We start from the raw sequence: 115,343 nt of genomic DNA, 5'->3' as shown, positions 1-115,343 counted from the left end.
TCAATATCGCGACCCGCTTCAGACTCATGACGAACCAACCATCTTGCAACTTTATCCTCTTCATTTTCAATATCTTGCGAGAAACTCCTACATAGCCACATCATCTTCTGGACACGGCTAAACTGGGTACTTAGCGGTGGCAACCAACGCTCCCCTACACCCTTATCGAGTGCAGACTTTTCATCTTCCATCGCCCCTTTAAGGGCATTAATAATCTTCTCTAACTGAGGATCTACCTGTGATAAAAACTGAGCCAATTCACGCGTTAGGCTAGCCAAACTGTCGGGCACCCTTCCTTGCGGGTAGCGCAACCTGCGCTCATCCACCGGGAGTAGTAAAAACTGTTCAGAGACTAGATCATCCAGACGCTGCAGATGCCCCTGAACCACATTGAGACTGGATTGAATACGACTGATTGGATCTTGCAAAACCAATGCAGAATCCGCTTCATCCAACAGCCCTTTTAACTGACGCTCCAGGGTTTTGAAGGCTTTTTCACTCGCTTTAACTCGCATAGAGAGCGCGAAATGGTTAGTCGCCTTATCACCCAGATGATGCGCCTCATCAAATATGTAGATTGAATCGGCCGGTTCAGGAAGAATCGCACCACCGCCTAACGCCAAGTCAGCCAGTACAAGATCGTGGTTGACCACCAAGAGATCGGTTGTCTCAATATCGGCCCTAGCACGATAAAACGGACAGGCGTTGAAATGCGCACAGCGACGATTGGTACACTGCATATGGTCTGAAGTAAGCGGCATCCAGGTCTCATCATCCAGGTTGCGCTCTAGCTCATCACGATCACCCTTCCAGCGACCACTGGCAAACTCATCCAACAGGCCGCTGTACTCTTTGATCTGCTCAGGGCCTAACACTTGGGCCATCTCATCTTCAAACAGGGCTGACTGTGAGAGATCCTGCTGATTACTAAGAAGAGACTCTAATCGACTAACACAGAGGTAGCGCCTACGCCCTTTGGCAATTTCGTACTTAAATTCAATACCGGCGTGCTCAGCCAACTCAGGAAGATCTTTAAGTAATAGCTGTTCCTGAAGCGCAACGGTAGCGGTCGAAATGATCAGCGTTTTACCTTTAGCCTGCGCTATTGGAAGTGCGGCCAGCAGGTAAGCGATGGTTTTACCGGTGCCCGTTCCGGCCTCTACGGCGACCAGATGATTTTCACCCAGACGCTGACCCGCATCGTCCGACAAGATACCACCCAACTGCCGTGCGACCGCTGCAATCATATGCTTTTGTGCATAACGAGCCTTTAAATCGCGAGCATTTAGGAATGCGCGATAAGCTGTCTGTATGGTGGTTTGGGTCTCTTTGTTAAGCACATCGCCTCCGAATTAGTTGGCCATCATACAAAAATACTGGATATACAAACAGAAAAAACTTGACGACATTTAAAATACTGTATAAAAATACAAATACTGAATAAACAGACAGTCATTTAAATTCCAATCAGTACTGTCATAGGGGGCGTTTATGAAGCTTACAAATCGTCAAGAAGAGGTGCTGGATTGCATCCGTCGCCATATTGATGAAACAGGATTTCCACCTACACGAGTCGATATCGCACGCGATCTAGGGTTTAAATCTGCAAATGCGGCAGAGGAGCACCTAAAGGCCTTAGCACGTAAAGGGGCCATTGAGATGATCCCTGGCACCTCTCGCGGTATCCGTATCGTCGGTGAAGAGGAGGAGCAAGAGGGCCTAGCGATCATCGGTCAAGTTGCTGCGGGTGAACCCATCCTCGCTGAACAACACATCGATGATTACTGCACCATCAGTTCAGACTTCTTTCGCCCAAGAGCAGACTACCTACTCCGTGTCCGCGGCATGAGTATGAAAGACATCGGCATTATGGATGGCGATCTTTTAGCAGTTCACCAAACACGTGAAGCACGTGAGGGTCAGATAGTCGTTGCTCGTGTCGGTGAAGATGTCACGGTAAAACGCTTCCACCGCGATGGTCACATGGTCTACTTGATAGCAGAGAACGAAGAGTTCGACCCGATTAAAGTTGATCTTCGTGAAGAGCAGTTAACCATCGAAGGCTTAGGTGTTGGCGTAATTCGTCAACAGAATGACTTTTAAAGGTAATAACCATGCTTGCTTACAATCAATTTGCACAGAATGATGCGGGTCTTAAACCACTGGTTATGACTGAGCTAGTTCAGCACACCTCAGAGGTAAATCTGAACACCATGCTTCTGCCGATGCTTGCCGCATTAAGTCAAAAAGAGAGCTGGCTGGTTATGTTAGAGCCGCCAAAATCATTAACTAAGCAGGTGCTAGCGGATGCAGGCGTCGACCTTAAAAAAGTCTGGATACTTCGTCGTGATAAGCGCCATGGTTTAGACAAACTGGCTCAGCGCGCACTGCAAGCGGGAACCTGCCACACCTTGATCTGCTGGCACAACGACCCTGCAGATGACGCGTTAGTCAGCCAACTGAAACGCACTCAGATCTCTAGCGAAACAGAGTGTCTATTGGTACGTAAAAAAATTTAGCCTCCCCCTTTGCTGCGTTGTAGCAAAGACCCCCATAGCCGCTCTTTGAGCGGCTTTTTTATTTAGCTTGAATCAGACCCAGAACCATCATAGGCTCAATAGAGGAGTACCACTTACAAGGAGAACAGTGTGGGATCGCACAAGCCAAATCAGCAGCCGTATCAGTTAACCGATTTCCCTATCCAAACATTCGATAAGATCCGTTATGCCGATACCGATCGTCAGGGCCACGTGAATAATGCCGCATTCAGTACCTACCTAGAGACGGGCCGTGTCGAATTTCTCTACGATCCAAAAGACCCACTAGCCAATGACAATTGCGAATTTGTCATTGCCAGTCTGCATTTGAACTTTCTAGGTGAGATCACTTGGCCAGGTCGTCTAGATATTGGCACCGGTGTAACTCGGGTGGGTACCAGCTCATTTGGACTCTACCAGGTGCTGTTCCAAGATGACGTCTGTGTCGCGACGGCAGAGACGACCATTGTTCAGATGGATGTGAGCAGTCGCAAATCAGCCCCACTTGGGGATGCGACAAGACACTATCTAAATGATCATCTCTTTGTGAAGGGTGTTGAAACGAAAGGAATGAACTGATTTTACCACTCTTGCGCGTTAGAGCGATGTCTTAGAATCATCGCTCGTAACTGCTCAAACCAACCCTGCAACTGAGTCTCCAGTTGCTCCTCAAGGCTTTGTTCTTTGGCCAAATCTATAATTGCTATGTCAGATTGGCTAGCGCTCTCTTGCGAGGGAGGTAGGGGTTTGTGAATGGCTTTGATGGCACTGATCAACTTAGACAACCAACTACTGGAATCCTGACAGAGCAGCTCCATCTCATCCAACTCACTGGAATGGATTCCCTGTTGCTTAAAAGCCTTGCTCAATTCAGAGGGTGTCGACTGGGTCAGCAGGACACGCTCACGTTCAGCCAACTCATTAAGATAGGCTTTTAAGGCACTGTCTAAATGAAACAGCGCAGCCTCTTGCAGGCCACGAAGCTTCATACGATTGTTCGATTCACCGGTCAACTCAGTGTTGATACCCACCAGCGCGTATTGTGCAAACGCGAGTGTCTGATTCACACGCTGGGAGTATAGGTCAGCCATTAACGCTTCTTAGCTTTGGCTGCTTCAACTTGCCACATACCATTGGTGAAGTAAGCTCTCCAACCAGTTGCCTTACCGTCAACTTCCGTCATAAGGTACTGCTCTTTGGTTTTGCGGCTGTAACGTATTTGAGCGGGGTTACCCTGCTCATCTTGCTGAGGCCCTTCCAGTAAGAAGTGATATTTAGGGTCAATCGCATTTTTATGTGGGATCAACTCTTTGACCAGAGGTGCACGGGTCTCACGATTACGTGGGAATTGGCTTGCTGCTAGGAATAGACCACTGGCTCCATCACGCAGAATGTAGGTATCGTCAACCTTCTGACACTTAAGCTCCGGCATCGGAACTGGATCCATCTTAGGCGGAGCAACTTCACCATTCTTGAGCAGCTTACGTGTGTTTTTACACTCTGAGTTGGTACAACCAAAGAACTTACCGAAACGGCCCGTTTTAAGGTGCATCTCAGCGCTACACTTATCACACTCGACTACAGGGCCTTCATAGCCCTTGATACGGTAGTTACCCTCTTCGACCTCAAAGCCGTCACAATCTGGGTTGTTACCACAGATGTGTAACTTGCGCTTCTCATCGATCAAGTAGGAGTCCATAGAGGAGCCACACTTACCACAACGGTGCTTCTCTAGAAGCAGACGTGACTCTGCCTCATCGTCTGCATCCACTGCGACAACCTCATCACCAGGAATCAGGTTGATGGTCGTTTTACAGCGCTCTTTAGGTGGCAAAGCATAACCAGAGCAACCCAGGAAGACGCCCGTCGTTGCCGTACGAATCATCATTGGGCGCTGACATGCTGGACAGCTGATATCGGTCTCGGTTGGATCATTGGCACGCATGCCGCCATCCGCTGATTGAGCCGCTTCCAGTTCGCCTTCGAACTGTGTGTAGAAGTTGTTAAGAAGATCCTTCCAGTTGATGTCACCTTCTGCCACATCATCCAGCTTCTCTTCCATACGCGCGGTAAAGCTGAAGTCCATAAGATCTGGGAAACTTTCAGCCAGACGATCCGTAACGATATCGCCCATTTTTTGTGCATAGAAGCGACGGTTTTGAACTTCGACGTAACCACGATCTTGAATTGTCGAGATAATCGCTGCGTAGGTGGACGGACGACCAATACCGCGCTTCTCAAGCTCTTTAACCAAACTCGCTTCTGTGTAGCGCGGTGCCGGTTTCGTAAAGTGCTGGCTAGGGTCCAAGGCTTTAAGTTTTAGTGATTCACCCACCTGCATGTCAGGTAGGATCTGATCTTCATCCGATTTACCGCGGAAGTTCATCACACGGGTGTAACCGTCGAACTGCAAGACACGACCTTTAGTGGTCAGCTCATAGGCACCCGCTTTCACTGTGACACGGGTACTTAGGTAACGAGCGGGTGTCATTTGACAGGCTAGGAATTGGTTACGAATCAGGTCGTAGAGTCGAACTGCGTCGGCATCGACACCGTTCAATGAGTCAGAGGTAACATTGACATCAGATGGACGGATCGCCTCGTGCGCCTCTTGTGCGCCCTCTTTAGAGCTATAACGAATCGGCTGAGGTGGCAAGTATTCACCACCAAACTGAGAACCAATAAACTCTCGTGCCGCTTCAACCGCCTCGTTACTTAAGTTAGTCGAGTCGGTACGCATGTAGGTAATGTAACCCGCTTCATAGAGACGCTGAGCGAGCATCATGGTCTTCTTAACACCGAAACCTAAACGGGTGCTGGCGGCCTGCTGCAAGGTAGAGGTAATAAAGGGTGCAGAGGGCTTGCTGCTAGTTGGACGATCTTCACGATTAACGACCTCATAAGAGGCACTTTGCAGCGCTTTGACTGCCGCCATCGCCTGATCTTCATTGGTCGGTTTAAATGCCGCACCGGCCTGTTTAACGACCTCTAGACGAACCGCCTTATCACCTTGAGTCTGCGCATCCGCATGCAACTCCCAATACTCATCGGGAATAAAGGCACGAATTTCACGTTCACGCTCAACGACCAGACGTACCGCAACGGATTGAACACGACCCGCCGACAGACCACGAGCCACCTTCTCCCAAAGAAGTGGAGAGACCATATAACCAACAACGCGGTCAAGAAAACGGCGCGCTTGCTGCGCATTAACACGATTTAGGTCTAGATCGCTCGGTTTTTCGAACGCTTCATTGATCGCTTTCTTGGTAATCTCGTTAAAGACAACACGACGGTAGCGTGAATCATCACCGCCAATCGCTTCGCGAAGGTGCCATGCAATGGCCTCCCCTTCACGGTCCAAATCGGTTGCGAGATAGATCTGATCAGCGCTCTTAGCCAGTTTGCGCAGTTCATCAACGACCTTCTCTTTACCGGGAAGGATCTCATAATGAGCTGCCCAATCCTTGTTGGGATCAATCCCCATACGGGCAATAAGCTGCTCTTTCTGTTTGCGCTTTTTATGCTCAACCTTCTGCTCTGGCGAGAGTTTGCGTGTCAAAGCAGCCTGTTTAGCGCGCTCTTTAGGATCAGACTTCTGGGCACTACCACTGGTCGGCAGATCACGGATGTGACCAACGCTGGACTTAACCACGTACTGGTTACCAAGATACTTATTGATCGTCTTGGCCTTGGCTGGTGACTCCACAATTACCAGGGTTTTACCCATCTTTATCTACCTATTCAAAACTCTGTCTATTTTTACAAATACGTGGAAACTGACTTCAGCGTCAAGTGAGCATTGCAAAAAATTTATCGGCGCAACAATACAGCGCTAAAAAATAAATGCAAATAAACGCCTTAATAATAAGTGCTAAGAGAGCTGTTTAGATCAGTGAAAATCGATCAACCTCTTCCCCAGACTCTAAACGCACTTTTTCAACAAACATCTCATAGGGACGCACCCAGAGATCGAAGTTGCCATAGAGTGTTCGATAGACCACCATCAACTCTTCTGTCTCTGAGTGTCTGGCGGTTCCAATCACTTCGTAGTCATTGCCTTTATAGTGTCTGTAAATCCCTGGGATTAACTCGCCGCTCATTAAATCATCTCCGTTAACAGTTGATTGGCCTTTTCACCTAGCTCATCCAGTGCGCCAGCCCGCTCGGGTTCGCGCCAATAGAGCGTCAGGTGAATGGCGGTTGATTCAACCGCAACGACCTCTTCAGGCAACTGATCAAGCCAATCACTGAGCGCTTTCAGCTTAGTAGGACTCAAAGATCTTTCACCCTTTGCCCAGGACCAGCCCTCAGGAAGGCCATCAGCGGCCATGGCGTCGACTCGAGCCACCATCCACTCAACCCACTGCTCTTTTGCTGATCGATCCAATTTGCCACGCAGCATACGGTAAGCCGCCATATTGATAATTTCTGACTCCATCTCGCCCTTGGCTCTGGGTATCTCTAGACGCGATAGCTGCACCTGAAAACCGAGCTTGCGTGCCTCTAGTCTGAGCTTAGATTGGAAGCGCTGACGAGGACTTGGCATGACCCACATCATAGAACCGATCAAAGAGAGCATGATCAGAACAATAATTGCCCACTTCATATGTTAAAAACCTTCTTGTCTGCTATTAATAGTAGTAGGGACTAAACAGGGAGAATCACCATGAGTCACTACAATCGTATTCTTGTTGCCATCGACCTTTCTGAAGAGTCTGGTGTTGTGCTTGAAAGAGCCAAACTGCTAGCCGAACAGAATCAAGCTGAGCTCAATCTGATTCATGTGGTCGAGATTGTCAGCTACGCCTATGGCGGTGAGATCCCTGTCGACATTGCCGACATCCAAACTCAAATTGAGAACCACGCCGAGTCTAAACTGAGCGCCCTTGCCACCAGCCTTGGCTACCCTATTAATAAAGCGATTGTCGCAACGGGCAACACTGGTTCAGAGATTCATGCCGTCGCGAAAGATCTTAAAACTGATCTCATCGTGATTGGCTCTCACGGTCGCCATGGTCTATCGCTGTTACTTGGGTCCACCTCCAATGGCGTTCTGCACGGCGCAGAGTGCGATATTCTGGCCGTACGATTGGGGCATTAACCCTCAGCCATCGCCTCTAACTCCATCCAGCGCTCCATCTGCGTCTCCAACTGGGCTTCTAGAGTGCTTAACTTTTCAAGTTCAGCGGTGACCTCTTCATGAGGTCGCTGATAAAAGTCCGCTGAACCACAAACGGCCTGCTGCGCTTCAACGGCCGCTTCAGTCTGCTCCATCTGTTCTGGAAGCATGTCCAACTCTCGCTGCAGTTTATAGGAGAGTTTAACGGGCTTTTTAGCCTCTGCAGCCTCTTTTTTAGCCGGTTTAGCTGGCTCAGATTTTGGTACAACACTCTGAGTCACTACATTTTTAGGTCGCTGACGTAACCAGTCGTGGTAACCGCCCACATATTCACGAATGACACCCTCACCCTCAAACGCAAGCGTGCTGGTGACGATGTTATCGAGGAATTGACGATCATGGCTCACCAACAAAAGAGTCCCTTGATAGTCGAGCAGAATCTCTTCGAGCAGCTCCAGTGTCTCGACATCCAAGTCATTGGTCGGCTCATCGAGCACCAACAGGTTCGAGGGCTGACTGAACAACTTAGCCAACATCACGCGGTTAGTCTCGCCGCCGGACAGGGCTTTAACCGGTGTGCGCGCACGCTCTGGTGTGAACAGGAAATCTTGAAGATAACTGATGATATGACGTGATCGACCGTTAATATCGATACTTTCACGACCGCCTGAGACGTTATCGATGATGCTCTTCTCGGGGTCCACTTGGCCACGCAGCTGATCGAAATAACCCACCACCAGTTGGCTACCAAGGCGCACATCCCCCTGATCCGGAGCCTGCTCCCCTAAAATCAACTTAAGCAGCGAACTCTTACCAATACCGTTCGGACCAATCAGACCGATGCGATCGCCTCGCTGAATACGCACTGACAGATCCTTAACGACTGGCTGTCCCGCATAACTCAGCGAGACATTCTGCAGCTCGGCCACCAACTTACCCGAGCGAACCGCCTCTTCCACATCGAACTTGGCTTTACCCTGACGTTCACGGCGTTCGGATCGCTCAACACGCAGCTGCTTCAGAGCACGAACACGTCCCTCGTTACGGGTACGACGAGCTTTGATACCTTGACGTATCCACGCCTCTTCCTGCGCCAATTTTTTATCAAACAGAGCAGCCTGCTTGGCCTCCTCCTCGAGCAATTTCTCTTTTTGCGTAAGGTAGGTTGCATAACTGCCTGGAAAGTCGACCAACTGACCTCGGTCTAACTCAATAATACGGGTTGCTAAACGCTCGACTAGAGCACGGTCGTGCGAGATAAATAGAAGCCCGCCTTTGTAAGCGGCTAATACCTCTTCTAACCACTCGATGGTCTCAATATCCAAGTGGTTGGTTGGCTCATCCAGCAGCAACAGATCAGGGCTTTGAACCAGTGCAGCCCCTAAGGCAGCTCGACGGCGCCAGCCACCTGAGAGTTCAGACATCAGCTTTTCGCCAGGTAGCTGAAGTTGACTAAGAATGCGATCCACACGCGTCTCAAGTGACCAAGCATCACGGGCTTCCAGATCATGCTGAAGACGCTCCAACTCATCGAGCGAAGCATTACTGTTAGCCAGTAATGTCTCGTAGCGATCTCGCAACTCAACCAGATCAGCCAAACCTGCTTCTACAACACTGCGAACCGATCGTTCATCGGCCGCGGGTAGGCTCTGTGGTAACTGAGCAATTCGAGCGGTTGGGCTGCGCCAAATGACACCGCTATCAACGTCCATTTCACCCGAAACGATTTTTAGTAGGGTTGATTTACCCGTACCGTTAATACCGACCAGCGCTACTCGCTCACCCGCCTCAATTTGCAGGTTTGCGTTGTCTAAAATTGCTCGGGTACCAAAGGCCAGAGAGACCTGATCAAATCGAATAAATGCCATGTGAGTCGCTTAATTGTAAAACTGGTCGCGTAGTTTAACTCAGTTGCTAAAAATTAACCTGACAAGGGGTGAAATTTTTGCAGATTTAAACCATAGTTAGTGCAGAGACTTATTTGAGTGCGAGCTTTGTTAACAACGAATAAATTGAACAAATACTTAGCCCCCCATTCTCTTTAGCACTTTTGCCATCAGCATAGAATCCATGGCCAAAGGTAAAGAGAGTGCAGAGCAACTCGCATTTCTAAAAGCCGAGAGACTCGCCAAACTGGGTCGCTTAGATCTTGATGACCCCGCCGCTAAACAGCTCGAGTCTTACCCTCTCTACCCCTACCTAGTCTTCAATCAGTACAGTGCCGAACTGAATCGACTCACGCCAGAGGATATTCAACAGTTTGCCAACCGGTACCCTGATTCACACTTAGAGGGGCTATTGCGTTTCAACTACACAGAGCATCTAGGGGAAAAGAGAGATTGGGGGGCATTCCTCAGCCACTACACTGAGATCGATTCCCCTAATACTGAGATGCAGTGTCGCTATGCCGAAGCTCTCTATCGACAAAAGCGCACAACTGAAGCCTCTAAACTTGCGGCATCACTCTGGAGTGTGGGCCGCTCTCAGCCAGACAGTTGTGATGATCTATTCAGACTGTTTAGAGCCAATGGTGATCTGACCAGCGATGTCGCACTCAAACGGGTTCTCAATGCGTTGGATGCCAACAAATGGGGACTGTCGGGTTATGCGCTGCGCTTTGTTAAGTCAGAGTCTGATCGTCGCATTGCTGATGCGGCTCGATCGGTCTATCGATCACCCTTTAAAGTCCTTCGAATGGGCAGCGGTTACTCAGCTAAGCAGCTCGCCAAAATTCAACGCATTGCGATTGAACGTGCGTATCGTCACGACCCATATGAAGCGTTAAATCTGTTGCTAAAACTGGGCAAAGGATTTGATCTGAGTCTGGCGGATAATTTACAAGAGCTCACGCGTGTTGGTGTAAGGGTCGCTAAGGAGCTTGATGCACATGATCGAATCAAACTCGCCAAGCTTGATCCAACCTTTGCCAGTGCTGAACTCACTGAATGGCGCATACGCTTAGCCCTGCTTGAACAGGACTGGCAGGAGGTCGCCACCCTGATTGCCAAGCTCCCTAAAGAGCTGCAAGACTCCCCTCGTTGGCAATATTGGCTAGCCGCACTCCCCAATAATCCAATGCGAACAGAGATATTAGATACACTTCGTACCAAACGCAGTTTTTACGGATTTCTAGCAGCTGATCATCTTGGGCAACCCGCTGATTTGAATCATGAACCGATCACGCTTGATCCAACCCTGCTAGCTAAATTAAGAGACTCCAAACACTATCTGCGCATTAAAGAGCTGACAGCGCTTGATCGCTATACAGTTTCACGATCTGAGTTTAATCGTTGGATAGAGACGATGTCTTCGAATGAGATCCAACACGCCGCGCACTTGATGAATGAGCTAGGTTGGTACCAACAAGGAATACTCGCTGCCGCTTACAATGAGTTTTGGAATGATATGGATCTTCGCTTCCCAGAGGGGTTTGAGAGTCTCTTTATCAAACATGCCAATAAGCGAAATATAGACCCTATCTGGGCACAGGCTCTTGCTAGACAGGAGAGCGCCCTATTCCCCTGGGCTCGATCCAGTGTTGGTGCTAGAGGGCTCATGCAGCTGATGCCCAGAACGGCTAAGCGCACTGCCAAAGCAATCAAGGTGAAGTATAAAAGTAGTAACCGCCTCTACGATCCTGATTTCAATGTACAGCTAGGTACAGCTTACCTAGCGCAGATGTATCGTCAATTTGATAAAAATCGAATCTATGCAACGGCGGCCTATAATGCGGGGCCTCACCGTGTCAGCCGTTGGCTGAAGGGCCGTGAGAATTTGCCGTTGGAGATATTCATAGAGCTCATCCCCTTTGATGAGACCCGTACCTATGTGCAGAATGTTCTCAGCTTCTCTGTAATCTACGCACAGCGTAAGGGCCAAACACGACAGATGCTAACACCGACCGAACAGGCCCTACTGGCCCTCAACTGATCTGATAAACTGTGCCAACTGCTCAGCATCAAACGGCCAATCCAGTGACTGCTTAGATTGAGGATCGACCAAGACCGGTATCCGGGTGGCATATTGATTCATCAACTCGTCATCAAAGGCTATATCGACCAGATCCACTTCATACTTTGACGGATCAATACCAGAGACCAACAGAGGGAGTGCTTGATCACACAGATGACAACCTTCTGTCGTCATTAATTCCAACAATTTCACGATTTAAAAATCCCTTAGTGTTAAAGCCATAGAGTAAGACTAACCTCTAACTTGTTCCCTACGAATCTTGGGGTTATTCTACGATAATATTTTGCGGTGCAACATTCACTGCATCAAACGTCATTCACACTGGAGTTTTACCATGGCGACTAAAGGTAACGGACCTACTGATCCTCAAGAGTTCATCAACTACGTAAGCCAAGAGACAAGCAAGATGCTTGAAAACTTCTCTGGCAAGGGTGCTGAGGATATGCTCTCTCAATTCACCAAGTCATGGACAGAACTTGCGACGCGCTCACTGCAAGATCCAACCCTGTGGATGCGTGCAATCGCCGATTACCAAACTGCGCAGTTTAACCTATGGCGCAACTTGTTAACCGGTAATACTACTGAAGCACCGGTTGCTGAGCCAGAGCGTGGCGATCGTCGTTTCCAGGCTGAAGAGTGGTCAACTAACCCTATTTACGACTACATCAAGCAGTCTTACTTACTGAGCTCTAAGATGCTGACTCAGATGGCTGAGAGCGCGAACCTATCGGATCAAGATCAGAACAAACTGGAGTTCTACACTCGCCAGTTCATCGATGCGATGTCGCCAACCAACTTTGCAGCAACTAACCCTGAAGTCCTGCAACAGGCGCTTGATACTAAGGGTCAGTCACTGCTCGATGGTATGAAAAACCTGCTAGCCGACTTTGAGAAAGGTCGCATCTCAATGACTGACGAGAGCGCGTTTACGCTGGGCGAGAACCTTGCCACAACCGAAGGCTCTGTTATCTTCCAGAACGATGTCATTCAGGTTATTCACTACAAGCCAGAAGGTGAACAGGTCTACACTCGCCCGACGCTGATCATTCCACCGAGCATCAACAAGTTCTACATCCTTGATCTTCAGCCACACAACTCATTTGTTAAGTACTGTATTGAACAGGGCCAAAACACCTTCCTAGTCTCTTGGCGCAACCCAACCTCTGAACAGTCAAACCTTAGCTGGGATGATCTTGTGTCAGAAGGTATCTTCGAAGCCGTTCGTGTGACCAAAGAGGTCTCTGGCAGCGATAAGATCAATACGGTGAGCTGGTGTGTCGGTGGCACATTAACAGCAACTGCACTAGCAGTAATGGCGAAGCGTAAAGATACCAGCATCGCAAGCGCAACCTTCCTTACAACGCTGACAGACTTCTCTGATCCAGGTGATCTCTGCGTCTTCATTGATGACTACCAAGTCAAACAGCTGGAGCAGAAAGTGAGCCAAGCAGGCTTCCTGAGCGGACGCGAACTGGCGACGTCGTTCAACATGTTGCGCTCGAACGATCTCATCTGGTCATACGTTGTTAACAACTACCTAAAAGGTCAGACTCCACCGCCGTTTGATATCCTCTACTGGAACTCGGACAGCACCAATCTGCCAGCGGCCATGTACACCTACTACATCAATAAGATGTACCTAGAGAACAAACTGGTTGAGCCGAATGCACTGGAGATCTGTGGTGAAAAGATCGATCTTGGCGAGATCAAGATCCCTTGTTACTTCCTATCGACCATTGAAGACCACATTGCACCTTGGAAAGCGACCTTCAAAGCGACAGAGACCTTTGGTTCAGAGATCGAGTTCGTCCTTGGCGCAAGCGGTCACGTTGCCGGCGTAATCAACCCAGCTTCTAAAAACCGTCGCAACTACTGGGTTAAAGGTGAGCAGGGCCAAGGCGCTGACCACTGGTTTGAAACCTCTGAAAAAGTTGAAGGTTCTTGGTGGCCAAACTGGGCTGAGTGGGTTCGTCGTCGTGCTGGTAAAAAAGTGGATGCACCGAAAACTCTGGGTAGCAAAGAGAACAAACCGCTTGAAGCCGCACCTGGTAGCTATGTAAAAGTTCGTATCGATTAATCTTCCAAATCGATGTAAAAAACCGGACACTGTGTGCCCGGTTTTTTTATGTGTGACTGAAACGATCAGGAGATCAACATGGATAACTTTTTTGATAAGGGTTTAGAGATGCGTCGCAGCACACTGGGTGCTGAATACGTTGATAAAAACCTAGCCGCTGCTGATGACTTTAACCGCCCCTTTCAGGAGGCGATGACCGCTTGGTGCTGGGGATTTGGTTGGGGCGATGATGCCATTGATCCCAAAACACGTTCGTTAATGAATCTAGCGATGCTTGGCGCCATGGGCAAAAGTCACGAATGGGCAACCCACTGCAAGGGCGCATTGAATAATGGTTGCAGTGTTGACGAGATTCGAGCAGCTATTCATGCCGTCGGCATCTATGCCGGTGTGCCTGCAGCCGTTGAGTGCTTTCGTATTGCACGGACAGTGCTTGAGGAGGCAGGAGAGCTTTAAGCGCCCCTGATACAAGAAATAGCATGTCATTTTTTCCGCCCAACTCCAGAGTAGAGATCAAGCAGCTACTACACCTTGCCTGGCCCATGCTGCTGGCTCAGTCCTCGCAAACAGCGATGAGTCTATCCGATACTCTGATGGCCTCTTGGGCGGGCGCTGAAGAGCTGGCAGCTATCGCTCTGGGCTCCAGTATATGGACGCCACTCTCGCTATCCTTAGCAGGCGCTATGATGGCATTGACTCCGATCGTGGCACATCATGTTGGTGGAAAACGTGAAGAGGAGACCGCCTCAGAATTGTTTAACAATCTTCTGATCACACTTGCGATCGGCGTGCTCAGCTGGCTTTTCATCAATGGCGCCTCTGACTGGATTCTTACCCTACTGTCTGTAGAACCGGCTCTGAAATCCACAGCCAATGACTATCTGTTTGCGATCAGCTGGGGCATACCAGGCATGCTGCTCTATCAATCGATCAGGGCTTTTGCTGAGGGACATGGGCAGACAAAGATCGTCATGAAAATAGGCATCAGCGCTGTACTGCTCAATCTACCTCTTAACTATATTTTCATCTTCGGCAAACTGGGAATGCCTGAAATGGGCGGTGTAGGCTGTGGATGGGCGACAACAATTGTATTCTGGTACATGTTCATAGCCGGTGCTGCTTATCTGATCTACAGCCGCTATTTCAAACCGTTGAACCTCTTCAAACAGACGCTCAAACCGAACAGAGAGAAGATCAAACATCAGCTCTCTATTGGCATACCGATTGCCGCGAGCCTTGGCGTTGAGACCACCATGTTCTGCCTGATTGCGCTCTTTTTGGCCGATTACGGTGCAACGGTGATCTCTGCTCACCAGATTACACTCTCGATATCGAGTCTGATCTTTATGATGCCGCTCTCACTCTGCTTGGCCGTCACCATTAGGGTTGGCCAGCTCAATGGCGCTAAACGCTTTGCTGACGCCCAGCAAGTAGGATTCCTGGGACTTCGCATCGCCCTTTTGATCGCCTGCTTCAGCTCAACGATTCTGTTTATCCTGTCCGATGGCATTGCATCGCTCTTCTCTACAGATGCCGAACTAATCGCGATTGCATCGACTCTGCTCAGTTACGCCGCACTCTATCAATTCTCGGATGCGCTCCAGCTGACCGCCAATGGTGCACTGCGCGGATACAAGGATACTCGAATCCCACTACTGATCGCGTTTATCGCTTACTGGGTACTTGGGCTACCCAGTGGGTATATTATTGCTGAGCATTTAGAGATGGGGGCTGTCGGTTACTGGTTAGGCATACTCATCGGCTTAAGCTTTGCCGCCGTACTACTGATAAAACGACTCTATAAGCTATCCAATGAAGCACTGGTTAACACTCCTAATTTCAACTAGTTTTATCACAGGCTGTATCAATACCGATCCAGCCCAATCCCTTGTTGAAACCTATGCCGAGCGGACCAGTCGAGCCATTGATATCGATTTTGATCTTCAACTGAACAAAACATCCGGTCTTTACCCTATTCTTCCTGATCGAAGAGAGCGAACTGAAACCCTGACACCCATTACCGAAGGTCTGATCGATGTTCTCGATCTTAAGCAGTGTGGGCTGATCGATCTAATCGCACAGAGAAACACAAGCCTTGGCAAATTGGCCGGTGGATCACAACGTCTGATTTACGAACTGGAGTTCATCCCTAAATTACGCAGCTGTCAGACACTGCTCACAGGCGATAGTAGTCAAACTGAACTGTTAGCGCGTGTTCAAGAGATCAATCAGATCAAGAGCGATAACTGGCCAAAGCAGATATGGAACAGTATCTACAGCAGCCCAGAGATGGAACAACACTTCTCACTGGGGGCTGCGCCGCTGCCACCCGATGCAGACTACTCAACCTCAGAGTTAATGCTGACAATGCAGCGGTTCTCTGAGATCGCTGAAACCCAAAACAATTCAGACTGGCAAACACCCTCTTTTGCCAATGAGCTAGAGCGTGACTACGAAACGCTCTATCGATCCAGTTTCGGATCAGAGTGGCTCGCCAGCATGGCACTGTTAACGCAGGTTTTAGAGCAGACCTCTGAAGCTATTAATCAACGACTCAATGACAGACCGATCTGCTTTAATCAGAGGCAAAACCAGAAGTCAGAAATTCTCTGGAACGTCTTTATGAAGTTTTACGTCAACAGTTTGCAACCCTACATCGCTCAGGTTGAACGTACAGGCCGCCAATGGAGTAACCTTCATCAAGCCATCATCGCGTCACTCAACCTACCTCAAAGCCGATGGCTAAACACCTATACCCATCCCGAAGGAGAGGTCTGGTCTAGCTATCTAAAAGCTCGAGAGAAGCACACTCAATCTTGGCAGGATATTTTGGATCAGTGTGGACTTCGTCCAGGCACTTAATAGAGTTCACTATGTGAAAAATCCATTAATCTATTCATCTAACAAGCTTTAGATATATAAAACAAACCATTGATTTATATAATCTTATTTTACTTTAAAAGAGATAAAAGCCTTACAAATAGTGATTGAATAAATACGACACGATTGATGATCTATTAAAGCAAACCCTGACGTAAGCGCAATTTGAGTATGTAAAAAATACTCATGGAATTTCGACTTCGGTCAAACATTCCTAGCACGTGTAACGGATAACAAAAATAGATCGTTAACGAGGTGAATAATGTCTCAAAATAAAGAGAACAAAACGATTAATCGTCGTTCATTCCTGAAAGGTGGTGCTGCAGCAGGCGCCCTTGCAGCAGGAGCAGCCGCTGCACCAGCAGTCCTAGCCGGTGGTCACAGCAAAGCCGTCACAATCAAAATGCAATCTTCATGGCCAGCATCTGACATCTTCCAAGAGATGGCAAAACAGTACTGTGATCGTGTCGAGGCAATGTCTGGCGGTCGCTTGAAGGTAGAGCTACTACCTGCAGGTGCAGTCGTTAAAGCATTCCAAGTACTGGATGCAGTTAATGACGGCATCATCGATGCAGGTCACCAGGTACCGGTTTACTGGTACGGTAAAAACAAAGCCGCGTCTCTCTTCGGTACAGGTCCAGTATTCGGTGGTAACGCCAATACCATGATGGGCTGGTTCTACAAAGGGGGCGGTCAAGAGCTTTATCGTGAACTGACTCAAGACATGATGGGCCTTAACATTGTCGGCTTTATGGGCTTCCCAATGTTCCCTCAGCCCTTTGGTTGGTTCAAAAATGAAGTCAACACTGCAGCAGACCTTAACGGTTTCAAATACCGTACAGTAGGCCTAGCAGCTGACCTTCTACAGAACATGGGCATGGCGGTAGCTCAGCTACCGGGTGGCGAGATTGTTCCAGCGATGGAGCGTGGCGTTATCGATGCATTTGAGTTCAACAACCCAACCTCTGACCGTCGATTCGGCGCAGCTGACGTAGCGAAAAACTACTACCTAAGCTCATACCACCAGGCATCAGAGTCGTTTGAAATCATCTTCAACCGCGATCTATTTGAATCACTCGATCCAGATCTTCAGGCAATCCTGCAGTACGGTGTAGAGTCAGCTTCAACCGCTAACACTATGCTTGCACTGGATCAGTACTCACAAGACTTGATGGAACTAGAGCGTGATGAAGGCGTTAAAGTTCACCGGACCTCTAAAGACATTCTTAAGGGTCAGATCGAGTCTTGGGATAAGATCATCGCTGAACTAGAACAGGATCCGTTCATGAAACGAGTCCTCGATAGTCAACGAGCATGGGTTGAACGCGTCGGCTACTTCGAAATCATGGCAGGTACCGATGTAGTGACAGCCTACGAGCACTTCTTCCCAGGCAAACTGAATATGTAACACGCCACATACGTGTCGTTTTAACCATAATCAGTGGGTGGGGCATTGTGCCCCGCCCGTTTTGAGGATTTAAAGATGCTCACTTTCATTAAATTTGCTGATAACTTATCAGCTTGGGTTGGCAAGGCGTTCGCCTGGCTAATCATCCTTATGGCTTTTGGCGTGGGCTACGAAGTTTTCGTCCGATACGCACTTAACTCACCAACCTCTTGGGCACTTGATGTCTCATTCATCATGTATGGCACCCTATTCATGATGGGTGGTGCTTACACCCTTTCCAAAAACGGTCATGTCCGTGGTGACTTTATCTACCGAACTTGGAAAGAGACCACCCAAGCTAAAGTCGATCTGGTTCTCTATTTCATATTCTTCTTCCCCGGAGTACTGGCCCTTATTTTGACAGGCTGGAAATATGCAAGTCGATCTTGGGGATATGGCGAGGTATCGGTAAATAGCCCCGCCGGCATTCCGATTTATCAATTCAAAACCGTCATGGTGGCTGCCGGGATACTCTTGTTAGTTCAGGGTATTGCACAGGTTTGTCGTTGCATCTACTGCATCAAGCACGGCCATTGGTTGCAGTCTCAAGTAGAAGACGATGTCGAAGAGACTGAAGACCTGTTGATGAAACAGGCACAAACACAAGAACAACAACTTTCCGCTAATAAGGAATAATAAGATGAGTGATCCAGTTGTAGCGATTACCATGCTCGGGCTGTTCCTCTTCATGGTTCTGCTCGGATTCCCAATTGCATTCACGCTAATGGCAATGGGCATCGCGTTTGGCTACTACGCCTACTTTGATGAAGGCCGTATGTGGCGCGCTTACGAGCGAGCCGTTAATGCAGATGCTGATCAGTTGACGCTTTGGCAGACGTGGATTGATGGTCTATTCAATAACCGAATATTCGACCTGTTCATCAACCAGACCTTCTCAGTAATGGCGAACGAAGTACTGACGGCCATTCCTCTCTTCCTCTTCATGGGCTACATCGTAGAACGCGCAAACATTGTGAGTCGCCTATTCAGCACCTTAAATGTGGCAGCAAGAAACATACCAGGCTCAATGGGCGTTGCAGCACTGATCACCTGTGCACTCTTTGCGACTGCAACGGGTATTGTTGGTGCCGTTGTCACACTCATGGGACTTCTTGCTCTACCTTCGATGCTTAAAGCACGTTACGACAAGAGCTTTGCAGCAGGCATTATCTGTGCCGGTGGTACTTTGGGGATTCTTATCCCGCCATCGATCATGCTGATCGTCTATGCCGCCGCTTCGGGGGTGTCGATCGTTCGTCTCTACGCTGGCGCACTACTACCGGGGCTTACCCTTGCAGGGCTTTACCTAATTTACGTGGTCGTTAGGGCAAAACTTCAGCCTGAGTTGGCACCAAAACCGACCAAAGAGGAAGTTCCAGACATGCCTCTAGGCAAGGTTCTCTGGTTGTTAACAACCTCCTTCCTACCTTTAGCTGCGTTGATTTTAGCCGTATTGGGATCCATTCTTGGCGGTCTAGCGACACCATCAGAAGCGGCTTCAATCGGTGCACTGGGTGGCCTCGTATTAGCAGCCGCTTATCGTTCACTCACATGGCAGAGACTTCGTGAATCGGTCTACCTAACCCTCAGAACCACCGCGATGGTCTGTTGGTTATTCGTCGGTTCATACACCTTCTCAAGTGTCTTCTCCTACCTAGGTGGTGAACACATCGTTGCAGAGTTTGTTACTTCGCTAGATCTATCACCGTTGATGTTCCTACTGCTTGCTCAACTGATCATCTTCTTGCTCGGTTGGCCTTTGGAGTGGTCAGAGATCATTATCATCTTTGTACCGATCTTCTTACCTCTGCTTCCCATCTTTGGCATCGATCCTCTCTTCTTCGGCATTCTAGTAGCGCTGAACTTGCAGACATCTTTCTTAACGCCACCGATGGCGATGTCCGCTTACTACCTCAAAGGTATCGCGCCACCGGAAGTGAAGTTAATGGAGATATTCAAAGGCTGTATGCCATTCCTAGCCATGGTATTTGTGGCTATGATTTTGATGTACACCGTTCCAGAGATAGTCTACTACCTACCTAACAAACTTTACGGAAGCTGATATGACCATTACAACAGCACTATCACTGATTGATAGACAAAAAAACGGTGAGCTATCAGCACTCGAGATTGCCGAAGCTTACATTGGTCAAGTAGAAGCCAAAGAGTCTTCAATTAAAGCGTTCAGTTGGTTCGATGCAGACTATGTCAGGGATCAGGCCAAACAACTGGATCAATATCGTCTTCGTGGCATGCCACTGGGCCCACTTCATGGGATTCCAGTGGCACTAAAAGACATCATCGATACCAAGGCGATACCGACAGAGAACGGCACTTCCGTCGACTCCGGTAGAGTGCCCACTAAAGATGCCGTCATCGTAGATCGTTTACGTTCGGCCGGTGCCATTATTTTTGGTAAGACAAAAACAACGGAACTGGCTTTCCTAGAGCCTTGTGAAACGGTTAACCCGGTCAACTCTGATCGAACACCCGGAGGTTCATCGTCTGGTTCGGCTGCCGCTGTGGCAGCCGGAATAGTACCGATTGCCATTGGCACACAGACAGGAGGCTCAGTCATAAGACCTGCGTCATTCTGTGGTGTACATGCGATCAAGCCCAGCTTTGGATTAATTCCCAGAACAGGGCTATTAATGCAATCCCCGACTCTCGACACGCCAGGCATATTCGCTGGCTGCGTTGAAGATTTGGCCCTTGTGACTGATGTTTTGTCGGGCTTTGATGACCGTGACAAACAGATGTCGCCTTCACCTAAACCTCAAACGTTACAGGTCTGCCTAGACAAGGTGCCAGTAACACCAACCTTTGCCTTGGTTGAGCCGCCTCAATTCGACAAGGCGACAGATGATATGAAAAGTGCATTTGCAGAGCTAGGCGACTATTTAGGTGACCAAGCCTTTATTACGACTCTACCCAGCGCTTTTAATGAAGCGATTCGCGGTAGAGAGGTGATTAACTTTGCGGAGATGGCTAAATGCTACTACCGCTACCGCCGTGATCACTCTGATCAGCTTTCGCAAAAGCTTTTGGCCGCCATTGAAGAGGGTGAACAACTCTCTGCTAGGGACTACATCTCTGCACTCGATTGGCGTGACATTTTAAACGCTGCCCTAGAAGAGTTATTCGAACGATGCGATGCCATCATCATCCCATCTGCACTAGGGGGCGCACCGGGTCGTGAAACGACAGGAGATGCTGTATTCAACGGAATATGGACACTAGCAGGCACACCAGTGGTCAACCTGCCAGTGTTTGAGGACAGTGACGGCTTGCCGATGGGTATTCAAATCATCGGTCCTAAAGGGGATGACGCAAGACTCATGCGAACGGCACGCTGGCTATCCGAGAGTCTTTCGCAAGCAATGACCAATCAAGAGGTTGCTTAACATGAATAAATTACTCGCCCTAATCAGTTTCGCCCTACTCGCTGTTTTCTTAGGCATACTGGTGTTTAAAGTGATGGAGGTCGATCTAATCATCATTGCAGTCATCGCAGTCGCCATGGCCGGTTTTGATTTCATTCAGTCAATCAAAAGCAATGAGCAGCACTGATGAGTAAACCAACACTCTGGGTGACCCGACACCTAACGGACCCAGTCATGGAACGCGCTCATAGGGATTATCACGTGCTGCAAACAGCAGACGATCACGTGATGTCCTTCTCTGAGTTAATTGCAGCCAGCCAAGAGGCTGATGCCATGCTGATTTGTCACTCAGAGCATTTTGTGGGCCCCATGATCAGTCGGTTATCTGACCGCCTAAAAATTGTCGCCAACCACTCGGTAGGGGTCGATCACTGCGATCTGAACGCACTACGCAGCAAAGGCATCAGTGTCACTAACACACCTGATGTATTAAGTGATGCCACCGCTGAAATAGCTATGTTGCTGATGCTCGGGGCGTCAAGGCGAGCCTATGAAGGTGACAACATGGTGCGATCAGGCATCTGGAAAGATTGGGCGCCTAAGATGATGAATGGCTTTCAAATTACCGGTAAGAAACTTGGCATTATTGGTATGGGACGTGTTGGGCAAGTGGTTGCTAGACGTGCCAAAGGATTTGATATGGAAGTCCACTACCACAATCGTAAAAAACTTCCTGATACCGTCATCACCAGTGCTATCTACCACGACAGCCTAGAGTCACTGCTTTCAACGGTGGATGTAGTTTCCCTTAACTGCCCTGCAACAGAGGAGAACCACAACCTCATCAATCCTGAGACACTAGCCCAAATGAAAGCGGGATCTATTTTAGTCAATACCGCTAGAGGGGCTCTTGTTGACGAGGACGCACTAATTGAGGCGTTAAACTCTGGTCATATCAGGGCAGCCGGTCTGGACTGCTTCAAAAACGAACCGGGTGGCAACCCGAAACTCTCTGAGCTGCAACAGGTGTTTATGCTTCCGCATATCGGTTCAGCAACAGACGATACCAGAGCCGCGATGGGATTCAGGGCCCTGGATAATCTAGATCAGTTCTTTGCCGGCAAAACGCCACAGGATCTGCTGAATTAACCCACCCACTGCTGCAGCTGGCTGATGTTCATTGCGCCCGACTGACGCTTGACCTCTTTACCGCCCTCAAAACGGACAACGGTTGGCAGGCTTCTGATGTTATAGCGAGCGGCCAGCTGTTGATTGGCTTCGGTATCAACTTTAACGAAGCGCATCTCAGGCTCAGTGCGTTTTGCCACTTCGGCAAACGCGGGTGCCATCATTCGACAGGGTCCACACCAACCTGCCCAGAAATCAACAATGACGGGAATATCCGTATTGCGAATAAACTTAGCGAAATTCTCTTCGCTCAGGGCAATCGGTTGCTGAGAAAAGATCGCTTTTCGGCATTTACCGCAGGCAGGCCCTCTATCGAGCTTATCTTTAGGGACTCGATTGGTTGCTAAACAGTGGGGGCAGCTGAGATTAACTGATTGACTCATAACGTCTCCTATATCATCAACTACTAATATATAGGCGGAAATCAGGAGTTCAAGGGGGGGAGCAAAACAGAGCAGCGAGAACCGCTGCCCTGCCTAAACGATTAGAACTTCTTAACGAGAGCTTCTAGTTTAGAGGTAAGACGCTCCTCTTTTTGAGCAACGCGTTGTTGTTTACGAGCCTCTTGATGACGCTCTTTACGGCGCTGCTTGTACTCGTCTAGCTTAGCTTTAGCGTGTTTTTCATCTTCAGCAGTCACTTCAGCCACTTCAGCACCGGTCAAATCGACACGCTGAGCGCCAACAACCATTGACTGAAGGTAACGTGGGTTACGAACATAAGTCGCTAGCGCACGCTTAATCTTACCGCGACTTACTTTTTCATCCGCCACTAAGTCCTCTTGAATACCAATTTTCAGAGGCTTGGGTTCTTCCAGGCTGAATGTGTTGGGGTAAGCGGCAATAAGCAGTTCGACTGCGGCTTGGTTAGCTTCACGGTTTTTATTGCGAGGCTTAGCTGTGTTCTGTTCTGTCACTGTTTTATTCTCTTGAAGTTGTCGAGGTTCAGTTCGATCAACTTGTTGTTCAACTCTGATTAAAATCTCTTCTGCCTCTTGCAGAAGACGCTCTGTATCAGAGGCTATCTGTTGAATGATTTTACTCATCCACCTTTCCGTATTCGATAGATGAAAAGATCATCCTTCACTTCATGACTGACCAACTCGTGCCCTAAGAAGTTACAAAACTTTGGGATATCACGCTCTGTAGAGGGGTCCGTCGCGATCACTTCAAAGAGATCACCCACTTGAAGTTGAGCAATTTTACCATGCAACATCATCACTGGCTCTGGGCAGTAGAGGCCGCGCGCATCCAGCTGTTCAATGGGTTTTTCAATGCTCATTGCACTATCCTTTCAATCAAGTCGCGCATTGTCGCAAATAGTTTTTAAAAACTCCAACGAGTTTAAGCCCGATTCACCTTTACCTAGACAAATCCGAGCGTTATTCTCAAGGTATAACAAGTAGTTAGAGGACAAATCGATGATCAAGGTTTTTATAAACCGTAAGGTGCCTGCCGAACTAGAGCCACAATACACGGCCATTGCTAAAGAGACTCTGCAAGCGTCTATGCGCTCACCAGGTTTTATCAAAGGCGAGGTCATGCATGACATCAATGATCCAGAGCACCGTTTAGTCATTGCCACCTACAGCACACTGGCTGACTGGGAGCGTTGGTATCAATCTCAAGAACGTCTTGAGCTAATGAACAAACTGCGTCCCATGCTAGAGCGTGACGAGCTGATCAAAATCTACGAGCACTGATTAGACGTCTAACTCCAGGTAGCAAGTGATCTCTTCACGGTCGTGGTAGAGATGCTTGCTGACGAGACGGTAGGGTTTTTCATGCTCCTGAAGAATCATCTCCAACTGCTCTATTCGATCTGATACTTCAATGTAGCGCTTTTTCATTGGCAACTTTAAGTTGAAGATCAAACGATCAGCCCAGCCGTTAATGGCCCACTTTGCCATCAACTCTATAACACGAGTCGGTTTATCAACGACGTCACACACCATCAGATCCACTGGCTTGGCGGGCGCAAAGGTAAAGGCGTCCTCGCGTTGGTGATCAACCTGACCGGTCTCCATTAGATCACCCTTCATGGGCCCATTATCAACTGCTGTGACAAACATGCCGCGTTTAACCAGCTGATAGGTCCAGCCACCGGGTGCCGCCCCCAAATCCACCGCTTTCATACCGCGCTGCAACCGCTCATCCCAGGCTTTTTGTGGGATAAAGTAGTGCCACGCCTCTTCAAGTTTTAATGTAGAGCGGCTCGGTGCATCGGCTGGGAATTTAAGTCGCTTAATCCCCTGCTCCCATTTGGAACTGTTATTGATCGGACTGACACCGACCCAAATCTGATTATTTTCGAGCAGGAAGATATGTAGCCGATATTCAGCCTTTGATTTTCTTGGAAGTAAAAGATCCTGCTGTCGTAAAAAGCCTGCTGCAGCACTACCGAGTTTTTTAGCCAAACCATTAAGGTTGCGGCCATCAGTAGTATCCGCACTCTCAACCAACAACTCAGAGGCTTTGGGCAGCTTAGCAACCGCTTCACTTATGGGTGTTAGGCGATCTTTTGACGAAACGCCCTGCAGCATTGGCTCACAGGCGATCCATTGGCGCGCAAAGATGAGATCGCGAAAGCGCAGCTTACTCATCAACTGCAGCGCGTTGTGAGGAGGGTTGATCACAAACTCTATATAACCCGCCAAATCATCAAACTTCGGATAACCGTAAACTCCAGCCTCCGCCGCTTTTACTGATATTTCACTGGCGGCCTCACTCTCAAAGCCACTGCGACAATAGATAATAATGTGATTCAAAGGAACCTCTCCCTAAAACAGAGGCGACAGTTTAACGAGTTAGCCGTCGTAATAGCAAAAATCAGTCACTTTTATGAAAATTGATACATATCAAAAAAGCGTTATTTTTGATGAATCAAAAAATTGACTAAAATCGAACAAATAATAAACAGATATATAGTTTGAACCAATCGTAATAAATGATTAAGTCATTTAATATCAGTAACTTACACCATTAACAAATCGTATCCGCCTTTTTAAAATTCACGACAACCGACTTATTAGATAATACTAATGGATAGCTACAACGCCCTATTTAGGGGCGTTTTGCATTGAAAAATCTTGCCCCATAACTGATAATTCGCAACGGTTTCAAAAACTATCAATTCACTTAGCTTTGATGAGAGCATGAAATGAGCACTGCAACAGCAAACACGACCTACAACTACAAAGTTGTACGCCAGTTCGCCATCATGACTGTAGTCTGGGGCATAGTTGGTATGACGATGGGTGTACTCATCGCCGCACAACTAGTCTGGCCGGCACTTAACTTCGACACTGCATGGTTCTCTTTCGGACGTCTTCGTCCGTTGCATACCAACGCAGTTATCTTCGCCTTTGGCGGATGTGCACTATTTGCAACGTCTTACTACGTTGTACAGCGCACCTGTCAGACGCGTCTAATCTCTGACGGTTTAGCATCGTTCACTTTCTGGGGTTGGCAAGCAGTCATCGTCGCAGCAGCAATCACGCTGCCGATGGGTCTGACAACCACTAAAGAGTACGCTGAACTTGAATGGCCTATCGATATCTTGATCGCGGTTGTATGGATCTCATACGCAATCGTGTTCCTAGGTACCGTTAAGAACCGTAAAACGTCGCACATCTACGTGGGCAACTGGTTCTACATGGCATTTATTATCACTGTTGCAGTGCTTCACATCGTTAACAGCATCTCTATGCCTGTTACACTGTGGAAGTCTTACTCTGTCTACCCTGGCGTTGTCGACGCGATGGTTCAGTGGTGGTACGGACACAACGCTGTAGGCTTCTTCCTAACGGCAGGCTTCCTAGGCATGATGTACTACTTCGTACCTAAGCAAGCAGAGCGTCCAATCTACTCATACCGTCTATCGATCGTTCACTTCTGGGCACTGATCGCGACGTACATGTGGGCTGGTGGTCACCACCTACACTACTCTGCGCTTCCAGACTGGACTCAGTCAGTCGGCATGGTCATGTCTTTGATCCTTCTTGCACCTTCTTGGGGCGGTATGATCAACGGTATGATGACGCTATCTGGCGCTTGGCATAAGCTTCGCACAGACCCAGTTCTTCGCTTCCTTGTTGTCTCTCTATCCTTCTACGGTATGTCAACATTCGAAGGCCCAATGATGGCAATCAAGACAGTCAACGCACTGTCACACAACACTGACTGGACTATCGGCCACGTACACGCTGGTGCTCTAGGTTGGGTTGCAATGATCTCTATCGGCGCGGTTTACCACATGATTCCTAAGCTGTTTGGTAAGGCTCAGATGTACAGCGTCGGCCTAATCAACACTCACTTCTGGTTGGCAACAATCGGTACAGTTCTTTACATCTGTGCAATGTGGGTTAACGGTATCCTACAGGGTCTAATGTGGCGCGCAGTTAACGAAGACGGCACGCTTACTTACAGCTTCGTAGAAGCCCTAGAAGCGAGCCACCCAGGTTACTTTGTACGTTTCCTAGGCGGTGTCTTCTTCGTAACCGGTATGCTTCTAATGGCTTACAACGTATGGCAGACCGTACGTGCAGGCAGCACAGTAGCTAAAGCTGAAAACCCAGATCCATCAGCAGCTACTGCGTAATTAGTACCGGAGACATTAAGATGATTAAACACGATACTATTGAAAAGAACGTCGGCCTCCTTGCCCTACTGATCATCATCGTGATCAGTGGTGGTGGTTTGGCTGAGATCGTACCTCTGTTCTTCCAGAGCTCTACGACTAAGCCAATCGAAGGTCTTCGCACCTACTCAGCTCTAGAGCTTGAAGGTCGCGATATCTACATCCGTGAAGGCTGTCACGTATGTCACACTCAGATGATCCGTCCTTTCCGTGCGGAGACTGAGCGTTACGGTCACTTCTCTACTGCTAACGAGCACGTTTACGAGCACCCATTCCTTTGGGGTTCTAAGCGTACAGGTCCAGACCTAGCTCGTGTCGGCGGTCGTTACTCAGATGACTGGCAGCGTGCTCACCTATACAACCCACGTGACGTTGTACCTGAATCAAAAATGCCATCTTACCCTTGGTTGTTCGAACAGAAGCTAACGGGTAAAGACACAGCTGCGAAGATGGAAGCTCTTCGTAAGTTAGGCGTTCCATTTGACGATGCAACAATCGCTTCAGCGCGTGAAAACGTAGAAGGCAAATATGAGATCGATGCTCTAGTTGCTTACCTACAAGCGCTAGGCAAGATGCATACTGTGTACAACAACAAGCGGTAATTAATAGTGAGCTACGACGTCTACGGTCCATACATCCCAGTAGTGATGCTGGTAACGTTTCTGGCCCTGTTCATCTGGGTACTGAATCCGAAAAACCGCAAACGGTTTGACGATGCAGCCAACCTCCCCTTCCAGGACGAGGAGATTGATGAACGCACCAGAAAAACTGACAAAGACGTCGAGTAAGGAGTAGAAAGATGAGTGCTTTTTGGAGCGCATGGATCACAGTCATCACTCTAGCCGTTATTATCGGCTGTACTTGGCTGCTTCTAGCAACGCGCAAAAGTGAAACACACAAAGAAACAACTGAAGCGACTACGGGCCACGAATTCGATGGCATCGAAGAGCTTGATAACCCACTACCACGCTGGTGGTTCCAACTATTCATTGGTACGGTTATCTTCTCACTCGGTTACCTAGCGCTTTACCCAGGTCTTGGTAACTTCAAGGGCCTTCTTGGTTGGACGTCGGCTAACCAGTGGGAAGAGGAAGTGGCACACGCAGAAGAGGTCTACAAACCTGTTTTCGCTAAATACGCTTCGCTATCAATTGAAGAGCTAAACCAACCAGGTAACGAAGCAGGCCTTAAAATGGGTCAGCGCATGTTTGCCAACAACTGTTCTGTTTGTCACGGTACTGGCGGTCAGGGTGCTTACGGCTTCCCTAACCTAACCGACAAAGATTGGTTGTACGGTGGCGAGCCACAAACCATTATGATGTCTATCGTCAATGGTCGTCGTGGTGCGATGCCTGCTTGGGGTGCGGTACTGGGTGAAGATGGTGTTCAAGACGTGACTAACTACGTGCTTAGCATCAGCGGCAACGAACACGACGCAGCAGCAGCTGAACGTGGTCAAGCACAATACAACACTCTGTGTGCGGCATGTCACATGCCAACAGGTAAAGGTATGGCGGCACTGGGTGCACCAAACCTAACTGATGACACTTGGCTATACGGCGGCAAGTTTGAGCAGATCGCTCACACTATCCGAGCTGGCCGTGCAGGCGTAATGCCAGCGCACAAAGATCTTCTTTCAGAAGATAAGATCAAACTGATCTCTGCATACGTCTACAGCTTGTCTAACAACTAATAGACCGCATGCAGAAGAAAAGGCGACCTGATATATATCAAGTCGCCTTTTTTTTATTCCATTTATAATAGACAATCAAATCAAGTCATATAAGCACAGGCGAGTTGCATGTCTAATATCCCAGTTAAAGATGTCACCCCAAAAAAGGGCTCTGGCGCTGCTGAAACCTATGATCTATACGCTAAACGTGAAGAGATCTACGTCAAGTACACGACCGGCCTATTCAAGAATCTACGAAACATCTCTAGTGCGATCATGTTGCTGATGTTCTACGGTTTCTCTTGGATCCAATACGATGGCAAACAGGCCGTACTATTTGATCTACCAAACCGCCAGTTCCATGTCTTTAACTTCACGTTTTGGCCACAAGATTTCATGCTGCTTTCGTGGCTGCTGATCATTCTCGCCTTTACCCTCTTCTTTGTAACGGTGTTTGCCGGTCGTCTCTGGTGTGGCTATGCATGCCCACAGTTTGTCTGGACATGGTTGTTCATAAGAATCGAACAACTGACCGAGGGTGATCGCAACGCTCGCATGAAGCTGGACAAAGCGCCTTGGAGTGCGAACAAGGTTCTTCGCAAACTGGCTAAGCACCTTATCTGGCTTGCTATAGGTGCCGTATCAGCCGTTGCGTTTGTTGGCTACTTCTCGCCGGTACGCGAATTGGTTCCAAACATCCTAAGCTTCAATCTTGGACCTTGGGAGCTTTGGTGGTTGGCCTTCTTTACGGTAGGCACCTACGGTGCAGCTGGCTGGTTGCGCGAACAGGTCTGTATCTACATGTGCCCATACGCTCGTTTCCAGAGTGTTATGTTTGACCAAGATACCTTGATCATCTCTTACGATGAGAAACGCGGTGAGAACCGTGGTGCTCGTAAACGCCACATCGATCACAAGGCTGAAGGCCTGGGTGACTGTATCGACTGTGGTCACTGTGTGCACGTCTGCCCTGTCGGTATCGATATCCGTGATGGTCTTCAGTATGAGTGTGTCGCTTGTGGTGCCTGTGTCGATGCCTGTGACAACATCATGGAGAAGATGGGCTATGAGAAAGGTCTGGTTCGCTACACCACCGAGCATGAGCTTAACGGTAAAAAAACCCATATCTTCCGCCCTCGCTTGATCGGTTACTTCGTCGCGATCTGTGCCATGTTCATCGCCTTCAGTTATGTACTCTTTACACGAGTGCCGCTTGAGGTGGACGTTATTCGTGAACGCGGTCAGCTCTACAGCACTACTAATGATGGGTTGATCCGTAACACCTACACACTAAAACTGGCAAACAAATCACAACGTGATTACCAGTACGAGATCCGTGTTGAAGGGTTAGAGGATGCCATCATCAATGGTGATACCGTTGTAAACGTAGCCGTTGGTGAACTACTCGATCACAACCTGTCGATCATTCTGGATCCTCGCGCTATGGAGCGAGCAAACTATGAGATCGATTTTATCGTAACAGCGACTGATGGCTCAGGCGTTGAAGCTGAATCAGAAAGTCGTTTCATAGGTCCTGCGCCTAAGCGTTAAGACAGTGTCACAGAGAATCTGTGATATACTCACGCGCGGATATTCTTAGGGGTATCCGCGCTTTATTTTAGTCACTATTTTGAGGTTTACATGACTGAACAGACTCACGACATTGGCCCTTGGTACAAGCAGAAATGGCTATGGTTTGTATTGGCGCCGTTGATCGCTGTGGTTATCTATGGAACAACCTTCCTCTATCTTGCTATTACGACTATGGATGGCGTGGTTAAAGACGATTACTACAAAGAGGCACGTGGTACTAATGTCGACACCAGCCGTTCAGATGAAGCGGATCGCTTAGGCATTCATGGTGAAGTATTGTTGGACACACTGACCGGTGATATTCGCTTGGATCTTAAATCGAACAGTTTTTTGGGTGATCAACTATCCGTTGACCTGGTTCACCCTACCCACCAGAAGTATGATCAAAGCCTAACGGTTCGCTCAGTGGGCGGTACAGGCGTCTACGTTGGCAACTTACAGAGCACACTAACCGGCAAACGCTACCTGATCATTACCAACACTGAGGGTAACTGGCGTCTACGTCGCGAAATATTGCCCCCTTACGATCAAAATACCTTCAAGGTGGGTAAGTTCTAACAGACCAAAATGAGTAATCCAAAAGACTCTTGTTTTCACTGTGCCACCCCTATTCCTAAGGGGGTGAAGGTTGAGCTTTCAATTGATGGAAAGCAAGAGTCATTTTGTTGCCCCGCCTGCCGCGCGGTCACCCAAACAATACTGGGATCAGGTCTAGAGAAGTACTACCAGCACCGCGGCAATCAACAGCAAGAACGCCCCACTGAAATAGAGTCCGAAGATCAACTCGCACTCTATGATAATGAATCCATTCAAGCACCGTTCGTCAGAACCATAGACTCCGATCGCAAAGAGGCCCTCTTTGTCATTGAAGGGATCCACTGTGCTGCCTGTGTTTGGCTTTTAGAGAAGCATCTGACCGAACAGGTTGGTGTCACTAGCTTTACCGTTAACCTAACCAACCACCGCGCTCGACTCGTTTGGAACCCGTCAGAGAAACCCTTAAGTGAACTGATGGCCGCCATCATTTCGATCGGTTACACACCTCACCCGTTTACGCCCAACCAAGAAGAGAAGCTCTACGAACAGGAGCAAAAAAAGGCGATGCGCCGACTCGGTGTGGCCGGTGTCGGCATGATGCAGGTGATGATGATGTCATCGGCACTCTACCTAGGTGACGCCTTCTTCATGGAGGAGCACATCCAGAACTTTATTCGCTGGACCAGCTTCATTGTTGCCACCCCTGTTGTATTTTATGCCGCGCGCCCCTTCTTCAACGCGGCCCGACGGGATCTTCGCACCCGACACCTCAGTATGGATGTGCCGGTATCTATCGCTATTGGTGGCGCTTATATAGCCAGCGTATGGGCTACGATCACACAGAGCGGCGAGGTCTACTACGACTCGGTCTCGATGTTCACCTTCTTCCTGTTGATTGGCCGCTTCTTCGAGATGAAAGCTCGCCACAGAACGGGTATGGCTGGCAATGAGTTGGCCAATATTCTTCCAGCCAGCGCTACGCGATTGACCGAGACCGGCGAACAGCTTGTCCCTGTATCGGAACTCAATCCAGGGGATCGCGTACTGGTTAAGCCCGGTCACTCCATACCGGCTGATGGCATACTCTTTACGCAACACACCAGCATTGATGAATCGGCCCTCACCGGTGAGCCTCTGCCCGTCAGCAAAGCGCTTGGCGACCCTTTAGTAGGCGGTACCATCAATATGGAGCAAGCGATTGAGATGGAGATCACCAGCAGTGCTGAACAGTCGCGCATGTCCTCCATTTTGAATCTATTGGATCGTGCTCAGGCTGATAAACCCAAGGCGGCTCAGATTGCCGACAAGGTTGCGAGCTATTTTGTCGCTGGTGTTCTTCTAACGGCTGTCGTTGTCAGTCTTATCTGGTGGCAGATATCCCCTTCAGACGCTTTCTGGGTGACACTCTCTGTCCTAGTAGTTACCTGCCCTTGCGCACTATCCTTGGCTACACCGACGGCTTTAACAGCAGCCATAGGTTCTCTGCGTAAAATGGGACTGCTGGTTACTCGCGGGCATGTATTAGAGAGTTTGGCACAGTGCACGGCCGTCTACTTTGATAAAACCGGCACACTGACCACCGGCAAACTGACGTTGCGTGAGACCACCCCTCTCTGTGAGCAGTCCGTTGATGAGCTCAATCAACTAGCGGCAGCAATTGAGAGCCGCTCAGAGCACCCCATCGCGTCCGCTTTTGCTCCCTACTTTGAATACTCTGTTGAAGAGGCCACTAACCATGTGGGTAGAGGCGTAGAGGGAACGATTAACGGAAACACCTATCGTATTGGTAAACCCGGGTTTGTATCCGAACTCTTTGGAAACCAACCTCCCACTCACCCAGAAGGGACAGGGATTTTTCTTCTGATGGGTAATAGCTCCGGCCCTCTCGCCTGGTTTTCGATTGACGATCAACTTCGACCTGAGGCTATTGAAGCGGTTAAGCAGATCCAAGCATTGGGATTACCTGTTGGCATGCTAACCGGTGATCGCGAAGCGAATGCACAACGCATCGCCTCTGAGTTAGGGATCGATCATGTTGAAGCGCACTTGTCGCCAGAAGATAAGCTAGCTCGTGTAAAGGCGATGCAAAACGACGGTGAACGCATCCTGATGATTGGCGATGGTATCAACGACATTCCCGTTCTGTCCGGTGCGCAGACCTCTATTGCGATGAACGGCGCGACAGACCTTGCCAAAACATCCTCTGATGCTGTGTTGGTCAGCTCTGATCTAAGACGCATCCCTGGCTCCCTTAACATGGCTCGTAAAACACGAAACATCATTCGTCAAAATATTGGCTGGGCTTTGTTATACAACCTAATCGCGCTACCCTTAGCAGCAAGTGGTTTTATTGCCCCCTGGATGGCGGCTATTGGCATGTCCCTTAGCTCGCTGATTGTTGTCGGTAATGCCCTTCGTCTAACCAAACAGCTGTAGGTTTTTATGGAAATCGTCTATTTACTTATCCCTGTCGCGATTATCTTGGTAGCCTTTGCGACCTGGGCTTTCTTCTACAGCGTTAATTCTGGTCAATTTGATGACCTAGAGTCCCCTGCTCATCGCATTCTATACGACGATGATGAAGATATGATTCCTGAAGACGCGCGCGTCAAAAAAGAGCCTGAAGCTCCATCCTCTGAAACACCAAAAGATTGAGCATGCTGCCCGCCTCTCTTAGCTTCACCTCGGCATTCATCATTGGCCTTCTTGGCACAACACACTGCCTAGCCATGTGTGGTGGACTTGCCTCGAGTCTCAGTATAGGTGGAACAGGTCGAGCCAACTCCCTATTAGGTCTGTTTAGCTACAATCTTGGACGTATCGCTAGCTACTGTGCAGCGGGTGCCATTCTTGGTCTGTTAGGTGCAACCCTACAACAGACAGAGATAGCCTTTGCGCTACGCTGGATTGCAGGCCTTCTACTGATCAGCATGGGCCTCTACATCGCACAGTGGTGGTTTGGTTTAACCAAACTGGAACAGGCTGGTTCGCTATTGTGGAAACAGATAGCGCCTCTCCTTAAACCCTTTATGCCTGCCGATACCCCGTTTAAAGCCCTAGTACTGGGCATTGGCTGGGGCTGGCTACCTTGCGGTCTGGTCTACAGCACCTTGATCTGGTCATCAGCCGCCGGGAGCGTTACAGAAAGCACTCTACTCATGCTGGGCTTTGGCTTGGGTACATTACCAGCCATGCTCGCCACTGGACTACTGGCTAAACAACTACGCGAGCTGGTCGCCCACACTTTGGTACGCAAACTCTCGGGGCTGCTGTTGATACTGATGGGCATTTGGACACTGTTAAGCGCGTAGCGGTTGACCCGTATCAACACATAAACCTCTATTATTGCTTAATATTCTGACATCTGATGATTAAGGAATATTACTGTGCTGCAACAGACCAACATCCAGTGGGATACCGACCTGATTCGCCGTTATGATTTAGCAGGTCCACGCTACACCTCTTACCCAACCGCACTGCAATTTACTGACACTCCAGACAGTGTCAAAACGCTCTCTAAAGCGATCAGTGAGCGCGACAGTCGTAAGCCTTTATCACTCTATATTCACATCCCCTTCTGTGCACACGTCTGCTACTACTGTGGATGCAACAAAGTGGTCACAAAAGATCGTTCCCGCGCAGAACCCTACCTTCAGACGCTGTTAAAAGAGATTAAACTGCGCAGCGCTGAACTGGGCAGTGACGTTCAAGTGGATCAGCTTCACTGGGGTGGTGGTACACCCACCTTCATCGATGATGAGCAGACCGCTCGCTTAATGCAGGCACTAAAAGAGGCCTTCAAACTGCGTGATGATGATCAGGGTGACTACGCCATCGAGATCGACCCTCGCGAGATGACACCTGGCCGCTTAAAACTGCTGCGTGAATTGGGTTTCAACCGCATCAGTATAGGGGTTCAGGATGTTAATGAAGCGGTTCAAATCAAAGTAAACCGCGTGCAATCTCTCGAGATGACAACGGACCTGCTTAAAGAGGCGCGTGAACTGGGCTTTCGCTCAATCAACGTTGATCTAATCTATGGCTTGCCGCTGCAAACTGAAGAGAGCTTTGCCGAGACCTTGGACCGAATTCTAGAGCTACGACCCGATCGTCTCTCGGTATTTAACTATGCTCACCTACCCGAGCGCTTTAAACCACAGCGTCGCATCAATGCCGATGAGCTACCCGATGCGCTCACTAAACTGGCGATTCACCATCAAAGCATTGAGAAGCTGACTGCAGCGGGCTACCGCAACATTGGTATGGATCACTTTGCTCTGCCAGACGATACACTGACACAACACCAAGACGATGGAACGCTGCATCGAAACTTCCAGGGCTATACCACCCACTCACAGTGTGACTTGATTGGTTTGGGCGTCTCATCCATCAGTCAGATTGGTGATTACTACCTACAGAACAGCCCTAACATTGAGCGCTACACGCAGGATATTGAATCTCAGGGCTCAGCATTAACCAAAGAGTACTGCCTCAATGAGGATGACAAAATTCGCAGAGCGGTGATTACCCGCCTGATCTGTGACTTCCAACTCGATTTTGCGGATCAATCCAAAGCGCTCAACATCGACTTTAAAAAGTATTTCGCTAACGAATTAAAACTGCTTGAGCCTATGGCACAGGATGGCCTAATTCATTTAAGTGAGGATGGAATGGATGTCACCGCCGCTGGGCGTTTGTTGATTCGTCGAATCTGCATGACCTTTGATGCCTATATCGATCACTCAGAACAGCGATTTTCTAAAATCATCTAATCCGATTCCGCCCAGCAAATTGTATTAAAAGTGGACCGCTAAAAAGTCCACTTTTTTATCTAAATTGACTTGGGTCAATAAAGCGCTTTTGGATATACTGTCAGACAACTAAGGAGCCGTTATGTCTGACACCAAGAACATCAAACTCGCAAGCATCGGCCAGGTAAGCTGTAACACCTGTAGCTTGAGTACACTCTGCTTGCCTGTCTCTCTAAACGACGAAGAGGCGCTTCGCCTCGACGACATCGTTGATAAGAGTAAACCACTTCACAAAGGCGACTTCCTGTTTAGACAGGGTGAAGAGTTCACGTCACTGTTCGCCATTCGTGCGGGGTCGTTAAAAACTTACTCTGTAAACCCTGAGGGAGAAGAGCAGATCAACGGTTTCTACTTCCCAGGTGAACTGGTTGGCCTAGCCGGATTCGATTCAGGCAGCTACCCAATGTCGGCTAAGATGCTTGAGACGACCACTGTCTGTGAGATCCCTTTCTCACGCTTGGACGATCTGGCAGGTCAAATGCCAGAGCTGCGTCGTTCTGTGATGCGCTCTATGAGCCACGAGATCAGCGATGACCAACAGATGATGATGCTGCTCTCTAAAAAGACGGCTGAACAACGTATCGCAACCTTTATTTTCAAGCTGTCGCAACGTTATGCCCTGCGTGGCTACTCTGCACAATCCTTCCGACTTTCGATGTCACGTAACGAAATAGGCAACTACCTTGGCCTAGCGGTCGAGACGGTCAGTCGAATCTTTACACGCTTCTCTTCACAAGAGCTGATTCGTGTTGAAGGTAAAGAGCTGGAAATTCTTGATCAAGCAGCGCTGCTGGATGCGGCTGGTGAAGCACCCAGCCCAGAGTGCAATCAACACCACGGTTAAATAAGGATCTTTAATGTCTTACGACGAGCACTATGTAAAATCGGTTGTCCGCTCTATTCCAGATTGGCCAGAGCCTGGCATTCTGTTCCGTGATATTACGCCGATTTTTCAAGATCCACGTGCCTCTCGCATGGTCGCAAACGCCTTTATTGATCGTTACATGCAGATGGATATTACCCACATAGCCTGTATCGATGCTCGAGGTTTTCTATTTGGTGCGATTATTGCGCACCAGCTGAACAAGCCTCTGATTTTGGTTCGTAAAAAAGGCAAGTTGCCCGGTGAAACGATTCACCAAGACTATACGCTAGAGTACGGCACAGCCTCCGTGGAGATTCAGAAGGATGCCGTTACCGCTGGCGACAAAGTGGTATTGATCGATGACCTTATTGCCACTGGGGGCACAGCACTGGCGGCCTGCACACTGATCAACGGTCTAGGGGCTAGCGTTGTTGAGGTAGCAGCGCTGATTGACCTGCCAGACCTTAACGGATCACAAAAAATCCAAGACACCGGCGTCCCCGTATACTGCTTACTGGCCTACGACGGTCTCTAATAGAAACCGAGGTTTAGCCACCTCGGTTTTTTTATACCTAGAAACGATAAAAATTTTAAGTTTAATGGAGTTTTAAATGCTTCGACTATCGACCACCCTACTCGCTGCATCACTTATGGCAGCAACTGCACAGGCTGAACAGGTTCAGATTCCTTTTGAGGGTTTAACACTCAACGGCAATCTTGAACTGGCTGCTGATAAATCCTTAGCAGACGGTGTCCTAATGCTGACGCACGGCACCCTGGCTCACAACGAGATGGAGATCATCAGCTACGTGCAGGAACAGATGGTCGATTACGGCATCTCTACTTTAGCCATCAACCTAAGTTATGGATTGGATAACCGCGAATCAGCGATGTACGACTGTACCGTTCCGGCTCAACACACCATGCAGCAAGCACTGGCTGAAATGGATGCTTGGCAGACTTGGCTGGATGGACAGGGCGCAGGCGATCGTTGGGTAATGGGTCACTCACGTGGCGGCAACCAGACGGCTCAATTTGCTGCAGCTAACCAAGATAAGATCAAAGGCCAAGTTCTATTAGCACCTGCAACTTGGGACTACGGCAAGACGTTAGAGGGTTATGGCAAACGCTATGAAACGCCCATCGAGCCGATTCTAGAGAAAGCTAAGGGCATGGACCCTAAAGCGATAATCGATGGCATCAGCGTCATCTACTGTGAGAACAGCGGTGCGTCGGCTGAAGCCGTCCTAAGCTACTACGGCAACTACCCAGAGTACGACACACCCACAGTGTTAAAAGAGACGAACATCCCTACTCTAGTCATCGCAGGCAGCTTGGATACCGTGGTTGCAGATCTTCCTGAAAAGATGGAAAGTATCGACAAAGAGAACATTGAACTAGTAGTCGTTGAGGATGCAGATCACTTCTTCTTAGATCTGTTTGCCGACGAGGCGGTGGAATATGCGGTCGATTTTATCGAAAACCTGTAGCGCACTTCTTCTCAGCTTGGGCCTTATGATAAGCGCCCAAGCCGAGGTAAAGCTTGAGACAGCTACGGATCTTCAGTCGCTTGGTAAAGCGAACCCTAACGAAGTAATTGTTCTGTTGGTCTCTCAGGATGGCTGTGCCTTCTGTGTTACCGTCAAAGAGGATTTCCTAAAACCTCTTTTACAAACGAACGATGCACCCCCTATTCAGGTACTGGATCTGAGCAACCCTACTCCCGTTATCAACTTTGATGGCTCAACGGGCTCGGCTGAACAGGTTGCTAAAAGCTTGGGTGGACGCTTCACCCCGACCATTCTATTTGTCGATGCAAAGGGCGAGACTCGCGCTAAAAAGATCGTCGGTGTGAACACGCCAGAGTTCTACGGTTACTACATCGATGAAGCGATTAAATCGGCTCGTAACAGTTTTTAAGCTCAGAAACTAACCGCAAGCAGAGGGCTCTCTGCTTGCATCCCTTCTATCAGAGCAACATAATAGCGCCCCTTCACCTAATCCGCATTTAGAGGTTTTATGCTCTGGTTTCGTAACGCTATTTGGTACCGTTTTTCTCCCAGTGATTCATTCAATGAAGCCGCACTGATGGAGGCGCTAGAAGCCAGACCCTTCGTACCCTGCAAAGGCGCAGAACCACGTTCAGTGGGTTGGGGTGAAGTGGCGCCAGGTGTCATCGATCTACCGGTACTGACCAGTCACGGCTTTCACCTTATCTCACTGCGAGAAGAGGAGAAGATCCTACCCTCGAGCGTGATCAAAGATCAGCTCAACGAGAAGGTAGAACAGATAGAGGCGACCGAAGATCGTAAGGTCTACCGTAAAGAGAAGGTGCAGCTTAAGGACGAGATCACTCTGACACTGCTACCACGCGCATTTACACGCCGTAAAACCACACGTGCTCTTATTGCGCCTCACCATAAACTACTGATTGTGGAAGGCAGCAGCTTTAAGCGCGCAGAAGAGCTGCTAAGCACACTGCGTGAAGATCTAGGGTCACTATCGGTAAAACTGACCTCGACCGCGCTTCCTGCCAACAAAGTATTCAGCGACTGGCTACTAGAGAACCGTGATCTACCCCGTGCACTTGAACTGGGTGCTGTCACCGAGTTTACCGATCCTCTAGAGACCAGCAGCCAGATCAAGATTAAAGGCCAAAACCTGACAGATAAAGAGATCCAAGCGCACCTTAGCGGAGGCATGTTAGCAGAGCGCCTAGAACTGGTGTGGCGTGATCAATTGCAGTTTGTCATGCACTCGGATCTAACCCTGCACTCGATTAAAATGACGGATCAGTACCAAGAGCAACAGAGCGACCGCGAGCAAGAGGACGAAGCACTGGCACTGGATGCTGATCTAGCCCTGTTGGGCATTGAATTTACCCGCCTACTCCCTGAGCTTTTGGAAGCCCTGGGCGGTGAGGCAGAAGAGGCTTAATTTTGGCAAAGACCTACTCCGTAAAAGAGATCTTCTACACCCTACAAGGCGAAGGCTTTCACGCAGGACGCCCTGCGGTGTTCTGTCGCTTTACCGGTTGTAATCTTTGGAGTGGTCGTGAAGCCGATCGAGTGGCTGCAGTCTGCCAATTCTGTGATACCGATTTCGTGGGTACGGATGGTCAAAACGGCGGCAAGTTCACCTCCGCCGAAGCCCTGGCACAAAGGATCGCTAGCTTCTGGCCAGATCCTAAGCAAGGACAACCCTTTGTCGTCATCACCGGGGGCGAGCCTGCCCTGCAGATGGACAGCGATCTGATCGATGCTCTACATAACCAAGGGTTTGAGATCGCCATTGAGACCAACGGCACCCTACCGCTTCCAAACGGAATCGATTGGGTCTGTGTCAGCCCCAAAGGGAGCTCCGAGATTCTTCTTTTAGAGGGCCACGAGTTGAAGCTGGTCTACCCGCAAAAAGAGCTCAGAGCACAGCCAGAACAGTTCCAAAATCTAAGCTTCGAACACTTCTACATCCAACCCCTGGATGACCAAAACGCGCTTGAAAATCGTGCACGTTGTATCGAATATTGTATGCAAAATCCTCAATGGAAATTGAGCATTCAGACCCACAAAATCCTTGACATCGACTGATCGTTTTTAACCTTTAATTCTCTAAAATCGACCACCCCAGTAACCATGGGGGCTAGCAAAGTGTGCTCACATTATCTGTGGATAACCCTGTGCACAGAGTCATCAAAGGTGAACTAAAGCGTCATTAAAAGGTAAAAGCAGAAAATTGGTTAAAATTTAACCAATACCATTAAGCCTATAATAAACAATAACTTACATTGGCAATGTAATCTTAAATTGTCTATTTTGGGCCTAACTTGATCATAATGTCGAAAATAGAACTTAAGTTAGTACTTTGGCGACACTGATGCAGAATTATGTTATTTCAAACTAAGTTTGATACTGGTATCAACATTATTTGAATTTAAAACTGTGCATTGGAGAGGGCTGTGGATTTGCATTAGAACAATCTAATATTTAAGTTCAAATTAAGGGTGATATTCAGATTATAAATTCAAGGAACTGAGGTCTACTGATACTCACTTACTTTTCCTAAAATTAGACAGAACCTGGATGAATATCTTTAAACATATACTTGGAAACCCACTGACATCTATTTATCGATCAACTACTCTCAACAAACGATCCAACTGGCGCTTTGATAGTATTTTTTCTAACCAGTACAAAGCCTTTGTCGGCGGCGTAATGTAATAGTTTTCTCTGGGATTTCTAGCCTCTACAGCATGTTTTAGAGCTTTAAATACATATTCTTGTGGGTAGTTACCGGAGCTCTCATGATCTGGCTTGTTAAGCCGCGGAAGCACAATCTCATTATAGCGATCATAGTTAACTGAACGCTTAACATCGACATACTTGAGTAAAGATTTTAAAGCATTCGCTCTGAATCGACTCCCTACTGGGCCTGTGTTAAGAAGACTGAACTCTATACCACTGCCTTTCATCTCTACACGCATCGACTGAACCATGCCTTCAAGGGCGTACTTGCTGGCAACATAGGCGCCACGACAAGCCATGCCGACAAATCCTAATACAGAACTGTGAATGACAATTCGCCCTTCTCCTTGCTGGCGCATGAGTGGAATGACTAGCGTATTGAGATGGTGCAATCCGAAAACATTTACCTTGAATTGTTCTTCTAACGCTTCAACGGGTAGATCCTCTACGAAGCCAGCTTGTCCAAACCCTGCATTCTGAAAAACTACGTCAATTCGGTTATCCAAGAGCTCTAACGCTGCATTAAAGCCGCTCTGAATGCTGTCATAGTCGGACATTTCCATGAAGACTGTAGGAATACCTTTTAATGCTAACTCTTCAGCATCTTCATTGTTTCGTATGGTCCCAACGACGTTATGACCCAGCTCACTTAAACGTAAAGCACAGTAGTAACCGATTCCACCAGGTGATGCCCCAGTTATTAAAATATGTTTCATTTTGTTTTCTCAATGACGCTATAACGACCAATGACCCAATCAAAACCTGATTAGATTGCCGGTTGAATTGAAGCTTTAAAATCGTTTAACCTCAAATGGCCAAATCCCAAAAATAATAGAGAGGCAATATGTTCGAGAACGATAACAAAATTTTGCTAACCGAAGATGAAATGCCCACTCAATGGTACAACATTCTTCCCGATCTCCCAGAGCCAATGGCACCTCCGCTTCATCCAGGCACGATGCAACCGGCAACGGCTGAGGACTTTGCACCATTATTTCCGATGGCATTAATAGAACAGGAGATGAGCCAAGAGCGTTTCATTGATATTCCTGGTGAGGTATTAGATGTTTACAAGCTATGGCGCCCCTCGCCTCTCTTCCGTGCTCGTCGCTTAGAAAAGCTGCTAGATACACCGGCTAAAATTTACTACAAATATGAGGGTGTAAGCCCAGCAGGCTCACATAAACCAAACACCGCGGTACCTCAGGCTTATTACAATTATAAAGAGGGCATCAAAAAACTCACTACTGAGACGGGTGCTGGGCAATGGGGTACCTCTCTAGCCTTTGCCTGCTCGCAATTTGGTATGGAGTGTGAGATTTGGCAGGTTGCTGCCTCTTACCGTTCGAAGCCTTATCGTAAGACAATGATGGAGATTTACGGTGGGATACTTCACCCAAGCCCATCGGATCGAACGGAATACGGCCGAAGCTTATTGGCTGAGGATCCCAACCACCCTGGCTCGCTGGGGATAGCGATCTCTGAAGCGGTGGGTGAAGCTGCGGCTAACCCAGAAGCACGCTATGCACTTGGCTCCGTTCTTAATCACGTGTTGATGCACCAAACTATTATTGGCGAAGAGGCACTGTTACAGCTGGCTAAAGTGGGTGAGACACCAGACGTATTAGTAGGCTGTACCGGTGGCGGCTCTAACTTTGGTGGCTTAGCATTCCCGTTCTTGAGAGAGAAAATGGCCGGTAAGATGAATCCGACCATACGCTGTGTTGAGCCCTCTGCATGCCCTACCCTGACACGTGGCGAGTTCCGTTATGACTTTGGCGATACAGCCGGCATGACACCGTTAATGAAGATGCACACGCTTGGACATGATTTCATTCCAGATACCATTCACGCGGGTGGTCTTCGTTATCACGGTATGGCGCCTTTGGTCTCTCACCTCTATGAGTTGGGTATGGTCGAAGCGATTAATATTCCTCAAACGGAATGTTTTGAAGGAGCGCTGAAATTCGCTCGCACTGAAGGCATTGTTCCTGCGCCAGAGCCTACTCATGCGATTGCCGCTGCTATTCGTGAGGCACTGGCGTGTAAAGAATCAGGTGAAGAGAAGGTCATTCTGACTGCACTGTGTGGCCATGGTCACTTAGATTTAGCCGCTTATGAGAACTTCTTGGCGGGTCAAATGGTTGATGCGGATCTAGAACAATCCGTTATCGATAAATCGATGGAAACCGTACCAAACCTTTAATAGCCGTTTGGTAATCCTACTCCAAAAGCCGCACTAAATATTGGTGCGGTTTTTTTTGAGTAAATGCTTGGCTTATCTGGAATGGAATGCTTCGGAGACATCAGGCAAGGATCCAATGGGATCATTAACTCTTTACCTGTAAACTTCATTATCGCAAACAAGCATTCACTGCAGCTTGTGCATGAATCTCTGTCGTGTCGAAAAGATCGACCTCTGTATCTTCTTGTTTTACTAGCAAGCCAATTTCTGTGCAGCCCAGGATAACTGCCTCCGCACCTTCTGCTGCAAGTCGATCAATGACAAGTAAATATCCATCCTTCGCCTCAGCAGTGACTGTGCCTAGACAAAGTTCCTCGTAGATAACTCGGTGAATAAAGGAGCGGTCATTAGCATCGGGCACAATGACATCGAGCCCGTATTTATCTGTGAGACGCCCTTTATAAAAGTCCTGCTCCATTGTGAAAGCAGTTCCGAGCAAACCGACCTTTTGGATACCTCTGGATACCAGTGTTTCCGCTGTTGCATCTGCGATATGGATGAGCGGAATATTGATGCCGCTTTCAATTTGTGGCGCCACTTTGTGCATTGTGTTGGTGCAGATAAGTAAGAAATCAGCGCCTGCTGCTTCAACTCTCTGAGCAGCCTCTGTCAGAATTTCAGCTGTACCGTCCCAGTTACCCTCGTGCTGGAGTTTCTCAATCGGATCGAAGTCGACGCTATAAAGTGCAATTTGAGCGGAGTGAAGACCACCGAGTCTTTTCTTAACGCCTTCATTGATGGCTTTGTAGTAGCTAAGCGTACTTTCCCAGCTCATGCCGCCCAGTAGACCGATAGTGTTCATGTAAACCTCTCTGACATCTCTATCTCTTCAAGTAGTCATCCAATGCTGATAAGTGTGCACGGTATACGTCAGGTTTCTGGTTTTTAAAATTTTGTAGATTTAGTAACTTCCACTTGATGGCGGGGAATACCTGAAAATTGTAATGAGACCAGTCCGGCTCGAGTCGGTTAACACCCAGTAAGAACTCTCGATCAACATCATTCAGTAGTGATTTGACTCTGGCAATGAGCAGAGCTCGTGTCTCTTCGAAATCTGTATAAGAGAAAGTGACGTCACTCATGCCTCTGAATTGATTTTCATAAGCCGCACGTTGATCGCTCAAGCGAGGATTCAACATTTCATGAGTCGGGCGATTAGAGCAGAGCAGTCCGTAGATGATGCCTAATTTCACATTATCACCGATTCCCTCTTCATCACTGAGAAGGCGGACATCAAACAGATCCCTCGGGTGTTGGCGGTCTAATGCTGCACATATCTTTCCACCATAGAGTTGAGATAGAGGTACAACGGGTATAGCGCAAAACACATCGAACTCTTCTTGCGCCCTGTCACACAGCGGCATCCGGTTAGCTTCGTGGAGCAGTCCTCGTCCAATTGTGTTGACCTCAAGTTTGATCTTTACACCCTGATCATCGACTAAGAGCTTACAAACATCACTACGATGCTGAACCTTGATCGAACTACGCAAACCTTCGATTCGAGTTTTGATTCGCTCTAACCCCGCGTTAATGCCTTGCAGGGCGGTATTTCGATCGTCAAATCCAATATAAGTGAGATCGATATCTACGGACAACCGCGGCATATCCCGAATAAAAAGGTTGATAGCCGTGCCACCATGAAGCGCAAAGCTGGACTCTCTGGCAACCTCCGGGAGCACGTCTAACAGCAGCTTTACCTGGCGTTTGTAACCGTTATTCATTGGGCACGCTCCAGCTCTGGTGGAACTGTTATTTGGTATTTGGGGACATAGACGCCCTCGTTCACTAAGGCGCGCTTGCCCTTCCCAAGGTCGATCTTTTCGACGTTCAGATGGTTGAACCACTCGTGACCTGCTTTGTCAGCTAAGTATAAAAACAAGCGCTTCACTTTTACTGAGGTACAACTCTCCAATAATTCTTGAACACGGCTTGGACGCAGATTATTGAGCCCTTCCATTAGTTCATAAACTTCGAGCAGTGACTGTTCAGCGGGAGCCAAATACAGACATTCAAGGATGGCTCTCACAGCGGAAGATATTTTTACAGAGAAACCTTCATACGTATGTTCGATTAACCCTATGCTGGGCGGAAGAAAGTCAGAACGGGTGTATTGAGGTCGAACACCCCAGTCGTATTTCTGAAACCATGAGGGGAGTGTTTCTCCCACTCTGCCAAATAGACGCACCTCATCCAGGGCAAGTTCCAGATAGTGCGCCTTGCCCTGTAGGGTAAGCGCTGTTCGTCCGCCGGGATGAACGGATAAGTTTAGCTGCGTTTGTAGTGCGTAGATTGCGCCGAGATAGCTTACACAGTCATTGTGACGAACCAAGGCACCACGTCCGATCGAATCAAACCATCGGCTTTTCCGATACTGTTTCTGCAGATCAAGACTGTAGCCTTGTGTCGTCAGCCAGGCAGATGCGATCACAACCCCATCGGGTTGTGATGTCAGAAGGCGGTTTAATTTACTTCGATTATCGGTATTCATGATGCCAATATATTAAACAATGTAAACTAAAGCAAGAAGAAGGTTTAATATTATTTGATTATAGGTATTTAAAATACCTATATATTTGAAAATATAAACTCAAGTTCGGGTGCTAGGTGATACAAAAACGAACTAGACCATCTAGGTCATGGGTCTTTCTCAGTGCCACAGCTTTACCCATCTCAGCAGGTATAAGCTGCGACTCGATTAAACCAAAATACTCCATAAAACGATCGAAACTGCGCACGGTGTAGCAGCTTTCGAAACGAGCGTTCGCCTCTCGGTGATCACTGTCATCGATCTCCATCAAACCCATTGGGAAGGCCTCTAGAAACAGCTGCGTGTAGAACGATTCTGGTTTAGGATAATCACCGTACGACTGCACGAGAAAGAGTGTGTAGGCGAACCCTTGCTGGATAATAGGGACATCAGGGTAACCGTCAAAATAGCCCCAGTTGAAGCGCGAAGCTGCCAGTTTGAAAAGTTCAAGATAACAATGCCCCGCAGAGTGACCGATAAAGTCTCTGCCTTTTTTCGTCCAGTTAAACCGCCCTTTCGTTTTCTTTAAGTAGCCACCAATGCCCAACAGAAGTCGAACCAAAAGCAAGGGCATCAAATCTTCTTCGTTCCGAAACTTCTCGTAGCGATAGCGGCCACGCTCAGGTGTTTGCTCAAGCAGTTTGGCGGCTACTGGACGACAGATAGCCATTGGTAAATTTCCCTTTGTCGTGGCTTTCACACCATCCGTGGGGATGCCTTCAATCAGTTCGGTTAGCGCGATCATGACTGGAGAGTTCATCGGCGGCGAGATGGACTCGTTGAATACGATCGTACTGTCAGACGTAAACGGCTCGTACAACAAGTAACCCATTTGGCTGGCGGAGAAGCCGCAGAACTCCTGCAAGGGCACGTTGTTCTTGCCTTTCATGAATTCATCCGCTGACCGCTGCAGGTCATCTATCGAATTGTGAGATCGCGCGTTTAAATGCGCTTCGAGGTCCTCATAGTCTGCTGCGTAATCCTTGATCGCACAGCAGTGGTGTTCAAACTTACCGCTACTGCAAGGGCACAAAACCCCGTTCACATTCTTCATAGCTACTTTGACCGCTCTTTATGCATATCAACTAAATCTAACCGACAGCCAGCTTTGCGGCTTGATGCCACATAAAGTTCGGCATCGGCTCTTTCAACCGCCAAGTAATATTCATTGGCTGCGAACCCGTATGTGACACGTATTCAACTTCCCCATAGTTAACAAATCCCATAGTGCGCCCTATCGCGTCTTTCGAGTTCTCACGCACAAAAAGGAACAGCCGCTTGCCGATCTCCCGGTGACGGATGTAATCGAGGCCACGCCCTCGATCGGGTCTTGCTGAGTTTTGTGACTGCCAATGGAATAACTCTTCATTTATGGCGTAATCATGGTACATCGTTGTGGGCGAAAACTGCTTTTCGTTCTTGTCGAGCGTGACGAACAAGAGCTCGATGTTCTCAGTTTGAATCACAAAGACGCCCTCTCGTGCGGGAGGCTGGCGCTCAAAGGTTGTTGCTCCAAAGGCGACTAAGATCTGCTCACGGGCATAACGCGCATGCAATCTCAACGGAACTATACTGAGTCCAGCTATCATGGGTTGCTGATGCTTTATTCTTGAAATCTGCCAATTCAGTACGTCGATTAATTCATTTCTTAGGGGATCAATATTCAATGCCCCTAAACTTTCTGAGAGTGTGCTGAATCCACTCTCTGGTCCTGTTTTTTGCCAGAAATCATAGTGGGCCATAAGCCCATGCCGGCCTGGGTCGTCTGGGGGTGTAAAACCGTTTTGACACAGCTGTTGCAAGTATTTTAAGTAGGCATGATCGTCGCACGTCAGAATACGATTGTGTATGGCTTTACGGAGCATACTCAGTTGGCTTGATTCCACATTTTCCGGAAAAGATTTGTCTTGTGCTTGCTGCACAAGATCAGTCCAGCAGCCGCGTTTGTATAGGTCAGCAAGGTCAATATGAGGGTTATGGATCAGGAAATTGCCAAGCGTTAACGGTAGAGAAGAATGCTGTGGGAATTGCCGAATCATTCCTAAAAGACGCTGTGTTGTGAGTGTGGCCTGACGAATATTGGTCAGAACCATTTCCTGAGTTCGTTTGCTTAGCTCTATACGGCAACCGAGTGGAGCATGTGGGAAGCCCTGTTTAATTTCGTCTGAAATCGCACTGCTACTTTTACCTACTAGGGCGCGGAACTTGTTTGCAAAATCATATTCAGGTCGAGAATTACCTACGAAGTCGAGCACAGTACAACAGTCCTTTCCATCCGAGAGTCGCAAACCTCGGCCCAGCTGTTGTAGGAAAATGGTCAAACTTTCGGTAGGTCGCAAAAATAGAAGCGTATCAATTTCGGGAATGTCGATACCCTCGTTAAATATATCAACTACGCAAAGAACGTTGATCGATCCCGATCGAATTGCCTGCTGCTTCTGTTGACGTTCATGGCTGTTATCACTGGTTAAGACATCAGCTTTGATGCCCTTTAGCAAAAACTGTTTCGCCATATAGTCAGCGTGATCTTTGCTAACACAGAATGCCAGCGCTCTCATGTTCCTGAGGTCAGTAATAATTTCCTGCAGACTCAGTAAAATTCTCGCGAATCGCGCATGATTATGGGTGTACAGGTTCGTTAGCTGCGCGATGTCGTAGCGTCCTCGACTCCAAGGAATCGTTCGAAGATCGGTATCATCATCGATGCCAAAGTATTGAAATGGACACAAGTGCCGGCGGTTAATGGCTTCTGGCAATCGAATTTCAGCGGCTATGACACCACAAAAATCTCCGAGGATATCACCACCATCGTGACGCTCGGGTGTGGCAGTAAGACCTAGTAAAATTGAAGGGGCGAAGTGTTCAAGTAGTGTTCGGTAACTCCCAGCTGAGATGTGATGTACCTCATCGACCACGATATAGTCATAGTAGTCAGAAGTGAGCTGTAAATTAGAAATTTGGTTGTTGAGGGTTTGGATCGACACGAACAACTGGCGATAGTGTTCCGGGGTGTGACCGCCGACCCATAACTCCCCGAAATTTCCGTTGCGCAGAACACCCCGATAGGCCCACCGCGCCTGCTTCAGTATTTCTTCTCTATGGGCAACAAACAAAAACTTGGCGTCTGGCTTTGATTTCAAGAATCTGTCGAAGTCAAAAGCTGAGATTAGAGTTTTGCCTGTCCCGGTTGCGGCAACTACCAGATTGCGATAGCGGTTGTGAATCTCGCGTTCAACCGTCAGTTGTTCCAATATGTCTCGCTGATGCGGAAACGGTGTTATATCGAAAAAATGATTCGGACTTGATTCTTCAGTACCACGTTCCCGACGCAGTGCTGTTTTAAGCTTTTGCACACTTTCAAGATCGCCGGTGAATATCTCGAATTCGTTAGAGGCCCAGTAGGTTTCAAACATACTCATCGATTTATGGATGATATGGGGTATTTCTTGAGAGGTGATTTTTAGGTTCCATTCAAGGCCATTGGTCAGCGCTGAGCGCGACAGGTTTGAAGACCCTATGTATCCAGTGTGAAAGCCAGTATTGCGTAGAAATAGATAGCTTTTTGCATGTAGGCGTTCTCGATCAGTGTTGTAGCTTAATTTGATCTTGGTATTTGGCAACCCAGCTAGATACTCAATTGCTTTAGCGTCTGTCGCGCCCATGTACGAAGTAGTTATGATGTTGAGCTCCCGACCGCTAGCAGTGAACGCCTCCAGCTCCTTACGGAAAATACGAATCCCAGCCCACTTGATGAACGAAACGAGCCAATAAATTTTATCGGCTGAAAGAATCTCTCTTTTCAATTCAGATTCTAGCGACAGCCCTGCATTACTGCCGCTGAACAGCTCACTTTGTGTAAGTCCAGTCACTGGGAATATGTCGTCAACATAGCTTCTCAAGTCCGCGGCAACAGGATTATCGAGTTCGTAAAGAGCAGTCAGGATCTTCCCTTGGCTTGCCAATAAATTATCATCTAAGAAACCATCATCCTGAATCTGCTTTTTTAGCCAAAGCAATAACTCATTTGATAGATTAATCTGCTGCTGGAGACGATCGTCACCCGAGGGCACCGCTTCAATCGCATATTCTAGTATCTGGCCCAGAAACCGCGACAACCACAGAGATGCTTCGTCTCCACTTAGAGTGCGTTCACCTACGTAGTAATGATCTCTATCTAGACGACTGGAGACCAATTGAGTAATTAACTGTTCATAAATACCAACTTGCTGCATTGTGTCATTCATAGGTGAGTCCAAATTTTGATAAGCTGACTTGATCTTATAATATCGATTAGAGATTTTTTTAGTACACAGTACCTATTGGCCACCTAATTAAAAGCCACGCTTCAATCAGCATCCACTCCAGATTCAAATCAAATAAGCCTCAAAAGCTCTTTATTACAATGGCACAAACCAATATACTGTATAAATATACACATTAGAGCTTATGTATGATTAAAGTAAAACCACATAGCTACATCGAGTCCCTTAGGTCTTACGCGGAACAGTGGACGCCTGAACAGCTTCGCGAAGCGATCAGAGACGAGAAAGTCATTATGGCTAAGGAAAGTTTGACTGATGTTGCAAGAGAACATAGCCAAACAATCCTTGAACTCTACGAGGAGGTCCTTGCAAAAAAGAGTATTGGCCGAGACTTTATGTAAGGTTGTGGTGGTGATTGTTACTCACTCGCCTCTTTAAAAAAGCGCTCAATATCGTCTCTTAGAACCCTGCCTATGGGGCGGCCCTTTCTAGAGACAAGCAACTCATCTTGGCCACTCGATTGCATCAACTCCATCGCTTGTAACAGGGTCGCTTTGGACTCAATCACTACCTGTTCATCCGTCGCAAAATCAGCATCACTTTCACTCAGCTGAATCATTAACTCTTTAACGCTGTGGCTGGTCATGACGCGTCTGTAGATTTTCGTGTTTCGACTCACCCCTTGAAGCAACAGCAGTCGCTCAAAGATCGAGGGGCGGTTAAACAGCGATCGCATGATCAGGTCTGATAGTACGATTACTGTAAGGGCTAGCGTTAGGGTGTGAACATTCCCGCTTAGTTCAAATACGGCCAGCAGCGCTGCCAGTGGTGCATGTATGACCGCTGATAACATCGCAGCCATTGCGATTAGCGATAGGCTTGCCTGATCAATCTCAAAATCGGTACCGAGTAATTGATACCCAAGGATGGATCCAATCAACGCGCCTAAGGTAAGCGAGGGGCCTATCATTCCTCCAGGTATGCCTAGGCCGATTACTAGAGGCGGTATAAATAGGTAGAAGAGGAGTAATAGATAGAGGGCTTGTTCCGCATAGGCTTGATCAAGCGTACCCAGCATCACTTCGTGTACTGGGGTGAACAGGATCGGCTCATAAGCAACCAGCGCACCGACTAATAGACCGGAGAAGATCAATTTCGCTGGCCAATATTGCCCACGCTGCTTTGCTAATCGCGTGACGATCTCGTGAAACAGAAACGCCCCCACTCCAATAAGGGCTGCCAACAGCACTAGAACCGGCAGGTGAGCAAACAGGTCACTGCTTTTCAGGCTGTGGCCCAACAGCTCTGGCGAACCAAATAGAGCTCTGGAGATGGCATCGGCACTGATGGAAGCGACAATAATGGCGGTAAAGCCGACCAGGCTGTATTCAAGAAGAATGACCTCCATTGCAAACAGGACACCGGCCAACGGGGTATTAAAGAGCGCAGCAATGGCGGCCGCAGAGCCGCAACCTATCAGTAGCCTTTGATAACTGTTAGAGACGCCGACTTTGGTGCCCAACCAACTACTGAATGCTGCACCAATATGAACACCAGGCCCTTCACGACCTACGGGTTGTCCGGTGCCTATGGCTAGTGTCGCGCCCACTATCTGATTCAATAAGTTTTTAAAGGGTAAGGCGCCATGTTGGTAAGAGAGGTGCTCAAAAAGATGCGGTATGCCCACTCGGCGACTGTCTTTAGATTGACCACTCCAAAAGAGCCATAAGAGCACAGAACCCGTTACAGGCAGAGCAAAAAGAACCCAAGGATCAGATGTCGACAACCCAAGCCCGCTAACCAGTTCAGTCGGTAGCGTAATGAGCCAACGGAACAGCCCCATCACCAAAGCGGTGACGACGCCGACGGCGATACCTAATAGCACAAGCTGGGGTAACTTATTAAACGACGCTCTACTTGAGTTAGGTGTCGTATCTGACGGCTTTGAAGACATGTCGCTAGGCCAATAGTCATGAATGAATAGACAAAATTTTATCACATTCATTTTACAGAGACTCTGGCCCTGAATGCCTTAGTCACTTATCCTTATCAGAGTTAACTCTGGGAGCTTTCATGCAAAACGAATTGGATACCCGCCGTAAAGAGGCCGAAAAAGTCACACTCATTGGTTCAGCCGTCGACCTCTTTTTAGGGGTGACTAAAATTGTGGTTGGTTTTTTTGCCAACTCGGCTGCCCTGATTGCTGACGGTGTTCATTCTCTCTCAGATCTTGCCACCGATTTTATGGTGATTGCGGTTCTACGCATTTCTCATCAAGAACCCGACGAAGATCACCCTTGGGGGCATGGTCGTTTTGAGACGGTGGGTACCACGGCGCTGGGTGTTGTCTTGATTCTGGTGGGTCTTGGTATGGCCTACGAGTTAATCAGCAATCTATTCTCAGGTGTCCCTGCCGAGGTGCCTACCTGGCCGGCTCTGGTTGTTGCTGCTATCTCGATCATCTCTAAGGAGTGGATCTTCCGTTATAGCCTTGCGGTGGGCAAGCGCCTTAAATCGGATCTATTGATTGCGAACGCCTGGCACTCACGCACTGATGCGCTGTCATCGATTGTGGTGTTCGTTGCACTCATTGGGGCCATGCTCGGTTGGGTTTGGCTTGATGCAGTGGCGGCAGTATTGGTAGCAGGCCTAGTCACTAAGATCGGTTGGGGACTGGTTAAACGCAGTCTTACGGAGTTGGTTGATACCGCCCTACCCGAGGAGCAAGCCGCCGAGTTTCGTGCTGTTGTAAATGAGGTTGAAGGCATCATTAACGTTCACGACTTCAAATCACGTCCCATGGGAAGCCAGATCATTCTAGAGATGCACCTTCAGGTTGCACCACATTTGAGCGCCAGCGAAGGCCACTATTTAGGGGACCAAGCGGTCTGCGCGTTGACCGAGGCGTTTCCGGAGATCAGCCAAGTGATCTTCCACATCGATACCTACAATGATGAGCATTTAGATGAGTTGAGCTGTCCGATCATGCCGACTCGTGGCACCATTCGAGAAGCCGTTGATACTGCATTGAATGATGCCGTTGGCAGTAGTAGTGGATATCAGCTGCAGCTCTACTACTCACCGAAGAAGGTTGATTTAGAGATTCGTCTACTACCGGCTATGCAGCCGTTGTTAGATGAGAAAGCACTGACGCCCAGCCAATTGAAGCAGGCGCTTAAAGAGACGTTAAGTAAACACAGTTGGCTTCACCATCTAGAGGTGTTGGTTGTTGCGCAATAAGAAGTAACACACTGGTATCGGCCATTGAACACACCGATACCAGTGGCTTTAATGGTTAACGGGTTTTCTGCCTCATTGTGACAAACTCTTCAGCAGCCGTTGGGTGGATGCCGATCGTTCGATCGAAATCACGCTTAGTAGCACCAGCAATAACCGCAACAGCAAGACCTTGCAAGATTTCACCAGCATCCGCGCCGACCATATGAATGCCCACGATTTTGTCAGTGGCAGACTCCACGATCAGTTTCATCAACGTACGCTCTTCACTACCCGAGATGGTGTGGCGCATCGCTCTGAAATCAGAGACGTAAATATCCACGCTATCGAAGCGTTCACGCGCCTGCTCTTCCGTTAAACCCAAGGTGCCAATATTAGGCTGGCAAAAGACCGCCGTTGGGATTAACTCATAGTTAGGCAGTTCGCCCTCACCGCTGCCATAGAGGTGATCAACCAACGACATCGCTTCAGCGAGCGCGACGGGCGTTAACTGAACACGATCGATCACATCACCCAAGGCGTAAATTGATGGCACTGAGCTTTGGAAATGATCATTAACCTCAATAGCACCTTTGCTATTCATCGCAACGCCGGCTGATTCGAGTCCAAGGTTGGCCGTTTTAGGCACACGACCTGTGGCGTACAGAATCTGATCAACAACACGGACTTCACCGTTAGACAGGGTCACATCGAGTGCACCATCAGAACGTTTCTCAATGCTGGCGACATCGGTATTAAAGCTTAATTTAATGCCTTTGCGAGCCACTTCAGTTGCCGTGAACTCACGAACCTCTTGATCGAAACCGCGCAAGAATAGATCGCCTCGGTAGACCAGTTCCGTTTGCGCTTGCAGACCGGCAAAAATACCGGCGAACTCAATGGCAATGTAACCGCCACCGACCACCATGACGCGTTGTGGGAAGCTGTCTAGATCAAAGACTTCGTTTGATGTGATGGCGTGCTCTTTACCGGGAATATCGGGCACAAATGGCCAACCACCGACAGCCACCAAGATACGCTCAGCCGTAATCGTCTCACCATTCACGCTGACTGAATTAGGGCCTGTAACCGTTGCGCGTCCATTAATGCGGGTACAACCCGAGTTATCCAACAATTTACCGTAGATGCCATTAAGGCGAGCGATCTCGTGCTTTTTGTTGTCACGCAGTGTCGCCCAATCAAAGCTGACGGAGTCGGCATTGACACCAAAGCCGCGCCCCTCTTCGATCTCTTGCATGTACTCCGATGCATAGACGTAGAGTTTTTTAGGAACACAACCGACGTTGACACAGGTACCACCCAAATGGAGATCCTCTGCCACGGCCACTCTAACCCCTTTCGCCGCCGCCATACGCGCCGCACGCACACCACCAGACCCTGCACCAATAACAAAAAGATCGTAATCGTAACCGCTCATGCTCTACCTATCTGAGATCATTAATATTCAATCACTTAAGCTTACCCTGTGTGAGAGGCTGCATCCAATTAAGAAGCGCAAATGATGTGATTGAGTAGGGCTATTGGCACCGGTGTCTGGCCTTCAGCCTGACATCCACTATCTCAGCGTTTTCCAGGTAAGTAGTAAAGCATACTTGCGGATGACAGGCTGAAGCCAGTCACCGAAAAGATCGCCTCATCTTTGATAAGGCTCCAACAATAACAGGGTTATTCTTTTAACCCTCCCCCATTTTCGGTAGCATCCAAGCCACTAGACTTTGGAGGTTGTTATGTTTGTTGTCTCGTTTAATACCAATGGCATTCGTGCGCGTTTTCATCAGTTGCAGGCTTTGGTGGATAGCCACTCGCCCGATGTCATCGGTATTCAAGAGACCAAGGTGCATGATGATCAGTTCCCGATTGAAGAGATGGAGAAGCTGGGTTACCACGCCTATTTCCATGGTCAAAAGACCCACTACGGGGTTTGCCTTCTCTCCAAAGAGCCGGCTTTATCGATTCAAAAAGGGTTTGTCACCGATGATGAGGATGCTCAACGTCGTATGATCATCGGGGATTTCAAAACAGCCAAGGGCGAGACACTGCGTGTCATTAACGGCTATTTCCCGCAAGGCGAGAACATAGCTCACGAGACAAAATACCCCGCTAAACGCAAATTCTACGCTGATCTCAGTGACTACCTACAAAATGATAATGACCCCAACAGCAATCTACTGGTGATGGGGGATTTGAACATCTCTGCGACCGATAAGGATATCGGCATTGGTGAACCCAACCGTCTTCGCTGGCTTAAAACCGGTAAAACCAGCTTCCAACCCGAGGAGCGTGAGTGGTTACAGCGCCTGTATGACTGGGGACTGGTTGACTCATTCCGTGAGCAACATCCAGAGACCAACGACCTGTTTAGTTGGTTCGATTACCGCAGTCGCGGGTTTGAAGATACGCCTAAACGGGGTCTGCGTATCGATGCGATCATGCCGACCAAACCTCTAATGCAAAAGTGCGTGGAGACCGGCATCGATCTTGATATTCGCGGTATGGAAAAACCCTCTGACCATGCACCAGTCTGGGCTAAGTTCGATCTTTAAATACTTTATTGATCGTGAATAACCAAAATATCGGACTCTATTCTATTTAAAAGACGTGCGGTGGTGCTGCCCATTAAGAAGCGCTCCACCCACCCTTTTTCGGGTGCGCCCAGAATCAACAGATCGATCTTCTCTTGCTGACAGAACTCAGGCAATTTTTCATCCGCATCCCCCACAATCAATTTAAGCAGTGGCGAACCCAATGGACGGTTTAGAGGTTCAATCAACGATTCAATTCTTTGACGATGCTCCTCACCCACCTGTTTTTGAAGCGACTCAAAATCTTCCACTAAATGCTCATCATAGATGACGCTCTGTGGAAGTGTTTGAAAACAGTGAACGACATGAAGCTCAGCTGACAGCCGTTGTGCAAACTGATCAGCCACCTCAAGCAGTTGCTTCTCCAACCTGTGATTGCGACTATCCAGATGGAACGGATCAATGGCTACGGCAATCCTTGGGTGGGCCTGCCAGGGTTGATCATTGGCTAGCAGAACCGGTTCATGGAGACGACGCACCAACTCTTGCTCATCGCCACCGATTAGCCAATCCAACAGATCATGTTTTCTGACACGGGGTACCACCATCAAGTCAGGCTGGTAACGATCTGACTCTTCTAGTGCCGCTTTAAGAAAGCTAGGGTGCCAACGAATATCAGCCGCTACATCCTGTGGTAGGTCTAACTCTTCGATGTGCCGCTCAGCTTGGTTGAGCCTGTGCGTCACATAGAGTGCCAATGCATCCTCTTGTGATGGTTGATCTTCCGCCGTCGCCGTTTCAAACGCAGCGTTATAGACCGACTGAAACCACTCAATATGAGACGACTCTGCACAGAGTGCCGATGCTTTTAACAGTGGCTGCGGGGAGTAGTGTGACTCTTCATTGGTGACCAGGACTCGTTGGAACATAAGTACTCTCCTGCACTCTACTATGCGATTAATTGCAGTATAGCGTTAACTGTCGAAATGAGCCTGACTCAGCGCAATTAAGGGCGATTAAACGATGCGATAGGATAATAAAAATTTACAAACCCCCATCAAGTCGTTATATTCAAAACTGCTAATTAAGCAAATTCACATCCCTTTGGGGACCGATCATTACCGAGTTCAACTATGACAGATACACAACGCCTACCCGCAGACACATTAGAGCTAATGCGTGAAAACTCAAAAGAGGCCGCGCGTTTGATGAAGGCACTCGCGAACGGTAGTCGCTTAATGATTCTTTGCTACTTGGAAGGTAAAGAGCTCTCTGTCACCGAGCTAAACGAGCATTTAGATCTTAGCCAGTCCGCCCTATCACAACACCTCGCAGTGCTGCGTCGTGATGGCCTAGTTAAAACTCGTCGCGATTCGCAAACGATCTACTACTCACTTGAAGGCGATCGTGCACAACGAATTATCAGCACTCTGCACGGAATGTACTGCGGTATTTAAATCAACATCATGTACAACAGGCTGCCCAGCGCAATGCTGAGTAGTGCATTTTTGCTTAACCACTGAGTCACGGCCACCACCATTAAGCTCCCCAGACTGATTACCCACTGTTGATTGGCCATCGGCAGATCAGAGACCGCATATACCACCAACAGAACCATCAAAACCGGTGGCAGATAGCGACCCAGATACTCCAGTAGTGGGTGCTGACTGTGACGCGATAGAAAGAGAAAGGGTAGTGCACGCGTTGCCACCGTTGCCAGAGCAGCTAATGCTATAAAGCTGATTAGATAGAGTGACTGGTCCATCGCTGCCTCAAGTAGTTAATTAACATTAGAACCAGTGCGGTAGTGATCGATAGCAACAGCATCTGATCTTGCCAAAGCCAAATGGCGATGAGCCCTATCAAACAGGCTATCAACATCAAACCTGCCGCTCTACGCGTTCGATACTGTTCAACGGCCAGTACCACGAACAGTGCCGGCAGCACTATCTCCAAACCTAAATCGGGCAGTGTCAGTTGAGCGCCCAATAGAGCACCAATCAATGTACCGAAAACCCAGTAGCTCTGATTGATGCCTGCCAAGCGCCAATAATCTTGCTGCTGCAGACCGCTCTCTTTTGGCAGCCCGGTTATCAGTGAGAAGGTCTCATCAGTCAATGCAAAGACCATGTAGGCCTTACGCCACCCAGTAAGATTTAGTGAAGATAGCAGTGTCAGGCCATAGAAGATGTGGCGGCTGTTCAGTAGGAAAACGGCTACAAACACTTCGAACAGCCCTGCATGGTTGGCAATCAAACCCACTGATAAAAACTGGGCAGAGCCGGCAAACACAATGACGCTGAACGCGACGGCCCAATACCAATCCAACCCCAACTCGGTGACAAACAGCACGCCAAAGGCCATCCCAAGTGGAAGGTAGCCAAACAGAACCGGCAGTGAGAGTCTAAAAAGGTGCATGCATTCACTTCTCGTAAAAAAGCGATCCTCGCTCAGGCTCTTAATTAGGTCAACTTTATAGATAGTTAAAATATCGATTTTTCTTGAAATTAGATTGAAAAAATTAATTTTCTCAAAATTCTAAGCATGAACTATATTCCGCATTAACGGTAACCCTCGACCGTGACTAGCGTCAGAACTGAGCGATCAATTTTATAGAGTGAGATTAAGAGATGGGCAGCAAAGTCCGTGTCGATGAAAAGATCGAAGACCTCGACGATTGGAATGATCAATTCGAAGAGCAAGAGAGCCAACGTAACCGATCCAGATACAATGCTAAGCGCAGACGTCAGATCGAAGATATTATGGAGGATCGCGTTCTCGCCAGTCAGTTACGTGACGCTTACGACGAACTTTACTAGGCTCCCCGTACCACCTAAGTCTTAATAAAAAAGGTTGTGGTCAAAGTTTAACTTTGTTTATATGGAGTTGACTGAAGTTGACCTTAATTATTGAGGGCAAGTTCGGCACACCCGACCGGTGGCAGTATCAATAGCTGACACCGGTCGACCTCTTCTTCTTTCCCTACTTCGCTTCTGATACTATCTCAGCTCAAATTTATCCATTTGTAAGGTTTCGTTATGAGTAAGTTTTGGAGCCCGCAGATCCATGATCTCGTTCCTTATACACCCGGTGAACAACCTAAGGTTGCCAACTTAGTTAAACTCAACACCAATGAGAATCCTTACCCCCCTGCTCATGGGGTTCAGGAAGTGTTAACCGCGTTTGAGACCGATCGTTTACGCCTCTATCCAGACCCTGAGTCTTCTGCGCTCATCAATGAGCTTTCAACCACTCTGGGTGTGCCTAACGAAAATCTATTTGTCGGTAATGGCTCAGACGAAGTGTTGGCTCATGCGTTTATGGCGTTCTTCCGTCAAGAGAAGCCACTGGTTAAACCAGACATCACTTACAGCTTCTACGATGTTTATGCTGATCTATATGGAATTGAGATTAAGAATCAAAAACTTAATGATGATTTCTCAATCTCTTTAGAGGATTACCCACTGGATAATGGCGGTATCATTTTTGCCAACCCGAATGCTCCTACTGGGTTAGCTCTGCCGTTAAAGCAGATCAAAAACCTACTCGATCGCAACACTGAAACGGTGGTATTGGTGGATGAAGCGTACGTCGATTTTGGTGGCGAATCGGCCATTGAGCTAGTGAATCAATACCCTAACCTAGTAGTGACACAGACCTTCTCTAAGTCGCGCTCACTTGCTGGTTTGCGCATTGGTTATGCCGTCGCACAACCCCATCTGATCGACGGTTTAAATCGAGTTAAAAACTCATTCAACAGCTACCCTATGGATATGCTCGCGATCGCTGCTGGTGTTGCCTCATTGAAAGACAGCGCCTACTTCAAGGAGATGTGTGACAAAATCATCGCAACGCGCGAGACCACTCGTGATCGCCTTGAAAAGCTAGGTTTCAACATACTTCCATCAGCAACCAACTTCCTCTTTGCCGAGCACCGGTTTATTGAGGGGAGTGAGTTGATGGGCTATTTACGTACTAAAGGGGTGTTAGTTCGCCACTTCAGTCGCCCTGAGATCGCGAACTTCCTTCGCATCACCATTGGTACCGATGCTGAGATGGATGCATTGATCGACGCACTCAAATCGCACCCTGATATGGTCGAGCTAGACGCTTGAACCAATCAATAGCGTCACAACAGGACTCACACAAAGAGTATCGACAAGGACTCTTCCAAGGCACCCTAGCCTATCTAATCTGGGGTTGCTTTGGACTCTACTTCACCCTACTCGCCGAGGTACCCGCCGACGAGGTACTAGCACACCGAATTGTCTGGTGTGTGCTCTTTGTTGGCTTGCTGATTCTTCTGCAGAGAAAAATCCGTTCCACCTGGACGATGTTAACGTCCAAAAAGACGCTGTTCTGGTTAACCATTTCATCACTGCTCATCAGTGGTAACTGGTGGATCTATATCTGGGCGGTAGGTAGTGGCCAAGTGATCGCGGCCAGTCTGGGGTATTTTCTGTCGCCTCTGGTTGCGGTGTTGTTGGGGCTGATCTTTTTTAAAGAGCAACTCAACAGGCTACAAAAAACTTCGGTCTTCTTCGCCTCTGTCGGGGTCTTATGGCAGATAGTCGCCATTGGCGAGTTCCCATGGATCGCTGTTAGCCTCTCCCTGCTGTTCGGCTTTTACGGCGTCGTGCGTAAGCAGATAGCGGTCGACTCAGTCAGCGGATTGTTGATTGAGACCTTAATCATGTTGCCGATCGCATTGATCTACCTGAGCTTGCTAACCACCCAGGGTGTTGATCATTTCGGTGCATTCACTTGGGAGTTAATCGGTGCCGGTGTTATGACCGCTGTGCCACTGATTCTGTTTGCCTCTGCCGCCAGAAAACTTCCGTTTGGTACCGTGGGCTTTCTTAACTACATCGCCCCGATCATGCAGTTCCTTAGCGCTGTGTTCATTTTGAACGAAGCCTTCGGCATCGATCGTTTTATCAGCTTTGCTTTTATTTGGGTGGGGCTGATCGTGTTCAGTGTCGATCTATTTCGTAAGGCTAAGGCAAACGGTTAACAGCGGTGTCAGACCTTAGGTCAGACACCAGAGTGTTAAACTGGCTACGCAGCTGCGGGTCTGACCTTTGGTCTGACCCAACTCTCAGCACCGGTGTCTGGCTTTAGCCTGACATCCACTCTTTAAGCGTTTTCCAGATAAACAGTAAAGTTGACAGCGGATGACAGGCTGAAGGCCAGTCACCTGAAATAGTAATCGCGGCCTTTTCAAGACCGCTCCAACTGTGCCTAATTTTGTTGGAGCGGTCTTGAAAAGGCCGCGAACAAAAAAGGCCTGACAGTGTCAGGCCTTTTTGCTTCAAGTGGAGTGTTTAAGCACTCAACTCTAACAGCAGTTTGTTCAGGCGAGCTGTGTAAGCTGCTGGGTCTTCAAGCTGACCACCTGTCGCTAGTTGAGCTTGATCCAATAGAATCATTGCCAGATCGGCAAAACGATCTTCATCAGACTCTTGATCAAGCTTACCGATCAGTGGGTGCTCTGCGTTGAACTCAAAGACGGGTTTAGTCTCTGGAACCGCTTGGCCAGCCGCTTCCATGATACGACGCATCTGTAGACCCATATCGTAATCACCGAGTACCAGACAGGCTGGGGAGTCGGTTAGACGCTGTGAGACACGGACAGAGTCGACACGGTCGGTAAATACACCGCCAAGACGTTCAATCAATGACGCGTACTGCTCGTTCTGCTCCTCTTGAGCTTTTTTGCTCTCTTCAGACTCTTCACCATCCAGTTTCAACTCGCCTTTGGTGACGTCTTGGAACGACTTGCCTGAGTAGTCCATCAAGTGGCTCATCATCCACTCATCAATGCGATCAGTCAGAAGCAGCACTTCAATGCCCTTCTTACGGAAGATCTCTAGATGTGGGCTCGCTTTAGCCGCGTTGTAGTTATCGGCGACTAGGTAGTAGATCTTCTCTTGATCTTCGCCCATACGCTCTATGTAGCTGTCTAGGCTGACGTTCTGATCGCCGTTGCTGTTCTCGGTCGATGCAAAACGCATTAGCTTAAGAATGCGCTCACGATTCGCATGATCTTCCGCAGGGCCCTCTTTCAAGACCTGACCAAACTCTTTCCAGAACTCTAGGTACTTCTCGGCATCCTTCTTAGCGAACTTCTCGATCATATCGAGGCTTCGCTTAGTCAGAGCGGACTTCAGCTTATCAACGTTTGGATCTTTCTGAAGAATCTCACGAGAGACGTTTAGTGATAGGTTTTTCGAATCAACGACACCTTTAATGAAGCGCAGGTAGAGCGGCAAGAACTGATCCGCTTGATCCATGATAAAGACACGCTGAATGTAGAGCTTAAGCCCTTTAGGTGCTTCACGGTTCCAAAGATCATACGGTGCTTTGGACGGTAGGTAGAGAAGACTGGTGTACTCTAAGTTACCCTCAACGCGGTTGTGGGCCCAGCTAATTGGCTCCTGGAAATCATGAGAGACGTGCTGGTAGAAGTTTTTGTACTCCTCCTCGGTCACCTCTGACTTGTTCTTAGTCCACAATGCCGTTGCGCTGTTAACCGTTTCGATCTCAGGCGCATCCTTTGATGACTCCTCATCACCCTCTGCCGGCATGGGCTGTTTCTCCATCTGCACAGGCATCGCGATGTGATCTGAGTATTTGGTGACTAGAGAGCGAAGGCGCCAATCGCTGGCAAACTCTTTCGCATCCTCTTTCAGAGTCATGACGATACGCGTGCCACGCTCGGGCTTGTCGATGGTTGCGATATCGAACTCGCCTTCACCCTTAGAGGACCAGTGAACACCCTCTGCCGCGTCTAGACCAGCACGACGGGTGTATAGATCAACCTGATCAGCCACAATAAAGGCCGAGTAGAAACCGACACCAAACTGACCGATCAGTTGTGAATCTTTTGCAGCATCGCCGGTCAGATTTTGCAGGAAGCTAGCGGTACCTGATTTAGCGATGGTACCTAGGTGCTCAATGACCTCATCGCGCGACATACCGATGCCGTTATCTTCGATGGTAATGGTATTGTTCTCTTCATCAGCAGAGACGCGAATACGCAGTTCACCATCGTTTTCGTAGAGGTCGGCGTTAGACAAGGCTTCAAAGCGTAGCTTTTCAGCCGCATCTGAAGCGTTGGAGATCAATTCACGTAGGAAGATCTCTTTATTAGAGTATAGAGAGTGAATCATCAGCTGCAGCAGCTGTTTCACTTCGGTTTGAAAGCCAAGAGTTTCTTGTTTCGTTTCGGTTGTCATAGCTTAGACCTGAATTCCCAAGTTACTGATTAACACTCCATCAGATATGGGGGATGCCGATCTAATTTCAACCCTTGGCGTTGATATCAGTACTCATCATTAAGGTTCTTAGCGTCGAAGAGCTGAATTCACGACGATAGAGAATCCAGACAACCACTGCACACAAGAACATAAAGAGCCAGGTATTGACCATCCACCCTAGCACTGCGATGGCAAAGTAGTAGGTTCGTAGGCCGGCATTAAAGTTATTTGCCGCCATACTGGCCATGCGAGCCGAGCGTTCTGCGTGCATATCGAGAGTCCGTGGATCGGCATTCTCTTTGGGGTTGGGGCCGCCACCAATCATGACCGAGACAAATCCATACTGGCGAATAGACCAGGTGAACTTAAAGAAGGCGTATACAAACATCACCATCAGCACGATGATGCGCAGGTCCCATTGCAGTCGAGTCATCGGCTCTGTGAACGGCAGTTCAGACAGAAGGTCGATCGCCATATCAGAGCGAGAGAGCAGGGTCAGAAGGCCGGCCAAAATCAGCATGGTGGTGCTGGCAAAGAAGGTGACACCGCGCTCAAGATTGGTGATCGTTGTGGTATCAGCCACCCTCACCTCACGATCCAGCGCCGCGCGCATCCACTCCTTACGATAGAGGTGCATTAGGCTAGCCAGACAGGTAACACGATAACTGGCTCGCTTAGCGTAGATGAAATAGCCGTTAAAACAGAACAAAAACCAGATCAATGCGACCAGGTCCAGATTGAGTGAGATCAGCATCTCTAACAATGAGTTCATGCATTGCCTCCTTGCTTCACTTGACGCTGTGCTGCCGTTAAGGCGCGATCCAACGCGTTGGCAAACTCACGACGATCTGCCTGACTCATACCCGATTGGCCACCAGACTGAATACCGCTAGCGCGCATGGTTTCGTAGAAGTCACGCAGATTGAGGCGCGCTTTGATGTTCTCTTTCGTTAAGGCCTCGCCACGATGGGTAAGTACGCGAGCCCCTTTATCGATCAGATCATTAGCCAACGGCAGATCTGTAGCGATGACAAGATCACCAGCGGTCACTCGATCAACGATCTCTTGATCAGCCTGATCGGCACCCTGAGGGACTCGACGCCAGTTTAAATAGGGGGAATTAGGTAACTGATAGAAGTGGTTTGCAACGAACTCCATCTCTACTTTTCGATTGAGTGCTGCCTTGATGAGAATATCTCTAATCACCACAGGACACGCATCCGCATCAACCCAAACTTTCACACTCATTCCTTGAAATCTAAGAAGCGTTCAGTATCCCCTCTTCCCCGTCGAGAAAACAAGCCTGAAACTGATATAGATGATCAATTTCACACAATTGGTGAGAGATAGGGGAAGTCAGATGGGGCCCTACTCGATTTTTGGGACGGTAACTGGTGTTGTTCATTAACTCAAACACACTCGAATCGATCGTCTCAAAGCGATTCTGACAAGTACCTATTGGACGCCAATGGCGATCGCTAAACCAGTCATACAGCCCACCCAAAAACAGATCATAGGAGTCGTGAGGCAGTTCAAAGTTAGAGGTTTGAGTCTTCACAGACTCAGCATCCAGCTTCAGACCCGAGTGAATCAGTGACTCGCATATCCATTGGCAAGAGTGGGTTGAGAGCGTTGAGTCTGTCCCTCCGCCAACATCCCCATGCGATCCGGCAAACCATCTTTGCTCAACGATCTGATTCTCTTCAAGCTTGGGTGACCAGAGTGTCGGTATGAAATCTGCACGATGCTCATCAATGGCTAGTGCTTGAAAGCCCCGCTTCACATTGGAAGCTAAGCGTGTGTCATGAAAGCCCCACAAATAGTGGTTTAACTGTTTAAAGCTACCCAATGGAATGCCCAACGACCCGACGGTATCCCAAACGGCAATCGCCTCAATCTGTATCGGGGTGGCAAACTGGGCTTTGAATCGATTTTGTTCACGACGGGTGCCGCGTCTGTAGAGCTGGTAGCAGGAATCGAATTGCTCTAGATGCTCCAATCTAAGCAGACCCAATCGATCAATAAGACCTGACAGGCTTCTCGCTGCAAACGCCCCACGACTGTAGCCGACCAGGTAGACCCGATCGCCCGTTTGGTAGTGCTCCATCAACCATAAATAGGCTTCGGCTATCTTGTCAGAGAGTCCCCAACCAAAGATGCCTCCTCGAATCTGTTGCCAGGCTGAAGTGCCTACTCCAGGGAGATAATGAACCTTTTGTGGAATATCTGTGTCTGAATTGTGAAGAGCCTCAACCAACCGCACAACATGGCTGTTTTGATCGCCATCACTCAAATCTGAATCGGTTTTTTGCCAAGTGCCATCAAATGCCAGCAGTAAATTGCGCACCAGATTCTCCTGTCATAATTAGAAGTACTGTGCGCTTGAGGTCGCTATGACGAGCAGGTTAAGAAAATCCCCTCTGCCCATTTCGGTGGAGCATCTGCATAGTCTGCCAGTGGCGCATAGTACTTAGTTGGTTCACGAACCATGGCAAGCAGATGATTCACGCGTTGATAGTCACCTTGGTGAGCGTCGCGAATCGCCTCTTCACACATGTAGTTACGTAAAATATAGACAGGGTTTAAGGTTTTTGCGTAATCCAGACGTGATCTTAGTTGCTCATCTTCTGAGTGACGTACTGCATAGAATCGGCTTAACCACTCTGAATAGGATTCGGGGCTCTCTACTTCGGCACCCAAAGCGTCGCCCTTTTCTAGATTTGTTAAAGCCAGAATAAAACGATTGAGATCACCCTGCTGTTTTTCTAACAACGTGAGCATCTCATCAATTAGTGCTTTGTGGGTGACCCCTGGATTCGGTAGTGCCAATCGCTGAGAGAGCTTAGTGTAATAGGCATCAAAATAGAGCGTTGAGAATCTCTCGAGTTGAGCCTCCAAGTTGGATTTATCTATCAGAGGGATTAACGCCTGAGCTAAGGCCGCAAGATTCCACTGCATGATGCTCGGTTGATTACTGAACGCGTATCGGCCTCTGTCATCGTTCTTATTAGCGATGTGGTCCGGCTCATATCGATCCATAAAGGTAAACGGACCATAGTCAAAGGTCTCTCCTATGATCGACATATTGTCGGTGTTCATGACGGCATGAACAAACCCGTAACTCTGCCACTGAGCAACCAGGTAGGCACTGCGCTCAACCACCTGTTGATACATGAACAGGTAGGGGTTTTCAGCCTGTTTCGCGTCAGGGTAGTAACGATCGATAACGTAATCGGCAAGCTGTTTCAGGTCCTCATGCTGCCCTGAATAGTAGAAGTACTCAAAGTGGCCAAAACGTATATGACAAGGTGTCACCCTAAGCACTTGAGCACAGGGTTCTGCACCATTTCGTAGGGTAAACTCCTCACTGCCAAAAATAGCCAGCGCACGTGTGGTGGGAATTCCCAGACCAAACATCGCTTCACTGACAAGGTACTCGCGAATACTGGAACGAAGCACCGCTTTACCATCAGCAAAGCGCGAATAGGCGGTTTTACCCGCCCCTTTAAGATGGAAATCCCATCGATCGCCAGTAGGGTCCAGATGCTCGCCGAGCAAGATACCACGCCCATCACCGAGATCTGGGTTATAGACTCCGAACTGGTGGCCGGTGTATTTCATGGCCAAAGGTTCAGCACCCTCAGGGCCCTGCTCAGTAGTAAAGGTATTCACCAACTGACTGGGCGCCCATTCACAGGGGTTTAGCCCTAATGATTGAGCCAGTGGTGCATTGAAGCTGATTAGATGAGTGTTCTTTAACGGAGTGACAGAGACCGACTGATACCAGTGAGAGGGTAAACGGGCATAGCTGTTATCGAAATTGAGCTTAGACATGGCTAATCCTCAAACTTATGAGCCTCTGAGGTAATGCTCTCTAGACGATTGCCAAGCAGAATCACTTGGCCACGGTAGCGCTGATCGCCGGTCGTGGTGAACTCAAACTGATATCGACGCCAGGGTGCCAAGCGACCTCTATCATCGCGTTTTAGCCAAAGCGCACGCAAAGAGACATTTTGGTCCAACAACTGTAGATCCAACTTGTTGCAGTAACTCTCAACCGCTTTCAGTGCGCGCTCTCTAACGGCTAGGCCTTTGTACCAAACATAGATAACACCAGCGACTAGAGTCAGGAGAAAGAGATCGGTAAGTTCAATAAACACGCTGATGGCCTATAAAGTGTGAGAATGTCGACAGTCTAATCAAGCATCTTTATTTAGTATAGAGTCGATCGTATCGCCAACGTGCCCAGCGCTTATAAGCCAGATTGGCTATGGGCTTGATGATTGGCCAACCAAGGATGCGCCAAATCCAGCCCCAGCGGGTATGTTGCCAAGCGGCTATGTTCGCGTCGATTCCAGTTACCCACTGTTCACCACGCTGCAGATGAAGAACCTTGAGCATGTTAATGCGTTCTTCTTCTGTCAGTTGATCCGATACCTCATGGATATCTTGGAGTTCTAACTGTTCGCCCTTAATGACTGCCAACTTATCCATCTCGGCAACACAGAGCGAACATTTTCCATCGTAGTAGAGTGTCTCTTTCATGTAAGAAGATACGAAACACTTCTCAAAGCGGATGACCGGATAATCTGTCGATTAAAACAGATTACAGATCGCGGTTAACTGGCTTTTTGCGATTACCACCAAAACGGCGAGGTTTACGTTTGGGTGTTCCATCAGCCGGTCTATTGCGTCTTGGTTGATTTTGACGCGGTGCTGGTTGTGCAGATGCACCCTCCGCTTTCTGCTTTGGTTTCTTAGGTTTTTTAGGTTTTTTCGGTTTCAACGGCGGTTGTAGCTTAGACTCTGGCAGTGGATTGTTTGGAGCAAACCCCTTCAAGTCGCGACGTTCGAGAAGCTTTTGCGTCAAGCGCTCGATCGCTCGAAGCTGATCAAACTCATCAATAGAGACCAGTGATACCGCCTGACCCACACTGCCGGCACGACCGGTGCGGCCAATACGGTGTACATAATCTTCAGCCACGTTGGGAAGATCAAAGTTAATCACGTGAGGCAGCTCTTTGATATCGATACCGCGTGCTGCAATGTCGGTAGCTACAAGGATCTGAATATCACCCTGTTTAAAGGCCTGCAATGCACGCGTGCGAGCACCCTGACTCTTATTGCCATGGATAGCAGCTGCCGTAATACCCGCCTTATCCAGCTGAACGACTAGACGGTTGGCACCATGCTTAGTTCGGCTGAAGACCAATACCTGAAACCAGTTGTTAGTCTTGATCAAATCGATGAGAGCCGCTGTCTTGCTCTTCTTATCGACCCCAATGACCCACTGCTCAACGGTGTGGGCGGTCGCATTTTCTGGTGAAACCGAGACCTCGACAGGGTTGTTGACGATGTCGTGCGCCAGCTCTTTGATCTCTGGGGAGAAGGTCGCAGAGAACATAAGGTTTTGACGCTGCTTAGGCAGCAGGTTAAGGATCTTGCGAATGTCACGAATAAAGCCCATGTCGAGCATGCGATCCGCTTCATCTAATACCAGCACTTCAAGTTGATCAAAACGAACTGCATTCTGCGAGTAAAGATCCAAAAGGCGACCCGGTGTCGCTATCAATATATCCGTACCCGAGCGAAGCTTTTGCATCTGTGGGTTGATCTTAACCCCACCAAAAACCACATTGCTTTTGAGGTCGGTGTATTTGCCATAGAACTCAGCATTGTCTTGGATCTGAGCCGCCAGTTCGCGTGTTGGTGTCAGCACTAATGAACGAACATTGTTGCTCTTTACCTTAGGGCCGGATTGTAATCTCTCGAGCAGAGGCAGAATAAAGCTAGCCGTTTTACCTGTTCCCGTTTGCGCAGCCGCCATAACGTCCTTACCGGACATCACGGCAGGTATGCCTTCGCGTTGAATAGGAGTCGCTTCTGAATAGCCCTTTTCAGCTATTGCACGGGTAAGAGGAGCCGAAAGGCCAAGAGATTCGAAAGACATGAGGACACTCAAAATATTAAGGCGCGCACAGTAACATAAAGCGTGGCTAGGCACACGTGAATGTTGATTCTAAAAGGGCTGGATAATTTTCAATAAGATCAAAAGCGTTTCTATCCGACTGGCGTCGGCTAGCCTTCTTCTTTGTATGAGCAAAGAAGAAGCAAGAAAACACACCCCGCTCCTTCGGCCTTCGGCACACTGCGCGCGATACTCTTTTTCTAACATCGAAAGGCACATTTCAGAGCCTGCTCCGTGCAGGCGCTGAAACTCTCGCCCATCCGGGACTCGTTCCTTTCAACGTCTTAACGAAAAAGAGCACCGTGCTCGTTCTCAGTCGGACGGGGACAAATCGGCACAAGATTCGAATCTGGCACTGTTGGAGCGGTCTTGAAAAGGCCGCGATGGGTGCTCATATGAATTTAGCTATTAGCACCGGTGTCTGGCTTTAGCCTGACATCCACTCTTTCAGAGTTTTCCAGAGAGTCGGTAAGTTCACGACCGGATGACAGGCTTTAGCCTGTCACCCGCTTCAATTTAAACCTTTCTCCACGAGAACCAAGCCGCTAGCAGTGCGGTTAACAATGATACTGTCAGGGCATTGGTTGTGACGCTCTCTAAAAGCTGTGGATCAGACTCCCCTATTGCGGCGCCTGCGAAGTAGAGTCCTAGTAACAAGGTAATCACCGCCATTCCAATCAACTGGCCACTCTGTCTTGATAGGCTGAGGATTGCAGAGCCTATACCCATTCTCTCTGCAGGGAGTGTTGCCAGTGCGGCGGAGTTGTTTGGGGTAGAGAACATGCCATGGCCCGTTCCAATCACCATTATACAGAGCCCGATCACCCAAAGTGGTGTCTCGTGATTCATCAACGCTAACGCCAGTAAGCCAAGGGCTATGGACAAACTTCCTCCTGTCGCCAGTAGACGGTGCCCTATTCGATCAGAGACGCGTCCTGCCAGAGGCGCGATGATCGTCATCATCAACGCTTGAAGCATCATCAGCTGCCCAGTATCCGTTGGCGACAGTTGGCGGTTGTATTGCAGATAAAGTGACAAAATCAGGACAATGCCGTACTGGCTGGCGTACATAAACATGGCCGCGGTTGCAGAGTTGATGAAGGTTTTATTCTTCATCATCAAGTCGATTCTCACCAGTGGAAATGCCTGTTTGCCAGACCATTTGATGAAGAGATAACCCAGACCTACTCCTAAGAGTGCAAGCAACCAACCGTTGAGTTCAATCAGGCGAGTACTGCCAAAATAGAGAGCTGCAATGGCGGCTGAGAAAATGGCTGTACCGACCCAGTCGATCTTATGCTTTTCACTGCTTTTCCATTCACCCGGAATAAACAGTCGAATCGATAAAATGACCCCTAGCAATATCGGTACCGGCAACATAAACACAGATCGCCAGCCAAACAGATCGACCAACCAGCCACCTATTAGCGGGCCTGCAGTCATGCCGAGATAGACGGCTGATGTCATCCAACCCAAAGCGGCCCCTCGTCCACCTGCTGCGTAGATACGGGAGATCATGGCCATACCCGCGCTGGCTAGGATAGCCCCGGCAGCCCCCTGTACCACACGCCCTGCTAACAGTATTTCAATATTGGGCGCAAAAGCCGCCATGGCGCCACCCAACGCAAAAAGACCACAACTGATGAGAAAAGCCTTTTTAAGACCAATGAGATCCGATAGACGACCGCCTGGCAGTTGGGAGATCAAACTCACCAGAAGGAAGATGGCCGGTATCCAACTGATCAATACCGCATTGACTTGAAGGTCTTGAGCAATGGCAGGTAGTGCGACCAGAGATGCCGACACGGCTAAAGGAAACTGCAGAATCGCTAGACTGAGGATAATCAGTGCTTTTAGTCGAGCTTGTGAATAACGCTGATAGTAACGCGCAAACTGTGTCATCTAACGTCCTTGTGAAAAATTTTAGCCATCAGCTAAATGTCAGCTTTGCACACTATTATGAACCCAGCTGTTGTAAACACCCCTTTGAGAGGGTGAAGCCCTTTCCCCTCTCTTTCTTTTTTCTTCCCTTAGATGGCCCTGTCTGTGTAGAGCTCAACATTGGTCAGTTGTGCTACTTCATTGATGTAATCTACAACCTGCGTGGGCATCTTCAGGTCTTTGATTACGGTTAAATTGCGAAGCATTGGAAAAATCATAACGTCATCCCAGCTAAGCTGCCCACCTCTATCCGAAGGCTTAATCAGCTTAGGCAAATCATTTAAGACCTGCTCTACAAGGGCTTGGTGTTCAGCTGTATTATCCAGAGCTTGCTCAAAACTGCACTCAATCATTGCTTCCTTGTTTACGCGATAAAAATCAATTGCCGATCGAGTTTCAAACTCAGGCAAACCGATCTGTACATTGCGAGGAAAAAGCAGTGAGAAAATCGCGCGATTTACTGACATCAGTGGTTGTGTGAAACGATCAGAATCACCACCTTCGACTATTACCTGATCAGCCTTGCCTAACTCATCCAACTTATGAGCGATATCCAGACTTTCGCCCATAGATTGGCCATCAATCTCTAAAATCGGCACCATTTTTTTGCCAACACGCTCAATACAACTGTCGGCATCGTCATTCAGCAAATAGACCGACTCAAAATTAACCTGTTTGTATTTAGCGACCATGTCAGCACGGACGCAGAATGGACAATGATCATATTGGAAAAGCTTCATAATAACTCTCTTACATCGGGGATGGCTTATTAGAGCACAACTTTTCCATCAGTATGTATCAACCTAGATAAGATAATTGCTATTCTCTATTCAAAGATGTGAGAAGGAGTCTCAATGAACCAAGCCATTCAAGATCTCTATCCAGAGAGCCATAGCCACTGTTTCGGCTGCGGTCGATCAAACGCGGATGGATGGCACCTGAAAAGTTATGTAACAGGTGACACAACCCTAGCTCGCTTCACGCCAGAGAACAAATACAGTGGCGGCGTTCCTGGACACCTCTACGGCGGCGCGGTCGCCTCCCTACTCGACTGTCATGGCACTGCATCAGCGGCCGCGTTAAGCTACCTGCAGAAGCATGATTCACTTGAACAAGATGCAAAAATTCAACGCCACGTTACAGGTCAATTAAATATTAAATACATCACTCCCACTCCAATGGGCGTGGAGTTAGAACTGCATGGCGAGCTGCTATCCATCGAGGGACGTAAAGTGCGAGTTAAGTTGACCTTATCTGCCAATGAAACGCTCTGTGCAGAGGCTGAGATGGTTGCGTTTGGCGTTGAGTGATTGTTGGAGCGGTCTTGTAAAGGCCGCGATTGGTATTCATTAGAGTTTATCTGAAAGCAACAGTGACTGGCTTCAGCCTGTCATCTGCTTTTTCGGTGTTTTCCAGATAGGCATTAAATTCTCACGGCGGATGACAGGCTGAAGGGCAGTCACCGTCAATACCGCTCACACAAAGAAGAAGGCTAGCCGACGCCAGTCGGATAGAAATGCTTTTGATCTTAGGAGATATCGCGGCCTTTTCAAGACCGCTCCAACGTTTTGAATGGATCTTGGGTCGATTAGTATCGACCCGCCATGTCATCCATTGAGATCGGTTTGATCTTACTGCCCTGTCCGGCACAGCCGAAGGCTTCGAAACGATCTTTGACGATACCTGAGGCTGCATCGCGGGCTGCGGCTAGGAATTTACGTGGGTCAAACTCGCTCTTCTTCTCGGCCATCATACGGCGCATAGCACCGGTCATTGCCAAGCGAATGTCGGTATCAATGTTGACCTTACGAACACCGTTTTGAATCCCTTTAACGATCTCCTCTACAGGGACACCGTAGGTCGGTTTCAACTCGCCACCAAACTCACGAATGATCGCTAACCACTCCTGTGGCACGCTGGAACTACCGTGCATCACCAGATGGGTGTTCGGGATTGCTTTATGAATCGCCGCGACACGATCAATTGCGAGAATATCGCCCGTCGGTGGGCGTGTAAATTTGTACGCACCGTGGCTGGTACCAATCGCAATTGCTAGGGCATCGACGCCAGTTTTCTCAACAAAGTCTTTAGCTTCATCAGGGTCGGTCAGCATTTGATCATGGCTCAAAATACCCTCAGCACCCTGACCATCCTCTTCACCGGCTTCGCCTGTCTCTAGCGAACCAAGACAGCCCAGTTCACCTTCAACCGATACACCGACAACATGCGCCATTTCACAGACTTGTCGAGTGACATCGACGTTGTATTCGTAGGTGGATGGCGTTTTACCATCGCTCATCAACGAACCATCCATCATGACACTGGAGAAACCAGAGCGGATCGACTGCATACAGACTGCAGGTGATGCACCGTGATCCTGATGCAGAACGACTGGAAGATCCGGGTGTGTCTCGATAGCCGCCAAAATGAGATGGCGAAGATAAGCCTCACCGGCGTAGGTGCGAGCGCCAGCAGATGTCTGCAGAATCACAGGACTGTCTGTTGCCTGCGCTGCTTGCATGATCGCTTGCACCTGCTCAAGGTTGTTAACGTTAAACGCAGGAACACCGTAGCTATTCTCTGCGGCGTGATCAAGTACCTGACGTAGGGATACAAGTGCCATTATTTACCTCCGAAGAGTCGATTAAGTTATTGAATTGATGGGTTAATCCACCAACTCTGAAAAGTCTTGAATGACGCGATCGGGGTTAGCCGACTCAATCGGTTCACCCATGTTGTAACCGTAAGGAAGTAACCAAACATCAATGCCTGCATTACGCGCCGTGGCCGCATCGATCGAGGAGTCACCCACAAACAGTGCATCCTCTGCTGAGATTTGCCACTGCTCAAGGCAGTCTAAAATTGACGTTGGGTCAGGCTTCTTCACTGGAAAACTGTCGCCGCTGACTACAATATCGAAGAGTTCCGTTAAGCCGTGAGCCGCTAACACACGATCGGTGTATCGGCTCTCTTTATTGGTAACCACTGCCAACTTGACCCCTTCAGACCCAAGCTTTTTAACCACCTCTAAAACATGTGGATAGAGGTAACTGGTGGTACCGCAGCAGCGTTGATAGTGCTTATCAAAGACAGGTAGTGCGCCTGCCAAAATAGGTCCAGACTCAATCTCTTCAATGGATTGGTTGTGGATGTAAGCCAGGGCTTTAATCAACAGCGCACGTGTGCCGTGCCCTATCCACGAGTTGACCTGTTCTTGAGTCACCCTTGCATAACCACACTCTTCTAAAGTGGCATTGGTGGCATCATAGATCTCCGGCGCCGTCTCGACTAAGGTACCGTCAAGATCAAATAACATCGCTTTATACATTTCTGTTACCCCTAAACTCGCTGGCGAACAGCATCAGCAACTGCGTTAGCAGTAATGCCGAAGTACTCATAGAGAACAGGAGCCGGTGCTGAATCACCAAAGCTGTCGATACCTACAACACCGCCTTTTCTGCCCACATATTTGCGCCAGAAATCGGTATGCGCAGCTTCCACTGCAACAGCCGGAAGATCCGATGGAATCGTCTGCTCTTGGTAATCTTCAGATTGGCGATCAAACAGATTGGTACAAGGCATTGAGACAACGCGAGTTGAGATACCCTCAGCCGCTAGAGTCTCTTGAGCCTGCAACGCCAATTGCACTTCAGAACCGGTTGCCATGATCACCGCTTGTGGACTGGCCATATCAGAGAGGATGTAGCCACCTTTGCGAACCTTATCTGCATCAGAGGCCGCCTTCAGTAATTTAGGCATCCCCTGTCGTGACAGCGCTAGAGCAGAGGGACCATCCTGTCGCTCAACCGAGTGCGCCCAGGCCGTTGCCGTTTCAAGGGCATCACAAGGACGCCAGACATCAAGGCCTGGGATGATGCGCAAGCTTGGAACGTGCTCGATACTTTGGTGTGTTGGGCCATCTTCACCCAGACCAATGGAGTCATGAGTAAAGACATGAACCACACGCTGTTTCATCAGTGCAGCCATTCGAATCGCATTACGAGAGTAATCGCTAAACGTGAGGAAGGTACCACCATAAGGTAGGTAGCCACCATGCAGTGCCATACCATTCATAATCGCAGCCATACCAAACTCACGAACACCGTAAGAGAGGTGGTTACCCCAAGTATCTCGGCCTGCATAGGTGGCTGTTTTGAAGTTAGTCAGGTTCGAACCGGTCAAATCAGCACTGCCGCCAAAAAACTCTGGAACAAGAGGTGCGATAGCATCTAGTGCATTTTGACTCGCTTTACGAGTCGCTACGTCCCCTTCTGCTGCAGCAATCTGAGCCATGACATCGGCAATCTTAGATTGATACTCATCGCTCAATTCACCGATCATACGACGTCTGAATTCTGCGGCTTTTTCTGGGAATGCTTTAGCGTACTCAGCAAAACGAATATCCCATTCCGCCTCTTCTGCTCTGCCTGAATCGGTGCAGTCCCAAGCGCTCTTCACGTCGCTAGGAATCTCAAATGGCGCATGATTCCAATTCAGTGCAGCGCGTGTCGCAGCGACCTCGTCAGCACCCAGTGCGGCACCATGAACGTCGTGTGTACCGACCTTATTGGGCGACCCTTTACCTATCTCGGTTTTAGTACAGATCAGTGTCGGTTTGCCATCAGCTAAGACCGCTTGAGCTTTGGCTGCACGAATCGCTGCATCGACAGCTGACGCATCATGACCGTTTACATCACGAATCACATTCCAGCCATAAGCTTCAAAACGTGCCGGCGTATCATCAGCAAACCACCCTTCGACGTGGCCATCAATCGAGATACCGTTGTCGTCGTAGATCGCGATGAGCTTAGACGTTCTTAGGGTCCCAGCCAGTGAGCAGACCTCGTGACTGATCCCCTCCATCATGCAGCCATCACCCAAGAAACAGTAGGTGAAATGGTCCACTATAGTGTGCCCTGATTCATTAAACTCTGCCGCCAACATCTTCTCGGCAAGTGCCAAACCGACAGCATTCGAGATACCCTGGCCTAATGGACCCGTCGTAGTCTCCACACCCGCTGTAACGCCCACTTCAGGGTGACCTGGTGTCTTAGAGTGCAGTTGGCGGAACTGTTTAAGTTCATCGATTGGAAGATCGTATCCCGTTAAATGCAGCAGTGCATAGATCAACATTGAACCGTGACCATTAGAGAGAACAAAACGGTCGCGATCTGGCCAGTGTGGATTGGCTGGACTGTGTTTCAAGTGACGGTTCCAAAGAACCTCTGCAATTTCTGCCATACCCATCGGTGCACCTGGGTGTCCCGATTTTGCGGCTTCGACGGCATCGATCGCTAGAAAGCGAATCGCATTGGCCATCTCATTTGCCATAGCGGCATTCGGTGCTGTTCTGTTCATCTGTTGCTCCTAGTTAGCGACGGCCTTAACCACGACCCAAGGCACGATTACGACGTTCCATCATGCGCCATACAAACGGTGTGAAGATCAACTGCATTGCAAGCTCCATCTTGCCACCAGGGACAACAATGGTATTGGCACGTGACATGAAGCTATTGCCAATCATGTTCAAGAGATACTGAAAGTCGATCCCCTTAGGATTAGCAAAGCGGATGATCACCATGCTCTCATCGGCAGAAGGGATGTCCCTAGCGATGAAAGGGTTAGAAGTGTCTACCATCGGTACGCGTTGGAAGTTCACATGCGTATGTTCAAATTGAGGGCAGATGTAGTTAATGTAATCAGGCATGCGACGCAGAATCGTATCCGTTACCGCTTCAGCACTGTAACCACGCTGATTCTTATCGCGCCAAAGCTTCTGAGTCCACTCAAGGTTGATGACGGGAACCACACCGATACGTAGATCTGGGTACTGGGCTATATCGTTCTGTTCAGTTTTCACCGCGCCGTGCAGGCCTTCATAGAAAAGTATATCGGTATCTTTATCGATCTCTTCCCAAGGGGTAAAGGTGCCTGGCTCTTGTCCGTAAGGCTCAGCCTCATCTTGGTTGTGCAAGTAGAGGCGTTTTTTACCGGTACCCGTTTCAGAGTAGCTTTTAAACAGACCTTCGAGCTCATCAAATAGGTTGTTCTCTGGACCAAAGTGGCTGAGATGTTTATTGCCCGCTGCATCGGCTTGCGCCAACTGCTTCTTCATCTCAGTACGATCGTAACGGTGGAAACTATCGCCTTCGACAATCGCGGCTTTAACATTTTCACGGCGAAAGATATTAGAGAATGTCCGAGTAACGGTTGAAGTACCTGCACCTGATGAGCCGGTAATCGCAATAATTGGGTGACGTTCTGACATAATGTTTCTCCAGGTCCAGTAACTTAATCGCGGAATAGACTGCGTTCAGCAAAGAGCGGCATATCTTCGCCTTTCTCTTCAATCGGTTCGTTGTGGTAACGCTCGATGCGCTCGACCTCGTTTTTAGAACCAAACACCAAACCTATGCGTTGGTGAAGCTCGGTCGGTTTCACATCCAACATTGGGTAGCTGCCAGTACTGGCACGGCCACCGGCCTGCTCGATAATCATGCCGACAGGATTCGCCTCATACAGCAGTCGTAACTTACCGGCTTTGCTAGGATCTTTAGTATCACGTGGGTACATGAATACACCGCCACGCATTAGGATACGGTGCGCCTCCGCGACCATCGAAGCGATCCAACGCATGTTGAAGTCTTTACCGCGCGGACCCGTCGATCCCGCAAGACACTCATCGACATAACGTTTAACGGGCGCTTCCCAGAAACGGCTATTAGAGGTATTGATCGCAAACTCCTGAGTATCCTCAGGTATGGTGATACTTGGGTGAGTCAACATAAACTCACCTAAAGCGGGATCCAGAGTAAAACCAACTACACCGTTACCCACCGTAAGAATCAGCATGGTTGAAGGACCATAAAGCGCGTATCCCGCCGCCACCTGTTGTGATCCGGGCTGAAGAAATACCTCTTCTTGAATAGGCGCTGTTGCATCATCCGGTGCACGAAGAATCGAGAAAATACTGCCCACCGAGACGTTCACATCAATATTCGATGAACCGTCGAGTGGATCAAATACAATCAGGTAGCGTCCTTTCGGATTCCCCTCTGGGATATCCAGTGCCTCATCCATCTCTTCTGAGGCCATACCAAGAAGATGTCCGCCCCACTCTGTCGTCTTGATGAAAATGTCATTACTGAGTACATCCAGTTTTTTCTGAGCCTCACCCTGGACATTGATACTGCCGCCAGCATCTTCATTGTGCTCACCATGCAGGCCCGCTAATTCACCATAGGCTACGGCTTTCGCGATCTGCTTACAGGCCATCGCCACATCCAAAATCAAGGCGTTAAAATCACCGCTGGCACTTGGGTAACGACGACGCTCTTCAATTAGGTATTGAGTTAAGGTCGTTCTATTGGTTCTAAATGGCATATCAGTTGCCTCTTATTATTTTTGAAAATCGGTATTGTTAAGCGATCAGTCGAGACAACTGCTCTAAATTCACATCGCTTAATGAGGGAACAATTAAGTCAGCCCCTGTGAAATCATGGTGCTTGGAAAACTCATTAGGGGTTATTACAGTAGCCAATTCGGCGCCTTTAGCGGCTCTTAACCCATTGTTGGTATCTTCAATAGCTATTGCCTCTGCCGATGAGACACCAAGACGCTCCAATGCTTGAAGGTAGACACTAGGATCTGGTTTTTTATTCGGGGCAGTTTCTGCGTTTTCGACAACGGTGAACGTCTCCTGCCAGTCATCGCCCATGGCGTGAGAGAGCAGTGCTTCTATATTGGCTGGACTGGTCGTTGTGGCGATGGCTAGCTTTAAACCAGCAGACTTCGCCGCTTTAATTAGCTCTAAAACACCAGGGCGCATCGCAACCTCTCCGCAAGCAACCATCTCTTCATAACGAGCAGTTTTAGTGGCATGCAGCTCTGGAATGATTGAGTCGATGCGCTCTTCGCTGACTTGAACACCTCGATCAGGCCGTTGGTTCCAGTAGTGACGAATTCGCTCTTTGCCGCCCGAGACTTCAAGCAGCTCTGTATAGGTCTCTAAATCCCATAACCAAGTGAGGCCCGCTGTTTCAAAGGCATAGTTGAAAGCAGCCATATGCGCCATTTCGGTGTCTGCCAATGTACCGTCGACATCAAAAATTAACGCTTTAAGTGCCATTTAATACCTTCAGTTATATTCTTATGTTTATTTTCTATTAACTAAGAGTATTCAGTGTGCTAAGTAAGCGCAATTAAAATGAGGTTATATTAGGATTAAGAAATCACTTAACTAACAACCGACGTAAAAAAGCCCCGATGCTTTTACATCGAGGCTTACTAAATAAAAGTTAATCTGCCATCAAATCTCTATCCGCGTCCCACCCCTTTGATTTTGCATGAACAATGGCTTGTTCTTGAATATGTAGGTAACGCACTCGGATCTCATCTGGCAACTGACTGACAGAAAATCCATAATTCTCCCACTCATCATTGACCTGACGCCAGAGTGTCTCCAGCCCCTGCACTAACCAACCCTCACAACTTTCCGTTTCCGGAATCAAACCAAAAGCCCAAGCATCCCTGATGATTTTTCCGGTATCGGTCATCCCTCCGTAAAGGTCATTGTGAATGCCGACGTATGTTTTTGATTTTTGCATAACGACTCCTAACAGGTCAGGCTGGCAAATAAGCTGGGTAGCTTTTCTGGCAGACGATCAACGTTATCGACCACCGTATAGTTATTGGCCCCAAAAATTCGTTTAACATAACTATCAGCATTGGGGTCTAAGGTTAAGCAATAGGTTAAAACACCTTGGCTGTACAGCTCTTCGACAGCTTTCTTGGTATCGTGCCTAAGGTGTTGGGGATCACGCTCATCGATATCAGCTGGTTCCCCATCTGTGACCAACAGGAGCAGCTTGCGGCGTTCAGGTTGTTTCATCAAAAGACTTCCAGCATGTCGCATGGCTGCTCCCATACGAGTTGACAGCCCTCCCGTCATTCCTGCAAGACGACTTTTTGCTTCGTCATTAAAGCTCTGATTAAAATCTTTAAATTTAAAGTATTGAACATCGTGTCGACCATCAGAAGCGAATCCATGTATCGAAAAAGGATCACCGATGCCATTGATCGCGCTTGAAACCAGCGTCGCTGCTTCACGCGTCAACTCAAGCACACTTTTATCAGATCCCTCCATGGTCTCATTCGTCGACTCAGATAGGTCCAACAATACAGTCACTGCAAGATCGCGATTTTTGACAACATTACGCATTGTGATTCTGGGGTTGGGTTGTTCACCCATTCTGATGGCAATCATCGCATCGATGGCCGCATTCAGATCAATCTCATCACCATCTTCCATATTTCGCTCTCTTTGAACGCCATCCGGTGAGAGAAGATCAACAACCTGTTTAATTTTCTGCACTATCGGCTTATGTTCTTGAAAGATCCGATCAATCGTTTCTGGATCCCCTTTTTGAGCTCTTTTTTCGTACACCGTTGCCCAATCGGGTCGGTATAACTGCACCTGATAATCCCACTCCTGATAGTGGTATGGATCTGAAATAGGCTCTTTACCCCAGCGGTCATTAAAAGACTCGGTCGCTTCACCTGCATCCTCATAAGGCATGAACTCTGTCGCGCATACCCAAACTTCTTGGGCATCATCGCCCGCTAGCTCACAGTCCACCTCATTCGCCATTTCGACGGCACTGACATACTTTCTTACCTGTCGTTGCGAAGCGGGAATATACTCCAGACCATGCTCAGCTAGATTGAAAGGCTCAAACTCCCAAACAAAACGATTATCATCACGATAAGGTGTGCGCATGGACTGCAGAATACGTAGACTGGGCACCTCTTTACGGTCATCAAACAGAGCAAAAAGCGCCAGTCCTAACTGAAAGCTGATTTCAGAAGAGTCTTTTTTAGCAGAAATTTCATGATGAAACTTAGCCGATAATTCATTCAACTCTGGGTCGTCTGATCTTACTGTTTCATCCATCAGCATCAATGCAAACTGACCCAACCGCTGTAAGGTTGGGTGTTCCTCACGGCCCTCCGGCTCAATTGACAGTAACGCTTGCCAAGTGGAACGCAGTCCAGGAAAGTCTTGCATCGCACAATACTCAACCCTGGCATCTTCGATCAATGCGATAAAGAACATCTGCGCCTGACTAAGGCCGCTAGCATCCATTCGGTCAGTCGTATAACTCAAATGAGCAGCAGCGTGTGCCACTTGAGCACGATATAACGATACGCCATCCACCTGGTTGAGATCATCAACCGCATCTGGCAAATGCATAACATGATGTTCAATGTAAGGTTTAAAGTCTTCGTAATCTGCCGAGGTGGGACGAAGAAAAAAATCTCTTCCCCATAAAGCCCTTAAGTAAAAATTTAATTTGCGTTGCGCATCAATAAACAGCGTACCCTTGCGCTCTTGTTGCAGCATTTTTTGACTATCAGCGGTCTTGAGCTCGAAATAACTGACTAGATTAACAAAATCTCTTCGATAAGCATCCGCCCCAAAGTTAGCCCAACGTCGAAGTCCTGAAAGCGTCAGCTTTGATAGCAGCTCATCCATATGATTCAGCATCGGCCTAAGGCCGCGAGCTGCCTTAGCAGACAATTGATGGATGAGAGTAAGGTACCCTCTCAGCAATTCAGGATCACCAAGACGATTTGCAGCAATCGGCAGGGATTGCAATAACAGAGTAATGACTTCACCAGAGGTCATCGAAGCGAGTTTCATGGCTGCATGAATACAGTCACTCATGACATCCTCACCACACTCTTTCACGACCTGTGGCATGCATTCAATAAACGCGATCACGAGCTCTTTACCACGACCTAGATTCGCCAAACTCTGTGCACCCTCAAGATAGTCTTGTAAGGCAGGCGATGACATCACTCGTGCGGCTTCATGAAAGTGACTCTCTAAAACATCGTTCATTTCTGGAGCGATGCTCTCAAGAGATTGGCGATACTGGTCCATGTCGATACTCATCGGTGCTGCCCCTGTTAGCTCACAAAAAATGTGTTGACTGCAGCATCTAGGGTTTCTCGCATATCTGGATCATCGGTCAACGGTGTTACTAACGTCATTTTGCACGCAGACAACGGATCTACACCTTCAGCGATCATCTGCCCAGCATAGACAAGCAAACGAGTTGATATTCCTTCATCAAGGCCGTGCCCTTTCAAATTCCTCGCACGGTGGGCTATTTGAACCAATTTATTGGCGATATCAAGACCCACACCTGTCTCTTTATCTACAATTTCAGCTTCATCATAATCTTTCGGATAGTCAAAGTTCATCGCACCAAATCGCTGTTTAGTGGATTGTTTAAGATCTTTCATCAGGCTTTGATAACCGGGGTTATAAGAGATAACCAATTGAAAATCAGGGTGCGCCTCGATCAGTTCCCCTTTTTTATCCAAAGGCAGTGTTCTGCGATGGTCAGTTAAGGGGTGAATCACAACGGTGGTATCTTGTCTTGCTTCAACGACCTCATCCAAGTAACAAATTGCCCCTATTCTGGCAGCTGTCGCTAATGGACCATCCTGCCAATGGGTACCGTCCTTATCGAGCAAAAAACGTCCAACCAGATCTGAGGCCGTCATATCTTCGTTACAGGCAACCGTAATCAGAGGACGCTTCAGTTTCCAGGCCATATACTCCACAAATCTTGATTTGCCGCATCCCGTTGGCCCTTTGAGCATCACCGGCATACGTCTTGCATAGGCGGCTTGATACATATCGACCTCATTGCCTACCGCCTTATAAAAGGGTTCGTCCTTGATAATGTATTGATCCGTATTCACTGCACTCATACTCTTACCTTTTGTATCCATTGAGAGCAAAACCCCCTCATTAGAGGGGGTATCTATAGCGTTATACTGGGTTGCCTCGGTAAACCACCATCTCAGCACCTTTTGACTGAGCATAGTTGTCATAACCGACCAACCTAACGTGGTTATTAGGGTGGGCTTGGTGGCAAGCTTCAGCCTCATTCAGAACTCGATCAACGTCGGTCTCACCGAACAGTGGCAACTTCCACATGTACCAGTAGTGATCGAACGCATTCTCTGGCTCTGTATGCTCTATCGCCGGGTTCCATCCTTTAGACACGATGTACTCAACTTGCTTTCGAATTTGTTCAGCATTCATCTCAGGCAGGTAAGAGAATGTCTCGAATTTACGGCTATTCACATCACTCAGGCTTGATGCGTAATCTTGCATTTCACTCATCATCTATTCCTCAACTCTAATAAGAGCTCAATTTATTAAGGAGGGTCTCTAAGGAACCCTCCCATTACTTTATTTATGAGAGACGTCTAGCTTATCGACCGTATCGAATTCAAACTTGATCTCTTTCCAGGTTTCCATGGCAACTTTTAGCTCAGGGCTGTGCTCGGCTGCAGAGAGAAGGATTTGTTTACCATCTTTCTCAAGTTCAGCACCGTGATTTCGCGCTTCAACACAGGCTTCAAGAGCCACACGGTTCGCAGCTGCACCTGCGGCATTACCCCACGGGTGACCCAAAGTACCACCACCAAACTGTAGAACTGAGTCATCACCAAAAATGTTAACCAATGCAGGCATGTGCCAAACATGGATACCGCCCGAGGCAACCGGAATAACACCCGGCATAGATCCCCAGTCTTGATCAAACATAATGCCGCGACTGCGATCCTCTTTTGTAAAAGAGTCACGCATTAGATCGATCCAGCCCAAGGTCGCCTCACGGTCACCTTCCAACTTACCAACCACCGTGCCAGAGTGAAGATGGTCACCACCGGAAAGACGAAGCATCTTAGTCAGCACTCGGAAATGGATACCGTGATTAGGGTTGCGGTCTAGAACAGCGTGCATGGCACGGTGAATGTGCAACAACATGCCATTTTCACGACACCAATTTGCTAGACCTGTGTTAGCGGTAAAACCACCGGTCAGATAATCGTGCATAATGATCGGGGCGCCGATCTCTTTTGCGTATTCGGCACGCTTATACATCTCTTCCGGAGTTGGAGCTGTCACGTTCAGGTAGTGACCTTTACGCTCACCCGTTTCAGCTTCGGCTTTTTCAATGGCTTCCATGACAAAATCAAATCGTTGTCTCCAGCGCATGAACGGTTGAGAGTTAACGTTCTCATCATCCTTGGTAAAATCGAGACCACCGCGAAGACACTCATAAACTGCTCGTCCGTAGTTTTTGGCTGACAAACCCAGCTTAGGCTTGATGGTGCACCCCAACATTGGACGACCGTATTTGTTCATAATGTCGCGCTCTACCTGAATGCCGTGCGGTGGTCCACCACAGGTCATTACATAGGCGACTGGAATACGAACATCTTCCAATCGCAAAGAACGCACTGCCTTAAAGCCAAATACGTTACCAACAAGAGAGGTCAATACATTGACAACAGAGCCCTCTTCGAACAGGTCAATTGGGTAGGCAATGAATGCGTAGAACGCCTCGTCATTACCAGGAACATCCTCGATAGCGTAGGCGCGGCCTTTATAGTACTCAAGATCAGTGAGCAGATCTGTCCACACGGTCGTCCAAGTACCGGTAGAAGACTCTGCCGCAACCGCTGCTGCCGCCTCTTCACGTGGCACTCCATCTTGTGCAATTACCTTAAAACACGCCAGAAAGTCCGTATCTTTTGGTGTGTAATCGGGCATCCAATACGTCTCACGGTACTCCTTTACACCTGCTTGATAGCTTTTTGCCATGGTCAATTTCTCCTGTTGGATTAAACCTTGATTATTGTTGTGCTGTTTGAGTGCCAGGCTGAAATCAACTTAGCAATCGCATAGGAGAGACGTTATGGGAAAGTAATGTTAAGAACAACACAAACTTTCTTATCAAAATGATAAGTGATTACTTAACATTAATATTCAATCAGGAATTAAATAGATACTGTTTACATTAAGGTTAAACTTAACTATTTTGAATAAACCACAATAAATAACTCAAAGCATTAATCGGAGGAGCCAGTGCGTAATACAACCTTTCGTCAGCTCAGAGTCTTTAATGAAGTCGCAAAACAGCTGAGTTTCATTAGAGCCGCGGAATCTCTTCACCTAACTCCCCCGGCGATTACCATGCAAATTAAAGAGCTTGAAAGTAACGTAGGCATGCCGTTGTTTGATCGTGCTGGCAAAAAAGTCACGCTAACCACAGCAGGTGAATATATGCTGGTCTACGCTAGAAGAATCCTAGCGACCGTTAAAGACGCTGAAGATGCTGCAGCAAGATTAATTCACGCAGAAGCTGGAACAATTACGATAGGGATTGTTAGAACCGCAAAATACTTCATGATGCACCTTATTTCTGAATTCATTGAAGAACATAAGAGTGTCGACATAAAGCTATCGATTGGTAATCGTGAACAGCTGCTCAAATCTTTGCAAAACAATGAAGTTGATCTCGCTATTATGGGTCGACCACCCAAAGAGATGCGGACCCGAAATGAACCCTTTGCGGCTCACCCACACGTTTTTGTGGCCGCGCCCACAAACCCGTTATTTTTAAGAAGCCTGGATGAGCGGTTAACACCCGAGGAGCTGCGAGATATCCCGTTTATTGTTCGTGAAGAGGGCTCAGGCACACGAGCAGCGATGGAACGCTTTTTCGAGGGGAGAAGTATTGAACCGCATTATAAGTTTGAACTGGATTCCAACGAAATGATCAAACAGGCCGTAATGGCCGATCTGGGGATAGGATTTGTGTCACAGCACACTGTCGGTTTAGAACTGGAGCACCAAAAATTGGGAATACTCAATGTCGATGGCGCGCCGATTGTTCGAGCCTGGAACCTTGTGCATACACAATCGAAGGTACTCTCCCCTGCTGCAGAAGCGTTCCGATACTTTATGCTTGAGCGTGCAGAGAGCTTCCTAGCTGAGCAGTTTGGGCGGTTAGAGTAGATTTGCGCGATCTTTTCGGTGACTGGCCTTCAGCCTGTCAACCGCATTTCTATCCGACTAGCGTCGGCTAGCCTTCTTCTTTGTGTGAGCAAAGAAGAAGCAAGAAAACACACCCCGCTCCTTCGGCCTTCGGCACACTGCGCGCGATACTCTTTTTCTAACATCAAAAGGCACATTTCAGACAGATGATTTGCTCCTGCATCATCTGCATACAAAACATCGTGTTTCTAAGCCTGCTCCGTGCAGGCGCTGAAACTCTCGCCCATCCGGGGCTCGATCCTTTCAACGTCTTAACGAAAAAGAGCACCGTGCTCGTTCTCAGTCGGACGGGGAACGGGGTGCCAGATTCGAATCTGGCACTGTTGGAGCGGTCTTGAAAAGGCCGCGATGGGTATTAAGTTAAGCTTAGCTATTGGCACCGGTGTCTGGCTTTAGCCTGACATCCACTCTTTCAGCGTTTTCCAGATTATTAGTAAATCTTACCTGCGGATGACAGGCTGAAGGCCTGTCACCAAATATCGCGGCCTTTTTAAGACCGCTCCTACGCAGATTACTTACGCGCTGCTTTGAGCGTATCCGCAATCATAAACGCCAACTCAAGTGACTGGTCTGCATTAAGGCGTGGGTCACACTGGGTGATGTAGCGCTCTGCCAGAGCAGATTCTGTGATTTGGTAGGCACCACCGACACACTCAGTTACATGGTTACCGGTCATCTCAAAGTGGACACCACCGGCGTAGCTACCCTCTGCCTTGTGAATCTCGAAGAAGGATTTCATCTCTGAGAGGATCGCATCGACCGAGCGGGTTTTGTAGCCGCTGCTCGCTTTTACCGTATTGCCGTGCATCGGGTCGTTGCTCCAGACAACATTCACACCTAAGTCATTCACAGCACGCACTAGCTGTGGCAGGTGATCGCCGATCTTCTCGGCACCCATGCGGGCAATCAGATTGATACGACCCGCTTCGTTCTCTGGGTTTAAAATCTCCAGAAGACGTTTCAAATCATCCACTTGAGTGGTTGGGCCCACTTTCACACCGACCGGGTTTTGAACACCGCGCAGGAACTCAACGTGAGCATGATCAGGCTGGCGAGTACGATCACCAATCCAGAGCATGTGCGCTGAACAGTCATACCAACCGTTGGTCAAACTGTCTTGACGCGTTAGTGCCTCTTCATAAGGCAGCAAGAGTGCCTCGTGAGAGGTGTAGAGTGTTGTCTCAGAGAGTTGCGGCGTATTGTCAGAATTCAATCCGCAGGCCGCCATGAACGACAACGCTTGATCGATCTGTGCGGCTAGCGCTTCATACTTTTCATGCGCAGGCGACTGAGACACGAAACCTTGGTTCCATTTATGAACCTGATGCAGATCGGCAAAGCCACCACGTGAGAAGGCGCGCAGTAGGTTTAAGGTTGCTGAGGATTGATGATAAGCCTTCAACATACGCTCAGGATCTGGAATCCGTGCTTCTGCAGTAAACTCGGCCGAGTTGACGTTGTCACCACGGTATGAGGGTAGCTCGACACCATCAATCGTCTCAGTATCACTAGAGCGAGGCTTAGCGAACTGACCAGCAATGCGCCCGACTTTTACAACAGGGCAACTGCCCGAGAACGCCAATACAACGGCCATCTGCATCAGCAGTTTAAACGTGTCTTTAATCTTATCGGCACTGAACTCGTTAAAGCTCTCTGCACAGTCACCACCCTGTAACAGAAACGCTTCACCACGACTGACACGAGCCAGATCAGCTTTTAAAGATCGGATCTCTCCTGCAAAAACCAAAGGCGGCTGTTGTTTCAGCTCAGCCTCAATCGATTGCAGTGCCGTTAGGTCTGGGTAAGTCGGTAACTGTTTAACCGGCAGATCGCGCCAGCTATTGGGCGTCCATACGCTCATGTGAAATATTCCTTTAGGTGGTGATTAAAGAGGTTGCTAGTCTACTAAATTAATGCCAACAACTGCAGTAGGTAGAGCCCGAAAGTTATCGTGATCATCGACACAAAGGTCGTCAGAACAATAATGTTGGCGGCAAGCTCATCGTCATCTCCTGCAATTTTAGCCATCACATAACTGGCAGCCGCGGTAGGAGATGCGAGAAACAGAAACAGAGTCCCTAACTCCATTCCACTGATACCCAAGTAGGCGCCAATCGCCGTGAACAGCAGAGGCACCCAAATCAACTTCACCAGCGTGGCATTAACTGCCAACCAACCCGATAGTCGAAAGGCTTTTAACGACAGGGTTGCGCCAATGCAGAGCAGTGCTAGCGGCAGTGACATGGAGCCGAATAGTTGAGCCGACTCCTCTACCCAGAGTGGCAGTCGCAGATGCAAGAGTGACAACAACGCACCAATTAACACCCCGATAATCATCGGGTTCAGCACCACCTCTTTCGCAACCACCAATGGTGTAGGGCGATAGCGTGTACTGAAGACCGAAAAGAGCACAACCGAAAGACCGTTGTTTAGGATTCCCGCTAAACCTGCCATTAATCCGGCTACCTGCAGCCCCTCATCGCCATACAGGCTCAATACCAGCGCCAGTGCGATGATGCCGTGATTACCTCTGAAACCCGCCTGAATAAAGACAGCACGCTGATCCGGCCGAATCCACCGATACGCGACGAATCCCATGAGTATTACCACCGCGAAGTTGGCCAGGATGTAGTAGCCAAACAGTACGGAATCCAGCAGTCCCACCACGTCCGCTCGGTAGGTAGCTAAACCTAACAGAGTTGGCAGGGTCGCTTTATAGACCAACATCGAGGCGCCACTGATGAAGCCATCACTCAACAGATTAAAACGCTTTAGCAGCAATCCGATGATGACCAGAGAGAAAATGGGGGCTGTAACAGCAAATATTTGAGCAAACAGCTCGAAGTGATTCATTTAGAGTCCAATAGGAATAACAGAGATATTTATTATCCCTTATTGGCTCTAAGCTTGTAACACCTAATCAGCTAATTTATCTAGCAACTCTGCAGCTAATTCAGCTGGGTTGATCGGTTTCGAGAGGAAGCCGTTCATGCCAGCTTTTTTCGCATTATCACGATCGGACTCAAAAGCAGCAGCGGTAAGGGCAATAATTGGCAACGCCTTAGCCTTATCACCCGCCTCGCCAGCACGAATAGCTTTAGCCACTGCCAAACCATCCATCTCTGGCATGTGAATATCGAGCAGAATAAGGTCCGGTAGTGATTCTCGGATTGCAGCCAGTGCTGCCTTCCCTCCATCAGCCGTCGTAACTTTCATTCCCATCTTGTTAAGCAAGCCTTGTGCAACCATGCGGTTGGTTGGACTATCATCCACCACCAACAGTTGCTTACCTGCCAATTCTTTAACACTATCAAAGGGGTTAAGCGCTTGGACCTCAGTTTGGATTTGATCAGCTGAAGCCAGCTCAACCGGTAACTCCAGGGTAAAACAGCTACCCTCACCCTCTTTACTGGTAACGGTGATGCCGCCTTGCATCAATTCAGCCAACTGCTTGGAGATACTTAAACCTAGGCCAGAACCACCAAAGCGGCGACTAATAGAGTCATCGGCCTGGGTAAAGCGCTCGAACAAGTTTTCGATCTGATCGGCGCCCATACCTATACCTGTATCTTCAACAGCGATCTGCCAGCGCGGCTTTACACCTTGAGCATCAATAAGTTCAGAACGAATAGTTACGCTACCCTGTTCAGTAAATTTAATGGCATTACCCACAAGGTTAGACAATATCTGTTTAATACGATGGTTATCGCCGAGTAGGTTAACCCTCTCTAAGCTGCTCTGCATGAGGAGTTCCACACCCTTTTGCTGGGCAACTGGCTTAAACAAGGCCGAAACCTCTTCGAGCATCGATTTGGGCGAAAAACTGCGTTTTTCCAGCATTATTCCGCCCTGTTCCAGCCTCGAGATATCCAAAATATCATCCACTATGTTACGCAGCGCATTTGCAGAGGACTCAATCGAATGGAGGCGAGACTTGAGTTGCGTATCAACACACTCCTCTTTAGCCAACACCAACATACCCAATACCCCATTGAGAGGCGTACGTATCTCATGACTCATGGTCGCAAGAAAACGCCCCTTAGCCTCCGCGGACTCTTCCGCCAGTGAAAGAGCGTTTTCAAGTTTTTGACCTTGCCTGCTCAACTCTTCTGAGCGTGCCAACAACGAAGCAATTGAAAAGGCGACCAGCAAAATCAAAATGAACGTCACTACTAACCAAAAGAGTGCAATGGGGCTGCCAATTAGCGCAAATTGCGAAAGGGTTGCTTTCGGTAATATCTGTATAAAATAGAGAGGATGGCTTAGCTTAATTTTATTAAAGCTCTTGGTATCTATGTGGTTTACATTCAACTCCTGCTGCATGAGGGTTGTTAAATCTTTGCTAGGATCAGCGCGTTGAAAGAATGCGACCTTATCCTCAAATTCAAAAACCTGTGCAGAATCACCCACCTCAAGTAGCGCCGTCTGCTCCCATAAAGCGGGGTAGAAATCGCCAACGCGAGCATCCTTTAAATTTAAAGAGTCAGCCCAGAGAGGAAAGCCCTCGGGCGCCAAAACCATTGAACCGCTCTTAGTTGCTACGAAGTTTTGCTCCTCTTTATGCGGGTCATACTGAGCATAAAGTTGAAGGAAGGCGGCCGCATCATAGTTATAAACCCAAACGCCACGTTTATTGCCCAATGTATCAAAGGCAGGTGCGGCAAGGCGAATCACAGGCTGATGTGGAACCTCTACAACACCATGTTCAACATTGAGATCAATTTCAGAGACATAGATCTCATCTAATCCTAAGGTTTTGGCTTCAACAAAGTAGGCACGGCTAGATTTATCCTGAAGCTCAGTTGGTTCCGCTGCATAGGCTGCATCAGCGGAACGGTTAACTTTAATTAGCTCCAATCCATTTAAGTCTAGAAGCCTCGCTTGCAAAACGAACGGGTCATTATCTACAACGGAGATTAGCTCTTGCTCCAACAGTAGACGCAAGTTCGCCGGACGACCTGTCAAATAGTTCTGACTTAAGCCTGAAGCAGCACGGAGGTGAACATCGCCCACAAAACGCAGAAGCTGTTGGTTAAATTGGTGTAAATTTGAATCTAAGTGTGAGGCAGCAAATTGGAGCTGTTCTTGGTAACGTGCGCGATCGATGTACTGAATGATGGGCACCAGAGCCATCAAAACGAGCGTTGTAATAAGTACTGTAAACACGGCAGTACGGGTCAACAGGGTACCAGTCGGGTTTGAGCCTTCAGGATTTAAAAAAGTAGGATTTTTCTGCTCAACTTGCGCTTGTTTAGCGACTACCAGTTCAACAACCATCCAACATACCAGCGCTAAAATAAATAGTCGCGGGAAAAGCTCTAACTCTTCAACATCAAAAAATTGTATAAATCCCAACAAAATCACGACCAACAGCGATAGCATAAAACGCCTCGCCAACTGCACTGGAGCAACAAAATAGACAGCAACTGCAGCTGCTGGTAGGAACAGCATCCCAGACTCTTGATTGGCGTATAACTCGTAGACAGTGACCAACCAGAAAAGAATAAGAAACAATTTTGCCCTGTATGGGTAGGCTGGATAAAGTTTTCTGACTGCTGCGTGACCAATAAAAAGACACGCAGCCATCAAAGTCCCCTCTGGATGAGAGAATCCAAAGTCATCAGTGACTAACTCCAAAACAGGTACTACAAGTACACCTAAAGCAGCAAAAAGACCTATAAAGTCTCTTAATTGATATCTTCCACTTTCTGTAACGGCCTTTTCACCCTCTAACATCCTAATACAAACTAAGCCACCGACCAGAGCCGCACTGAGAGAACGTAACCCGAACAGCAATTGATCCTCGGTAAATTTTTGCAAGGTAATGATGAGAAGTGCTAGTAACCCAAGGTAGAGATAAAAACGACGTTGCTGACTGGGAAGCAAGAACATAGCAATCAACATCGAACCGGGAATCATCGCAAATGGGGTGTAGCCCATTGTTAACAGACCAAAACAGAAGAGTGGCAATAGCAACCAGACAACAATATTGAGTAATAAGCATCCAGACTTAGTGGCCCTGGCAAGCTGTATGATTGTTAAAGTTAGCAGAGTCAATACGATAGGGAATACAACCCACTGCGCTGCACTCCATCCAGTTTCAATAAGTTGTGGCAAAGCGCGAGTGACAATCGCCATCAACAACACAGCGACATATCCCATGCCGACCCAACGCTGTACTTTTAATTCGTCACTACTGATCTTTGAAAACCAACTCTCTTGATTCACACTATTTAACAAATGCATAACGCTATTCTTAACCTACTCTTTAAACCGTCTGCTTGAATAAACGACGAAAAAACAAATTTTATTACGACAAATCAAGCAATTTTTATGCTAACTATTGAGTAACAACTCAACAAATCACAGATCATATTTTTGGCAAATTGCATTGAGCTAAACAAAGAACAGACCCTAAAAATTTAACTTTATCGGAGCTGACAAGCCCAGGAGTAGCAGGAAAAAACTGTGATTTTTTCTCTACTTACCTGCCCTAATTACTGATTGATCGCTACAATAGAATCTTTCTCATGCTATTTTCACTGGAGTCCAAGATTGTCAGGTCTAGATCAGTTTATTGCCCCAACTAAAGCCGGTGATTTGCGCCGTATTGGTGATGTAAAAGGGGCCGCCACCGGTTGGCTAATCGATCAGATACGCGACAAACTTCAGGGACCTATTCTGATGCTCTGCAACGACAGTGAGAGCGCTAGCCGTATTCGTCGTGAGATACGCTTTTTTGCCGGTGACTCTCTGCCTGTGATGCTCTTTCCAGACTGGGAAACCCTAGCTTACGATAGCTTCTCTCCACACCAGGATATTACCTCCACTCGTTTAGAAACGCTGTACCGACTTCAAGGTTTAAAGTCAGGTGTCATTGTAGTGCCTGCTTCGACGGCAATGCAGCGTGTCGCTCCTAAAGAGTTTGTCAGTGGTAATGTCTTCTGGCTTGAGAAAGGTCAGCAATTAGACGCCGACAGGATGCGTGAACAACTGATCGATGCAGGGTATAACCTAGTCGACACCGTCTATGAGCACGGTGAATTTGCTGTACGTGGCGCCATTATTGATCTCTACCCTACTGGCACTAGCGCGCCTCTTCGTATCGACCTATTTGATGATGAGATCGATACTCTAAGAACATTCGATCCGGAGACACAACGCTCCATTGAACAGATCGAGCGCATTCGCATTTTGCCGGCGCGTGAATACCCTTTTCACTCCAACGCGATTGATGGCTTTAAACAGCGTTGGCGTCAACGATTTGATGTCGATTATGGCAACTGCCCTATCTACCAGGACATCTCAAGCGGTTTAGCACCGGCGGGTATCGAGTACTATCTGCCGCTCTTCTTTGAGCAGTGCTCTACCCTGTTCGATTACCTTCCTGAATCAACCCTAGTGATTCAGCAGAAAGGGATACTGGAGGCCGCATCACAATTCCACAGCGGTGTGGTAAGTCGACATAACGAACGCCAAGGCGATATCACTCGCCCAATTTTGACGCCAGATGAGCTCTTTTTAACACCGGATAACTTGGCAAGTGACCTAAAACGTTGGCCTGGAATACGTCTATGCGCTGAACCAGAGGAGGTTAAACCGGGGCGTGAGAATATCGGTGCGACTGAACCTCCCAGTTTAAGCACCTCTCCCACTGCGGCAGAGCCTCTGCGCCCACTGGCCAATCACCTAGACAAAGCCACTACTCCGGTTCTCATTCTTGCTGAATCAGCGGGCCGTCGTGAATCTCTATTAACGCAACTGCAAGCGATGTCGATCAAGCCTGTGCAACTCGACAGCTGGCACGCTTTTCAAAACAGCAATGAGTCACTCGCAATAAGCGTTGCACCGCTTGAACAGGGTCTTGCCATCAGTGATCAATTTGAGGTGATCTCAGAGGCACAGCTGTTTGGCAATCAGGTCTTCCAACGTCGTCGTCGCCAGCGTGAACAGAGCGATGCCGACCAAGCCGTTAAATCACTGTCTGAACTGAGCGTCGGGAATCCTGTGGTCCACATTGATCACGGCGTAGGTCGCTATCTCGGTCTGCAGACGATCGATTTGGATGGATCAGCCACCGAGTTTCTGACCCTGCAGTACGCGAATGATGCCAAACTCTATGTTCCGGTCTCCTCTCTGCATCTGATTAGCCGATACACCGGTGCCAGTGAAGAGTCTGCACCGCTGCACCGTCTTGGCACAGAGCAGTGGTCCAAAGCGCGCCGTAAAGCGGCCGAGAAGGTACGTGATGCAGCTGCCGAGCTGTTAGATATCTATGCACGTCGTGCCGCTCGCCAGGGGTATCAATACAGCATTGATGATGCTATGTACGATCAATTCTCACGTGCATTCCCATTCGAAGAGACGCCAGATCAAGCGATGGCCATTGAAGCGGTGCGCCGAGACATGCAAGCCGTGCAACCGATGGATCGTCTAGTCTGCGGTGATGTTGGCTTTGGTAAAACTGAAGTGGCTATGCGGGCAGCCTTCATTGCGGCACAAGCTGGCAAACAGGTCGCTGTATTGGTACCAACTACCCTCCTCGCCCAGCAGCACTTTGAGAATTTCCGTGATCGTTTCGCCGACTGGCCTATGGAGGTTGATCTGATCTCTCGCTTCAAAACAGGCAAACAACAGGATCAGATCGCAGCCAAGGTAGAGGCCGGTCAGGTCGATATTTTGATTGGTACACATAAACTGATACAGGGCGATCTGAAATTCAGCAACCTAGGGCTGTTGATTATCGATGAGGAGCACCGTTTTGGGGTTCAGCAGAAAGAGAAACTCAAGTCGCTTCGCTCTGAGGTTGATATTCTCACGCTGACCGCGACCCCTATCCCTCGTACGCTGAACATGGCGATGTCGGGCATGCGTGATCTATCGATCATCGCGACGGCACCGGCTAAGCGTCTATCGGTTAAAACCTTTGTGCGTCAATCTGATCCAGCGCTGATTAAAGAGGCCATTCTGCGTGAATTGCTTCGCGGTGGTCAGGTCTACTATCTGCACAATGAAGTGAAAACCATTGAACAGACCGCTAAAGAGTTGGGTGAGCTGATTCCAGAGGCCCGTATTGGTATCGGCCATGGCCAGATGCGTGAGCGTGAACTGGAACAGGTGATGAGTGACTTCTATCACAAGCGATTCAACGTATTGGTCTCCACCACCATCATCGAAACCGGTATCGACGTTCCTAACGCCAATACGATCATCATCGATCGCGCTGATAAATTTGGTCTGGCTCAATTGCACCAGTTGCGTGGACGAGTCGGTCGTTCGCATCATCAGGCTTACGCTTACCTGCTTACACCGCACCACAAGGCGATGACTTCAGATGCCACCAAACGTCTGGAGGCGATTGTCGAAGCGAGCACTCTAGGGGCAGGCTTTACCCTAGCAACCCACGACCTTGAGATACGGGGTGCCGGTGAGCTGTTAGGTGAAGAGCAGTCGGGTCAAATGCAGACAATTGGTTTCTCCCTCTACATGGAGATGCTAGAGCAAGCAGTAGAGTCGATTAAAGAGGGTAAAACACCCAACTTTGATCAGCCTCTTCATCACGGCTGTGAAGTAAACTTGCACCTACCGGCACTGATTCCCGATGACTATCTGCCGGATGTGCATAACCGATTGACGCTCTATAAACGCATTGCCAATGCAGCCAATGACGAAGAGTTGCGTGAGCTTCAGGTGGAGATGATTGATCGCTTTGGTCTGCTACCAACGCCTCTTCAGAACCTAATTCGACAGACTTCAATCAAGTTGCGGGCTGAAAAACTCGATATTATCAAGTTGGATGCTGGCGCTGGGTCAGGACGCTTGGAGTTTGCTGAGGAGACCTGTGTCGATCCTTACACCCTTGTAAAACTGGTGCAGACACAGCCAAAGGTCTATAAACTCGATGGGGCTACCGCGTTTAAGTTCAGTGTACCGATGGAAAACAGTGAAACTCGATTCCAGACAGTTGAAGCGCTGCTTGATACACTGACACCGGCAAGTGATTGATTTGAACCTTCAGGAGCATATTAAAGTGAGAGTGATTGCAACGACCCTTTTGCTATTGGCTGGTATCGGCCAAGCCGTGGCTGACGATGAGGCGGTCAAGCTAGCGGTTGCCCCTGAACTGATCAGTGAAGAGAGTCTCTACACTGTTGAAGTGGTTATTTTCAAACAGGCTGAAGCCGACAAAGAGAGCGAAACCTGGCCTGCCGACTTAGAAAGTATAGAATTCACCAACGCTGAGCTTCCTCTCGTCAATGATGGCGAACCCTTAGCCCTGAATGAAGAGTTGCCAATAACCACCTTTGCATTGACTGAACAAGCCAATCGATTGGCGCAAAAAGGGTATGAGCTGCTCTACCACAATAGCTGGCTGGATCAGTTTAAACCTGGCGCTAACCGCACCACTCTGTTATTGGATGCATTTGGAAACTTCGAAGGTACATTACGCATTGAGCGTCAGCGTTATCTGCATATCTACCCATCGATCAACTACTACCCTAACGGTTTAAGCTTGACCGACGAGCCCGCTGAAACGATCCATTTTGAGGAGTCACGTCGCATGCGTTCGAAGGATCTGCACTACATCGATCACCCCGTTCTGGGAATGCTGGTACTCTTTAGACCGGTCGAAGCGGTTGAGATGGAGGTCACCGATCTGGTGACCTCAACAGAGACAGCAAACACCGTAAACTAGTTCGACGGCGCCTCATTCGGGGCAATATGAATCGTAGAGGTTGGGAAAGCGATCTCTGCGCCACGCGCTTCAACAAGATTGATTATCTTAACCAATACATCCTGCTTAACCGAGTGGAACTCCACCCAGTTAACCGTTTTAGTGAAGGTGTAGACCATAATATCGATCGATGAGGCACCAAAGTGGTTCAGGTTTACGATCAGAGTTTGACTCTGATCGATGTCAGCATGGCTCTGCAACATCGCTTTAATATCCGCAACAATCTGTTCAACCACAGCCGCATCGTCATAACGAACACCAATGGTTTCATAGATACGACGGTTAGTCATACGAGATGGATTCTCAACGGCAATACTGGCAAAGGTTGAGTTAGGGACGTAGAGCGGTCGTTTATCGAAGGTGCGAATACGGGTTAAGCGCCAACCGATCTCTTCAACCGTTCCCTCAATCTCTTTGTCGGGGGAGCGAATCCAATCCCCCACTTTGAAGGGACGATCCATATAGATCATCAACCCACCGAAGAAGTTAGCCAGCAGGTCCTTTGCGGCAAAACCGACAGCCAAACCACCGACACCACCGAACGCTAGTATGCCTGAGACACTGACGCCCAAATGTTGAAGCAGCACCAAACCCGCAAACAGAAGGACGGTTAATCGCAGTAGTTTTGCAACCGCATCAGCGGTGGTTCGATCAACACCAGGACGACCAGAAACGCCATCCACTAACTGCTGCTCAACCCGTTTAATCAGACGGATTAACGTCCATGCTGCCAACAGAATATAGGCTAACGAGCGCAAAGATTGCGTCAGAACCAGGTCGATCTCGTCCAGTGCTCGTGCGGCAATATCAAGTGAGAGCGTAATACCCACCACCCAGACCAGAAGACTTAAAGGGGCACGCACGGTATCAATGAATACCTGATTCCAAACGGACGAGAGATTATTGATGAAGGGAATCAGTCGATTCAGCAAAGTATTACTGACTAGAGAGACGATCAGTGTCATCAACAGAATCACAGCGCCTTGCAGTAACCACTGATATTGATTCAAGGCAGGTATGGCATTTAACAGTGGGTTAAGCACCCAACTTAACAATTCAGTCACTTAAAAACTCCAATAAACAATCAGTTAGACCAACTCTTTCGCCATCGTTCTTACGCGAGCCAAGCGTTCAGAATCACTCGGGCGCTTAGGTCTAGCACGCATTCTTACAATTCGATCAGAGCCACTGTGGCTAATGCTGTTTAGATGCTGCAGTACCTCCTGAGCACGCTCGGGGGCGTTGCAGACAAGCACCATGTCACAACCGGCTGCCAGCGCGGCATCGGCTCTATCAGAATAACTGCCAGTCTCTGCTGCACCCTCCATAGAGAGATCATCACTGAAGATCACGCCATCAAAACTTAATCGCTCACGCAGTTGGCGTTGCAACCAAAACTCTGAGAATCCAGCTGGCTGTGAGCAGACACTGGTGTATTTAATATGGGCCGGCATAACGGCATCCAAGCCGCGTTTAATCAACTTGGCAAAGGGCTGTAGGTCTTGAGCATCAATTTCAGCAAAACTGCGTTGATCTTCTGGAAGACCTAAATGTGAATCCACCTCCACCCAACCATGCCCTGGAAAGTGCTTACCCGTGGTCGCCATGCCCGCTTCATGCATGCCTGACATGAAGGCTCCCGCCAGTGCTTCAACCTGTTCGCTATCGCTGCCAAACGAACGGTCGCCGATCACCTCTGAGTGGCCGTAATCGAGATCTAACACAGGGGCGAATGAGATATCGATGTCATAGTCGCGCAACTCTGTCGCCATCAACCAGCCAAACTCATGAGCCCAAGCGACCGCTTTGCTAGGGTTCTCTTGCCAAGCTTCACTGAATACTCGCATTGGTGGCAGTCGGGTGAAGCCCTCTTTAAATCGCTGCACACGACCACCCTCTTGGTCGACCGCCACTAACAGGTCAGGACGGACCTGACGGATCGACGTCATAAGTTGTCGAAGTTGTGCAGGGTTTTGGTAGTTACGAGCAAAGAGAATCAACCCTCCCACTTGGGGAGACTTGAGAGTCTCAACCTCAGCGGGCGTTAACTCAGTCCCAGCAATATCCAGCATTAGGGCGCCACTGCTCATTACTCTCTCCAATTAAGCCGTAATATTTACGATCATGTTGTTGTTGACCTGATCAAACAGCTCAATCAGATTCTGGTTTCTCATTCGGATGCAGCCGTGTGATTTAGGCACCCCCATCGGCTCAGTATCAGGTGTGCCATGGATGTATATGAAACGACTTAGTGTATCGACCTGACCACCACGATTGAAGCCGTACTCCATACCCTGTAGCCAGATGATTCGTGTCAAAATCCAATCTCGTTCTGGGTACTGCTTGGCTAGCGTTTCTGAATAGATTTCACCGGTTGATCGACGACCAACAAAGACACTGTTGGTCGGTGCAGATTCGCCAATTTTAAGCTTTACTTTGTGCTGCCCAAGCGGTGTACAGCCTGACCCTTTAATATTCCCCGGCCCGTTTAAAGCCGTTGAGACGCTCCAACTCTGCTCACCCGAATCGGTCAGTAACCTTAAGGTTTGATCAGCAATGGAGATCTCAATACGACTCATCAGCGCGCCCAGAAACGGCTCTGTGTCAGGCTTGACCAAGCTCTACCAGCAACGCCTGTAATGGCCGAGACACCAAAGTGTTCGAGGCGCTCTTGTAAGCTCTGCTTCACCTGATAGCTCACTTTGTAGATATCAGCGTCATCGGCGGCATTAACCAGATAGTCATCACTGGTCTCTATCTGATCAATAAGACCATTGGCAATGGCGCGACGACCAAACCAGACTTCACCCGTCGCCACTTTCTCAATGTCTAAATCCGAGCGGTAGTCAGCGACAAACTCTTTGAAAAGAGCGTGCGTATCCTCTAGCTCCTCAACAAACTTTTCACGACCTTTATCAGTGTTCTCACCAAACATCGTTAGAGTTCGCTTGTAATCACCGGCCGTTAAGACTTCGTAATCGATGTCATTCTTCTTAAGAAGGCGATGAAAATTGGGGATCTGTGCAACCACACCAATGGAACCGATCAGTGCAAAGGGAGCTGCGACAATTTTATTGGCGATACATGCCATCATATAACCACCGCTGGCAGCCACTTTATCGACACACACCGTCAGTGGAATCTGCTTACGACGAATGCGCTCTAGTTGTGATGCAGCCAAGCCATAGCCATGCACCAATCCACCAGGGCTCTCTAGACGAACAACCACTTCGTCGACCTCTCTTGCCAACGTCAGAACCGCTGTGATCTCTTGGCGCATCTTGTCGACTTCAGAGGCTTGGATGTCGCCATCGAAGTCGATGACATAGATTCGTTTGCGATCCTCTTCTGCTTGAGCATCGGACTTGGCCGCCTTTTTACGGGCTTTAGCCTCCTCTTTATCCTGCTTCTTTTGCGCTTTATGCATCTGTTTGAGGCGATGCTCATCCAATATATGGTCTTCTAACGTCTCTTTTAGCTCGGTGAAGTGATCATTAAGCGACTCGACTTCAATCTCTCCGTCGTTAGGCTTACGACGTTTTTGAGCCGCCGCTGCAATCATCGCAAGCACCAGCCCAATCGCAACCACCCAAGTGACCGTTTTAGCTAAGAAAAGACCATATTCAGAAAAAAACTCGACCACTGATTACCTCGTAAGAAAGTCGATTAACAGAGAGGGGTAGGTTAACATAGCCACTTCTAATGAGCGCTAGGTTTTTATGTCTTCAAATGTCACCCTCACGCAGGTTTTCAACAAGCTGCAAGATCGATTCAATTCTGACAACGCCAAAGGTCTAAATAAGACGTTTCAGTTCTCGTTGAATGATGCAGATTCATTCTACCTAACGATCGAGGATTCTAAGTTAGATGCCAACTGGGGTGAGCACTCCGACCCAAACATCACCATGATTATGGATGAAGCGACCTTCATTGGCGTTATTCAGGGTGAGATCGATGGCATGAGTGCTTTTATGAAAGGTCTGCTGCGCGCCGAGGGCGATGTCATGCTCGCCACCAAACTGGGCAAACTCTTTAGGCACTGATACCCAGCTATAGCTGCAAATCAACTTTGACGTGCAACCCAGTCGTCGATCAACGCTCTAGAAATAGCGAATTTGGGTGGCAGCACCACTTTATGTAGCTCTTCCTTGGTAAACCAACGCCCTTCTAATATCTCACGACCATCAGGTTTAATGTCGCCACCGGCATACTGCGCAAAAAACGCCAACATCAGCGAGTCAGGAAATGGCCACTGCTGGCTTTTGAAGTAACGAATGTCGCTGATTTCAACACCTACCTCCTCTTTGACCTCTCGTGCTACCGCCTGCTCAGCCGTCTCACCGGCATCAATAAATCCAGCTAAAGTACTGAATCGATTGGGTGTAAACTTAGCGTTATGGGCCAACAAGATTCGATCGCCATCCTCAACGAGAGTGATGATACAGGGAGAGAGTCTCGGGTAAGCGTGATGCCCACAGTCAGTACATTTCAGGACCATCTCCGTCAAACCGAACGCCATACCCCCACCACAGCGACCACAAAACTGATGATTCACTCGCCAATTCAATAACTGCTGAGCTCTGGAGAGCAACTGATACTGGAATGGATCAGACCGTTCAAGTTCAGCTCGAAGATCCACCACTTTGGCACTGCCAGGTACCTCAGACATTCTGACCAACTCATAGCCCGGTAACACAGGGTAACGTTCGATCTCATACTCGCTGTCAAAGGATAGGGAGAGATCAATACGATCCAACACAACCCCTAGTTCTGGGTCAGCCAAGATCAGACGATTTTGATGGGCAATTAAGTATTTCAAGAAGACTCCCTAAAAACGGCAATGCTTATTTGTAATAGTTATATAAAACTAAAGTATTAAAACCGCAGTTTCCAAACTAAAGGAATAACCTTATAATCTTTGCGCTTTTTTGCTTTTGGGCAAATTAAAATAACTGTAAGGACCCTACATGAATCAATCAACCATGTCGGCAATTACCCGAAACTTTTTGGGCAACTCGCCAATTTGGTACAAGCAAGCAATCCTTTTCTTCCTTGTAGCCAACCCTATCCTACTTTTAACAGCTGGCCCTGTCGTAACAGGCTGGTTGCTAATTTTCGAATTCATTTTCACACTGGCGATGGCGCTTAAATGTTACCCACTTCAGCCGGGTGGTTTGATTGCGATTGAAGCGGTCGTGATCGGCTTAACCGATCCACATAACGTATACCACGAGATCAACGCCAACTTAGAAGTCATCCTTCTGTTGATGTTCATGGTTGCTGGTATCTACTTCATGAAGGACCTCCTGCTGTGGGTCTTCACTAAGATACTGGTTAAAGTTCGCTCTAAGACAACGATCTCTCTACTTTTCTCTATCTCTGCAGCCTTCCTATCGGCCTTCCTAGACGCGTTGACGGTGACTGCTGTATTGATCAGTGTTGGTGTCGGTTTCTACTCGGTCTACCACAAGGTCGCTTCGGGCAAAAATAACGACTCGGCACACGACCATACGTCTGACCATGACGTTCATGAAGAGCGTCGCCAAGACCTAGAAAACTTCCGTGGTTTCTTAAGAAGTCTCTTGATGCACGGTGCTGTGGGTACAGCACTAGGCGGCGTCTGTACGCTAGTCGGTGAGCCACAAAACCTGTTGATTGCCCAGAAAGCGGAGTGGACCTTTATTGAGTTCTTCGTACGCATGGCACCGATCACTATGCCTGTACTGGCGGTTGGCCTTCTAACCGTTGTAGTACTAGAGAAGACCGGCACCTTCGGTTACGGCGCTAAATTGCCTGAGAACGTTCGCCAAATTCTGGTTGATTACGATAAAGATCAATCGGCTAAGATGACCAAGAAACAACGCGTTAGCCTAATCGTTCAGGCTGCAGTGGCAGTATTCCTAGTCATTGGTCTAGCCTTCCACTTGGCCCCAGTGGGCATGATCGGTTTGACCGTAATCATTCTATTGACCGCCTTTAACGGCATCACAGAAGAGCATCAGATCGGTAAAGCCTTTGAAGAGGCACTCCCTTTCACCGCTCTGCTGGTTGTCTTCTTTACAGTGGTATCAGTGATTCACGATCAGCACCTGTTCCAGCCGATCATTCACATGGCACTTTCACTAGAGCCAAGTCAACAGCCGTCTGTCTTCTTCATTGCAAACGGTGTGCTATCGGCAATCTCGGATAACGTATTTGTTGCGACGGTCTACATTAATGAGATTCTAGCGGCATTGAACGCAGGTGATATCACTCGTGAACAGTTTGACCACCTAGCAGTTGCTGTAAATACCGGTACTAATATCCCATCGGTAGCGACTCCGAACGGTCAAGCAGCGTTCCTATTCCTGCTAACCTCTGCGATTGCTCCGTTGATTCGCCTCTCGTACGGTACGATGGTGTGGATGGCACTGCCTTACACGATTACGATGTCGGTAACCGGTCTGCTTGCAGTCATATATGCACTCTAAAATCTGACTTGAATAAAAGCCTGCCCTGCTCACGCTCGGCAGGTTTTTTTATCTTTAAAACTTCCCTCAGTCCTCTGAAGGCTATTGGCCGAGTAAAGAGATGTGCAATAATATCGCTTTAATTCTCTCATTAAGCAGTTGATATGACAGACCTACCCGCAAAAATCGCTTATCAGGGTGTTCCTGGTGCCTACTCTCACCTCTCTTGTACCCGTGTCCACCCAGAATTGGAGGCACACGCATGTGAGAGCTTTGCTGATGCAATGTTTATGGTTGAACGTGGTGAAGCGCGTTTAGCGATGATCCCACTTGAGAACAGCACTGCCGGTCGTGTCGAAGAGATCTACCGCTTAATGCCTAAGACTCAACTGCACATCATTGCTGAACACTTTGAGCCGGTTAATCACTGCCTACTCGCTATTCCGGGCACTAAAGTTGAGCAGCTAAAACGTGTTTGGTCACACCCCCAGGCGCTGGCACAGTGTGATGGCAACATTCGAGCACTAGGACTTGAACCTATCGCGGCACTTGACACGGCAGGCTCTGCGTCGGATCTTTCAGAGAATCCAGATCCAGAGCTAGGCGCTATCGCCTCTTCACTTGCTGCAGAACTCTATGGTTTAGATATCGTCAAAGAGGGGTTTAGAGACGTCGAAGGTAATACCACGCGCTTCTTAATTCTGGCACGTGACAGTAAGGTGCCGGAATACGATGCTGACAAAGAGTTCATGACCTCGATCCTGTTCACCGCTCGAAATATCCCAGCCTCGCTGTATAAAGCATTGGGTGGTTTTGCCACTAATGGCCTGAACATTCTTAAGCTAGAAAGTTACATGGCTTCGGATACGATGCAGGTCACCAGCTTCCACCTAGATGTAGCCTCGCACCCTCAAGAGCCAGCCATGCAGCTAGCCCTACAAGAGCTTCATTTCTTTGCTAAAGAGGTTCGCGTCATGGGCACCTATGCCGCACACCCATTCAGAAAGAGCAATCTAATTATCGAAGAGTAGCCTTATTCCGCACCGCAGCATACAGGATTGAGTCTTATAAATAAGTTGACTTAAAAATCAGCTTTTACATATTGTGCACCGCACAAATAAGACTTATATTTAATCCATGCCTAATGGATTAGGTAACGAACAAATCCCTTGTGTTCGTTTTCTTCATTTTTCATCGATTGAAGATTCCTTTTTAGCCCCGCAGTGCGGGGCTTTTTTATGGCATAAATGTTTAAAGCGAATACCCAGCCTAAAGGCTGGCCATTGGCACTTTTTGGTCAGCAAAAAGTACCCAAAAACTGACCACGCTCACTCGGCCTGCGGCACGCTCCGTTCAATGATTTTTCACTGAAGTCCAATAGGACACTGCAAAGTCGGCTCCTGCCTCCGTTGCAGACTTCGGCCATCCGGGCCTCAGCCGATTGAACTCTTAACCGTGAAAAACCATCGTACTCACTCTCGATCGGACGTGGACAAATCGGCACGAGATTCGAGTTCGGCACTGTTGGAGCGGTCTTGAAAAGGCCGCGATTGGTACTAATTATAACTTTGCTAGTAGCACCGGTGTCTGGCTTTAGCCTGACATCCACTCTCTCAACGTCTTCCAGAAAGGTAGTAAAGCCTACTAGCGGATGACAGGCTGAAGGCCTGTCACCGAAAAGATCGCCACATCTTCGATATGGCTCCACCAAAAAATCACTCTGCCTCAAAAAAGAAATCGACGGGATAACTCTCGCCATCCTGTTCGGTAATGATCAAGCGAGCCTTCCAGACCATTAACCCCGTCGTGCAGACTGAAAGCTCGGTGACTCCCGACCAACTCTCACCATTGAATTTAATCGGTGTCTGGTTGATACCCATATACTCCGTAGTCCCTTGCAGATCGAGCCAAGCACTCTCGGGTTGTTGCCCATCGACTGTAAAGCTGAATGTCAGAGGTACCAGCGATTTAGCCGGTTTGGGATTCATGCTGAGGCTCAGCACCCTGCTCTCCTCGCTATCGGACGGGAGTTCAATTAGGCAGGTCTCCAAATTAACATCGCAATCCGTTGTTATGGGATCTCGCTCTAAAAAGCCATTTAACACCGATTGCAAAAGATAGACACTGACGCCCAGCGGCAGAATGATTAACAACGCCGTCAGGAGTGGCTTAATACGCTGCATTGAAACTAGTTTCCAACGTTAGCGGCATCGATATCCGCTTGCATCTCTTCCAGAATCCAGTCACGAAAAGCCATCATTGCAGGCGTTAGTCCATGATTCTTGCGGTAGACCAGATAGAAAGCGTTATGGCTATCCAAACTGATATCAAAGGGCGCGATTAAGCGACCACTCTCTAGCTCTCTGCCCAACAGAGCAGTATCTGCCAGTGCTATACCGATCCCTTCTGATGCCGCCGATACCGCCAACGAGGTGCTGGAGAAGGAGATGGTTTTGTTTATCTCAGTGATGGAGATCCCCTGTTCTTGGAGCAGCTTTGTCCACTCATGACTACGACCTGAGACATTAATCAAAGTGTGGTTTAGCATGTCTTTGGGTGTGTTGAGTGGATCTTTACCCTCAAGGAGTTTGGGACTCATGACGGGTGTCAGAAAGATATTACGCATCATATGCGACTCGATGCCTTTCCAATGGCCAGTACCATAATAGACAGCCATATCAGTCTCGGAGTTATCAAAGTCGATGTACTCAATCGAAGATTCAACTCGAAGCTCAACTTCAGGAAAGCGCTCTTGAAAACGCGTGATGCGTGGTACCAACCAACGTGTTAAGAAGGCTGGCGCGATGCTCACCTTCACCACGTTGGTATTAGGCGCTGCAACCAATCTGCGTGTCGCCTGCTCCAGTTCGTCTAAGGCTATCTGCACCGAGGGTAAATAACGCTCCCCTGCAGCCGTCAACGAAATGGTTCGCTTCTCACGTTTAAAAAGCTCAACACCTAAAAACTCTTCAAGTGACTTCAACTGATGGCTAACCGCCGATGGCGTGACACAAAGCTCTTCACTGGCGCGGTTAAAGCTACCATGGCGGGCAGCAGCATCGAACACACGAAGAGCATTAAGTGGTGGTAAGCGTCGCATAGAAGATTCCTGTAAGTGAATTTAACTCAACAATAAATCAAAAAAGGATCGTTTGTCGAGAGGCTTATACACCTTTAGTATGATCACAAATTGAACAGCGAAACGAATTAGAGGAAATGAACATGCCTTACACATACGCAACTGTAGATCTAGAAGCAGCAATCAAAGAAGCTCAAGCACTTCGCAGCCAAGCACTGGCTGAGTTGGTTGACACTACAAGCAAACGTCTAAGCCGTGTTTTTGTTAGCGAACTTCGCACAACTCGTGAATCAGCGCTAGCACGTCTAACTCAGGCTGCTTAAGCCTCCAAAGCATATTGCTCTTTGGCCGGTCAGGCTCTGCTCTGATCGGCCTGTTTTCTCTCTCGGGCGACTCGCTCACTCATCTTGATCAACACTCGGCTTACCGCAACATTTGCGAACGCAGCCGTGACTGAAGTAACTGCCCCTAATCCTCCAGAACAGTCTAAACGCACATCACTCTCACCAAAGTTTTTTGTTGCACAGACAGATCCATCCAACTGTGGATACCTAGCCTGCTCCTGCGAGAAGACACACTCGACACCAAATCGTTTACCGCTTCGACTGAACCCGAAATGACGTTTCAATATTGAACGAACCTTAGCGGCCAGCGCATCGTGCTGAGTTTTACTTAGATCAGCAACTTCAATTTTAAGCGGATCAATCAACCCACCAGCCCCGCCGGTGGTAACGATCGGAATCTTGCGGCGACGGCAGTACGCAATCATTGCCGCTTTAACACCGGCACTATCAATGGCATCGACGACATAATCAATCGGCTCAACCAATAGGTCAGTAAGATTATCTTGCGTCGCAAAACACTCATGCTCGTGAATAATTAAATCGGGATTAATCTCGCGCGCACGATCCGCCATCACCTGAACTTTTGAGGCACCTAAATTTGAGCTAACCGCATGCATCTGGCGATTCGTGTTTGAGACACAAATTTCATCTAGATCAATGAGGCTAAGCTCACCGATACCACTCCGGGCAAGCGCCTCTACCACCCAGGAGCCAACGCCACCTAAACCGACAACGGCAACATGAGTCTTGTGAAACTTTTCGAGTGAATCAGTGCCATAGAGGCGCCCAATACCTGCGAATCGATCAAGGTAATCAGAATTCATCGTCTGTAATCTCAGTCAGAACAACCTCTCCACACATCTGGCACTTCCCTTCCAGAAAGATAATACCATGCAGTTCGTATTCAACAGGGTCACTCATACCCAGATCCACTTTCTGACAATGATCGCACCAGGTATGCAGCATTAGCTCTTCACGATCCTCTTTGCTGCGCAGTGTAAAATCTCTAATGACTCGATCATCACTCATAATTTAAATCTCATTAATTCTGGTTCTTAAGCCAATGTTCTGGCCAATAGTCGCTATTTTCAAGTTGTTTCAGCTTGTCGATAAAGGTGTTTTTGTTAAACCACTCACCTTCTAGAGGGGCTGCCTCTATCTGAAAACTCTCTTTTTGATACTGAAATTCAATACGCCAAGCGTGCAGGTAGGTTCGATCAGCAGGCTGACCATACCGCTGGTCACCGAGTATTGCAGCACCTTCACTTTTCAGGGCGACTCGAATCTGGTGAGTCTTACCGGTTTTAGGTCGACAGACGAAGAGGCGAACACTTGGCTCAACAGAGAGTGTAAAGAAGTCAGTGATTGCCGGGTTAGACTGAGTTTTGAGCAGCTTATAACTTCCATTGCGCGCCGCTACCATATCGCCTTTGATGCGACCCTGCTTTCGTTTCGGCTTGGATTGGCTTAGGGCGAGATAAGTTTTTTGAATGGACTGTTCACTGAACAGCTTTGATAGTTCTGCGGCTGCCTCGGCATGTTTAGCGAACAGAAGCACGCCCGATGTCACCTTATCTAAGCGGTGCACCATCCAAAGTTTTAACCCAAACTGTTGCTCAGCAATAATCTGAAGACCTATCTCCCCAGACTCAGAGTGCATCCCAACACCTATCGGCTTGTAGATAGCCATAAAATCAGGGTGATCAAAAAGACGTTGCAGCGTCACAGCCAACCCAACACCTGTTTAGCAAAGGGGATGGTCAGTTTTCGTTGCGCCTGCAATGAGGCTCGATCCAACTGATCAAGGTATTCATACTGTTTCGAAAGATCTCGCTCACCATGATTCAGTAGATACTGTGCGACCTCAGCAGCCAACACCAAGCCTCTAGCAGCAGCCTCTTGCTGAATCGCTTCCCGCTTCTGCTCATCCGAGAGAGCCTCGAGCTTGAAAGCCAGCCCCCAAGCTAAGCGTGAACGAAGGTCTTGAAGCTCAATTTGGCTGTTTGCGGGGGAATCGTCACCACTGATCAGCAGTGAGTGGCCAATGTCCCGAATGCGATTGAATAGATGAAACAGCGCCTCTTGCCAAGCTGAATCTCCTATTACAGCGCCGACATCATCCAAACAGACCAGCTGAAAATGCTCCAACCCCTCAAGCATCTCTACCGACAATTCATCGGTTTGACTCAGTGGTAGATAGATCGCCGAAATACCAAGAAGCTCCGCCTCATTACAGAGCGCCTGAAGAAGATAACTCTTACCGGTATTCTCACGACCGTATAAATAGACAAAGGACTCTTGAGACTGATTCTCTTGTCTATTAATCAAACCCTTTAACGCTGGTATTAATGCACTCTGTTGGGACTGCACAAAACGAGATAGCTTAGCGTCACTGCGAAGCTGAACACCTAAAGGGAGTTGCTGAGGAGTATTCTGTGATGAGAGAGACATCAGACTGACGGTTCATCCTGATCAACTGCGTGATGGTAAAGCGAACTCTGTTTATAGCCACTGTGAAGATGTGACAATAACACGCGAATAATAGCTGCCACCGGCAGCGCCAACAACACACCAATGAAGCCAAACAGCTGACCACCCGCCATGATTGCAAAAATAACCGCAACCGGATGAAGACCGATCTGATCACCGACGAGTTTCGGGGTCAGAACCATACCTTCCAGCAGTTGGCCGACTATAAAGACCGCCGCCACGCCGATAAGAATGGTCGGATCTTGGAACTGAACATAAGCCGCAACCGAAGAGGATAGAATGCCAATAATCACGCCAAGGTAAGGGACAATGCTCGCCAACCCTGCAATTAATCCCAACAGTAGAGCAAGATCTACCCCGAGAAGTGCCAGACCGATCGCATAGATAACACCCAGCACCAGCATGACCACTAACTGCCCTTTCATGAAAGCACCCAGTACAAAATCACACTCTTTTGCCCAGATAGAGACTTTAGGTTCCAAGTTTCTTGGCAACAACTCAGCGATGTTTGCGACCATCTTGTCCCAATCTCTCAACAGATAGAAAGTGACTACTGGAATCAACACCAGATTGGCTAACCAAGCAGCAATAGCCAATCCAGACTGTGTAATAGAGGAAATTAGAGCGGTCGCGATTGAACCGGTACTCTGCCAGTGTTGAGCCAACACGGCTGTAATTTTAGCCAGATCCGGTTTAGCAATGGACAGACCTAAGTTGGCTTCAATCAGAGGGATCAGCTCGTTGTTAACCAGTTCGATAACCACTGGAATTCGCTGCGCCACAATCTGAATTTGATGTGACAACTGCGGAATCAGCAGAAGTAATGCGCCTACCAGAACAAGTGCTAAGGAGGTAAATACAACAATGACAGACGGGGTTCGGCCCATGCCTTTTGCCTCTAATCGATCAGCAATAGGGTCTGAAATGTAAGCCAATAGAGCACCTGCCACAAAGGGACTTAACACCGGTGCCAATAGATATAGAAGGATTGTGATAACAATTAGAACTGAGAGAATAAACCAACGCTGCTGCATTATTCGATCACTTCTTCAATTGATGGAGTGATTTCTGCCTCAGGCACAAGAGTAGCATCACTATCAGTAGACAAAGGCTCTAATAAGGCTTCAAGGGTTGCTGGCTCTTCCAGCTGAAAGGGTTTGTACTGGTAAGCATCAATACCCGTCTCCTCTAACCAAGATTGCTCAACCAATAGAGCACTCAGTTCGGCAAGCCCGAGATCAGAACCCACCACTAAACGAGTTTCAACGTCGTTCATCTGTGACACATACAAAAATTTAACACCCTCTGTCTCACGTAGTTTACCTGTCACTCGTAACAGTGAGGAGAGATCATCCAGTCCTGTCACGCTGATCTCATGACCACTGTGTTGATAGTTACTGGAAACAATCTCAGAACTCTGTGTGGGTAAAACGGGTGCAGCGGATTCAACAGCAGAGATAACGGGAGCCGCAACCTGATCTACCTGAGCCGTTGGAGCTTCAACCCTTTCCGGTTTAATCGATTCAACTTTTGCGGTGTTAACATTTGGCTGCTCGACTATTTCATCAGCGGTGGAGCGCTCATCAATGGCCGGACCCTCCTCTAAGTCCAGTTGCATTTTTAGCCAACTGACACCCAAGGCAAGCCCATCACTGGTCACGGAAGTGCGAAGATTTTGACCTACGCCCTCTTTAATAAAACGCCAATTGATACCACCCTCGTTCAATTGCACGAGCACTGCCGCACCATTACCGGTGCCAGCTGCACTGCGCTGAAGTGTTTCATCAATGGATTGCCCCTGAACCAGTTGAGGGTAGAACAGTGGCCCGACGCCAAATTCACTGGGCAGTGCGACTGAGATGGATTCAGATCGACCTTTTTCGACCAAGAATTGCACCCAACGAGCACTCTCTTGCTCAGCTTTGACCGGCGATTCGCGCCCATCAACTGGCCACAATAGTAGATCTTTAGCCACCGCACTCACTGAGCAAGTCAGTAGAGCTGAAGCTAGAACTAGAACCTTGATTTTCATTAAATGGCGAGACATCAAAAAACCTAAGAAAAAATCATCGCTAAATTTGCTAAGAACTGTAACACACAATAGCTCAGCGGTGCGCAAACTGATAGAATTCACAACCTATTAAATTCGCTTTCACCCCTGAGGTTAAACACAGATGTCTAGCAATACCAATACCCCTTCAATCAGCTACAAAGATGCTGGAGTCGATATCGATGCAGGTAACGCCCTTGTCGAGAAAATCAAAGGTGTTGCTAAACGCACAGCCCGTCCAGAAGTGATGGGCGGTTTGGGTGGCTTTGGTGCCCTGTGTGAAATCCCAGAGGGTTACCGCCAGCCAGTTCTAGTCTCGGGCACCGACGGTGTCGGCACAAAACTGAAGTTGGCCATGGATCTTGGCCGTCATGACACCATCGGTATCGACTTGGTGGCTATGTGTGTTAATGACCTAGTCGTTGCTGGTGCAGAGCCTCTATTCTTCCTTGACTACTACGCAACAGGCAAACTGAATGTCGATATGGCAGCAGACGTTGTATCCGGTATTGGTAAAGGGTGTGAACTGGCCGGTGCCGCACTGGTTGGTGGTGAAACAGCCGAAATGCCAGGCATGTACGAAGGCGACGATTACGATCTAGCCGGCTTCTGTACTGGCGTTGTCGAGAAATCAGAGATCATTGATGGTACTAAAGTACAAGCTGGTGACGCTCTAATCGCACTGGGTTCATCGGGTCCCCACTCAAACGGTTACTCACTGATTCGTAAAATTCTTGAAGTGTCTAACGCTGACCTAAACCAACCAATGGGTAAGGGTACGCTCGCAGATGCACTGATGGAACCTACTCGCATCTACGTTAAATCGGTTCTTGAGCTGATCTCGAAGGTACAGGTTAACGCTCTGTCTCACATCACCGGCGGTGGCCTTCTAGAGAACATCCCACGCGTACTTCCTGAGAGCGCAAAAGCGGTGATCGATACCAATAGCTGGGAGATTCCAGAAGTATTCCGTTGGATTCAAGCCGGCGGCAACGTTGATCAAACAGAGATGTACCGCACCCTAAACTGTGGCGTTGGCATGGTGATCTGTGTTCCTGGCAGCGAAGCTGATAAGGCCATTGAGATCCTATCAGCCGCTGGCGAAGAGGCTTGGTTGATCGGCTCTATCGCAAACGCTGCCGCGGGCGACGAGCAAGTTGAGCTGGCAGGTATGAGCCACTAACGATGAAGAACATTGTAGTTCTAATCTCAGGGTCGGGATCGAATCTACAAGCCATCATAGATGCTACCGCCAACGACCAGCACTGCCGTGTTGTTGGCGTGCTCTCAAACAGAGAGAGAGCCTATGGTTTAGAGCGCGCTAAAAAAGCCGGTATAGAGACAGCTGTGGTTGATCATACCCATTTCGATTCACGCCTTGCGTTTGATAGTGCACTGATGGAGCAGATCGATGCATGGCAAGCGGACCTCGTGGTATTGGCTGGCTTCATGCGGATCTTGACAGACGAATTTGTTCAGCACTTCAGCGGTCGACTTCTTAACATCCACCCCTCTCTTCTGCCTAAATATAAAGGCACCAACACCCATCAGAGAGCATTGGAGGCTGGCGATACAGAGCATGGCTGTACTGTGCACTTTGTCTCAGAAGAGCTGGACGGCGGAGCTGCCATCATTCAGGCTGCTACCGACATCGAGCAAGGCGACACTGTTGATTCATTGATCCAAAAAGTGCATCAGCTAGAGCATAAAATCTACCCACTTGCAGTCTCTTGGTTTGCCTCTGAACGCATCACTCTAGAGAACAACCGAGTCTTTCTAGACGGATCACCTTTGGGTGAAACAGGCTACCTTTACCGAGTGTAAATGAGGATTAATGGGAAGATGAGAAGTTGGGTAGCACTGTTATCGATACTTCTTATCGGCCCATCCTTTGCTCAACCTACCCCTTTTAAAGCCTCTTACAGTGCCAACATCGATCTTTTAATTGATGTTCCGGTGACTGCGACACGAGAGCTCGTTAAAACCTCCACAGGAACCTGGCGATTTACCAACAGAGCCTCAGCGTTTATGGCCAAGCAGAGCGAAACCAGCGAGCTCAAATTCAGTCATGGTGAGTGGTCACCGCTCTTATACAACTACGAGCGCAGTCTGTTTGGTCGCTCACGCTCTATCTCAGTTGACTTTGATGAGGCTGGAGGCCGAATTACGACACTGGTCAATGGGGACCCCTGGAATCAACCTTGGGAGAGTGCAGTTCAAGATAGGCTCAGTTACCAGCTTCAACTCAGAGAAGATTTAAAGTCAGGGCGGCAACAACTTGACTATAGAATCGCTGATGGTGGGCAGATCAAGAGCTATCAGTTTAATCGGCTTGGCGAGGAGTTACTGAAAACCCCTGCAGGAACTTTTCTATGTGAAAAATTGCAACTGGTTAGGGCCGGCCAACAGCATACGACTCTTATCTGGATGGCAAAAGAGCTCGACTACCTCACCATACGTTTAATCCGAATCGATGCAGACGGCAAAGAGCACCTTCTTAACTTAAAATCCGTGGAATTTTATGATTGATTTAAAGACCCTATCCGATCAACTGTTAGAGCTTGAAACCGTCTCACTGGACAACCCTGATCAGCTGTTTGCGATCTCCTATATCAGGGGGCATATCGATCTACTTCATAGCCAAGATGCAAAACTGAATCTAGCTCAATTGATCACTGAGATTACCGAATCATTCAAGGTCGACAAGATGTCAGCAACCGATCAATCACTTGTTTTAGAGCTGTTGAATTCATTTTAATTCTTAGACTCTACACCTTCGAATAAATCCCCTTTACATCCCCCGTCGTAATTGACAATTCGCAAATTAAGAGTAGGATACTTACCTTAAGCTATAAGCATATAACTAAAGTCTAGACAGACCGTTAATTGCACCTTAAAAGCTAGATGGAGCATCCAATGCAGCCTATCGTTAAAACCTTCTTTGATGAACCCACCTTTACCTTCAGCCACGTTGTTTCAGACTCTGAAACGAAAGAGTGTGCAATTATCGATTCCGTTCTCGATTTCGATTACGCGTCAGGTAAAACTGATCGAGTATCAGCCGATCAAATCATCACCTACATAAAAGAAGAGGGACTGCAGACCAAATGGATTCTTGAAACTCACGTTCATGCCGATCACCTATCTGCAGCACCCTATTTAAAGGATCAACTGGGCGGCACCTTAGCCATTGGTGATCACATCACTGTAGTACAAGATGTTTTCGGCAAAGCGTTTAATGCCGGTACAGAATTCGAACGTGATGGCAGCCAGTTTGATCATCTATTCAAAGATGATGAGTCATTTAATATCGGCTCAATCGCTGCAAAAGCGATCCACACACCCGGACACACCCCTGCTTGTATGAGCTATTTAATCGGTGACGCTCTGTTTGTGGGTGACACCTTATTCATGCCTGACTACGGAACCGCGCGTTGCGATTTTCCTGGGGGCGATGCAACAACCCTCTACCAGTCGATTCAGAAGCTATTCACCCTACCGGATGAGACCCGTGTCTTTATGTGTCATGACTACAAGGCACCTGGTCGTGATGAGTACCAATTTGAAACCACCATCGGTGAAGAGCGTCAGCACAATATTCACGTTAGCGTAGAGCATGATCAGGCTGACTTTATACAAATGCGTGAATCACGTGATGCAACACTTGATATGCCTCGCCTGATTCTGCCATCGGTTCAAGTCAATATGCGTGCTGGTCATCTGCCACCCGCTGAAGAGAACGGTCAGCGCTACCTAAAAATTCCGGTAGACCTTTTCTAATTAAGGAAACATTTCATGGATGTAAGAAAACTCACAGATTCAATCAGCGTGTCACCTCAAGTAGCGATTGAAGATATTAAAGCCATTGCTGAAGCAGGCTTTAAAACCGTTATTTGCAACCGACCAAACGGCGAGAGCGAGGATCAACCCGATCTAGCACTGATTGAAATGGAGTGTCAGAAGCTGGGGTTAACCTACGTCTCTCAGCCCGTTATCTCTGGCAACATCAGCGACCAAGATGTTGAGGCATTTGATCAGTTCTTAGCCTCCGCGCAAACCCCGATCTTCGCTTTTTGTCGCACCGGTACTCGCTGCACCATGCTATGGGGCATGGCAGAAGGGTCAAGACAGGAGGCACAAGCGATTATCGATACCGCCGCTAATGCTGGGTATGACCTTAACGGAATTAAAGCGCGAATCGAGGCACGTCAGAAGTAAAGCAGCGTTTTCTGCTTTTCAGGATTAATACTTTGAAGAACTATTTCCCGATTTTAGACTGGGCAAAATCGTACAATAAACTGTCGCTGACCAATGATCTTATCGCGGCAGTGATTGTAACGATCATG

General features: G+C 48.4%; 114 protein-coding genes (2 of these 114 running past the window's edge). 55 read left to right on the top strand and 59 right to left on the bottom strand.

What is annotated here, in order from left to right; genetic code table 11:
- Window positions 1-1,340, bottom strand: the 5' portion of a protein-coding gene (gene dinG, locus XMD564_RS03405) for an ATP-dependent DNA helicase DinG (RefSeq protein WP_173507806.1). Its footprint begins 778 nt before the window's first position; only the first 1,340 of its 2,118 coding nucleotides appear in the window; its start codon is at window positions 1,338-1,340; the stop codon falls past the left edge of the window.
- A 151-nt stretch (window positions 1,341-1,491) separates the two neighbouring features.
- On the opposite strand from dinG, the gene lexA reads away from it, so the two are divergent.
- From lexA to XMD564_RS03390, 3 genes are all read left to right on the top strand, one after another.
- On the top strand, window positions 1,492-2,103 hold the full coding sequence (lexA, locus tag XMD564_RS03400) for a transcriptional repressor LexA (protein ID WP_173480808.1): 612 nt from the start codon (window positions 1,492-1,494) through the stop codon (window positions 2,101-2,103).
- Window positions 2,104-2,114: 11 nt separating this feature from the next.
- Window positions 2,115-2,519, top strand: a complete 405-nt coding sequence (locus XMD564_RS03395) for a SulA-like leucine-rich domain-containing protein (protein WP_173507805.1) — start codon at window positions 2,115-2,117, stop codon at window positions 2,517-2,519.
- A 129-nt stretch (window positions 2,520-2,648) separates the two neighbouring features.
- A complete protein-coding gene (locus XMD564_RS03390; protein WP_173495447.1) occupies window positions 2,649-3,116 on the top strand; it encodes a thioesterase family protein in 468 nt (155 codons plus the stop codon).
- Between the two features lie 2 nt (window positions 3,117-3,118).
- Here XMD564_RS03390 and XMD564_RS03385 read toward each other — a convergent pair whose 3' ends face one another.
- The 4 genes from XMD564_RS03385 to XMD564_RS03370 form a co-directional block, all read right to left on the bottom strand.
- Complete coding sequence (locus tag XMD564_RS03385) at window positions 3,119-3,628, bottom strand: DUF6586 family protein (protein WP_173507804.1); 510 nt, start codon at window positions 3,626-3,628, stop codon at window positions 3,119-3,121.
- Window positions 3,628-6,267, bottom strand: a complete 2,640-nt coding sequence (gene topA, locus XMD564_RS03380; protein ID WP_173507803.1) for a type I DNA topoisomerase — start codon at window positions 6,265-6,267, stop codon at window positions 3,628-3,630. Before topA ends, XMD564_RS03385 begins: the two co-directional genes overlap by 1 nt.
- Before the next feature lie 157 nt (window positions 6,268-6,424).
- Window positions 6,425-6,640 (bottom strand): DUF1653 domain-containing protein, encoded by a 216-nt coding sequence (locus tag XMD564_RS03375; protein ID WP_173507802.1) that lies wholly within the window; start codon window positions 6,638-6,640, stop codon window positions 6,425-6,427.
- Window positions 6,640-7,146 (bottom strand): hypothetical protein, encoded by a 507-nt coding sequence (locus tag XMD564_RS03370; protein ID WP_173480802.1) that lies wholly within the window; start codon window positions 7,144-7,146, stop codon window positions 6,640-6,642. Before XMD564_RS03370 ends, XMD564_RS03375 begins: the two co-directional genes overlap by 1 nt.
- A gap of 60 nt (window positions 7,147-7,206) precedes the next feature.
- Between XMD564_RS03370 and XMD564_RS03365 the strand changes: the two genes are divergently transcribed.
- A complete protein-coding gene (locus XMD564_RS03365) occupies window positions 7,207-7,641 on the top strand; it encodes a universal stress protein (RefSeq protein ID WP_173482405.1) in 435 nt (144 codons plus the stop codon).
- Here the strand turns inward: XMD564_RS03365 and XMD564_RS03360 are convergent.
- The gene (locus tag XMD564_RS03360; RefSeq protein WP_173484477.1) at window positions 7,638-9,527 is read right to left on the bottom strand and encodes an ATP-binding cassette domain-containing protein; all 1,890 of its coding nucleotides are present in this window, start codon (window positions 9,525-9,527) and stop codon (window positions 7,638-7,640) included. The two genes, XMD564_RS03365 and XMD564_RS03360, sit on opposite strands and share 4 nt — an antisense overlap.
- 202 nt (window positions 9,528-9,729) lie before the next feature.
- On the opposite strand from XMD564_RS03360, the gene XMD564_RS03355 reads away from it, so the two are divergent.
- Window positions 9,730-11,589 (top strand): transglycosylase SLT domain-containing protein, encoded by a 1,860-nt coding sequence (locus XMD564_RS03355; protein ID WP_173507801.1) that lies wholly within the window; start codon window positions 9,730-9,732, stop codon window positions 11,587-11,589.
- Here XMD564_RS03355 and XMD564_RS03350 read toward each other — a convergent pair.
- A complete protein-coding gene (locus tag XMD564_RS03350) occupies window positions 11,572-11,823 on the bottom strand; it encodes a glutaredoxin family protein (protein WP_371731430.1) in 252 nt (83 codons plus the stop codon). The genes XMD564_RS03355 and XMD564_RS03350 overlap by 18 nt on opposite strands.
- Window positions 11,824-11,965: 142 nt before the next feature.
- On the opposite strand from XMD564_RS03350, the gene XMD564_RS03345 reads away from it, so the two are divergent.
- From XMD564_RS03345 to XMD564_RS03300, 10 genes are all read left to right on the top strand, one after another.
- Window positions 11,966-13,708, top strand: coding sequence for an alpha/beta hydrolase (locus XMD564_RS03345; RefSeq protein ID WP_173507800.1), 1,743 nt, complete (start codon window positions 11,966-11,968; stop codon window positions 13,706-13,708).
- 78 nt (window positions 13,709-13,786) lie between these two features.
- Window positions 13,787-14,164: a carboxymuconolactone decarboxylase family protein gene (locus XMD564_RS03340; RefSeq protein ID WP_173480796.1), complete on the top strand. Its 378-nt coding sequence runs from the start codon at window positions 13,787-13,789 to the stop codon at window positions 14,162-14,164.
- Between the two features lie 23 nt (window positions 14,165-14,187).
- Window positions 14,188-15,555, top strand: coding sequence for an MATE family efflux transporter (locus tag XMD564_RS03335; protein ID WP_173507799.1), 1,368 nt, complete (start codon window positions 14,188-14,190; stop codon window positions 15,553-15,555).
- Window positions 15,521-16,570, top strand: coding sequence for a DUF3080 family protein (locus tag XMD564_RS03330; protein WP_173507798.1), 1,050 nt, complete (start codon window positions 15,521-15,523; stop codon window positions 16,568-16,570). The genes XMD564_RS03335 and XMD564_RS03330 overlap by 35 nt, the downstream gene beginning before the upstream one ends.
- A gap of 280 nt (window positions 16,571-16,850) precedes the next feature.
- Window positions 16,851-17,996, top strand: a complete 1,146-nt coding sequence (locus XMD564_RS03325) for a TRAP transporter substrate-binding protein (RefSeq protein ID WP_173507797.1) — start codon at window positions 16,851-16,853, stop codon at window positions 17,994-17,996.
- A 75-nt stretch (window positions 17,997-18,071) separates the two neighbouring features.
- Window positions 18,072-18,671: a TRAP transporter small permease subunit gene (locus tag XMD564_RS03320; protein ID WP_173507796.1), complete on the top strand. Its 600-nt coding sequence runs from the start codon at window positions 18,072-18,074 to the stop codon at window positions 18,669-18,671.
- 4 nt (window positions 18,672-18,675) lie between these two features.
- Window positions 18,676-20,097, top strand: coding sequence for a TRAP transporter large permease subunit (locus XMD564_RS03315; RefSeq protein WP_173507795.1), 1,422 nt, complete (start codon window positions 18,676-18,678; stop codon window positions 20,095-20,097).
- A gap of 1 nt (window position 20,098) precedes the next feature.
- Complete coding sequence (locus XMD564_RS03310; RefSeq protein WP_173507794.1) at window positions 20,099-21,439, top strand: amidase; 1,341 nt, start codon at window positions 20,099-20,101, stop codon at window positions 21,437-21,439.
- A gap of 1 nt (window position 21,440) precedes the next feature.
- On the top strand, window positions 21,441-21,605 hold the full coding sequence (locus XMD564_RS03305; protein ID WP_173507793.1) for a hypothetical protein: 165 nt from the start codon (window positions 21,441-21,443) through the stop codon (window positions 21,603-21,605).
- Window positions 21,605-22,567, top strand: coding sequence for a D-glycerate dehydrogenase (locus XMD564_RS03300; protein ID WP_173507792.1), 963 nt, complete (start codon window positions 21,605-21,607; stop codon window positions 22,565-22,567). The genes XMD564_RS03305 and XMD564_RS03300 overlap by 1 nt, the downstream gene beginning before the upstream one ends.
- Here the strand turns inward: XMD564_RS03300 and trxC are convergent.
- From trxC to tusA, 3 genes are all read right to left on the bottom strand, one after another.
- Window positions 22,564-22,989 (bottom strand): thioredoxin TrxC, encoded by a 426-nt coding sequence (trxC, locus tag XMD564_RS03295; protein ID WP_173507791.1) that lies wholly within the window; start codon window positions 22,987-22,989, stop codon window positions 22,564-22,566. The genes XMD564_RS03300 and trxC overlap by 4 nt on opposite strands.
- Before the next feature lie 101 nt (window positions 22,990-23,090).
- The gene (locus XMD564_RS03290) at window positions 23,091-23,651 is read right to left on the bottom strand and encodes a ProQ/FINO family protein (RefSeq protein WP_173480792.1); all 561 of its coding nucleotides are present in this window, start codon (window positions 23,649-23,651) and stop codon (window positions 23,091-23,093) included.
- The gene (tusA, locus tag XMD564_RS03285; protein WP_173507790.1) at window positions 23,648-23,887 is read right to left on the bottom strand and encodes a sulfurtransferase TusA; all 240 of its coding nucleotides are present in this window, start codon (window positions 23,885-23,887) and stop codon (window positions 23,648-23,650) included. Before tusA ends, XMD564_RS03290 begins: the two co-directional genes overlap by 4 nt.
- Before the next feature lie 139 nt (window positions 23,888-24,026).
- On the opposite strand from tusA, the gene XMD564_RS03280 reads away from it, so the two are divergent.
- Window positions 24,027-24,308 carry an antibiotic biosynthesis monooxygenase gene (locus XMD564_RS03280; protein ID WP_173480790.1) on the top strand — a complete coding sequence of 94 codons (282 nt, stop codon included), beginning with the start codon at window positions 24,027-24,029 and terminating at the stop codon, window positions 24,306-24,308.
- Here the strand turns inward: XMD564_RS03280 and rlmM are convergent, their stop codons facing one another.
- On the bottom strand, window positions 24,309-25,373 hold the full coding sequence (gene rlmM / locus XMD564_RS03275; protein WP_173480789.1) for a 23S rRNA (cytidine(2498)-2'-O)-methyltransferase RlmM: 1,065 nt from the start codon (window positions 25,371-25,373) through the stop codon (window positions 24,309-24,311).
- 392 nt (window positions 25,374-25,765) lie between these two features.
- Here rlmM and ccoN point away from each other — a divergent pair, with 392 nt between their 5' ends.
- From ccoN to queE, 16 genes are all read left to right on the top strand, one after another.
- Complete coding sequence (gene ccoN, locus XMD564_RS03270) at window positions 25,766-27,205, top strand: cytochrome-c oxidase, cbb3-type subunit I (protein WP_173480788.1); 1,440 nt, start codon at window positions 25,766-25,768, stop codon at window positions 27,203-27,205.
- 20 nt (window positions 27,206-27,225) lie between these two features.
- Window positions 27,226-27,846: a cytochrome-c oxidase, cbb3-type subunit II gene (gene ccoO, locus XMD564_RS03265; protein ID WP_173480787.1), complete on the top strand. Its 621-nt coding sequence runs from the start codon at window positions 27,226-27,228 to the stop codon at window positions 27,844-27,846.
- 6 nt (window positions 27,847-27,852) lie between these two features.
- Window positions 27,853-28,032, top strand: a complete 180-nt coding sequence (locus tag XMD564_RS03260; protein ID WP_173480786.1) for a cbb3-type cytochrome c oxidase subunit 3 — start codon at window positions 27,853-27,855, stop codon at window positions 28,030-28,032.
- A gap of 11 nt (window positions 28,033-28,043) precedes the next feature.
- On the top strand, window positions 28,044-28,937 hold the full coding sequence (gene ccoP, locus XMD564_RS03255) for a cytochrome-c oxidase, cbb3-type subunit III (RefSeq protein ID WP_173480785.1): 894 nt from the start codon (window positions 28,044-28,046) through the stop codon (window positions 28,935-28,937).
- A 108-nt stretch (window positions 28,938-29,045) separates the two neighbouring features.
- Window positions 29,046-30,467 (top strand): cytochrome c oxidase accessory protein CcoG, encoded by a 1,422-nt coding sequence (ccoG, locus tag XMD564_RS03250; protein WP_173482396.1) that lies wholly within the window; start codon window positions 29,046-29,048, stop codon window positions 30,465-30,467.
- Window positions 30,468-30,557: 90 nt separating this feature from the next.
- Window positions 30,558-31,067 carry a FixH family protein gene (locus XMD564_RS03245; RefSeq protein ID WP_173482395.1) on the top strand — a complete coding sequence of 170 codons (510 nt, stop codon included), beginning with the start codon at window positions 30,558-30,560 and terminating at the stop codon, window positions 31,065-31,067.
- A 9-nt stretch (window positions 31,068-31,076) separates the two neighbouring features.
- Entirely contained in the window at window positions 31,077-33,482 is a 2,406-nt protein-coding gene (locus XMD564_RS03240) for a heavy metal translocating P-type ATPase (RefSeq protein WP_173506784.1), read from the top strand.
- A 6-nt stretch (window positions 33,483-33,488) separates the two neighbouring features.
- Window positions 33,489-33,701, top strand: a complete 213-nt coding sequence (ccoS, locus tag XMD564_RS03235) for a cbb3-type cytochrome oxidase assembly protein CcoS (protein WP_173480781.1) — start codon at window positions 33,489-33,491, stop codon at window positions 33,699-33,701.
- 2 nt (window positions 33,702-33,703) lie between these two features.
- Window positions 33,704-34,357 carry a sulfite exporter TauE/SafE family protein gene (locus tag XMD564_RS03230; protein ID WP_173494396.1) on the top strand — a complete coding sequence of 218 codons (654 nt, stop codon included), beginning with the start codon at window positions 33,704-33,706 and terminating at the stop codon, window positions 34,355-34,357.
- Between the two features lie 75 nt (window positions 34,358-34,432).
- On the top strand, window positions 34,433-35,818 hold the full coding sequence (hemN, locus tag XMD564_RS03225) for an oxygen-independent coproporphyrinogen III oxidase (RefSeq protein WP_173507789.1): 1,386 nt from the start codon (window positions 34,433-34,435) through the stop codon (window positions 35,816-35,818).
- A gap of 121 nt (window positions 35,819-35,939) precedes the next feature.
- A complete protein-coding gene (gene fnr, locus XMD564_RS03220; RefSeq protein ID WP_173480778.1) occupies window positions 35,940-36,701 on the top strand; it encodes a fumarate/nitrate reduction transcriptional regulator Fnr in 762 nt (253 codons plus the stop codon).
- A 13-nt stretch (window positions 36,702-36,714) separates the two neighbouring features.
- Entirely contained in the window at window positions 36,715-37,257 is a 543-nt protein-coding gene (locus tag XMD564_RS03215) for an adenine phosphoribosyltransferase (protein WP_173480777.1), read from the top strand.
- A gap of 76 nt (window positions 37,258-37,333) precedes the next feature.
- Window positions 37,334-38,212 (top strand): alpha/beta hydrolase, encoded by an 879-nt coding sequence (locus XMD564_RS03210; protein ID WP_173480776.1) that lies wholly within the window; start codon window positions 37,334-37,336, stop codon window positions 38,210-38,212.
- 25 nt (window positions 38,213-38,237) lie between these two features.
- On the top strand, window positions 38,238-38,642 hold the full coding sequence (locus tag XMD564_RS03205; protein WP_173480775.1) for a thioredoxin fold domain-containing protein: 405 nt from the start codon (window positions 38,238-38,240) through the stop codon (window positions 38,640-38,642).
- Window positions 38,643-38,741: 99 nt separating this feature from the next.
- On the top strand, window positions 38,742-39,659 hold the full coding sequence (locus tag XMD564_RS03200) for a recombination-associated protein RdgC (protein ID WP_173482390.1): 918 nt from the start codon (window positions 38,742-38,744) through the stop codon (window positions 39,657-39,659).
- A complete protein-coding gene (queE, locus tag XMD564_RS03195) occupies window positions 39,659-40,309 on the top strand; it encodes a 7-carboxy-7-deazaguanine synthase (protein ID WP_173481156.1) in 651 nt (216 codons plus the stop codon). Before XMD564_RS03200 ends, queE begins: the two co-directional genes overlap by 1 nt.
- Before the next feature lie 536 nt (window positions 40,310-40,845).
- On the opposite strand, the gene XMD564_RS03190 is transcribed toward queE, so the two are convergent.
- A complete protein-coding gene (locus XMD564_RS03190) occupies window positions 40,846-41,679 on the bottom strand; it encodes an SDR family NAD(P)-dependent oxidoreductase (RefSeq protein WP_173507788.1) in 834 nt (277 codons plus the stop codon).
- A 128-nt stretch (window positions 41,680-41,807) separates the two neighbouring features.
- Here XMD564_RS03190 and XMD564_RS03185 point away from each other — a divergent pair, with 128 nt between their 5' ends.
- Complete coding sequence (locus tag XMD564_RS03185; protein ID WP_173481485.1) at window positions 41,808-43,169, top strand: TrpB-like pyridoxal phosphate-dependent enzyme; 1,362 nt, start codon at window positions 41,808-41,810, stop codon at window positions 43,167-43,169.
- A 148-nt stretch (window positions 43,170-43,317) separates the two neighbouring features.
- Here XMD564_RS03185 and XMD564_RS03180 read toward each other — a convergent pair whose 3' ends face one another.
- The 5 genes from XMD564_RS03180 to XMD564_RS03160 form a co-directional block, all read right to left on the bottom strand.
- Entirely contained in the window at window positions 43,318-44,010 is a 693-nt protein-coding gene (locus XMD564_RS03180; RefSeq protein ID WP_173482313.1) for an aspartate/glutamate racemase family protein, read from the bottom strand.
- Between the two features lie 19 nt (window positions 44,011-44,029).
- Window positions 44,030-44,929: a nucleotidyl transferase AbiEii/AbiGii toxin family protein gene (locus XMD564_RS03175; protein ID WP_173482312.1), complete on the bottom strand. Its 900-nt coding sequence runs from the start codon at window positions 44,927-44,929 to the stop codon at window positions 44,030-44,032.
- Window positions 44,926-45,696 (bottom strand): type IV toxin-antitoxin system AbiEi family antitoxin, encoded by a 771-nt coding sequence (locus XMD564_RS03170; RefSeq protein ID WP_173481488.1) that lies wholly within the window; start codon window positions 45,694-45,696, stop codon window positions 44,926-44,928. The genes XMD564_RS03175 and XMD564_RS03170 overlap by 4 nt, the downstream gene beginning before the upstream one ends.
- 112 nt (window positions 45,697-45,808) lie before the next feature.
- A complete protein-coding gene (locus XMD564_RS03165; protein ID WP_173507787.1) occupies window positions 45,809-46,624 on the bottom strand; it encodes a hypothetical protein in 816 nt (271 codons plus the stop codon).
- A 202-nt stretch (window positions 46,625-46,826) separates the two neighbouring features.
- Window positions 46,827-49,979 (bottom strand): DUF3427 domain-containing protein, encoded by a 3,153-nt coding sequence (locus XMD564_RS03160; RefSeq protein ID WP_217363935.1) that lies wholly within the window; start codon window positions 49,977-49,979, stop codon window positions 46,827-46,829.
- A gap of 206 nt (window positions 49,980-50,185) precedes the next feature.
- On the opposite strand from XMD564_RS03160, the gene XMD564_RS03155 reads away from it, so the two are divergent.
- Window positions 50,186-50,398, top strand: a complete 213-nt coding sequence (locus tag XMD564_RS03155) for a hypothetical protein (RefSeq protein ID WP_173481490.1) — start codon at window positions 50,186-50,188, stop codon at window positions 50,396-50,398.
- A 17-nt stretch (window positions 50,399-50,415) separates the two neighbouring features.
- Here the strand turns inward: XMD564_RS03155 and XMD564_RS03150 are convergent, their stop codons facing one another.
- Entirely contained in the window at window positions 50,416-51,951 is a 1,536-nt protein-coding gene (locus XMD564_RS03150; RefSeq protein ID WP_173507786.1) for a chloride channel protein, read from the bottom strand.
- A 119-nt stretch (window positions 51,952-52,070) separates the two neighbouring features.
- On the opposite strand from XMD564_RS03150, the gene XMD564_RS03145 reads away from it, so the two are divergent.
- Entirely contained in the window at window positions 52,071-53,237 is a 1,167-nt protein-coding gene (locus tag XMD564_RS03145; RefSeq protein ID WP_173507785.1) for a cation diffusion facilitator family transporter, read from the top strand.
- A gap of 55 nt (window positions 53,238-53,292) precedes the next feature.
- Here the strand turns inward: XMD564_RS03145 and gorA are convergent, their stop codons facing one another.
- Complete coding sequence (gene gorA, locus XMD564_RS03140) at window positions 53,293-54,651, bottom strand: glutathione-disulfide reductase (protein WP_173507784.1); 1,359 nt, start codon at window positions 54,649-54,651, stop codon at window positions 53,293-53,295.
- Between the two features lie 310 nt (window positions 54,652-54,961).
- Here gorA and xthA point away from each other — a divergent pair, with 310 nt between their 5' ends.
- Entirely contained in the window at window positions 54,962-55,777 is an 816-nt protein-coding gene (gene xthA, locus XMD564_RS03135) for an exodeoxyribonuclease III (RefSeq protein ID WP_173488948.1), read from the top strand.
- Window positions 55,778-55,782: 5 nt separating this feature from the next.
- On the opposite strand, the gene XMD564_RS03130 is transcribed toward xthA, so the two are convergent.
- A complete protein-coding gene (locus XMD564_RS03130) occupies window positions 55,783-56,685 on the bottom strand; it encodes a universal stress protein (RefSeq protein ID WP_173488949.1) in 903 nt (300 codons plus the stop codon).
- Between the two features lie 204 nt (window positions 56,686-56,889).
- Between XMD564_RS03130 and XMD564_RS03125 the strand changes: the two genes are divergently transcribed.
- Window positions 56,890-57,213, top strand: coding sequence for a metalloregulator ArsR/SmtB family transcription factor (locus XMD564_RS03125; protein ID WP_254442871.1), 324 nt, complete (start codon window positions 56,890-56,892; stop codon window positions 57,211-57,213).
- Here the strand turns inward: XMD564_RS03125 and XMD564_RS03120 are convergent.
- Complete coding sequence (locus XMD564_RS03120; protein WP_173507783.1) at window positions 57,210-57,521, bottom strand: branched-chain amino acid transporter permease; 312 nt, start codon at window positions 57,519-57,521, stop codon at window positions 57,210-57,212. The two genes, XMD564_RS03125 and XMD564_RS03120, sit on opposite strands and share 4 nt — an antisense overlap.
- On the bottom strand, window positions 57,500-58,174 hold the full coding sequence (locus XMD564_RS03115; protein ID WP_173507782.1) for an AzlC family ABC transporter permease: 675 nt from the start codon (window positions 58,172-58,174) through the stop codon (window positions 57,500-57,502). The genes XMD564_RS03120 and XMD564_RS03115 overlap by 22 nt, the downstream gene beginning before the upstream one ends.
- A gap of 212 nt (window positions 58,175-58,386) precedes the next feature.
- On the opposite strand from XMD564_RS03115, the gene XMD564_RS03110 reads away from it, so the two are divergent.
- The 3 genes from XMD564_RS03110 (at window position 58,387) to rarD (ending at window position 60,770) form a co-directional block, all read left to right on the top strand.
- The gene (locus tag XMD564_RS03110; protein ID WP_173482303.1) at window positions 58,387-58,575 is read left to right on the top strand and encodes a PA3496 family putative envelope integrity protein; all 189 of its coding nucleotides are present in this window, start codon (window positions 58,387-58,389) and stop codon (window positions 58,573-58,575) included.
- A 219-nt stretch (window positions 58,576-58,794) separates the two neighbouring features.
- Window positions 58,795-59,871, top strand: coding sequence for a histidinol-phosphate transaminase (gene hisC / locus XMD564_RS03105; protein ID WP_173507781.1), 1,077 nt, complete (start codon window positions 58,795-58,797; stop codon window positions 59,869-59,871).
- On the top strand, window positions 59,868-60,770 hold the full coding sequence (gene rarD / locus XMD564_RS03100) for an EamA family transporter RarD (protein WP_173507780.1): 903 nt from the start codon (window positions 59,868-59,870) through the stop codon (window positions 60,768-60,770). The genes hisC and rarD overlap by 4 nt, the downstream gene beginning before the upstream one ends.
- Before the next feature lie 310 nt (window positions 60,771-61,080).
- On the opposite strand, the gene htpG is transcribed toward rarD, so the two are convergent.
- The 10 genes from htpG to grxB all read right to left on the bottom strand — a co-directional run bounded on the left by htpG (window position 61,081) and on the right by grxB (window position 71,664).
- Complete coding sequence (htpG, locus tag XMD564_RS03095; protein ID WP_173481501.1) at window positions 61,081-62,994, bottom strand: molecular chaperone HtpG; 1,914 nt, start codon at window positions 62,992-62,994, stop codon at window positions 61,081-61,083.
- Window positions 62,995-63,061: 67 nt separating this feature from the next.
- On the bottom strand, window positions 63,062-63,787 hold the full coding sequence (locus XMD564_RS03090) for a DUF599 domain-containing protein (RefSeq protein ID WP_173481502.1): 726 nt from the start codon (window positions 63,785-63,787) through the stop codon (window positions 63,062-63,064).
- Window positions 63,784-64,263, bottom strand: a complete 480-nt coding sequence (locus tag XMD564_RS03085) for a YaiI/YqxD family protein (RefSeq protein ID WP_217363657.1) — start codon at window positions 64,261-64,263, stop codon at window positions 63,784-63,786. The genes XMD564_RS03090 and XMD564_RS03085 overlap by 4 nt, the downstream gene beginning before the upstream one ends.
- Window positions 64,264-64,273: 10 nt before the next feature.
- The gene (locus tag XMD564_RS03080; RefSeq protein ID WP_173507779.1) at window positions 64,274-65,362 is read right to left on the bottom strand and encodes a DUF2235 domain-containing protein; all 1,089 of its coding nucleotides are present in this window, start codon (window positions 65,360-65,362) and stop codon (window positions 64,274-64,276) included.
- 44 nt (window positions 65,363-65,406) lie between these two features.
- Window positions 65,407-66,849 carry a YdiU family protein gene (locus XMD564_RS03075; protein WP_173507778.1) on the bottom strand — a complete coding sequence of 481 codons (1,443 nt, stop codon included), beginning with the start codon at window positions 66,847-66,849 and terminating at the stop codon, window positions 65,407-65,409.
- A gap of 2 nt (window positions 66,850-66,851) precedes the next feature.
- The gene (locus tag XMD564_RS03070) at window positions 66,852-67,175 is read right to left on the bottom strand and encodes a DUF3301 domain-containing protein (protein ID WP_173507777.1); all 324 of its coding nucleotides are present in this window, start codon (window positions 67,173-67,175) and stop codon (window positions 66,852-66,854) included.
- Window positions 67,176-67,224: 49 nt separating this feature from the next.
- Window positions 67,225-67,560, bottom strand: coding sequence for a thiol-disulfide oxidoreductase DCC family protein (locus tag XMD564_RS03065; RefSeq protein WP_173481506.1), 336 nt, complete (start codon window positions 67,558-67,560; stop codon window positions 67,225-67,227).
- Window positions 67,561-67,621: 61 nt separating this feature from the next.
- Window positions 67,622-68,965, bottom strand: a complete 1,344-nt coding sequence (locus tag XMD564_RS03060) for a DEAD/DEAH box helicase (protein WP_173507776.1) — start codon at window positions 68,963-68,965, stop codon at window positions 67,622-67,624.
- 534 nt (window positions 68,966-69,499) lie between these two features.
- A complete protein-coding gene (locus XMD564_RS03055; protein ID WP_173495424.1) occupies window positions 69,500-70,885 on the bottom strand; it encodes an MFS transporter in 1,386 nt (461 codons plus the stop codon).
- A 128-nt stretch (window positions 70,886-71,013) separates the two neighbouring features.
- Entirely contained in the window at window positions 71,014-71,664 is a 651-nt protein-coding gene (gene grxB, locus XMD564_RS03050; RefSeq protein ID WP_173507775.1) for a glutaredoxin 2, read from the bottom strand.
- 114 nt (window positions 71,665-71,778) lie between these two features.
- Between grxB and XMD564_RS03045 the strand changes: the two genes are divergently transcribed.
- Entirely contained in the window at window positions 71,779-72,234 is a 456-nt protein-coding gene (locus XMD564_RS03045) for a PaaI family thioesterase (RefSeq protein WP_173507774.1), read from the top strand.
- Between the two features lie 278 nt (window positions 72,235-72,512).
- Here the strand turns inward: XMD564_RS03045 and fba are convergent, their stop codons facing one another.
- From fba to XMD564_RS02990, 11 genes are all read right to left on the bottom strand, one after another.
- The gene (gene fba, locus XMD564_RS03040) at window positions 72,513-73,547 is read right to left on the bottom strand and encodes a class II fructose-bisphosphate aldolase (protein WP_173481511.1); all 1,035 of its coding nucleotides are present in this window, start codon (window positions 73,545-73,547) and stop codon (window positions 72,513-72,515) included.
- Window positions 73,548-73,589: 42 nt separating this feature from the next.
- Window positions 73,590-74,252 carry a phosphoglycolate phosphatase gene (gph, locus tag XMD564_RS03035; protein ID WP_173481512.1) on the bottom strand — a complete coding sequence of 221 codons (663 nt, stop codon included), beginning with the start codon at window positions 74,250-74,252 and terminating at the stop codon, window positions 73,590-73,592.
- Window positions 74,253-74,263: 11 nt separating this feature from the next.
- Entirely contained in the window at window positions 74,264-76,282 is a 2,019-nt protein-coding gene (gene tkt, locus XMD564_RS03030; protein WP_173494375.1) for a transketolase, read from the bottom strand.
- Between the two features lie 25 nt (window positions 76,283-76,307).
- Window positions 76,308-77,192, bottom strand: coding sequence for a phosphoribulokinase (locus tag XMD564_RS03025; RefSeq protein ID WP_173481514.1), 885 nt, complete (start codon window positions 77,190-77,192; stop codon window positions 76,308-76,310).
- A 23-nt stretch (window positions 77,193-77,215) separates the two neighbouring features.
- On the bottom strand, window positions 77,216-78,307 hold the full coding sequence (locus XMD564_RS03020) for a class 1 fructose-bisphosphatase (protein ID WP_173481515.1): 1,092 nt from the start codon (window positions 78,305-78,307) through the stop codon (window positions 77,216-77,218).
- Between the two features lie 37 nt (window positions 78,308-78,344).
- Window positions 78,345-79,052, bottom strand: coding sequence for an HAD-IA family hydrolase (locus XMD564_RS03015; RefSeq protein ID WP_173507773.1), 708 nt, complete (start codon window positions 79,050-79,052; stop codon window positions 78,345-78,347).
- A 169-nt stretch (window positions 79,053-79,221) separates the two neighbouring features.
- Window positions 79,222-79,530: a hypothetical protein gene (locus XMD564_RS03010; protein ID WP_173481517.1), complete on the bottom strand. Its 309-nt coding sequence runs from the start codon at window positions 79,528-79,530 to the stop codon at window positions 79,222-79,224.
- An 8-nt stretch (window positions 79,531-79,538) separates the two neighbouring features.
- On the bottom strand, window positions 79,539-81,881 hold the full coding sequence (locus tag XMD564_RS03005) for a nitric oxide reductase activation protein NorD (protein WP_173507772.1): 2,343 nt from the start codon (window positions 81,879-81,881) through the stop codon (window positions 79,539-79,541).
- A 14-nt stretch (window positions 81,882-81,895) separates the two neighbouring features.
- Complete coding sequence (locus XMD564_RS03000) at window positions 81,896-82,729, bottom strand: CbbQ/NirQ/NorQ/GpvN family protein (protein WP_254442905.1); 834 nt, start codon at window positions 82,727-82,729, stop codon at window positions 81,896-81,898.
- Window positions 82,730-82,769: 40 nt separating this feature from the next.
- On the bottom strand, window positions 82,770-83,126 hold the full coding sequence (locus XMD564_RS02995; protein ID WP_173481520.1) for a ribulose bisphosphate carboxylase small subunit: 357 nt from the start codon (window positions 83,124-83,126) through the stop codon (window positions 82,770-82,772).
- Between the two features lie 69 nt (window positions 83,127-83,195).
- A complete protein-coding gene (locus tag XMD564_RS02990; protein WP_173481521.1) occupies window positions 83,196-84,614 on the bottom strand; it encodes a form I ribulose bisphosphate carboxylase large subunit in 1,419 nt (472 codons plus the stop codon).
- 264 nt (window positions 84,615-84,878) lie between these two features.
- Here XMD564_RS02990 and XMD564_RS02985 point away from each other — a divergent pair, with 264 nt between their 5' ends.
- On the top strand, window positions 84,879-85,811 hold the full coding sequence (locus XMD564_RS02985; RefSeq protein ID WP_173481522.1) for a LysR family transcriptional regulator: 933 nt from the start codon (window positions 84,879-84,881) through the stop codon (window positions 85,809-85,811).
- A gap of 550 nt (window positions 85,812-86,361) precedes the next feature.
- On the opposite strand, the gene XMD564_RS02980 is transcribed toward XMD564_RS02985, so the two are convergent.
- From XMD564_RS02980 to XMD564_RS02970, 3 genes are all read right to left on the bottom strand, one after another.
- A complete protein-coding gene (locus XMD564_RS02980; RefSeq protein ID WP_173494374.1) occupies window positions 86,362-87,711 on the bottom strand; it encodes a class II 3-deoxy-7-phosphoheptulonate synthase in 1,350 nt (449 codons plus the stop codon).
- A gap of 44 nt (window positions 87,712-87,755) precedes the next feature.
- Window positions 87,756-88,703 (bottom strand): AEC family transporter, encoded by a 948-nt coding sequence (locus XMD564_RS02975; protein ID WP_173507771.1) that lies wholly within the window; start codon window positions 88,701-88,703, stop codon window positions 87,756-87,758.
- Between the two features lie 63 nt (window positions 88,704-88,766).
- Entirely contained in the window at window positions 88,767-92,096 is a 3,330-nt protein-coding gene (locus XMD564_RS02970) for a hybrid sensor histidine kinase/response regulator (RefSeq protein ID WP_173507770.1), read from the bottom strand.
- 309 nt (window positions 92,097-92,405) lie between these two features.
- Between XMD564_RS02970 and mfd the strand changes: the two genes are divergently transcribed.
- Complete coding sequence (gene mfd, locus XMD564_RS02965) at window positions 92,406-95,855, top strand: transcription-repair coupling factor (protein ID WP_173507769.1); 3,450 nt, start codon at window positions 92,406-92,408, stop codon at window positions 95,853-95,855.
- Window positions 95,856-95,880: 25 nt separating this feature from the next.
- Complete coding sequence (locus tag XMD564_RS02960; protein ID WP_173507768.1) at window positions 95,881-96,546, top strand: CsiV family protein; 666 nt, start codon at window positions 95,881-95,883, stop codon at window positions 96,544-96,546.
- Here the strand turns inward: XMD564_RS02960 and XMD564_RS02955 are convergent.
- The 4 genes from XMD564_RS02955 to sohB are packed head-to-tail and all read right to left on the bottom strand — an operon-like array spanning window position 96,543 to window position 100,228.
- Window positions 96,543-97,649 carry a mechanosensitive ion channel family protein gene (locus tag XMD564_RS02955; RefSeq protein ID WP_371740245.1) on the bottom strand — a complete coding sequence of 369 codons (1,107 nt, stop codon included), beginning with the start codon at window positions 97,647-97,649 and terminating at the stop codon, window positions 96,543-96,545. The genes XMD564_RS02960 and XMD564_RS02955 overlap by 4 nt on opposite strands.
- 24 nt (window positions 97,650-97,673) lie before the next feature.
- Window positions 97,674-98,675 carry a beta-N-acetylhexosaminidase gene (nagZ, locus tag XMD564_RS02950; protein WP_173507767.1) on the bottom strand — a complete coding sequence of 334 codons (1,002 nt, stop codon included), beginning with the start codon at window positions 98,673-98,675 and terminating at the stop codon, window positions 97,674-97,676.
- A 12-nt stretch (window positions 98,676-98,687) separates the two neighbouring features.
- The gene (locus XMD564_RS02945) at window positions 98,688-99,164 is read right to left on the bottom strand and encodes a L,D-transpeptidase (RefSeq protein WP_173498103.1); all 477 of its coding nucleotides are present in this window, start codon (window positions 99,162-99,164) and stop codon (window positions 98,688-98,690) included.
- Window positions 99,164-100,228, bottom strand: a complete 1,065-nt coding sequence (sohB, locus tag XMD564_RS02940) for a protease SohB (protein WP_173506799.1) — start codon at window positions 100,226-100,228, stop codon at window positions 99,164-99,166. Before sohB ends, XMD564_RS02945 begins: the two co-directional genes overlap by 1 nt.
- 76 nt (window positions 100,229-100,304) lie before the next feature.
- Here sohB and XMD564_RS02935 point away from each other — a divergent pair, with 76 nt between their 5' ends.
- Window positions 100,305-100,628 (top strand): SCP2 sterol-binding domain-containing protein, encoded by a 324-nt coding sequence (locus tag XMD564_RS02935; RefSeq protein WP_173495414.1) that lies wholly within the window; start codon window positions 100,305-100,307, stop codon window positions 100,626-100,628.
- 20 nt (window positions 100,629-100,648) lie between these two features.
- Here XMD564_RS02935 and nudC read toward each other — a convergent pair whose 3' ends face one another.
- Complete coding sequence (nudC, locus tag XMD564_RS02930) at window positions 100,649-101,404, bottom strand: NAD(+) diphosphatase (RefSeq protein ID WP_173507766.1); 756 nt, start codon at window positions 101,402-101,404, stop codon at window positions 100,649-100,651.
- Window positions 101,405-101,552: 148 nt separating this feature from the next.
- On the opposite strand from nudC, the gene nhaB reads away from it, so the two are divergent.
- Entirely contained in the window at window positions 101,553-103,055 is a 1,503-nt protein-coding gene (gene nhaB / locus XMD564_RS02925) for a sodium/proton antiporter NhaB (protein ID WP_173481532.1), read from the top strand.
- A 143-nt stretch (window positions 103,056-103,198) separates the two neighbouring features.
- Window positions 103,199-104,065 carry a prephenate dehydratase gene (locus XMD564_RS02920; RefSeq protein WP_173481533.1) on the top strand — a complete coding sequence of 289 codons (867 nt, stop codon included), beginning with the start codon at window positions 103,199-103,201 and terminating at the stop codon, window positions 104,063-104,065.
- Window positions 104,066-104,749: 684 nt separating this feature from the next.
- On the opposite strand, the gene XMD564_RS02915 is transcribed toward XMD564_RS02920, so the two are convergent.
- Both XMD564_RS02915 and gcvA read right to left on the bottom strand, forming a co-directional pair.
- A complete protein-coding gene (locus XMD564_RS02915) occupies window positions 104,750-105,217 on the bottom strand; it encodes a hypothetical protein (protein WP_173489119.1) in 468 nt (155 codons plus the stop codon).
- A 5-nt stretch (window positions 105,218-105,222) separates the two neighbouring features.
- Window positions 105,223-106,134 carry a transcriptional regulator GcvA gene (gene gcvA / locus XMD564_RS02910; RefSeq protein WP_173481535.1) on the bottom strand — a complete coding sequence of 304 codons (912 nt, stop codon included), beginning with the start codon at window positions 106,132-106,134 and terminating at the stop codon, window positions 105,223-105,225.
- 122 nt (window positions 106,135-106,256) lie between these two features.
- Here gcvA and XMD564_RS02905 point away from each other — a divergent pair, with 122 nt between their 5' ends.
- Window positions 106,257-106,436 carry an RSP_7527 family protein gene (locus XMD564_RS02905; protein ID WP_173481536.1) on the top strand — a complete coding sequence of 60 codons (180 nt, stop codon included), beginning with the start codon at window positions 106,257-106,259 and terminating at the stop codon, window positions 106,434-106,436.
- Window positions 106,437-106,465: 29 nt separating this feature from the next.
- On the opposite strand, the gene tcdA is transcribed toward XMD564_RS02905, so the two are convergent.
- From tcdA to XMD564_RS02875, 6 genes are read right to left on the bottom strand one after another with little or no spacing between them, the layout of a single operon-like run.
- Entirely contained in the window at window positions 106,466-107,281 is an 816-nt protein-coding gene (tcdA, locus tag XMD564_RS02900) for a tRNA cyclic N6-threonylcarbamoyladenosine(37) synthase TcdA (RefSeq protein WP_173507765.1), read from the bottom strand.
- Window positions 107,271-107,486, bottom strand: a complete 216-nt coding sequence (locus XMD564_RS02895; protein ID WP_173507764.1) for a hypothetical protein — start codon at window positions 107,484-107,486, stop codon at window positions 107,271-107,273. Before XMD564_RS02895 ends, tcdA begins: the two co-directional genes overlap by 11 nt.
- A gap of 13 nt (window positions 107,487-107,499) precedes the next feature.
- A complete protein-coding gene (locus XMD564_RS02890) occupies window positions 107,500-108,183 on the bottom strand; it encodes a TIGR01621 family pseudouridine synthase (RefSeq protein WP_173507763.1) in 684 nt (227 codons plus the stop codon).
- Window positions 108,180-108,908: a DnaA regulatory inactivator Hda gene (hda, locus tag XMD564_RS02885; RefSeq protein WP_173507762.1), complete on the bottom strand. Its 729-nt coding sequence runs from the start codon at window positions 108,906-108,908 to the stop codon at window positions 108,180-108,182. The genes XMD564_RS02890 and hda overlap by 4 nt, the downstream gene beginning before the upstream one ends.
- Window positions 108,908-109,981 (bottom strand): AI-2E family transporter, encoded by a 1,074-nt coding sequence (locus XMD564_RS02880; RefSeq protein WP_173507761.1) that lies wholly within the window; start codon window positions 109,979-109,981, stop codon window positions 108,908-108,910. Before XMD564_RS02880 ends, hda begins: the two co-directional genes overlap by 1 nt.
- Window positions 109,981-110,994, bottom strand: coding sequence for a hypothetical protein (locus XMD564_RS02875; protein WP_173507760.1), 1,014 nt, complete (start codon window positions 110,992-110,994; stop codon window positions 109,981-109,983). Before XMD564_RS02875 ends, XMD564_RS02880 begins: the two co-directional genes overlap by 1 nt.
- A gap of 127 nt (window positions 110,995-111,121) precedes the next feature.
- On the opposite strand from XMD564_RS02875, the gene purM reads away from it, so the two are divergent.
- The 7 genes from purM to XMD564_RS02840 all read left to right on the top strand — a co-directional run.
- Complete coding sequence (purM, locus tag XMD564_RS02870; protein WP_173481543.1) at window positions 111,122-112,180, top strand: phosphoribosylformylglycinamidine cyclo-ligase; 1,059 nt, start codon at window positions 111,122-111,124, stop codon at window positions 112,178-112,180.
- A gap of 2 nt (window positions 112,181-112,182) precedes the next feature.
- Window positions 112,183-112,821 (top strand): phosphoribosylglycinamide formyltransferase, encoded by a 639-nt coding sequence (gene purN / locus XMD564_RS02865; protein WP_173507759.1) that lies wholly within the window; start codon window positions 112,183-112,185, stop codon window positions 112,819-112,821.
- 18 nt (window positions 112,822-112,839) lie between these two features.
- Entirely contained in the window at window positions 112,840-113,526 is a 687-nt protein-coding gene (locus tag XMD564_RS02860) for a DUF3108 domain-containing protein (RefSeq protein WP_173481545.1), read from the top strand.
- Window positions 113,519-113,755 carry a YfcL family protein gene (locus tag XMD564_RS02855; RefSeq protein WP_173481546.1) on the top strand — a complete coding sequence of 79 codons (237 nt, stop codon included), beginning with the start codon at window positions 113,519-113,521 and terminating at the stop codon, window positions 113,753-113,755. The genes XMD564_RS02860 and XMD564_RS02855 overlap by 8 nt, the downstream gene beginning before the upstream one ends.
- A gap of 158 nt (window positions 113,756-113,913) precedes the next feature.
- Window positions 113,914-114,777, top strand: coding sequence for an MBL fold metallo-hydrolase (locus XMD564_RS02850; RefSeq protein ID WP_173481547.1), 864 nt, complete (start codon window positions 113,914-113,916; stop codon window positions 114,775-114,777).
- A 15-nt stretch (window positions 114,778-114,792) separates the two neighbouring features.
- A complete protein-coding gene (locus XMD564_RS02845; RefSeq protein WP_173481548.1) occupies window positions 114,793-115,215 on the top strand; it encodes a TIGR01244 family sulfur transferase in 423 nt (140 codons plus the stop codon).
- 23 nt (window positions 115,216-115,238) lie between these two features.
- On the top strand, window positions 115,239-115,343 hold the 5' end (the start) of the coding sequence (locus XMD564_RS02840) for a sulfate permease (RefSeq protein WP_173481655.1). Its footprint extends 1,653 nt past the window's final position; the window shows 105 of its 1,758 coding nt (coding positions 1-105); its start codon is at window positions 115,239-115,241; its stop codon lies off the right edge, out of view.

Origin of the sequence: Marinobacterium sp. xm-d-564 (assembly GCF_013283345.1) — a bacterium.
In the GTDB taxonomy this organism is placed as follows: domain Bacteria; phylum Pseudomonadota; class Gammaproteobacteria; order Pseudomonadales; family Balneatricaceae; genus Marinobacterium_E.
The sequence above is the reverse complement of the archived record's forward strand: the minus strand, read 5'-3'. Positions and strand labels throughout refer to the sequence as shown.

Excerpts from the sequence above, each read along its gene's own strand:
- lexA (WP_173480808.1), top strand. The coding sequence starts at position 1,492 with ATGAAGCTTACAAATCGTCAAGAAGAGGTGCTGGATTGCATCCGTCGC.
- XMD564_RS03395 (WP_173507805.1), top strand. The coding sequence starts at position 2,115 with ATGCTTGCTTACAATCAATTTGCACAGAATGATGCGGGTCTTAAACCA.
- XMD564_RS03385 (WP_173507804.1), bottom strand. The coding sequence starts at position 3,628 with ATGGCTGACCTATACTCCCAGCGTGTGAATCAGACACTCGCGTTTGCA.
- topA (WP_173507803.1), bottom strand. The coding sequence starts at position 6,267 with ATGGGTAAAACCCTGGTAATTGTGGAGTCACCAGCCAAGGCCAAGACG.
- XMD564_RS03375 (WP_173507802.1), bottom strand. The coding sequence starts at position 6,640 with ATGAGCGGCGAGTTAATCCCAGGGATTTACAGACACTATAAAGGCAAT.
- XMD564_RS03370 (WP_173480802.1), bottom strand. The coding sequence starts at position 7,146 with ATGAAGTGGGCAATTATTGTTCTGATCATGCTCTCTTTGATCGGTTCT.
- XMD564_RS03365 (WP_173482405.1), top strand. The coding sequence starts at position 7,207 with ATGAGTCACTACAATCGTATTCTTGTTGCCATCGACCTTTCTGAAGAG.
- XMD564_RS03360 (WP_173484477.1), bottom strand. The coding sequence starts at position 9,527 with ATGGCATTTATTCGATTTGATCAGGTCTCTCTGGCCTTTGGTACCCGA.
- XMD564_RS03355 (WP_173507801.1), top strand. The coding sequence starts at position 9,730 with ATGGCCAAAGGTAAAGAGAGTGCAGAGCAACTCGCATTTCTAAAAGCC.
- XMD564_RS03345 (WP_173507800.1), top strand. The coding sequence starts at position 11,966 with ATGGCGACTAAAGGTAACGGACCTACTGATCCTCAAGAGTTCATCAAC.
- XMD564_RS03340 (WP_173480796.1), top strand. The coding sequence starts at position 13,787 with ATGGATAACTTTTTTGATAAGGGTTTAGAGATGCGTCGCAGCACACTG.
- XMD564_RS03335 (WP_173507799.1), top strand. The coding sequence starts at position 14,188 with ATGTCATTTTTTCCGCCCAACTCCAGAGTAGAGATCAAGCAGCTACTA.
- XMD564_RS03330 (WP_173507798.1), top strand. The coding sequence starts at position 15,521 with ATGAAGCACTGGTTAACACTCCTAATTTCAACTAGTTTTATCACAGGC.
- XMD564_RS03325 (WP_173507797.1), top strand. The coding sequence starts at position 16,851 with ATGTCTCAAAATAAAGAGAACAAAACGATTAATCGTCGTTCATTCCTG.
- XMD564_RS03320 (WP_173507796.1), top strand. The coding sequence starts at position 18,072 with ATGCTCACTTTCATTAAATTTGCTGATAACTTATCAGCTTGGGTTGGC.
- XMD564_RS03315 (WP_173507795.1), top strand. The coding sequence starts at position 18,676 with ATGAGTGATCCAGTTGTAGCGATTACCATGCTCGGGCTGTTCCTCTTC.
- XMD564_RS03310 (WP_173507794.1), top strand. The coding sequence starts at position 20,099 with ATGACCATTACAACAGCACTATCACTGATTGATAGACAAAAAAACGGT.
- XMD564_RS03305 (WP_173507793.1), top strand. The coding sequence starts at position 21,441 with ATGAATAAATTACTCGCCCTAATCAGTTTCGCCCTACTCGCTGTTTTC.
- XMD564_RS03300 (WP_173507792.1), top strand. The coding sequence starts at position 21,605 with ATGAGTAAACCAACACTCTGGGTGACCCGACACCTAACGGACCCAGTC.
- trxC (WP_173507791.1), bottom strand. The coding sequence starts at position 22,989 with ATGAGTCAATCAGTTAATCTCAGCTGCCCCCACTGTTTAGCAACCAAT.
- XMD564_RS03290 (WP_173480792.1), bottom strand. The coding sequence starts at position 23,651 with ATGAGTAAAATCATTCAACAGATAGCCTCTGATACAGAGCGTCTTCTG.
- tusA (WP_173507790.1), bottom strand. The coding sequence starts at position 23,887 with ATGAGCATTGAAAAACCCATTGAACAGCTGGATGCGCGCGGCCTCTAC.
- XMD564_RS03280 (WP_173480790.1), top strand. The coding sequence starts at position 24,027 with ATGATCAAGGTTTTTATAAACCGTAAGGTGCCTGCCGAACTAGAGCCA.
- ccoN (WP_173480788.1), top strand. The coding sequence starts at position 25,766 with ATGAGCACTGCAACAGCAAACACGACCTACAACTACAAAGTTGTACGC.
- ccoO (WP_173480787.1), top strand. The coding sequence starts at position 27,226 with ATGATTAAACACGATACTATTGAAAAGAACGTCGGCCTCCTTGCCCTA.
- ccoP (WP_173480785.1), top strand. The coding sequence starts at position 28,044 with ATGAGTGCTTTTTGGAGCGCATGGATCACAGTCATCACTCTAGCCGTT.
- ccoG (WP_173482396.1), top strand. The coding sequence starts at position 29,046 with ATGTCTAATATCCCAGTTAAAGATGTCACCCCAAAAAAGGGCTCTGGC.
- XMD564_RS03245 (WP_173482395.1), top strand. The coding sequence starts at position 30,558 with ATGACTGAACAGACTCACGACATTGGCCCTTGGTACAAGCAGAAATGG.
- XMD564_RS03240 (WP_173506784.1), top strand. The coding sequence starts at position 31,077 with ATGAGTAATCCAAAAGACTCTTGTTTTCACTGTGCCACCCCTATTCCT.
- ccoS (WP_173480781.1), top strand. The coding sequence starts at position 33,489 with ATGGAAATCGTCTATTTACTTATCCCTGTCGCGATTATCTTGGTAGCC.
- XMD564_RS03230 (WP_173494396.1), top strand. The coding sequence starts at position 33,704 with ATGCTGCCCGCCTCTCTTAGCTTCACCTCGGCATTCATCATTGGCCTT.
- fnr (WP_173480778.1), top strand. The coding sequence starts at position 35,940 with ATGTCTGACACCAAGAACATCAAACTCGCAAGCATCGGCCAGGTAAGC.
- XMD564_RS03215 (WP_173480777.1), top strand. The coding sequence starts at position 36,715 with ATGTCTTACGACGAGCACTATGTAAAATCGGTTGTCCGCTCTATTCCA.
- XMD564_RS03210 (WP_173480776.1), top strand. The coding sequence starts at position 37,334 with ATGCTTCGACTATCGACCACCCTACTCGCTGCATCACTTATGGCAGCA.
- XMD564_RS03205 (WP_173480775.1), top strand. The coding sequence starts at position 38,238 with ATGATAAGCGCCCAAGCCGAGGTAAAGCTTGAGACAGCTACGGATCTT.
- XMD564_RS03200 (WP_173482390.1), top strand. The coding sequence starts at position 38,742 with ATGCTCTGGTTTCGTAACGCTATTTGGTACCGTTTTTCTCCCAGTGAT.
- XMD564_RS03190 (WP_173507788.1), bottom strand. The coding sequence starts at position 41,679 with ATGAAACATATTTTAATAACTGGGGCATCACCTGGTGGAATCGGTTAC.
- XMD564_RS03185 (WP_173481485.1), top strand. The coding sequence starts at position 41,808 with ATGTTCGAGAACGATAACAAAATTTTGCTAACCGAAGATGAAATGCCC.
- XMD564_RS03180 (WP_173482313.1), bottom strand. The coding sequence starts at position 44,010 with ATGAACACTATCGGTCTACTGGGCGGCATGAGCTGGGAAAGTACGCTT.
- XMD564_RS03175 (WP_173482312.1), bottom strand. The coding sequence starts at position 44,929 with ATGAATAACGGTTACAAACGCCAGGTAAAGCTGCTGTTAGACGTGCTC.
- XMD564_RS03170 (WP_173481488.1), bottom strand. The coding sequence starts at position 45,696 with ATGAATACCGATAATCGAAGTAAATTAAACCGCCTTCTGACATCACAA.
- XMD564_RS03165 (WP_173507787.1), bottom strand. The coding sequence starts at position 46,624 with ATGAAAGGCAAGAACAACGTGCCCTTGCAGGAGTTCTGCGGCTTCTCC.
- XMD564_RS03160 (WP_217363935.1), bottom strand. The coding sequence starts at position 49,979 with ATGAATGACACAATGCAGCAAGTTGGTATTTATGAACAGTTAATTACT.
- XMD564_RS03155 (WP_173481490.1), top strand. The coding sequence starts at position 50,186 with ATGATTAAAGTAAAACCACATAGCTACATCGAGTCCCTTAGGTCTTAC.
- XMD564_RS03150 (WP_173507786.1), bottom strand. The coding sequence starts at position 51,951 with ATGTCTTCAAAGCCGTCAGATACGACACCTAACTCAAGTAGAGCGTCG.
- XMD564_RS03145 (WP_173507785.1), top strand. The coding sequence starts at position 52,071 with ATGCAAAACGAATTGGATACCCGCCGTAAAGAGGCCGAAAAAGTCACA.
- gorA (WP_173507784.1), bottom strand. The coding sequence starts at position 54,651 with ATGAGCGGTTACGATTACGATCTTTTTGTTATTGGTGCAGGGTCTGGT.
- xthA (WP_173488948.1), top strand. The coding sequence starts at position 54,962 with ATGTTTGTTGTCTCGTTTAATACCAATGGCATTCGTGCGCGTTTTCAT.
- XMD564_RS03130 (WP_173488949.1), bottom strand. The coding sequence starts at position 56,685 with ATGTTCCAACGAGTCCTGGTCACCAATGAAGAGTCACACTACTCCCCG.
- XMD564_RS03125 (WP_254442871.1), top strand. The coding sequence starts at position 56,890 with ATGACAGATACACAACGCCTACCCGCAGACACATTAGAGCTAATGCGT.
- XMD564_RS03120 (WP_173507783.1), bottom strand. The coding sequence starts at position 57,521 with ATGGACCAGTCACTCTATCTAATCAGCTTTATAGCATTAGCTGCTCTG.
- XMD564_RS03115 (WP_173507782.1), bottom strand. The coding sequence starts at position 58,174 with ATGCACCTTTTTAGACTCTCACTGCCGGTTCTGTTTGGCTACCTTCCA.
- XMD564_RS03110 (WP_173482303.1), top strand. The coding sequence starts at position 58,387 with ATGGGCAGCAAAGTCCGTGTCGATGAAAAGATCGAAGACCTCGACGAT.
- hisC (WP_173507781.1), top strand. The coding sequence starts at position 58,795 with ATGAGTAAGTTTTGGAGCCCGCAGATCCATGATCTCGTTCCTTATACA.
- htpG (WP_173481501.1), bottom strand. The coding sequence starts at position 62,994 with ATGACAACCGAAACGAAACAAGAAACTCTTGGCTTTCAAACCGAAGTG.
- XMD564_RS03090 (WP_173481502.1), bottom strand. The coding sequence starts at position 63,787 with ATGAACTCATTGTTAGAGATGCTGATCTCACTCAATCTGGACCTGGTC.
- XMD564_RS03085 (WP_217363657.1), bottom strand. The coding sequence starts at position 64,263 with ATGAGTGTGAAAGTTTGGGTTGATGCGGATGCGTGTCCTGTGGTGATT.
- XMD564_RS03075 (WP_173507778.1), bottom strand. The coding sequence starts at position 66,849 with ATGTCTAAGCTCAATTTCGATAACAGCTATGCCCGTTTACCCTCTCAC.
- XMD564_RS03065 (WP_173481506.1), bottom strand. The coding sequence starts at position 67,560 with ATGAAAGAGACACTCTACTACGATGGAAAATGTTCGCTCTGTGTTGCC.
- XMD564_RS03060 (WP_173507776.1), bottom strand. The coding sequence starts at position 68,965 with ATGTCTTTCGAATCTCTTGGCCTTTCGGCTCCTCTTACCCGTGCAATA.
- XMD564_RS03055 (WP_173495424.1), bottom strand. The coding sequence starts at position 70,885 with ATGACACAGTTTGCGCGTTACTATCAGCGTTATTCACAAGCTCGACTA.
- grxB (WP_173507775.1), bottom strand. The coding sequence starts at position 71,664 with ATGAAGCTTTTCCAATATGATCATTGTCCATTCTGCGTCCGTGCTGAC.
- XMD564_RS03045 (WP_173507774.1), top strand. The coding sequence starts at position 71,779 with ATGAACCAAGCCATTCAAGATCTCTATCCAGAGAGCCATAGCCACTGT.
- fba (WP_173481511.1), bottom strand. The coding sequence starts at position 73,547 with ATGGCACTTGTATCCCTACGTCAGGTACTTGATCACGCCGCAGAGAAT.
- gph (WP_173481512.1), bottom strand. The coding sequence starts at position 74,252 with ATGTATAAAGCGATGTTATTTGATCTTGACGGTACCTTAGTCGAGACG.
- tkt (WP_173494375.1), bottom strand. The coding sequence starts at position 76,282 with ATGAACAGAACAGCACCGAATGCCGCTATGGCAAATGAGATGGCCAAT.
- XMD564_RS03025 (WP_173481514.1), bottom strand. The coding sequence starts at position 77,192 with ATGTCAGAACGTCACCCAATTATTGCGATTACCGGCTCATCAGGTGCA.
- XMD564_RS03020 (WP_173481515.1), bottom strand. The coding sequence starts at position 78,307 with ATGCCATTTAGAACCAATAGAACGACCTTAACTCAATACCTAATTGAA.
- XMD564_RS03015 (WP_173507773.1), bottom strand. The coding sequence starts at position 79,052 with ATGGCACTTAAAGCGTTAATTTTTGATGTCGACGGTACATTGGCAGAC.
- XMD564_RS03010 (WP_173481517.1), bottom strand. The coding sequence starts at position 79,530 with ATGCAAAAATCAAAAACATACGTCGGCATTCACAATGACCTTTACGGA.
- XMD564_RS03005 (WP_173507772.1), bottom strand. The coding sequence starts at position 81,881 with ATGAGTATCGACATGGACCAGTATCGCCAATCTCTTGAGAGCATCGCT.
- XMD564_RS03000 (WP_254442905.1), bottom strand. The coding sequence starts at position 82,729 with ATGGATACAAAAGGTAAGAGTATGAGTGCAGTGAATACGGATCAATAC.
- XMD564_RS02995 (WP_173481520.1), bottom strand. The coding sequence starts at position 83,126 with ATGAGTGAAATGCAAGATTACGCATCAAGCCTGAGTGATGTGAATAGC.
- XMD564_RS02990 (WP_173481521.1), bottom strand. The coding sequence starts at position 84,614 with ATGGCAAAAAGCTATCAAGCAGGTGTAAAGGAGTACCGTGAGACGTAT.
- XMD564_RS02980 (WP_173494374.1), bottom strand. The coding sequence starts at position 87,711 with ATGAGCGTATGGACGCCCAATAGCTGGCGCGATCTGCCGGTTAAACAG.
- XMD564_RS02975 (WP_173507771.1), bottom strand. The coding sequence starts at position 88,703 with ATGAATCACTTCGAGCTGTTTGCTCAAATATTTGCTGTTACAGCCCCC.
- XMD564_RS02970 (WP_173507770.1), bottom strand. The coding sequence starts at position 92,096 with ATGCATTTGTTAAATAGTGTGAATCAAGAGAGTTGGTTTTCAAAGATC.
- nagZ (WP_173507767.1), bottom strand. The coding sequence starts at position 98,675 with ATGAGCAGTGGCGCCCTAATGCTGGATATTGCTGGGACTGAGTTAACG.
- XMD564_RS02945 (WP_173498103.1), bottom strand. The coding sequence starts at position 99,164 with ATGAGTCGTATTGAGATCTCCATTGCTGATCAAACCTTAAGGTTACTG.
- XMD564_RS02935 (WP_173495414.1), top strand. The coding sequence starts at position 100,305 with ATGTCTTCAAATGTCACCCTCACGCAGGTTTTCAACAAGCTGCAAGAT.
- nhaB (WP_173481532.1), top strand. The coding sequence starts at position 101,553 with ATGAATCAATCAACCATGTCGGCAATTACCCGAAACTTTTTGGGCAAC.
- XMD564_RS02920 (WP_173481533.1), top strand. The coding sequence starts at position 103,199 with ATGACAGACCTACCCGCAAAAATCGCTTATCAGGGTGTTCCTGGTGCC.
- XMD564_RS02915 (WP_173489119.1), bottom strand. The coding sequence starts at position 105,217 with ATGCAGCGTATTAAGCCACTCCTGACGGCGTTGTTAATCATTCTGCCG.
- gcvA (WP_173481535.1), bottom strand. The coding sequence starts at position 106,134 with ATGCGACGCTTACCACCACTTAATGCTCTTCGTGTGTTCGATGCTGCT.
- XMD564_RS02905 (WP_173481536.1), top strand. The coding sequence starts at position 106,257 with ATGCCTTACACATACGCAACTGTAGATCTAGAAGCAGCAATCAAAGAA.
- tcdA (WP_173507765.1), bottom strand. The coding sequence starts at position 107,281 with ATGAATTCTGATTACCTTGATCGATTCGCAGGTATTGGGCGCCTCTAT.
- XMD564_RS02895 (WP_173507764.1), bottom strand. The coding sequence starts at position 107,486 with ATGAGTGATGATCGAGTCATTAGAGATTTTACACTGCGCAGCAAAGAG.
- hda (WP_173507762.1), bottom strand. The coding sequence starts at position 108,908 with ATGTCTCTCTCATCACAGAATACTCCTCAGCAACTCCCTTTAGGTGTT.
- XMD564_RS02880 (WP_173507761.1), bottom strand. The coding sequence starts at position 109,981 with ATGCAGCAGCGTTGGTTTATTCTCTCAGTTCTAATTGTTATCACAATC.
- XMD564_RS02875 (WP_173507760.1), bottom strand. The coding sequence starts at position 110,994 with ATGTCTCGCCATTTAATGAAAATCAAGGTTCTAGTTCTAGCTTCAGCT.
- purM (WP_173481543.1), top strand. The coding sequence starts at position 111,122 with ATGTCTAGCAATACCAATACCCCTTCAATCAGCTACAAAGATGCTGGA.
- purN (WP_173507759.1), top strand. The coding sequence starts at position 112,183 with ATGAAGAACATTGTAGTTCTAATCTCAGGGTCGGGATCGAATCTACAA.
- XMD564_RS02860 (WP_173481545.1), top strand. The coding sequence starts at position 112,840 with ATGAGAAGTTGGGTAGCACTGTTATCGATACTTCTTATCGGCCCATCC.
- XMD564_RS02855 (WP_173481546.1), top strand. The coding sequence starts at position 113,519 with ATGATTGATTTAAAGACCCTATCCGATCAACTGTTAGAGCTTGAAACC.
- XMD564_RS02850 (WP_173481547.1), top strand. The coding sequence starts at position 113,914 with ATGCAGCCTATCGTTAAAACCTTCTTTGATGAACCCACCTTTACCTTC.
- XMD564_RS02845 (WP_173481548.1), top strand. The coding sequence starts at position 114,793 with ATGGATGTAAGAAAACTCACAGATTCAATCAGCGTGTCACCTCAAGTA.